The sequence below is a fragment of the Citrobacter sp. HN-141 genome (assembly GCF_033341895.1).
GTDB lineage: Bacteria > Pseudomonadota > Gammaproteobacteria > Enterobacterales > Enterobacteriaceae > Citrobacter.
Genome location: NZ_JAWPBF010000007.1, coordinates 57,461 through 172,803 on the forward strand (window position 1 = coordinate 57,461; position 115,343 = coordinate 172,803).

Annotated in this window: 100 protein-coding genes, 12 tRNA genes and 4 pseudogenes (2 of these 116 running past the window's edge); 60 read left to right on the forward strand and 56 right to left on the reverse strand. The window is 51.3% G+C overall.

The features are described from left to right. The 5 genes from lnt to miaB form a co-directional block, all read right to left on the reverse strand. Nucleotides 1-784 carry the 5' portion of an apolipoprotein N-acyltransferase gene (lnt, locus tag RYZ59_RS10360; protein ID WP_318047865.1) on the reverse strand. Its footprint begins 755 nt before the window's first position, so 784 of the gene's 1,539 nt are visible here — the first part of the coding sequence; it begins with the start codon at nucleotides 782-784; its stop codon lies off the left edge, out of view. Nucleotides 785-808: 24 nt separating this feature from the next. Further along, nucleotides 809-1,687, reverse strand: a complete 879-nt coding sequence (gene corC, locus RYZ59_RS10365) for a CNNM family magnesium/cobalt transport protein CorC (RefSeq protein WP_318047863.1) — start codon at nucleotides 1,685-1,687, stop codon at nucleotides 809-811. A gap of 97 nt (nucleotides 1,688-1,784) precedes the next feature. After that, on the reverse strand, nucleotides 1,785-2,252 hold the full coding sequence (gene ybeY / locus RYZ59_RS10370; RefSeq protein ID WP_318047862.1) for an rRNA maturation RNase YbeY: 468 nt from the start codon (nucleotides 2,250-2,252) through the stop codon (nucleotides 1,785-1,787). Beyond that, nucleotides 2,249-3,295 (reverse strand): PhoH family protein, encoded by a 1,047-nt coding sequence (locus tag RYZ59_RS10375; RefSeq protein ID WP_019076268.1) that lies wholly within the window; start codon nucleotides 3,293-3,295, stop codon nucleotides 2,249-2,251. The genes ybeY and RYZ59_RS10375 overlap by 4 nt, the downstream gene beginning before the upstream one ends. Nucleotides 3,296-3,501: 206 nt before the next feature. Then, nucleotides 3,502-4,932, reverse strand: a complete 1,431-nt coding sequence (gene miaB, locus RYZ59_RS10380; protein ID WP_318047860.1) for a tRNA (N6-isopentenyl adenosine(37)-C2)-methylthiotransferase MiaB — start codon at nucleotides 4,930-4,932, stop codon at nucleotides 3,502-3,504. Nucleotides 4,933-5,077: 145 nt separating this feature from the next. Between miaB and ubiF the strand changes: the two genes are divergently transcribed. Beyond that, nucleotides 5,078-6,253 (forward strand): 3-demethoxyubiquinol 3-hydroxylase, encoded by a 1,176-nt coding sequence (gene ubiF / locus RYZ59_RS10385; RefSeq protein ID WP_318047858.1) that lies wholly within the window; start codon nucleotides 5,078-5,080, stop codon nucleotides 6,251-6,253. A 120-nt stretch (nucleotides 6,254-6,373) separates the two neighbouring features. On the opposite strand, the gene RYZ59_RS10390 is transcribed toward ubiF, so the two are convergent. From RYZ59_RS10390 to nagB, 12 genes are all read right to left on the reverse strand, one after another. Then, nucleotides 6,374-6,448, reverse strand: a tRNA-Gln gene (locus RYZ59_RS10390). A 36-nt stretch (nucleotides 6,449-6,484) separates the two neighbouring features. Further along, nucleotides 6,485-6,559, reverse strand: a tRNA-Gln gene (locus tag RYZ59_RS10395). Between the two features lie 43 nt (nucleotides 6,560-6,602). Continuing rightward, nucleotides 6,603-6,679 (reverse strand) — tRNA-Met (locus RYZ59_RS10400). Between the two features lie 21 nt (nucleotides 6,680-6,700). Further along, a tRNA-Gln gene (locus RYZ59_RS10405) sits at nucleotides 6,701-6,775 on the reverse strand. 37 nt (nucleotides 6,776-6,812) lie between these two features. After that, nucleotides 6,813-6,887: transfer RNA gene (locus RYZ59_RS10410), tRNA-Gln, on the reverse strand. Between the two features lie 23 nt (nucleotides 6,888-6,910). Beyond that, nucleotides 6,911-6,995: transfer RNA gene (locus tag RYZ59_RS10415), tRNA-Leu, on the reverse strand. Nucleotides 6,996-7,003: 8 nt separating this feature from the next. Then, nucleotides 7,004-7,080: transfer RNA gene (locus tag RYZ59_RS10420), tRNA-Met, on the reverse strand. A gap of 223 nt (nucleotides 7,081-7,303) precedes the next feature. Further along, nucleotides 7,304-8,968: an asparagine synthase B gene (gene asnB, locus RYZ59_RS10425; RefSeq protein WP_202039142.1), complete on the reverse strand. Its 1,665-nt coding sequence runs from the start codon at nucleotides 8,966-8,968 to the stop codon at nucleotides 7,304-7,306. A 300-nt stretch (nucleotides 8,969-9,268) separates the two neighbouring features. Next, on the reverse strand, nucleotides 9,269-10,021 hold the full coding sequence (nagD, locus tag RYZ59_RS10430; RefSeq protein ID WP_137345352.1) for a ribonucleotide monophosphatase NagD: 753 nt from the start codon (nucleotides 10,019-10,021) through the stop codon (nucleotides 9,269-9,271). A gap of 250 nt (nucleotides 10,022-10,271) precedes the next feature. Next, nucleotides 10,272-11,492 carry a DNA-binding transcriptional regulator NagC gene (nagC, locus tag RYZ59_RS10435; protein WP_137384495.1) on the reverse strand — a complete coding sequence of 407 codons (1,221 nt, stop codon included), beginning with the start codon at nucleotides 11,490-11,492 and terminating at the stop codon, nucleotides 10,272-10,274. 8 nt (nucleotides 11,493-11,500) lie between these two features. After that, nucleotides 11,501-12,649, reverse strand: coding sequence for an N-acetylglucosamine-6-phosphate deacetylase (gene nagA, locus RYZ59_RS10440; RefSeq protein WP_202039141.1), 1,149 nt, complete (start codon nucleotides 12,647-12,649; stop codon nucleotides 11,501-11,503). A 60-nt stretch (nucleotides 12,650-12,709) separates the two neighbouring features. Further along, nucleotides 12,710-13,510, reverse strand: a complete 801-nt coding sequence (gene nagB / locus RYZ59_RS10445; protein ID WP_003022803.1) for a glucosamine-6-phosphate deaminase — start codon at nucleotides 13,508-13,510, stop codon at nucleotides 12,710-12,712. A 350-nt stretch (nucleotides 13,511-13,860) separates the two neighbouring features. Between nagB and nagE the strand changes: the two genes are divergently transcribed. The 4 genes from nagE (at nucleotide 13,861) to chiQ (ending at nucleotide 20,041) form a co-directional block, all read left to right on the forward strand. Continuing rightward, nucleotides 13,861-15,810, forward strand: coding sequence for a PTS N-acetyl glucosamine transporter subunit IIABC (gene nagE, locus RYZ59_RS10450; protein ID WP_318047854.1), 1,950 nt, complete (start codon nucleotides 13,861-13,863; stop codon nucleotides 15,808-15,810). A gap of 213 nt (nucleotides 15,811-16,023) precedes the next feature. Beyond that, nucleotides 16,024-17,691: a glutamine--tRNA ligase gene (glnS, locus tag RYZ59_RS10455; RefSeq protein WP_137384492.1), complete on the forward strand. Its 1,668-nt coding sequence runs from the start codon at nucleotides 16,024-16,026 to the stop codon at nucleotides 17,689-17,691. Between the two features lie 561 nt (nucleotides 17,692-18,252). After that, nucleotides 18,253-19,659: a chitoporin ChiP gene (gene chiP / locus RYZ59_RS10460; RefSeq protein ID WP_318047851.1), complete on the forward strand. Its 1,407-nt coding sequence runs from the start codon at nucleotides 18,253-18,255 to the stop codon at nucleotides 19,657-19,659. Nucleotides 19,660-19,708: 49 nt separating this feature from the next. Then, a complete protein-coding gene (chiQ, locus tag RYZ59_RS10465; RefSeq protein ID WP_005121405.1) occupies nucleotides 19,709-20,041 on the forward strand; it encodes a ChiQ/YbfN family lipoprotein in 333 nt (110 codons plus the stop codon). A 51-nt stretch (nucleotides 20,042-20,092) separates the two neighbouring features. On the opposite strand, the gene tcuB is transcribed toward chiQ, so the two are convergent. From tcuB to ybfF, 8 genes are all read right to left on the reverse strand, one after another. Further along, complete coding sequence (gene tcuB / locus RYZ59_RS10470; protein ID WP_318047849.1) at nucleotides 20,093-21,205, reverse strand: tricarballylate utilization 4Fe-4S protein TcuB; 1,113 nt, start codon at nucleotides 21,203-21,205, stop codon at nucleotides 20,093-20,095. Further along, nucleotides 21,192-22,595, reverse strand: coding sequence for an FAD-dependent tricarballylate dehydrogenase TcuA (tcuA, locus tag RYZ59_RS10475; protein ID WP_318047847.1), 1,404 nt, complete (start codon nucleotides 22,593-22,595; stop codon nucleotides 21,192-21,194). The genes tcuB and tcuA overlap by 14 nt, the downstream gene beginning before the upstream one ends. Before the next feature lie 97 nt (nucleotides 22,596-22,692). Continuing rightward, the gene (gene tcuR, locus RYZ59_RS10480; protein WP_318047845.1) at nucleotides 22,693-23,619 is read right to left on the reverse strand and encodes a tricarballylate utilization LysR family transcriptional regulator TcuR; all 927 of its coding nucleotides are present in this window, start codon (nucleotides 23,617-23,619) and stop codon (nucleotides 22,693-22,695) included. A gap of 128 nt (nucleotides 23,620-23,747) precedes the next feature. Further along, on the reverse strand, nucleotides 23,748-24,194 hold the full coding sequence (fur, locus tag RYZ59_RS10485; RefSeq protein ID WP_003022836.1) for a ferric iron uptake transcriptional regulator: 447 nt from the start codon (nucleotides 24,192-24,194) through the stop codon (nucleotides 23,748-23,750). After that, nucleotides 24,187-24,273: a ryhB-regulated fur leader peptide gene (locus RYZ59_RS10490; protein WP_100247215.1), complete on the reverse strand. Its 87-nt coding sequence runs from the start codon at nucleotides 24,271-24,273 to the stop codon at nucleotides 24,187-24,189. The genes fur and RYZ59_RS10490 overlap by 8 nt, the downstream gene beginning before the upstream one ends. Before the next feature lie 210 nt (nucleotides 24,274-24,483). Beyond that, nucleotides 24,484-25,014 (reverse strand): flavodoxin FldA, encoded by a 531-nt coding sequence (gene fldA / locus RYZ59_RS10495; RefSeq protein ID WP_003022839.1) that lies wholly within the window; start codon nucleotides 25,012-25,014, stop codon nucleotides 24,484-24,486. A gap of 155 nt (nucleotides 25,015-25,169) precedes the next feature. Beyond that, entirely contained in the window at nucleotides 25,170-25,457 is a 288-nt protein-coding gene (gene ybfE / locus RYZ59_RS10500) for a LexA regulated protein (RefSeq protein ID WP_005121400.1), read from the reverse strand. Between the two features lie 128 nt (nucleotides 25,458-25,585). Further along, entirely contained in the window at nucleotides 25,586-26,359 is a 774-nt protein-coding gene (gene ybfF / locus RYZ59_RS10505; RefSeq protein ID WP_202039135.1) for an esterase, read from the reverse strand. 196 nt (nucleotides 26,360-26,555) lie between these two features. Between ybfF and seqA the strand changes: the two genes are divergently transcribed. Beyond that, nucleotides 26,556-27,098: a replication initiation negative regulator SeqA gene (gene seqA / locus RYZ59_RS10510; RefSeq protein WP_137384485.1), complete on the forward strand. Its 543-nt coding sequence runs from the start codon at nucleotides 26,556-26,558 to the stop codon at nucleotides 27,096-27,098. A gap of 24 nt (nucleotides 27,099-27,122) precedes the next feature. Further along, complete coding sequence (pgm, locus tag RYZ59_RS10515; protein WP_101742411.1) at nucleotides 27,123-28,763, forward strand: phosphoglucomutase (alpha-D-glucose-1,6-bisphosphate-dependent); 1,641 nt, start codon at nucleotides 27,123-27,125, stop codon at nucleotides 28,761-28,763. Between the two features lie 99 nt (nucleotides 28,764-28,862). Here the strand turns inward: pgm and kdpE are convergent, their stop codons facing one another. The 6 genes and pseudogenes from kdpE to kdpF form a co-directional block, all read right to left on the reverse strand. Beyond that, nucleotides 28,863-29,540 (reverse strand): two-component system response regulator KdpE, encoded by a 678-nt coding sequence (kdpE, locus tag RYZ59_RS10520; RefSeq protein WP_271442195.1) that lies wholly within the window; start codon nucleotides 29,538-29,540, stop codon nucleotides 28,863-28,865. After that, nucleotides 29,537-32,221 carry a two-component system sensor histidine kinase KdpD gene (kdpD, locus tag RYZ59_RS10525; protein ID WP_318047839.1) on the reverse strand — a complete coding sequence of 895 codons (2,685 nt, stop codon included), beginning with the start codon at nucleotides 32,219-32,221 and terminating at the stop codon, nucleotides 29,537-29,539. Before kdpD ends, kdpE begins: the two co-directional genes overlap by 4 nt. A gap of 10 nt (nucleotides 32,222-32,231) precedes the next feature. Then, the gene (gene kdpC, locus RYZ59_RS10530; RefSeq protein WP_318047838.1) at nucleotides 32,232-32,798 is read right to left on the reverse strand and encodes a potassium-transporting ATPase subunit KdpC; all 567 of its coding nucleotides are present in this window, start codon (nucleotides 32,796-32,798) and stop codon (nucleotides 32,232-32,234) included. Nucleotides 32,799-32,806: 8 nt separating this feature from the next. Next, nucleotides 32,807-34,855 carry a potassium-transporting ATPase subunit KdpB gene (kdpB, locus tag RYZ59_RS10535; protein ID WP_318047836.1) on the reverse strand — a complete coding sequence of 683 codons (2,049 nt, stop codon included), beginning with the start codon at nucleotides 34,853-34,855 and terminating at the stop codon, nucleotides 32,807-32,809. A gap of 20 nt (nucleotides 34,856-34,875) precedes the next feature. Next, on the reverse strand, nucleotides 34,876-36,555 hold the full coding sequence (gene kdpA / locus RYZ59_RS10540; RefSeq protein WP_318047833.1) for a potassium-transporting ATPase subunit KdpA: 1,680 nt from the start codon (nucleotides 36,553-36,555) through the stop codon (nucleotides 34,876-34,878). Next, nucleotides 36,555-36,643, reverse strand: a pseudogene (gene kdpF / locus RYZ59_RS10545) (K(+)-transporting ATPase subunit F). The gene kdpA and the pseudogene kdpF overlap by 1 nt, the downstream one beginning before the upstream one ends. 308 nt (nucleotides 36,644-36,951) lie before the next feature. Here kdpF and RYZ59_RS10550 point away from each other — a divergent pair. The 4 genes from RYZ59_RS10550 to RYZ59_RS10565 all read left to right on the forward strand — a co-directional run bounded on the left by RYZ59_RS10550 (nucleotide 36,952) and on the right by RYZ59_RS10565 (nucleotide 40,762). After that, the gene (locus RYZ59_RS10550; RefSeq protein ID WP_003022870.1) at nucleotides 36,952-37,158 is read left to right on the forward strand and encodes a YbfA family protein; all 207 of its coding nucleotides are present in this window, start codon (nucleotides 36,952-36,954) and stop codon (nucleotides 37,156-37,158) included. Nucleotides 37,159-37,994: 836 nt separating this feature from the next. Beyond that, nucleotides 37,995-38,549, forward strand: a complete 555-nt coding sequence (locus tag RYZ59_RS10555) for a DUF1722 domain-containing protein (protein ID WP_202039129.1) — start codon at nucleotides 37,995-37,997, stop codon at nucleotides 38,547-38,549. Between the two features lie 18 nt (nucleotides 38,550-38,567). Then, nucleotides 38,568-39,986: a deoxyribodipyrimidine photo-lyase gene (gene phrB, locus RYZ59_RS10560; RefSeq protein ID WP_318047830.1), complete on the forward strand. Its 1,419-nt coding sequence runs from the start codon at nucleotides 38,568-38,570 to the stop codon at nucleotides 39,984-39,986. Nucleotides 39,987-40,147: 161 nt separating this feature from the next. Then, entirely contained in the window at nucleotides 40,148-40,762 is a 615-nt protein-coding gene (locus tag RYZ59_RS10565; protein ID WP_318047828.1) for an Rpn family recombination-promoting nuclease/putative transposase, read from the forward strand. 52 nt (nucleotides 40,763-40,814) lie between these two features. Here the strand turns inward: RYZ59_RS10565 and dtpD are convergent, their stop codons facing one another. Further along, complete coding sequence (gene dtpD, locus RYZ59_RS10570; RefSeq protein WP_137384476.1) at nucleotides 40,815-42,296, reverse strand: dipeptide permease DtpD; 1,482 nt, start codon at nucleotides 42,294-42,296, stop codon at nucleotides 40,815-40,817. A gap of 289 nt (nucleotides 42,297-42,585) precedes the next feature. Here dtpD and ybgI point away from each other — a divergent pair, with 289 nt between their 5' ends. The 8 genes from ybgI to nei are packed head-to-tail and all read left to right on the forward strand — an operon-like array spanning nucleotide 42,586 to nucleotide 48,879. Next, complete coding sequence (gene ybgI / locus RYZ59_RS10575) at nucleotides 42,586-43,329, forward strand: radiation resistance protein YbgI (protein ID WP_318047937.1); 744 nt, start codon at nucleotides 42,586-42,588, stop codon at nucleotides 43,327-43,329. Between the two features lie 15 nt (nucleotides 43,330-43,344). Beyond that, nucleotides 43,345-44,001: a 5-oxoprolinase subunit PxpB gene (pxpB, locus tag RYZ59_RS10580; protein WP_318047826.1), complete on the forward strand. Its 657-nt coding sequence runs from the start codon at nucleotides 43,345-43,347 to the stop codon at nucleotides 43,999-44,001. Beyond that, nucleotides 43,995-44,927: a 5-oxoprolinase subunit PxpC gene (gene pxpC / locus RYZ59_RS10585; protein ID WP_318047824.1), complete on the forward strand. Its 933-nt coding sequence runs from the start codon at nucleotides 43,995-43,997 to the stop codon at nucleotides 44,925-44,927. The genes pxpB and pxpC overlap by 7 nt, the downstream gene beginning before the upstream one ends. Beyond that, nucleotides 44,917-45,651: a 5-oxoprolinase subunit PxpA gene (gene pxpA, locus RYZ59_RS10590; RefSeq protein WP_318047822.1), complete on the forward strand. Its 735-nt coding sequence runs from the start codon at nucleotides 44,917-44,919 to the stop codon at nucleotides 45,649-45,651. The genes pxpC and pxpA overlap by 11 nt, the downstream gene beginning before the upstream one ends. 53 nt (nucleotides 45,652-45,704) lie before the next feature. After that, on the forward strand, nucleotides 45,705-46,427 hold the full coding sequence (locus RYZ59_RS10595) for a DUF969 domain-containing protein (protein ID WP_005122560.1): 723 nt from the start codon (nucleotides 45,705-45,707) through the stop codon (nucleotides 46,425-46,427). Continuing rightward, complete coding sequence (locus tag RYZ59_RS10600; RefSeq protein ID WP_318047821.1) at nucleotides 46,424-47,419, forward strand: DUF979 domain-containing protein; 996 nt, start codon at nucleotides 46,424-46,426, stop codon at nucleotides 47,417-47,419. The genes RYZ59_RS10595 and RYZ59_RS10600 overlap by 4 nt, the downstream gene beginning before the upstream one ends. Nucleotides 47,420-47,428: 9 nt before the next feature. Continuing rightward, entirely contained in the window at nucleotides 47,429-48,073 is a 645-nt protein-coding gene (gene pcp, locus RYZ59_RS10605) for a pyroglutamyl-peptidase I (RefSeq protein WP_202039122.1), read from the forward strand. A 14-nt stretch (nucleotides 48,074-48,087) separates the two neighbouring features. After that, entirely contained in the window at nucleotides 48,088-48,879 is a 792-nt protein-coding gene (gene nei, locus RYZ59_RS10610; protein WP_137384470.1) for an endonuclease VIII, read from the forward strand. Here nei and RYZ59_RS10615 read toward each other — a convergent pair. Further along, nucleotides 48,876-49,922, reverse strand: coding sequence for an AbrB family transcriptional regulator (locus tag RYZ59_RS10615; protein ID WP_318047818.1), 1,047 nt, complete (start codon nucleotides 49,920-49,922; stop codon nucleotides 48,876-48,878). The genes nei and RYZ59_RS10615 overlap by 4 nt on opposite strands. Before the next feature lie 940 nt (nucleotides 49,923-50,862). Here RYZ59_RS10615 and RYZ59_RS24745 point away from each other — a divergent pair. The 3 genes and pseudogenes from RYZ59_RS24745 to RYZ59_RS24755 all read left to right on the forward strand — a co-directional run. Next, nucleotides 50,863-51,120, forward strand: a pseudogene (locus RYZ59_RS24745) (pentapeptide repeat-containing protein); the annotation flags it as partial. Beyond that, nucleotides 51,099-51,188: pseudogene (locus RYZ59_RS24750) on the forward strand (hypothetical protein); the annotation flags it as partial. The pseudogenes RYZ59_RS24745 and RYZ59_RS24750, both read left to right, overlap by 22 nt. Then, nucleotides 51,169-51,738 carry a pentapeptide repeat-containing protein gene (locus tag RYZ59_RS24755; protein ID WP_411961671.1) on the forward strand — a complete coding sequence of 190 codons (570 nt, stop codon included), beginning with the start codon at nucleotides 51,169-51,171 and terminating at the stop codon, nucleotides 51,736-51,738. The pseudogene RYZ59_RS24750 and the gene RYZ59_RS24755, both read left to right, overlap by 20 nt. Before the next feature lie 33 nt (nucleotides 51,739-51,771). Here RYZ59_RS24755 and RYZ59_RS10625 read toward each other — a convergent pair. Then, a pseudogene (locus RYZ59_RS10625) lies at nucleotides 51,772-51,936 on the reverse strand (transposase domain-containing protein); the annotation flags it as partial. Between the two features lie 189 nt (nucleotides 51,937-52,125). On the opposite strand from RYZ59_RS10625, the gene RYZ59_RS24760 reads away from it, so the two are divergent. Then, entirely contained in the window at nucleotides 52,126-52,233 is a 108-nt protein-coding gene (locus RYZ59_RS24760; protein ID WP_411961656.1) for a hypothetical protein, read from the forward strand. A gap of 482 nt (nucleotides 52,234-52,715) precedes the next feature. After that, nucleotides 52,716-54,161 (forward strand): pentapeptide repeat-containing protein, encoded by a 1,446-nt coding sequence (locus tag RYZ59_RS10630; protein WP_318047814.1) that lies wholly within the window; start codon nucleotides 52,716-52,718, stop codon nucleotides 54,159-54,161. Between the two features lie 105 nt (nucleotides 54,162-54,266). Here RYZ59_RS10630 and RYZ59_RS10635 read toward each other — a convergent pair whose 3' ends face one another. Beyond that, complete coding sequence (locus RYZ59_RS10635; protein WP_087053009.1) at nucleotides 54,267-55,550, reverse strand: citrate synthase; 1,284 nt, start codon at nucleotides 55,548-55,550, stop codon at nucleotides 54,267-54,269. Between the two features lie 694 nt (nucleotides 55,551-56,244). On the opposite strand from RYZ59_RS10635, the gene sdhC reads away from it, so the two are divergent. The 9 genes from sdhC (at nucleotide 56,245) to RYZ59_RS10680 (ending at nucleotide 67,071) form a co-directional block, all read left to right on the forward strand. Continuing rightward, nucleotides 56,245-56,649, forward strand: a complete 405-nt coding sequence (sdhC, locus tag RYZ59_RS10640) for a succinate dehydrogenase cytochrome b556 subunit (RefSeq protein WP_016152282.1) — start codon at nucleotides 56,245-56,247, stop codon at nucleotides 56,647-56,649. Further along, complete coding sequence (gene sdhD / locus RYZ59_RS10645) at nucleotides 56,643-56,990, forward strand: succinate dehydrogenase membrane anchor subunit (protein WP_005122550.1); 348 nt, start codon at nucleotides 56,643-56,645, stop codon at nucleotides 56,988-56,990. Before sdhC ends, sdhD begins: the two co-directional genes overlap by 7 nt. Next, a complete protein-coding gene (gene sdhA, locus RYZ59_RS10650) occupies nucleotides 56,990-58,756 on the forward strand; it encodes a succinate dehydrogenase flavoprotein subunit (RefSeq protein WP_318047811.1) in 1,767 nt (588 codons plus the stop codon). The genes sdhD and sdhA overlap by 1 nt, the downstream gene beginning before the upstream one ends. Before the next feature lie 15 nt (nucleotides 58,757-58,771). Continuing rightward, nucleotides 58,772-59,488: a succinate dehydrogenase iron-sulfur subunit SdhB gene (gene sdhB, locus RYZ59_RS10655; protein WP_202039119.1), complete on the forward strand. Its 717-nt coding sequence runs from the start codon at nucleotides 58,772-58,774 to the stop codon at nucleotides 59,486-59,488. Nucleotides 59,489-59,754: 266 nt separating this feature from the next. Continuing rightward, nucleotides 59,755-62,556 carry a 2-oxoglutarate dehydrogenase E1 component gene (sucA, locus tag RYZ59_RS10660; RefSeq protein WP_271442215.1) on the forward strand — a complete coding sequence of 934 codons (2,802 nt, stop codon included), beginning with the start codon at nucleotides 59,755-59,757 and terminating at the stop codon, nucleotides 62,554-62,556. Between the two features lie 14 nt (nucleotides 62,557-62,570). Then, nucleotides 62,571-63,794 carry a 2-oxoglutarate dehydrogenase complex dihydrolipoyllysine-residue succinyltransferase gene (gene odhB, locus RYZ59_RS10665; protein ID WP_003022925.1) on the forward strand — a complete coding sequence of 408 codons (1,224 nt, stop codon included), beginning with the start codon at nucleotides 62,571-62,573 and terminating at the stop codon, nucleotides 63,792-63,794. 90 nt (nucleotides 63,795-63,884) lie between these two features. Continuing rightward, nucleotides 63,885-65,051, forward strand: coding sequence for an ADP-forming succinate--CoA ligase subunit beta (sucC, locus tag RYZ59_RS10670; protein ID WP_003022927.1), 1,167 nt, complete (start codon nucleotides 63,885-63,887; stop codon nucleotides 65,049-65,051). After that, nucleotides 65,051-65,920: a succinate--CoA ligase subunit alpha gene (sucD, locus tag RYZ59_RS10675; RefSeq protein WP_005122544.1), complete on the forward strand. Its 870-nt coding sequence runs from the start codon at nucleotides 65,051-65,053 to the stop codon at nucleotides 65,918-65,920. Before sucC ends, sucD begins: the two co-directional genes overlap by 1 nt. Before the next feature lie 257 nt (nucleotides 65,921-66,177). After that, nucleotides 66,178-67,071 (forward strand): PocR ligand-binding domain-containing protein, encoded by an 894-nt coding sequence (locus tag RYZ59_RS10680; RefSeq protein ID WP_318047808.1) that lies wholly within the window; start codon nucleotides 66,178-66,180, stop codon nucleotides 67,069-67,071. On the opposite strand, the gene cobA is transcribed toward RYZ59_RS10680, so the two are convergent. Then, nucleotides 67,050-67,838 (reverse strand): uroporphyrinogen-III C-methyltransferase, encoded by a 789-nt coding sequence (cobA, locus tag RYZ59_RS10685; protein ID WP_318047806.1) that lies wholly within the window; start codon nucleotides 67,836-67,838, stop codon nucleotides 67,050-67,052. The genes RYZ59_RS10680 and cobA overlap by 22 nt on opposite strands. 404 nt (nucleotides 67,839-68,242) lie before the next feature. Here cobA and RYZ59_RS10690 point away from each other — a divergent pair, with 404 nt between their 5' ends. Next, nucleotides 68,243-69,145, forward strand: a complete 903-nt coding sequence (locus RYZ59_RS10690) for a LysR family transcriptional regulator (protein WP_137381339.1) — start codon at nucleotides 68,243-68,245, stop codon at nucleotides 69,143-69,145. Nucleotides 69,146-69,250: 105 nt separating this feature from the next. Here the strand turns inward: RYZ59_RS10690 and cobO are convergent, their stop codons facing one another. The 10 genes from cobO to glmS all read right to left on the reverse strand — a co-directional run bounded on the left by cobO (nucleotide 69,251) and on the right by glmS (nucleotide 80,403). After that, nucleotides 69,251-69,853, reverse strand: a complete 603-nt coding sequence (gene cobO, locus RYZ59_RS10695; RefSeq protein WP_318047803.1) for a cob(I)yrinic acid a,c-diamide adenosyltransferase — start codon at nucleotides 69,851-69,853, stop codon at nucleotides 69,251-69,253. Nucleotides 69,854-69,862: 9 nt separating this feature from the next. After that, entirely contained in the window at nucleotides 69,863-71,515 is a 1,653-nt protein-coding gene (locus RYZ59_RS10700; RefSeq protein WP_137381337.1) for a class I fumarate hydratase, read from the reverse strand. 57 nt (nucleotides 71,516-71,572) lie between these two features. After that, nucleotides 71,573-72,574: a glutaminase A gene (gene glsA / locus RYZ59_RS10705; protein ID WP_137381336.1), complete on the reverse strand. Its 1,002-nt coding sequence runs from the start codon at nucleotides 72,572-72,574 to the stop codon at nucleotides 71,573-71,575. Nucleotides 72,575-72,699: 125 nt separating this feature from the next. Further along, nucleotides 72,700-74,004: a dicarboxylate/amino acid:cation symporter gene (locus RYZ59_RS10710; RefSeq protein ID WP_137381335.1), complete on the reverse strand. Its 1,305-nt coding sequence runs from the start codon at nucleotides 74,002-74,004 to the stop codon at nucleotides 72,700-72,702. A 168-nt stretch (nucleotides 74,005-74,172) separates the two neighbouring features. Further along, a complete protein-coding gene (locus tag RYZ59_RS10715; protein WP_005122536.1) occupies nucleotides 74,173-74,490 on the reverse strand; it encodes a DUF4387 domain-containing protein in 318 nt (105 codons plus the stop codon). Next, nucleotides 74,487-75,857, reverse strand: a complete 1,371-nt coding sequence (locus tag RYZ59_RS10720; protein ID WP_137381334.1) for an acyclic terpene utilization AtuA family protein — start codon at nucleotides 75,855-75,857, stop codon at nucleotides 74,487-74,489. The genes RYZ59_RS10715 and RYZ59_RS10720 overlap by 4 nt, the downstream gene beginning before the upstream one ends. A gap of 3 nt (nucleotides 75,858-75,860) precedes the next feature. Beyond that, complete coding sequence (locus tag RYZ59_RS10725) at nucleotides 75,861-77,102, reverse strand: methylaspartate ammonia-lyase (protein ID WP_137381333.1); 1,242 nt, start codon at nucleotides 77,100-77,102, stop codon at nucleotides 75,861-75,863. Beyond that, entirely contained in the window at nucleotides 77,102-78,547 is a 1,446-nt protein-coding gene (locus RYZ59_RS10730; protein WP_137381332.1) for a methylaspartate mutase subunit E, read from the reverse strand. Before RYZ59_RS10730 ends, RYZ59_RS10725 begins: the two co-directional genes overlap by 1 nt. Before the next feature lie 12 nt (nucleotides 78,548-78,559). Next, nucleotides 78,560-79,954 (reverse strand): methylaspartate mutase accessory protein GlmL, encoded by a 1,395-nt coding sequence (gene glmL, locus RYZ59_RS10735; RefSeq protein ID WP_137381331.1) that lies wholly within the window; start codon nucleotides 79,952-79,954, stop codon nucleotides 78,560-78,562. Further along, nucleotides 79,954-80,403, reverse strand: coding sequence for a methylaspartate mutase subunit S (glmS, locus tag RYZ59_RS10740; RefSeq protein WP_137381330.1), 450 nt, complete (start codon nucleotides 80,401-80,403; stop codon nucleotides 79,954-79,956). Before glmS ends, glmL begins: the two co-directional genes overlap by 1 nt. Nucleotides 80,404-81,620: 1,217 nt before the next feature. On the opposite strand from glmS, the gene cydA reads away from it, so the two are divergent. The 18 genes from cydA (at nucleotide 81,621) to pnuC (ending at nucleotide 93,374) form a co-directional block, all read left to right on the forward strand. Then, a complete protein-coding gene (cydA, locus tag RYZ59_RS10745) occupies nucleotides 81,621-83,189 on the forward strand; it encodes a cytochrome ubiquinol oxidase subunit I (RefSeq protein WP_137381347.1) in 1,569 nt (522 codons plus the stop codon). A gap of 15 nt (nucleotides 83,190-83,204) precedes the next feature. Then, entirely contained in the window at nucleotides 83,205-84,344 is a 1,140-nt protein-coding gene (cydB, locus tag RYZ59_RS10750; RefSeq protein WP_318047797.1) for a cytochrome d ubiquinol oxidase subunit II, read from the forward strand. Nucleotides 84,345-84,358: 14 nt separating this feature from the next. Then, nucleotides 84,359-84,472, forward strand: coding sequence for a cytochrome bd-I oxidase subunit CydX (cydX, locus tag RYZ59_RS10755; protein WP_061381940.1), 114 nt, complete (start codon nucleotides 84,359-84,361; stop codon nucleotides 84,470-84,472). Beyond that, nucleotides 84,472-84,765, forward strand: coding sequence for a cyd operon protein YbgE (ybgE, locus tag RYZ59_RS10760; protein ID WP_271454195.1), 294 nt, complete (start codon nucleotides 84,472-84,474; stop codon nucleotides 84,763-84,765). The genes cydX and ybgE overlap by 1 nt, the downstream gene beginning before the upstream one ends. Nucleotides 84,766-85,030: 265 nt before the next feature. Next, a complete protein-coding gene (gene ybgC, locus RYZ59_RS10765) occupies nucleotides 85,031-85,435 on the forward strand; it encodes a tol-pal system-associated acyl-CoA thioesterase (RefSeq protein WP_005125439.1) in 405 nt (134 codons plus the stop codon). Continuing rightward, complete coding sequence (gene tolQ, locus RYZ59_RS10770) at nucleotides 85,432-86,124, forward strand: Tol-Pal system protein TolQ (RefSeq protein WP_166514889.1); 693 nt, start codon at nucleotides 85,432-85,434, stop codon at nucleotides 86,122-86,124. The genes ybgC and tolQ overlap by 4 nt, the downstream gene beginning before the upstream one ends. A gap of 3 nt (nucleotides 86,125-86,127) precedes the next feature. Then, on the forward strand, nucleotides 86,128-86,556 hold the full coding sequence (gene tolR / locus RYZ59_RS10775; RefSeq protein WP_137381327.1) for a colicin uptake protein TolR: 429 nt from the start codon (nucleotides 86,128-86,130) through the stop codon (nucleotides 86,554-86,556). Nucleotides 86,557-86,620: 64 nt separating this feature from the next. Then, nucleotides 86,621-87,877, forward strand: coding sequence for a cell envelope integrity protein TolA (gene tolA / locus RYZ59_RS10780; protein ID WP_318047789.1), 1,257 nt, complete (start codon nucleotides 86,621-86,623; stop codon nucleotides 87,875-87,877). A gap of 128 nt (nucleotides 87,878-88,005) precedes the next feature. Beyond that, entirely contained in the window at nucleotides 88,006-89,298 is a 1,293-nt protein-coding gene (gene tolB / locus RYZ59_RS10785; protein ID WP_003022981.1) for a Tol-Pal system beta propeller repeat protein TolB, read from the forward strand. Nucleotides 89,299-89,332: 34 nt separating this feature from the next. Further along, entirely contained in the window at nucleotides 89,333-89,851 is a 519-nt protein-coding gene (pal, locus tag RYZ59_RS10790) for a peptidoglycan-associated lipoprotein Pal (protein WP_003022983.1), read from the forward strand. A 9-nt stretch (nucleotides 89,852-89,860) separates the two neighbouring features. Further along, nucleotides 89,861-90,649 (forward strand): cell division protein CpoB, encoded by a 789-nt coding sequence (gene cpoB, locus RYZ59_RS10795; protein WP_318047787.1) that lies wholly within the window; start codon nucleotides 89,861-89,863, stop codon nucleotides 90,647-90,649. Between the two features lie 164 nt (nucleotides 90,650-90,813). Beyond that, nucleotides 90,814-90,889, forward strand: a tRNA-Lys gene (locus tag RYZ59_RS10800). A 26-nt stretch (nucleotides 90,890-90,915) separates the two neighbouring features. Next, nucleotides 90,916-90,991 (forward strand) — tRNA-Val (locus tag RYZ59_RS10805). Nucleotides 90,992-90,994: 3 nt separating this feature from the next. Continuing rightward, a tRNA-Lys gene (locus RYZ59_RS10810) sits at nucleotides 90,995-91,070 on the forward strand. Between the two features lie 48 nt (nucleotides 91,071-91,118). Next, nucleotides 91,119-91,194: transfer RNA gene (locus tag RYZ59_RS10815), tRNA-Lys, on the forward strand. A 32-nt stretch (nucleotides 91,195-91,226) separates the two neighbouring features. Continuing rightward, nucleotides 91,227-91,302: transfer RNA gene (locus tag RYZ59_RS10820), tRNA-Lys, on the forward strand. 281 nt (nucleotides 91,303-91,583) lie between these two features. After that, nucleotides 91,584-92,627, forward strand: a complete 1,044-nt coding sequence (gene nadA / locus RYZ59_RS10825; protein WP_318047786.1) for a quinolinate synthase NadA — start codon at nucleotides 91,584-91,586, stop codon at nucleotides 92,625-92,627. A gap of 27 nt (nucleotides 92,628-92,654) precedes the next feature. After that, nucleotides 92,655-93,374: a nicotinamide riboside transporter PnuC gene (gene pnuC / locus RYZ59_RS10830; protein WP_137383136.1), complete on the forward strand. Its 720-nt coding sequence runs from the start codon at nucleotides 92,655-92,657 to the stop codon at nucleotides 93,372-93,374. On the opposite strand, the gene zitB is transcribed toward pnuC, so the two are convergent. Next, nucleotides 93,371-94,312: a CDF family zinc transporter ZitB gene (gene zitB / locus RYZ59_RS10835; protein WP_202039105.1), complete on the reverse strand. Its 942-nt coding sequence runs from the start codon at nucleotides 94,310-94,312 to the stop codon at nucleotides 93,371-93,373. The genes pnuC and zitB overlap by 4 nt on opposite strands. Before the next feature lie 375 nt (nucleotides 94,313-94,687). Between zitB and aroG the strand changes: the two genes are divergently transcribed. Continuing rightward, on the forward strand, nucleotides 94,688-95,740 hold the full coding sequence (aroG, locus tag RYZ59_RS10840) for a 3-deoxy-7-phosphoheptulonate synthase AroG (protein ID WP_318047784.1): 1,053 nt from the start codon (nucleotides 94,688-94,690) through the stop codon (nucleotides 95,738-95,740). A gap of 112 nt (nucleotides 95,741-95,852) precedes the next feature. Here aroG and gpmA read toward each other — a convergent pair whose 3' ends face one another. From gpmA to modE, 7 genes are all read right to left on the reverse strand, one after another. Then, a complete protein-coding gene (gene gpmA, locus RYZ59_RS10845) occupies nucleotides 95,853-96,605 on the reverse strand; it encodes a 2,3-diphosphoglycerate-dependent phosphoglycerate mutase (RefSeq protein ID WP_003022999.1) in 753 nt (250 codons plus the stop codon). A 220-nt stretch (nucleotides 96,606-96,825) separates the two neighbouring features. After that, complete coding sequence (gene galM / locus RYZ59_RS10850) at nucleotides 96,826-97,866, reverse strand: galactose-1-epimerase (protein ID WP_318047781.1); 1,041 nt, start codon at nucleotides 97,864-97,866, stop codon at nucleotides 96,826-96,828. Then, nucleotides 97,860-99,008, reverse strand: coding sequence for a galactokinase (gene galK / locus RYZ59_RS10855; RefSeq protein ID WP_318047779.1), 1,149 nt, complete (start codon nucleotides 99,006-99,008; stop codon nucleotides 97,860-97,862). Before galK ends, galM begins: the two co-directional genes overlap by 7 nt. Before the next feature lie 3 nt (nucleotides 99,009-99,011). Beyond that, on the reverse strand, nucleotides 99,012-100,058 hold the full coding sequence (gene galT / locus RYZ59_RS10860; protein ID WP_137384366.1) for a galactose-1-phosphate uridylyltransferase: 1,047 nt from the start codon (nucleotides 100,056-100,058) through the stop codon (nucleotides 99,012-99,014). 9 nt (nucleotides 100,059-100,067) lie between these two features. Continuing rightward, nucleotides 100,068-101,084 (reverse strand): UDP-glucose 4-epimerase GalE, encoded by a 1,017-nt coding sequence (gene galE / locus RYZ59_RS10865; protein WP_040232497.1) that lies wholly within the window; start codon nucleotides 101,082-101,084, stop codon nucleotides 100,068-100,070. A gap of 219 nt (nucleotides 101,085-101,303) precedes the next feature. Continuing rightward, complete coding sequence (gene modF / locus RYZ59_RS10870) at nucleotides 101,304-102,776, reverse strand: molybdate ABC transporter ATP-binding protein ModF (RefSeq protein WP_318047776.1); 1,473 nt, start codon at nucleotides 102,774-102,776, stop codon at nucleotides 101,304-101,306. Between the two features lie 157 nt (nucleotides 102,777-102,933). After that, nucleotides 102,934-103,722 (reverse strand): molybdenum-dependent transcriptional regulator, encoded by a 789-nt coding sequence (gene modE / locus RYZ59_RS10875; protein WP_137384363.1) that lies wholly within the window; start codon nucleotides 103,720-103,722, stop codon nucleotides 102,934-102,936. 130 nt (nucleotides 103,723-103,852) lie between these two features. Here modE and RYZ59_RS10880 point away from each other — a divergent pair, with 130 nt between their 5' ends. The 4 genes from RYZ59_RS10880 (at nucleotide 103,853) to modC (ending at nucleotide 106,715) form a co-directional block, all read left to right on the forward strand. Continuing rightward, nucleotides 103,853-104,002 (forward strand): AcrZ family multidrug efflux pump-associated protein, encoded by a 150-nt coding sequence (locus tag RYZ59_RS10880; protein WP_003023026.1) that lies wholly within the window; start codon nucleotides 103,853-103,855, stop codon nucleotides 104,000-104,002. 189 nt (nucleotides 104,003-104,191) lie between these two features. After that, nucleotides 104,192-104,965: a molybdate ABC transporter substrate-binding protein gene (modA, locus tag RYZ59_RS10885; protein ID WP_137384362.1), complete on the forward strand. Its 774-nt coding sequence runs from the start codon at nucleotides 104,192-104,194 to the stop codon at nucleotides 104,963-104,965. After that, a complete protein-coding gene (modB, locus tag RYZ59_RS10890; RefSeq protein ID WP_003831472.1) occupies nucleotides 104,965-105,654 on the forward strand; it encodes a molybdate ABC transporter permease subunit in 690 nt (229 codons plus the stop codon). The genes modA and modB overlap by 1 nt, the downstream gene beginning before the upstream one ends. A 2-nt stretch (nucleotides 105,655-105,656) precedes the next feature. Continuing rightward, the gene (gene modC, locus RYZ59_RS10895; protein ID WP_137384361.1) at nucleotides 105,657-106,715 is read left to right on the forward strand and encodes a molybdenum ABC transporter ATP-binding protein ModC; all 1,059 of its coding nucleotides are present in this window, start codon (nucleotides 105,657-105,659) and stop codon (nucleotides 106,713-106,715) included. On the opposite strand, the gene RYZ59_RS10900 is transcribed toward modC, so the two are convergent. Further along, nucleotides 106,716-107,534, reverse strand: a complete 819-nt coding sequence (locus tag RYZ59_RS10900) for a pyridoxal phosphatase (RefSeq protein WP_137384360.1) — start codon at nucleotides 107,532-107,534, stop codon at nucleotides 106,716-106,718. 165 nt (nucleotides 107,535-107,699) lie between these two features. Here RYZ59_RS10900 and pgl point away from each other — a divergent pair, with 165 nt between their 5' ends. From pgl to RYZ59_RS10915, 3 genes are all read left to right on the forward strand, one after another. Beyond that, nucleotides 107,700-108,695 (forward strand): 6-phosphogluconolactonase, encoded by a 996-nt coding sequence (gene pgl / locus RYZ59_RS10905; RefSeq protein ID WP_318047771.1) that lies wholly within the window; start codon nucleotides 107,700-107,702, stop codon nucleotides 108,693-108,695. A 401-nt stretch (nucleotides 108,696-109,096) separates the two neighbouring features. Then, nucleotides 109,097-111,031, forward strand: a complete 1,935-nt coding sequence (locus RYZ59_RS10910) for a hypothetical protein (RefSeq protein ID WP_318047770.1) — start codon at nucleotides 109,097-109,099, stop codon at nucleotides 111,029-111,031. 221 nt (nucleotides 111,032-111,252) lie between these two features. After that, nucleotides 111,253-114,966: a hypothetical protein gene (locus RYZ59_RS10915; RefSeq protein ID WP_318047767.1), complete on the forward strand. Its 3,714-nt coding sequence runs from the start codon at nucleotides 111,253-111,255 to the stop codon at nucleotides 114,964-114,966. Between the two features lie 47 nt (nucleotides 114,967-115,013). Here the strand turns inward: RYZ59_RS10915 and RYZ59_RS10920 are convergent, their stop codons facing one another. Continuing rightward, nucleotides 115,014-115,343 carry the 3' portion of a putative acyl-CoA thioester hydrolase gene (locus tag RYZ59_RS10920; protein ID WP_318047765.1) on the reverse strand. Its footprint extends 954 nt past the window's final position, so the window shows 330 of its 1,284 coding nt (coding positions 955-1,284); the start codon falls outside the window, past its right edge — the gene reads right to left on this strand; the stop codon is at nucleotides 115,014-115,016.

Sequence of the window (115,343 nt, forward strand, 5' to 3'; positions counted from 1 at the left end):
GCTGCGATTTACCCATCTCTTGCTCTGTAGCATCAAGGTAAATCTTCAGCGTGTTAAGCAGCTGGCCCTCATCCCACTTCAGCGACTGTGGAATGTCACCTTGCACCATCGATACCTGCGTGGTTTTTTCAGGTTCCAGCGTATACCACTGGATATAACGTAGCGGGAAGGGCAGTGCGAAAAGTATCACGGCCACGACCAGCGGACGCCAGTTACGGCTGGCTAACGCCAGTACCAGCAGGCCGCTGACTATCATCAACAGGAAGTTGATTGCTTCTACGCCCATTACCGGTGCAAGCCCTTTCAGCGGGCCATCAATTTGGCTGTAGCCAAACTGCAACCATGGGAAGCCGGTCAGGACCCAGCCGCGCAGGAATTCAGTTATCTGCCAGATAACCGGCGCGGCGATCGCTACCCGAATCCAGCTGGTTTTCGGCCACAGACGCGACAGAATGCCAGCAAACAGACCGGTATAGAGCGACAGGTAGGCGGCAAGCAGAACCACGAGAAAAACGTTTACCGGCCCCGGCATGCCGCCAAATTGCGCGATGCTGACGTAGACCCAGTTGATGCCTGAACCAAACAGCCCCATTCCCCAGAAGTAGCCAATGACAGCAGACTGGAGTGGACGGCGGTTGAGGGTGAGGGCCTGCAGACCCATCAGCGAAATAATCGCGGCGGGCCAGATGTCATACGGAGAGAACGCCAGCGTCCCGCAGGCACCGAATAATAACGCCAGCAGCAGGCGCATGCGCTGGCGTTCAATTAATGGGGCAAATGCCATGTAGTCTATGATCCAGTTTCGGGTTTATTCGTCCAGTTTGGGCTGGGGTGAGTCGTCCGGAATTCTGACATGAACCTGAATAATACGACGGCTGTCAGCCATCGCCACTTTGAACTGGTAACCATCAATGTCGATGATCTCACCGCGAGCGGGTAAATGACCAAAGGCCTGCATAACCAGCCCGCCAATGGTATCAACTTCTTCGTCGCTAAAGTGGGTACCGAAGGCGTCGTTGAAGTCTTCAATCGGCGCCAGCGCGCGAATGGTCCAGGTGTGACGGCTGAGCTGGCGGAAATCGATATCGTCTTCTTCGTCGTACTCATCTTCAATTTCACCAACGATCAGCTCAAGAATGTCTTCGATGGTCACCAGACCAGACACGCCGCCGAACTCGTCGATAACGATAGCCATATGGTACCGCTGAGAGCGGAACTCTTTCAGCATGCGATCAACACGCTTGCTCTCAGGGACAACAACCGCCTGGCGTAACACTTTCTCCATGCTGAACGCTTCGGCATCGCTGCGCATAAAGGGCAGCAGATCCTTGGCCATCAGAATCCCTTCAATGTGATCTTTGTCTTCGCTGATCACCGGAAAACGCGAGTGGGCAGACTCGATAATGACATCAAGGCATTCGTCCAGAGTCTGGTTGCGTTTCAGGGTAATCATCTGAGAGCGGGGGATCATGATGTCGCGAACGCGCTGGTCCGCAATGTCCATCACCCCTTCGAGCATATCGCGCGTATCTTCATCGATAAGGTCGTTCTGCCCGGAATCACGGATCAGCTCCAACAGTTCGTCACGGTTTTTCGGTTCACCGTGGAAAAGTTGGCTCAGTAACAGGGAAAAAAATCCCTTTTTGCTGGTTAACGTGTCACTACTGTGTGAATTGTCGTCGCTCATGGCGTCGTATGGGTTCTCATGTTAGTTAATCGATAGCGCAAGGCACGTAAACTCAGTGCCTGACGTCGTGGCCTGTCACCGACTTTACCGGTACAGGTTATTCTTTCTCGGCAATGTACGGATCCTCATAGCCCAGAGCAAGCATAATCTCTGTTTCGAGGGATTCCATCTCTTCTGCTTCTTCATCTTCAATATGGTCGTAGCCCAATAAATGCAGGCTACCGTGTACCACCATATGCGCCCAGTGGGCTTCAAGCGGTTTGCCTTGTTCTTGAGCTTCTTGCTCAACCACCTGACGGCAGATGACCAGATCGCCCAGCAGCGGCATTTCAATGCCCGGAGGCGCTTCAAACGGGAAAGAGAGCACGTTGGTTGATTTATCTTTCCCGCGATAGGTCAGGTTCAGCTCGTGGCTTTCAGCGTCATCGACCAAACGAATCGTGACCTCTGACTCTTCCTGAAACTGCGGGATCACGGCATCCAGCCATGTCTGAAACTGACTTTCTGGTGGCAAACCGGATTCGTTTTCGCATGCCAGCTGTAAATCGAGAATAACTTGACTCATTTTTGTTCTTGCTCCTGAGCTTCGCGCTTGCGTTCTGCCGCCAGCTCGGCTTTGCGTTTCTGTTCTGCTTCTTCCCAGGCTTCATATGCCGTCACGATACGGGCAACAACCGGGTGGCGTACCACGTCTTCGCTATGGAAGAAATTAAAGCTAATCTCATCGACTTCGGCCAGCACTTCAATGGCATGACGCAGGCCAGATTTGGTGCTACGCGGCAGGTCAATCTGCGTGATGTCCCCGGTAATGACGGCTTTGGAATTAAAGCCGATACGGGTCAGAAACATTTTCATCTGTTCGATGGTGGTGTTCTGGCTCTCATCAAGAATGATGAACGCATCGTTTAACGTACGCCCGCGCATATAGGCCAACGGTGCGACCTCAATGACGTTACGCTCAATCAGCTTCTCGACCTTTTCAAAACCCAGCATTTCGAACAGCGCGTCATACAGTGGACGCAAATACGGATCGACTTTCTGGCTCAGATCGCCTGGCAGGAAACCCAGTTTTTCACCGGCTTCAACCGCCGGACGGGTTAGCAGAATACGGCGGATCTCCTGACGCTCTAGCGCATCGACGGCAGCAGCAACCGCAAGGTACGTTTTACCGGTACCTGCCGGGCCAACGCCGAAGGTAATGTCGTGGTCAAGAATATTGGCGATGTACTGGGCCTGGTTCGGCGTACGCGGTTTAATGACGCCGCGCTTGGTTTTGATATTCACCGCTTTGCCAAACTCCGGCACGCTGTCTGCGCTCTGTTCAAGCACACGCGCTTCTTTAATCGCCAGATGAATTTGTTCTGGCTCGATGTCCTGTGTCTGGCCGCGCATTGGGGCCGTATCGACATACAGGCTGCGTAAAATATCTGCCGCAGCGGTGACACAAATTGGACGACCGGTCAGTTTGAAGTGGTTATCGCGGCGGTTAATTTCGATGCCGAGACGACGCTCCAGTTGTTTGATGTTGTCATCAAATGGACCGCAAAGGCTCAACAGGCGGGCATTGTCTGCGGGTTCAAGGGTGATTTCGCGAGTGTCTATGTTCAAACTGTTCCTCTTATGCATGTCTCGCCGGACGTTGAACATTTACCGGCATCTAAGGAAATTATTCACGCCATGGGGGAAAGGCGCAAGCATTGCGATAAATATGGGGATGACAGGGCAGATTACAAGGCCCGCCGGAGCAGCGAGCCTGGAAGTGTAGGCCCGATAAGCGCAGCGCCATCGGGCATTATTTGCGTATTTCAGCAGGATTACGGCTGATAAATACCGACACCCAGATCGTTTTCTTTACGGGTACGTGCGATCACTGACTCCGGGGTTTCTGCGATGCGCAGGCCCATTTTGTCTTCAGTACGCACGACTTTGCCACGCAGGGAGTTCGTCCAGACATCGGTAATTTCAACATCCACAAACTTACCGATCATTTCCGGGGTGCCTTCGAAGTTCACCACGCGGTTATTTTCGGTACGACCTGACAGCTCCATGATGCTCTTACGCGATGTACCTTCTACCAGAATACGCTGAGTCGTGCCAAGCATACGACGGCTCCAGGCCATGGCTTGCTGGTTAATACGCTCCTGCAGGATGTACAGACGCTGTTTTTTCTCTTCTTCCGGCACATCGTCGACCATATCGGCTGCCGGAGTGCCTGGGCGCGCAGAGAAGATAAAGCTGTAACTCATGTCGAAATTGACATCAGCGATCAGCTTCATGGTCTGCTCGAAATCTTGGGTGGTTTCACCCGGGAAGCCGACGATGAAGTCGGAGCTAATCTGGATATCCGGACGTGCTGCGCGCAGTTTACGGATGATCGCTTTGTATTCCAGCGCGGTATGGGTACGGCCCATCAGGTTCAGCACGCGATCCGAACCGCTCTGTACCGGCAGGTGCAGGAAGCTTACCAGCTCTGGCGTATCACGGTAGACCTCAACGATGTCATCGGTGAACTCGATCGGATGGCTGGTGGTAAAGCGGATACGGTCAATGCCGTCGATTGCCGCGACCAGACGGAGTAAATCCGCGAACGAACCGATGGTGCCGTCGTAGTTTTCACCGCGCCAGGCGTTGACGTTTTGCCCCAGCAGGTTAACTTCACGTACGCCTTGCGCCGCAAGCTGGGCGATTTCAAACAGGATATCATCCGCCGGGCGGCTGACTTCTTCACCACGGGTGTAGGGCACCACGCAGTAAGTACAATATTTATTGCAGCCTTCCATGATGGACACAAACGCGCTTGGTCCTTCGGCACGCGGTTCCGGCAGACGATCGAACTTTTCGATCTCCGGGAAGCTGATATCTACCACCGGGCTACGGGTATTGCTACCGCGCACTTTGTTGATCATTTCCGGCAGACGATGCAGAGTTTGCGGCCCGAAAATAATATCGACGTAGTGTGCGCGTTGGCGAATATGGTCGCCTTCCTGAGATGCCACGCAGCCACCAACACCAATGATGAGATCGGGATTTTTCTCTTTTAAGAGCTTCCAGCGACCTAATTGATGGAAGACTTTTTCCTGAGCCTTCTCGCGGATTGAGCAGGTATTCAGCAGCAGCACATCCGCTTCTTCCGCCACGTCGGTCAGTTGATACCCGTGAGTGGCATCCAGCAGATCGGCCATCTTCGATGAATCGTATTCGTTCATCTGACAGCCCCAGGTTTTAATATGGAGTTTTTTGGTCATCGACTTGCTCTTGCGAAATTGTGGCTGAAATGCAGGGCGCATAGTGTACTGCTTTGGCGCGGTTGTGACCAGTATGACGGATGTCAGCCTCAAGGGGTAAAAAATCCTGTAAACTTACACAATACAGGTAACAGGATGATTGACCATGACAAATCAACCAACGGAAATTGCCATTGTCGGCGGGGGGATGGTCGGCGGCGCGCTGGCGCTGGGGCTGGCGCAGCACGGATTTACGGTAACGGTTATCGAGCATGCCGTGCCCGCGCCGTTTGTGGCTGACGGACAGCCGGATGTGCGAATTTCGGCCATCAGTTCCGCCTCGGTATCGCTGCTTAAAGGGCTGGGCGTCTGGGATACGGTGCAGGGGATGCGCAGCCATCCTTATCGTCGGCTGGAGACGTGGGAATGGGAAAATGCCCATGTGGTGTTTGATGCTGCGGAGCTTAAGCTGCCGTTGTTGGGTTACATGGTGGAGAATACCGTCCTGCAACAAGCGCTCTGGCAGGCGCTGGAGGCTCATCCTAAAGTGACGTTGCGCGTGCCCACATCGCTGGTTTCTTTACATCGACATAATGACCGGCATGAACTTGAGCTGGCAGATGGTGAAAAAATCACTGCGAAGCTGGTGATCGGTGCTGATGGTGCCAACTCTCAGGTACGCAAAATGGCCGGGATTGGCATCCATGCCTGGCAATACGCGCAATCTTGTATGCTGATAACTGTCCAGTGTGAAAACGCACCCGGAGACAGCACCTGGCAGCAGTTTACCCCTGACGGTCCGCGTGCCTTTTTACCGTTGTTCGACGACTGGGCTTCGCTGGTGTGGTACGACACCCCGGCGCGTATCCGTCAGTTACAAAGCTTAAGCATGGCGCAACTCCAGACAGAGATAGGCAAACATTTCCCATCGCGACTGGGTAACGTGTTGCCTGTGGCTGCAGGCGCATTTCCGCTGACACGTCGTCATGCGTTGCAGTATGTCCAGCCGGGACTGGCGTTGGTCGGTGATGCAGCGCATACCATTCATCCCTTGGCGGGGCAGGGCGTAAATCTGGGATTTCGCGATGTCGATGCACTGATTGACGTGCTGGTGAATGCCCGCAGCTACGGTGAGTCCTGGGCCAGCCAGCCGGTACTGAAACGCTATCAGAATCGCCGCATGACCGATAATTTCATCATGCAGAGCGGCATGGATTTGTTCTACGCCGGGTTCAGTAATAACCTGCAACCGCTGCGCATCATGCGTAATCTTGGACTCATGGCTGCAGAGCGCGCAGGCGTGCTGAAACGCCAGGCGCTGAAGTATGCGCTAGGGTTGTAGCTCGGGTGGTGCCTGATGGCGCTACGCTTATCAGGCCTACAGTTCATGTAGGCCGGGTAAGGCTTGCCGTCACCCGACGTTAGAAAAGCAAAAAGCTCGCCGAAGCGAGCTTTTTTAATATGGCTGGGGTACGAGGATTCGAACCTCGGAATGCTGGTATCAGAAACCAGAGCCTTACCGCTTGGCGATACCCCAACGGGTGCACCCACAGAGTGGACGACTTTTTGAAATTGGCTGGGGTACGAGGATTCGAACCTCGGAATGCTGGTATCAGAAACCAGAGCCTTACCGCTTGGCGATACCCCAACAATTTTTTGGATTTACCGAACGAGTCGATACGTCCTTAATATGGTGGCTACGACGGGATTCGAACCTGTGACCCCATCATTATGAGTGATGTGCTCTAACCAGCTGAGCTACGTAGCCTGATACTATCATATTCTTCGATGGCTGGGGTACCTGGATTCGAACCAGGGAATGCCGGTATCAAAAACCGGTGCCTTACCGCTTGGCGATACCCCAATGACCGTCGCGGTGAACCGCTATATCGAAGAAAAAATGGCTGGGGTACCTGGATTCGAACCAGGGAATGCCGGTATCAAAAACCGGTGCCTTACCGCTTGGCGATACCCCATCCGTGCAACGCTTACGGGTGAATGGTGCGGGAGGCGAGACTTGAACTCGCACACCTTGCGGCGCCAGAACCTAAATCTGGTGCGTCTACCAATTTCGCCACTCCCGCAAAAAAGATGGTGGCTACGACGGGATTCGAACCTGTGACCCCATCATTATGAGTGATGTGCTCTAACCAGCTGAGCTACGTAGCCATCTTTTTTTCGCGTAACCTTATCGGCGTTGCGGGGCGCATTATGCGTATTGAGCCTTGAAGCGTCAACCCCTTTTTCATTGAAAATAGCTGGAATGTGACTGTTTGGTTAGGTTGCGAACAGCATGACGCAATATTCGGCAATTATTAGTTATTAATTGTTTTTTCACGCGCTAAATCGACATAAAAAAAGAGCCCTGCAGGGCTCTTTTCTAAGGATTGACTTATTTATACGCGGACTGATGCACGCCAACCGCACGGCCAGACGGATCGTTCATGGTTTTAAACGCTTCATCCCATTCAATGGCTTTTGCTGAAGAACAGGCAACCGACGGCCCGCCAGGCACGCATTCAGCCGCGCTGGCAACCGGGAACAGTTCCTCAAAAATCTCACGATACAAATACGCTTCTTTAGATGATGGCGTGTTATACGGGAAGCGGAAGCTGGCGGTTTCCAGTTGTTGGTCGGAAACTTGCTCTGCAGCGACTTCTTTCAGCGTGTCAATCCAGCTGTAACCGACGCCGTCAGAGAACTGCTCTTTCTGACGCCACGCTACGCTTGCCGGCAGATACGATTCAAAACACTCGCGCAGGACATGTTTTTCCATTTTTCCGTTGCCGCACATTTTGTCCTGTGGGTTGATGCGCATTGCCACATCAAGGAATTTTTTGTCCAGGAAAGGCACACGGGCTTCGACACCCCAGGCAGACATTGCTTTGTTGGCACGGGCGCAGTCGAACATGTGCAGCGCCTGCAGTTTACGCACGGTTTCTTCATGCAACTCTTTCGCGTCTGGCGCTTTGTGGAAGTAGAGATAGCCGCCAAACACTTCGTCTGACCCTTCGCCCGATAACACCATTTTAATGCCCATCGCTTTAATTTTACGCGACATTAAGTACATCGGCGTGGAGGCGCGGATGGTGGTGACATCATAAGTTTCAATGTGATAAATCACGTCGCGAATAGCATCCAGACCTTCCTGCACGGTGAAATGGATCTCATGGTGGACAGTACCAAGGTGGTTTGCCACTTCCTGCGCGGCTTTCAGGTCCGGTGCGCCTTCGAGGCCAACCGCGAAAGAGTGCAGTTGCGGCCACCACGCTTCACTGCGCTCCTGATCTTCTACACGACGCGCCGCATACTTTTTCGTGATGGCGGAAATCACGGAGGAGTCCAGACCGCCGGATAACAGCACGCCGTAAGGAACATCGGACATCAGGTGACTTTTCACGGCATCTTCCAGCGCCTGACGCAGCTCGTTTTTATCCGTAACGTTGTCTTTTACTGCATCGTAATCAAACCAGTCACGCTGGTAATACTGACGAATTTCGCCGTCTTTACTCCACAAATAGCTACCGGCCGGGAATTCTTTGATCGTGCGGCATACAGGAACCAGCGCTTTCATTTCAGACGCAACATAGAAGTTACCGTGCTCGTCGTAACCCATATACAGCGGGATGATGCCGATGTGATCGCGGCCAATCAGGTAAGCGTCCTGCTCGCTGTCGTACAGTGCGAAGGCAAACATGCCTTGCAGGTCATCCAGAAACTCTGGACCTTTTTCCTGATACAGCGCAAGGATCACTTCGCAGTCAGAACCAGTCTGGAACTGATAGCGATCGCCGTATTCGGCACGCAGCGCCTGATGGTTATAAATCTCACCGTTAACGGCCAGGATATGTGTTTTCTTCACGTTATACAGCGGCTGAGCGCCGGCGTTGACGTCGACAATAGACAGACGTTCGTGCGCCAGAATGGCGTTATCGCTGGCGTAAATGCCAGACCAGTCCGGGCCGCGATGGCGCATCAGACGGGACAATTCCAGAGCCTTTTTACGCAGTTCAACTGCGTCAGTTTTAATATCGAATACGCCAAAAATAGAACACATAACCTTCTCCGTTAACCTGTTGCGTGATGCTTTTTATGTTTGCTTGATAAAGAAAATGCCGCAAAGCCGCTGGGGGCGCAAGGAGTTTGGTGGGCTGAAAATAAAAAACTCAATGATGATTGTTGAATGGTGAAAAAAGATTACGTAATGAGCGCATTTATTGATGAATCATCAATAAAATGGCAATTTTATTAGATGGGGGTATTTCTGTGGGCCGAATAAGGCGCTTACACCATCATCCGGTATTCGCGCCGCAACATTGCCGGATGATGACGCGCGTGCGTCTTATCCGGCCTGGGATCAAATCACATCAATCTCTGCAACGGAGGGATAGATCCAGCTTGGTCTGAATGGCATGTTGTCAATATCGTCAAGCTTGGATACGCCAGACAGAACCAGGATAGTTTCCAGACCCGCCTGGAAACCTGCCAGAATATCGGTGCGCAGGTTGTCGCCAACAATGACCGTTTCTTCTGAGTGCGCCTGCATTTTGTTGAGTGCCGCGCGAATAATCCACGGGCTGGGTTTGCCGACATAAAACGGCTTACGGCCGGAGATCTTCTCAATACCGGCGCAGAGCGCACCACAGGCAGGGTAAAAGCCGCGACCGTGGGTATCCGGGTTAGTGGCGATAAAACGTGCGCCGTTAGCCACAAAGTAAGCCGCTTTATGCATCATGTCCCAGTTGTACGAACGGGTCTCTCCGACAATGACAAAATCAGGGTTAACGTCGGTAATAGTAAAGCCAGCTTTATACAGCTCATGGATTAACGCGCCTTCACCCACCACGTAGGCTTTTTTCCCTTCCTGGCGACGGAGAAAATCAGCAGTAGCCATGGCGGAAGTATAAAAGACGCTATCGGGGACATTCACACCCGCGGTGGCGAAGCGGTTTGCCAGATCTTGCCCGGTCTGCGAAGGGTAGTTCGTCAGCAGGACTAACGGTAAACCTTTCTCCAGAATGCCGGTCAGAAATTCTGCTGCACCGGGTACGGCAACATTATCGTGCATCAGCACGCCGTCGATATCACAAATTACATTCTTAATAGTCATGAACTACCCAGGGAATTCGTTATGAGTCTTATATACCCGTCATACTTCAAGTTGCATGTGCGTCGGCTTTCCTCGCTCACCCCAGTCACGTACTGGTGTACGCTCCAGGGGATTCGCTGCGTCGCCGCGTTATTCGGCCAAGCGGCCTCACCCCTACGGGGCCAGCACAAGCGCTGTTCAAAACGCTAATGCGTTTTGTCCTGTAACTCGAATTATTTAGGGTATAGTAATCCACTACTATATGAGAGCATTAGCTTTCCAGCAAACGTTGCAGCAATGAACCATTGAGCATGGCACGCTTCACCAGCGCAAATGCACCAATCGCTGAACGGTGATCCAGCGTGGAACGAACCACCGGTAAATTGTGGCGAAACGCCTTCAGTGCCTGATTATTAATGCAGCTTTCTATTGCCGGAAGCAGGACTTTATCTGCTTCGGTAATCTCACCGGCAATGACGACTTTTTGCGGATTAAACAGGTTAATCGCAATCGCGATGGTTTTACCCAGGTGGCGACCCACATGCTCGATAACTTCTGCTGCCAGATTGTCACCTTTGTTGGCTGCCTTACAGATAGCTTTGATGCTGCAATCGTCCAGCGTGAGGCGACTCGGATAGCCTTGCTTCAGTAAATTTTGTACGCGATGTTCAATGGACGCATTGGCAGCGATCGTTTCCAGGCAACCAAAGTTACCGCAATGGCAGCGTTCGCCCAGCGGTTCAACCTGGATATGGCCAATTTCACCCACGTTGCCGTTGCGTCCGATGAAAATACGCCCATTGGAGATTATCCCTGCGCCGGTTCCGCGATGGACACGCACCAGAATGGAGTCTTCGCAGTCCTGACTTGCCCCAAAATAGTGCTCGGCAAGCGCAAGGCTGCGGATATCATGGCCGACAAAACAGGTGACCTGAAAACGTTTTTCCAGCGCGTCGACCAGTCCCCAGTTTTCAACCTGAATATGGGGCATATAGCGAATGACGCCACTTTCGGGGTCAACGAGGCCTGGCAGGATAACGGAGATTGCAATCAGCTCACGGATTTTCCGCTGGCAGCTGTCAATAAAGGTGGCAATCGTATTGAGCAGCGCGTGTTCCAGGGTTTCCTGGGTGCGCTCGGGTAGCGGATAATGCTCTTCGGCAACCACTTTGCTGCTCATATCATAGAGCGTCAGCGTGGTGTCGTGGCGGCCAAGGCGAACGCCAATGGCGTGGAAATTACGGGTTTCGGTGACGATAGAGATGGCGCGGCGGCCCCCGGTGGAGGCCTGCTGATCGACTTCTTTGATCAGCCCGCGTTCAATCAGTTGACGCGTAATTTTGGTTACGCTGGCGGGAGCAAGCTGGCTTTGCTCGGCAATCTGAATTCGCGAGATTGGCCCATGCTGGTCAATCAGGCGATAAACTGCCGCGCTGTTAAGCTGTTTTACGAGATCAACATTACCTATTTGAGCTTGTCCGCCTGGTGTCATTCTTTTTCTTACTCAGTAACGACCTCGTTGCCATTAACGATGGTCTTGATAATTTTAAAGTCGTGCGTGAACGCGGTCAGGTTGGCTACTTTGCCTGGCGCGATACTGCCGAGTTGTTTGTCGACGCCAATGGCGCGAGCAGGGTAGAGCGTTGCCATACGCAGGACTTCGTCCAGTGCGATACCGCAATGTTCAACCAGATTGCGTACACCTTCGATCATGGTTAATGATGAACCGCTCAGCGTGCCGTTCTCATCAACACACAGTCCATTGCGGTAGTATATTGTTTTACCAGCGAAAATGAACTGCTCAATGTTTGCACCCGCCGGCGCAGTTGCGTCGGTTACCAGGCACAGTTTGTCACCTTTCAGGCGTTTGGCATTGCGAATGTTGGCATAGTCAACATGCATGCCATCGGCGATGATACCGCAATAAATATCGGCCTCATCCAGAATCGCGCCTGCCAGACCTGGTTCGCGACCGGTAATATAAGGCATCGCATTGAACAGATGTGTTGCAAAGGAAATGCCTGCACGGAAACCGATTTTTGCTTCCTTCAGCGTCGCGTTAGAGTGGCCCGCAGACACCACGATACCTGCATTCACCAGTTGGGTGATCACGTCGACAGGAACCATTTCAGGCGCCAGCGTCACTTTGGTGATGACATCCGCATTATCGCACAGGAAATCGACCAGCGCAGCGTCTGGCTGGCGGACAAAGCTCGGATTATGCGTACCTTTTTTCACCAGATTCAGCCACGGACCTTCAAGGTGTAGCCCTAATGCCTGATTTGGATGCTTAGCGAGGTATTCACGCATAACGCGAACGCCCTGCTTCATCAGGTCATCGCTGGTGGTGATTAGCGTTGGCAGATAGTTGGTGCAGCCCGATTTTTCATTGGCTTTCTGCATGATTTCCAGCGTTTCAACGGTAACGGCCTCTGCCGTATCGTTAAACTGTACACCGCCGCAGCCGTTTAACTGCACATCAATAAAACCGGGGGAGACAATGGCCCCATTCAGCGAGCGCTGTTCAATCCCTGACGGCAATTCAGACAGTGGGCAAACGCTATCGATCAGGCCATTGGCGACAACAATCGCATGGTCATCAAGAATTTCGTGACCGGTAAAAATCCGGCCCTGGGTTAAAGCATACATTCCGACCCCCGATTTCAAAAAAATGCCGCCCTGCACGTTTTCGACAGGGCGGGGACATCATTACAGACCTTTAATATTTTCCGCTTCTAACTCGTTAAAGTATTTCAGCGTCTTCACTTTCAGTTCCATAGTGGAAGGCTCATCGCAGACCACAACCGCTTTCGGATGCAGTTGCAGACAGCTGATAGTCCACATGTGGTTAACGTTACCTTCAACAGCCGCCTGCAGCGCCTGGGCTTTCTGGTGACCCAGCACCAGGATCATTACTTCTTCAGCATCCAACAGGGTGCCCACGCCTACGGTCAGTGCATATTTAGGCACCTGGCTTACGTCGCCGTCAAAGAAGCGTGAGTTTGCTACACGGGTGTCGTGGGTCAGCGTTTTGATACGAGTACGGGAAGCTAAAGAAGAAGCGGGTTCGTTGAACGCAATGTGCCCATCGTTACCTACGCCGCCCATAAACAGATGGATTTTACCGTAAGAACGGATTTTCTCTTCATACTGACGGCATTCTGCATCAATATCCGGCGCGTTACCATTGAGGAGGTTGATGTTTTCTGCTGGAATATCAACATGATCAAAGAAGTTACGGTGCATAAAGCTGTGATAGCTTTCCGGATGCTCTTTCGGCAGGCCAACATATTCGTCCATGTTGAAAGTGACAACATGTTTGAAGCTCACCTGGCCCGCTTTGTGCATTTCGACTAATGCTTTATAGGCAGTCAGCGGAGTGCCGCCAGTCGGCAGGCCCAGAACGAACGGACGATCTGCCGTTGGTTTGAACGCGTTAATACGGTTAACGATATGGCGAGCAGCCCATTTGCCGACTTGTTCAGCGGTATTCAGGGGGATCAGTCTCATTCTTCACCTCAAAAGTAAATGTAAGCAGTTGGCGGATTGAGTCTCTGTGCAGTATTAAGCGTAACCTGGTTTTGCATCGGTAAGGATCAATCCGTTTCGATTTTTTTAATGATAAAATAAGTTTTCGTAGTTAGCCAGTGTAAGGGAGGGTTAATAACGATATTTGGTGATTGGAATCACAAAAAACACGCTTTTAATTTGCGATACGAATTAATTTTTCACACACTCTGAATGTAGATGAATGGTTAATGTTGTTGTTCCAAAATCTCTTGCTGTTGCAGTTAGGAATGGTCGCACAATAAAAATATGGCTTCAAAGGAGCCTAATCGGGGTCTCGTAGGGGGAATAAAATGAATATTTTAGGTTTTTTCCAGCGGCTGGGTAGGGCGTTACAGCTCCCCATCGCGGTGCTGCCAGTCGCGGCACTGTTGCTGCGATTCGGCCAACCAGATTTACTGAACGTACCCTTCATCGCGCAAGCGGGTGGGGCTATCTTTGATAACCTCGCGTTAATTTTTGCTATCGGTGTGGCTTCCAGCTGGTCTAAAGACAGCGCGGGTGCGGCAGCGCTGGCAGGTGCGGTTGGTTATTTCATATTGACCAAAGCAATGGTTACCATTAACCCGGCGATCAACATGGGCGTCCTGGCGGGTATCATCACCGGTCTGGTCGGCGGTGCCGTGTATAACCGTTGGTCTGGCATCAAACTGCCTGATTTCCTGAGCTTCTTCGGCGGCAAACGTTTTGTACCCATCGCCACTGGCTTCTTCTGTTTAATACTGGCTGCTATCTTCGGCTACGTGTGGCCGCCGGTGCAGAACGCCATCCATGCGGGTGGTGAGTGGATCGTGGGCGCTGGCGCGCTGGGCTCTGGTATTTTTGGTTTCATCAACCGTCTGCTGATCCCAACCGGTCTGCATCAGGTGCTGAACACCATCGCCTGGTTCCAGATTGGCGAATTCACTAACGCTGCAGGTACCGTATTCCACGGTGATATCAACCGCTTCTACGCGGGTGACGGCACTGCGGGTATGTTCATGTCTGGCTTCTTCCCGATCATGATGTTTGGTCTGCCGGGTGCGGCACTGGCGATGTACTTCGCTGCGCCGAAAGCGCGTCGTCCGATGGTCGGCGGTATGCTGCTGTCCGTTGCTATCACCGCATTCCTGACCGGTGTTACCGAGCCGCTGGAATTCCTGTTTATGTTCCTGGCGCCGTTGCTGTACCTCCTGCACGCCGTTCTGACAGGTATCAGCCTGTTCGTTGCGACGCTGTTGGGGATCCACGCGGGCTTCTCCTTCTCCGCAGGTGCTATCGACTACGTGTTGATGTACAACCTGCCGGCTGCAAGTAAGAACGTCTGGATGCTGGTCGTCATGGGTCTGGTGTTCTTCGTTATCTACTTCGTCCTGTTCAGCGCGGTTATTCGTATGTTTAACCTGAAAACGCCGGGCCGCGAAGATAAAGAAGACGAGATTGTTACTGACGAAGCGAACAGCAATACCGAAGAAGGTTTAGCTCAACTGGCTACCAGCTACATTGCAGCGGTTGGCGGTACCGATAACCTGAAAGCGATTGATGCCTGTATCACCCGTCTGCGTCTGACCGTTGGCGATTCTGCCCGCGTAAATGATGCGATGTGCAAACGCTTAGGCGCATCAGGTGTGGTGAAACTGAACAAACAAACTATTCAGGTCATCGTGGGTGCGAAAGCTGAATCTATCGGCGACGAAATGAAGAAAGTTGTGGCTCGTGGTCCGGTTGCGGCAGCGTCTACTGACAAAGCCCCGGCAGCGGCTGCCCCGGTTGCAAAACCGCAGGCAGTAGTGAATGCAGCCACCATTGAAGCGCTGGTTTCCCCGATTACCGGTGATGTGGTTGCACTGGAGCAGGTGCCTGATGAAGCCTTCGCCAGCAAAGCAGTGGGTGACGGCGTGGCGGTAAAACCAACGGATAAAATCGTGGTTTCTCCGGCAACGGGTACTATTGTGAAAATCTTCAACACCAACCATGCGTTCTGTCTGGAAACGGAAAAAGGCGCGGAAATCGTGGTCCATATGGGTATCGATACCGTGGCACTGGAAGGTAAAGGCTTTAAACGTCTGGTTGAAGAAGGTGCGGTTGTTGCAGCAGGTCAACCGATTCTGGAAATGGATCTGGAATACCTGAACGCGAACGCACGTTCCATGATTAGCCCGGTTGTTTGCAGCAATAGCGATGATTTCGGTGGTCTGGTTATTAAAGCCGAAGGTCATGTCGTTGCCGGTCAAACACCACTGTATGAGATTAAAGGTAAGTAATTGCTCATAGGCTGGATAAGGCGTAAGCGCCGCCATCCGGCACGATGAGATGAATTAAACGCGGCGGGGGATATTCCTCCGCCGCTTTTTTTTGCAGCAAATGTCCTTATTATTTTCATCTGGTACGTATTTTCCGTAACTAAGGGTTGTCACTACGTCCGGCTTATAAGATCATATGCCGTTATACGTTGTTTACGCTTTGAGGAATCCACGATGAGTGAGGCTGAAGCCCGCCCGAGTAACTTTATTCGTCAGATCATCGATGAAGATCTGGCCAGTGGTAAGCACACCACTATCCATACCCGTTTTCCGCCGGAGCCAAATGGCTATCTGCACATTGGCCACGCGAAATCCATTTGTCTGAACTTTGGTATTGCGCAAGATTACCAGGGCCAGTGCAACCTGCGTTTTGATGATACGAACCCGGTTAAAGAAGATATCGAGTACGTTGAATCAATTAAAAACGACGTTGAATGGTTAGGTTTCCACTGGACTGGCGACATTCGCTACTCTTCGGATTACTTCGATCAGCTACATGCTTACGCGGTAGAGCTTATTAACAAAGGCCTGGCGTATGTCGACGAACTGTCTGCTGACGAAATTCGCGAATACCGTGGCACGCTGACACAGCCGGGTAAAAACAGCCCGTTCCGCGATCGCAGCGTTGAAGAAAACCTCGCGCTGTTTGAAAAAATGCGTACCGGTGGTTTTGAAGAAGGTAAAGCCTGCCTGCGTGCGAAAATCGATATGGCTTCGCCGTTTATCGTGATGCGTGACCCGGTGCTGTACCGCATTAAGTTTGCTGAACACCATCAGACGGGCAACAAGTGGTGCATCTATCCGATGTACGACTTCACCCACTGCATCAGCGATGCGCTGGAAGGCATCACACATTCACTGTGTACGCTGGAATTCCAGGATAACCGTCGTCTGTACGACTGGGTGCTGGATAACATCACCATTCCGGTTCACCCGCGCCAGTACGAGTTCTCGCGCCTGAATCTGGAATACACTGTGATGTCCAAGCGTAAGCTGAACCTGCTGGTGACTGATAAGCACGTTGAAGGCTGGGACGATCCGCGCATGCCGACTATTTCGGGCCTGCGCCGTCGTGGTTACACCGCTGCTGCGATTCGTGAGTTCTGCAAACGCATCGGTGTGACCAAACAGGACAACACCATTGAGATTGCCTCTCTGGAATCCTGCATCCGTGAAGATCTGAACGAAAACGCACCGCGCGCAATGGCGGTTATCGATCCGGTGAAACTGGTTATCGAAAACTACCCGCAGGGCGAAAGCGAGCTGGTCACGATGCCTAACCACCCGAGCAAGCCGGAAATGGGCAGCCGTGAAGTGCCGTTCAGCGGTGAAATCTGGATCGACAGGGCCGATTTCCGCGAAGAAGCCAACAAACAGTACAAGCGTCTGGTGATGGGTAAAGAAGTCCGTCTGCGTAATGCTTATGTCATTAAAGCTGAGCGCGTAGAGAAAGATGCAGAAGGGAATATCACGACTATTTTCTGCACCTACGATGCTGACACGCTGAGTAAAGACCCGGCCGATGGGCGTAAAGTAAAAGGCGTTATTCATTGGGTAAGTGCCGCTCATGCGCTGCCGATCGAAATCCGTCTGTACGATCGTCTGTTCAGCGTACCTAACCCGGGGGCTGCGGAAGACTTCCTGTCCGTGATTAACCCAGAGTCGCTGGTGATTAAACAGGGCTATGGTGAGCCTTCGCTACAGGCCGCGGTTGCTGGTAAAGCGTTCCAGTTCGAGCGTGAAGGGTACTTCTGCCTCGACAGCCGCTATGCAACAGCTGACAAACTGGTGTTTAACCGCACCGTGGGTCTGCGCGATACATGGGCTAAAGTAGGCGAATAAACCGTCGTTACGCATCCTTTCAAACGCCGCACTCTGCGGCGTTTTTTTTCGCCTGAAAATGGTTAGCAGACTCTATTTGCGCAGCGAAATAATTGTTATTCAGGAATGATTTTTGTCGTTTATATTTTTCTAACAAAAACCTTGTGTTATCAGTCACTCTGGACTGAAACCGATTTCATCTTTATGGAAAACAAGCCTTTTTTCAATTATTCAACGCTTTTTTATCTTCCAATGAAAATGTAACAGAAAGCAATGAAATATGTGCGGTTGCTCATGTTCTTACATACTGGTTACAAAAAGAGATTGATAATTCGCGTCGCGAAAAATAGTCTATTCATTGTAGTCAATGAGGTTTTCTCAGCGCTACTTTTTAAATTTTTGCTTTTTCGCTGACCGCTTTTATCGGCAGCATTTTATACCCAATGAATTTCGAGTTGCATCAAGGCGGTGACGCCGCGAATTCCCTGGAACGTACATCAGTACGTGACGAGGATGAGCGAGGAAAGCCAACGCAGATGCGGCTTGAAAGACGAAGGGTTATACGTCAAAGAGGATTAACATATGCGTACGTTTAGTGGCAAACGTAGTACGCTGGCGCTGGCTATCGCCGGTATCACAGCAATGTCGGGTTTTGTTATCGCTCCCCAGGTTCACGCCGAAGGTTTTATTGATGACTCTACCTTAACGGGTGGCATTTATTACTGGCAGCGTGAGCGTGACCGTAAAGATGTGACCGATCATGACAAATACAAGACTAACCTTTCTCACTCCACCTGGAACGCAAACCTCGACTTCCAGTCCGGTTATGCGGCTGATATGTTTGGTATTGATGTCGCAGCATTTACCGCTATCGAAATGAACGAAAGTAGCGAAAGTGGCCATCCAAACGAAATCGCATTCTCTTCAAAAAATAAAGGCTATGACGAAGATTACTCCGGCGATAAGAGCGGGATTAGCCTGTATAAAGCGGCCGCCAAATTTAAATTTGGCCCAACCTGGGCGCGCGCGGGTTATATTCAGCCAACCGGACAAACTCTGCTGGCACCACACTGGAGCTTTATGCCAGGTACCTATCAGGGTGCTGAAGCCGGTGCCAACTTCGATTATGGCGATGCGGGTGCGCTGAGCTTCTCCTATATGTGGGCCAACGAATATAAAGCACCGTGGCACACTGAAGTCGATAAATTCTATCAGGCCGATAAAAAGACCAAAGTTGATTACCTCCATTCAATCGGCGCCAAGTATGACTTCAAAAATAACCTGCTGCTGGAAGCCGCATTCGGTCAGTCTGAAGGCTATGTCGATCAGTATTTCGCCAAAGCCAGCTACAAATTTGATTTAGGCGGTAACCCGTTTACCACCAGCTACCAGTTCTACGGTGCCCGCGATAAGGTTGATGACCGCACGGTTAACGACATTTATGATGGCACGGCCTGGCTGCAGGCACTGACCTTCGGCTACAAAGTGGCAGAAGTCGTTGATCTGCGACTGGAAGGGACCTGGGTTAAAGCTGACGGGCAGCAGGGCTACTTCCTGCAGCGTATGACCCCGACCTATGCGTCTTCAAACGGTCGTCTGGACGTTTGGTGGGATAACCGCTCTGACTTCAACGCCAACGGTGAAAAGGCCGTGTTCTTCGGCGCGATGTATGACCTGAAGAACTGGAACCTGCCTGGCTGGGCTGTGGGTGCATCATACGTTTACGCGTGGGATGCTAAACCGGCTACCTGGCAGCTCAACCCGGATGCATATTACGACAAAAATCGTACTATCGAAGAGTCGTCTTACAGCCTGGATGCGGTCTATACCCTGCAGGACGGCCGTGCGAAGGGCACTATGTTTAAACTGCACTTCACCCAGTACGACAACCATTCGGATATTCCGAGCTGGGGCGGTGGTTACGGTAACATCTTCCAGGATGAGCGTGACGTGAAATTCATCGTTATTGCTCCGTTCACCATCTTCTAATGCCGACAGCGGCAGGCCGCAAGCCTGCCGTTTTGTTGAGGAGTGTGTTATGAAAAAGCTGATACTCATCGCCGTCATGGCATCAGGGCTGGTTGCCTGCGCGCAATCACCCGCGCCGAAAGAAGATAGCCGTCTTAAGGAAGCTTACAGCGCGTGTATCAATACCGCGCAGGGCTCGCCGGAGAAAATCGAAGCCTGTCAAAGCGTGTTGAATGTGCTGAAGAAAGAAAAACAGCACCAGCAGTTTGCGAATGAAGAAAGCGTGCGCGTACTGGATTACCAGCAGTGTATCCAGGCAACGCGTACGGGTAACGATCAATCCGTTAAGGCCGATTGTGATAAGGTCTGGCAGGAAATTCGCAGTAATAATACGGCGAAATAAAACGTGGTATGCACAAGAACGGGCGGAGATATTTCTTCGCCCGTTTGCTTTTTAGCGTCGTTTCTCAATTGCCCACTTGAGTAATGCCGCGCAACGGTAAAATCCGTGGGCGAATTTTCCGTATGGGATGGTCAGAAATAGCGCCATCACGACACCAAGATGAATAGCAAGCAAAATAGCCATCCATGAGGTATCTCTGCCTGCCAGCAGCGCTAAGCCCGTCAGACTCGTCAGTAGCAGCAACAGGATAAAACCGCGGTCCATCGGCTTTTGCCGCGCGTCGCCCTGTAGCGGTGAGCGTTTAAAATTCAGCCATAGCAAGCCAGCCGGGCCGACAACCAGACCAATACCGCCCAACGTGCCCAGCATGACCGGAACGCTGAAGAACGGGTAGGGAGCTTCTATGCCGGCAAAGTAGTGATAGCCCGTTGCCACCACGGTGGCGGCAAAACAGAGCAGAAAACCGTAGAAAGTGGCGTGATGAAACCGGCGGCGCATCAGGGTGAAAGCATCATCCGCTTCGTTACACCCTTTACCGTGCCCACCATCGAGATATTTCAGCGTCAGCGCATTGTGTGAGGCTTCAGCAATGTCAGCAGAACGCGGCATCCCCGGAGAAATTTCCCGCCAGAAGCGGATAACGCCCGCCATCAGCAGACCCATCGCCAGAATAAAGACTGAACCAAACATCCATGCCAGCAGGTTATGCGGGAAAATTTGATAAAAATCTCCGGCCAGCGGAGGATGGAACAGGGAACCTTTTAACCCCATGGCAAGAAGTAAAAACAGGATCAGGCCGAAAACCAGCGACAGCGCTACGGTCATGCCTGCCCGGCGATAAAGCGCGCCAAAGGCGGCGGGTTGCGTATAGTGTTGATAGGTTTCCAGCCTTACTTCTGCCATTGCTTTCGGTACATTGATAGCAAATTCATGGGGCGGCGCGTATTGACACGCGTGCAGGCAGGCACCGCAGTTATGGCACAAGTTCGCCAGATAGTTGATATCCGCTTTAGCGAATTCCAGACGCTGAGTCATCGCCGGGAAAACGGCGCAAAAACCCTCACAATAGCGGCAGGCATTGCAGACTTGCATGACTCGTTCAACTTCTGCTTCTGGCCCGCTAAGCATTTTCGCTTCGATAATTAATTTCTCAAGCGGTTGCATGATGTGCCTCCTCACGTGCTGCCAGCGCGGCTTCTTTTCCGGCAATACGGCCAAAGGTGGTCCCTATCGACATGCCTACACCTGCGGTGTAGCCTTTTCCCAGCACGTTGCCCGCCATCATCTCTCCGGCGACGAACAGGTTACGGCTTGGCTGCCCGGCAAAATGCACCGCGGCGTGTTCATTCACCTTTAACCCCAGGTAGGTGAAGGTGATCCCCGGACGTAAGGCATAGCCGTAGTAAGGCGGCTGGTCCAGCGGTCGCGCCCAGTGTGTTTTCGCGGGGGTTAACGCTTTTGTCGTGCAGTTATCCAGAATGGTATGGTTGAACTGGCCGGGCTGACAGGCGTTGTTGTATTCCGTCACGGTGTGGGTAAAGTGTTCGCCATTCAGCCCCAACTGATGAGCCAGTTCCGCCAGTGTATTGGCCTGTGCGCCAGGAAAAACTGGAGGCATGAAGTGGCCGATGGCTTTACTGTCGATAATGGAGTAGCCAATCTGTCCTGGCTGCTGGGCGACCAGACGTCCCCAGATAGCGTAGCGTTTGGGCCAGAAATCTTCGCCTTCATCATAAAAACGATCAGCGTCACGGTTGACGACTATGCCGAGTGAAACGCAGTCCACGCGGGTACAAATCCCGCCGTCATATAATGGCGCTCTGGCGTCAATAGCTACGCAGTGTGACTGGGAGGGCTCGCCGATGATGTCCGCCCCGGCATCGATCATAAATTTGAGTAGTACGCCCTGATTAAAGCGCGTGCCGCGAATGAGGAAGTTATCCGCAGGCCATTCACCACGGGCGTTTTCCCCCCAGGCTTCTCGCAGCCATTCGCGGTTAGATTCAAACCCGCCAGCAGCAAGCACGCAGGTCTTTGCCGGAATGCGCTCTTTGCCTGCCAGCGCCGCCACGAACTCGCCATTATGCAGTTCAAGCGCCTGCACCGGTGTGTTATAGCGGATTTGCACGCCCAGCTTTTCCGCGCTGCGATAATAGGCATTGACGAGAGCTTTCCCGCCCCCCATAAAAAAGGCGTTGGTTCGCGCCACATGCAAAGCGCCAGAGAGTGGAGGTTGAAAATTCACGCCGTGCTGGCGCATCCAGTCGCGGCAATGTGATGAGGTTCGGATCACCAGGCGTGCCAGTGCTTCGTTGGTATTACCTTCCGTTACACGCCAGAGGTCCTGCCAGAATTCCTCTTCTGGATAGCTTTCCACCAGTACATCCTGTGGTGCATCATGCATACAGCGTAGATTACGCGTGTGTTGGGAATTTCCCCCACGCCATTCCCGGGGAGCCGCTTCGAGTAGTAAAACGGAAGCGCCTTGCTCCCGGGCGGTAAGGGCAGTGCATAAGGCAGCATTGCCACCGCCAATCACCAGAACATCAACCATCGCATACTCCATTACTACTTAACCAATTGTTAAGTTTGTAATTAAAATGTATACGAGTAAGTTGTGGGGACGCTATGACGTGATGCTAAACAGCCCTTTAATTATTGTAAAGGGTAGCGCCTGGCCAGTGTCCAGATTCCACCAGTTGATGCATCACTTTGGTGAGTACCACACGGGCAGCGAGACCTGCTGGGGTGAGTTCATCGTCAGAAAGGCTGACCAAAAAGTTGGGGCGGCTAAGTATGGGATTATGGATGCCGACCACTCTTAATGTCTCTTTATCGAGATGGGATATTGCCGCGCCGGGCTGAAGTGTTGCACCGATTCCGCTGCGAACGGCGTGCATCAGTAGCGCCAGGCCGTCAATTTCTGTGGCGATCTCAATGTTCAGCGCATGCTCCTGGCTGATAGCATCCAGTCTGCCGCGCAGACCATGACCTGGGCTTGGCATTATCAATGGAATATTAACCAGTTCGGCTGGCGCAATAGTGTCATCCGCAATACCTGCCAGCAAGGTATGAGTACCAATCAAAAATAACCGTTCCTCAAGAATCGCTCTGGCGCTCCAGCGCAGGATTTTTTCCTTCTGAAAGACCACGGCCAAATCAATTTGACGGGTATTAATCATTCGTTCCAGATTGCCAGAGAGACTTTCCACGACATGCAGGCGGACATCGGCATAGCTTTCCCGCATGGCGTTGATGAAAGGCATCCCGAGCACGGAAGCGGTGCTGGGTGCCATGCCGACGCTGACGTGCCCGGAAAGTCTGGCCTCCCGTGCGGCGAGGATCGCATCGTCTGCGTGACGGAGCGCCAGTTGCGCCTGAGAATAAAAAGCCAGTCCAGCGCTGGTGGGCGTCACGCCACGAGAGGTACGTTGCAGTAGACGTATGGCGAGTTCGTTTTCCAGGCGGGTCATCTGCTGGCTGAGCGCCGAAACACCGATATTGAGATCGAGCGCCGCGCTGCCCATACTGCCGGTTTCAACAATGCGCACAAAATAGCGTAACTGGCGAAGTTCCATTTCGACTCTCCGATGAAGGCAATTGATTTTTACATTAAAGCAACACAGGAGCGGTGGGAAGGGGAAAGGGGCAGGTAACGCCCATAAAAAAAGCCAACCGGAGGGTTGGCTTTTCAGAAAGCATTACATTATTTGCCGTCGTGGGCGTGCTCATCTTCGCGGCAATCGCCTTCAGCGCAGTGACCGTACAGATAGAGGCTATGGTTAGTTAAACGAATGCCATGTTTAGCCGCAATCTCACGTTGACGCGCTTCGATGGAGTCATCGCTGAACTCGACCACTTTGCCGCAGTCAAGGCAAATCAGGTGATCGTGGTGATGTTGCTGGGTCAGTTCGAAGACGGATTTTCCCCCTTCGAAATTGTGGCGGGTCACGATACCGGCATCATCAAATTGGTTCAGCACGCGATACACGGTCGCCAGACCAATTTCTTCACCCATGTCGATCAGGCGTTTGTATAAGTCTTCCGCACTGACGTGATGGTTATCCGGTTCCTGAAGAACTTCCAGAATCTTTAAACGAGGAAGCGTTACTTTCAGGCCAGCCTTCTTTAATGCGGTATTGTTGTCAGTCATGCGGAATCTGTCCTGTAGCTAAACGGTTCACTTCATTAACAGAAGTGACAGAAATTGCACTTGAGATAATGCGGATCATTATAGAACTGCCATGCCTAAATGAAAACTGCAAGTCTCTGGCAAATATTGTTAATCAAAACGTGGTATCACCGACAAACACACTGTGCAATACCCGATTGGCATCCAGCCATTGTACAGGGTCAGGCGAAAAAGTTACAAATTTGTAGCAATTATTTTGATTGGTTTTATCTATTGATGCGGCGCAGATGAATATCTACGCCGCACGAAATCAGGCATTGATGATTTCGTCGAGGTGCAGCTCTTCAGAGATCTGCTTAACCCATTTTTCTACGCGTTCTGCGGTCAGTTCCGGCTGGCGATCTTCATCGATAGCCAGACCGACAAAGTGGTCGTCATCTGCCAGACCTTTGGACGCTTCAAAATGGTAACCCGCCGTTGGCCAGTGGCCGACAATGGTGGCGCCGCGCGGCTCGATGATGTCGCGGATGGTACCTAACGCATCACAAAAATATTCTGCGTAATCTTCCTGGTCGCCACAGCCGAACAATGCCACCAGTTTACCGTTAAAATCAATGTCTTCGAGAGTAGGGAAGAAGTCGTCCCAGTCGCACTGCGCTTCACCGTAGTACCAGGTTGGGATGCCGAGCAGCAGAATGTCATACCCTTCCAGGTCTTCTTTGCTGCTTTTTGCAATGTCATGTACATCGGCAACGTCTTTACCAAGCTGTTTTTGAATCATTTTTGCGATATTTTCGGTATTACCGGTGTCGCTGCCGAAAAAGATGCCAGTGATTGCCATGAGTAAAATAACCTCTTGAAACTTATTGAAATGGTGGTGGCGCATTGCCCACGGATAAGGGCAATCATAGCAGAACAGTCCGGCATGCGGAAACAGCAAACACGCGGGACTGCACTCTGTGCTACACGATTTATGATTTAGAGCAGAAATTCAGACTATGCCTGACCGCGCAATGCGGTGAGTTGGTTCATCAGCATCTCTTCGATGAGTTCACTGCGACTCATGTTGCGCGCTTCCGCCAGCTCATTCAGAGCGTCAACGGCATCCGCGTTCAGTTTCAGTTCGACACGCTTAAGCCCGCGAACTTTATCGCGTTTCAGCTGATTACGTTTGTTAATACGTAACTGTTCATCACGCGAAAGCGGATTGGTTTTGGGTCGTCCCGGGCGACGCTCCTGCGCGAACAGATCTAATGTCGTACGGTCCGTTTGTTCTTTGGCCATGATCTTGGTGACTTCGGGGAAACAATCAGCCAGGCGTCTGCCCGGATGGATAGCGCGCCATAATACATCAGCAGGGGAGGCGCGCCAACGCCCACGCACGTAATCGCGCGCAGACGCTGAGTTTTTAATCAGTTAACCTTCTCACTCAGATAACGACGGATAGCGCGCAGCACCGCCTCCGGTTTTTCTGCATGTACCCAATGGCCTGCGCCGGCAATAACGTGGGCACGGGCCTGCGGGAATTGCGCCAGTAATTGCTCGCGATACGCTGCGGTCACATAAGGTGAATTACCGCCAGGGATAAACAACGCCGGATGTTCCCAGGCGGGAATAGTTTCCCATCCCACGATATGGGGATATTGATCCCACAACACAGGGACGTTAAAGCGCCACTCGCCGTCAACAAAGGATTTCAGCAGAAACTGGATCACGCCTTCTTCTTGCAAATGCTGGCGCATGACGCTCGCGGCCTGCTGGCGCGAGGACGCCTGTGCATCTGTTACCGCGTTAATGGCGGCAAAAATCTCATCGTGGCGGCGTACGTGATAGTCAACCGGTGCAATATCGATAGCGACCAGTTGATCGATGCGTTCCGGCGCCAGTGCGGTCAGTGCCATGACGGCTTTGCCCCCCATGGAGTGCCCAATAAAGGTCGCTTTTTCGATCTGTTGATCGTCCAGCGTATCCAACAGATCCTGCGCCATGGCCGGATAATTCATCTCAGGTGAGCGGGGCGAAAGGCCATGATTTCGCATATCGACCTGGATGATATCGTGATCGGCTACCAGGGAGCGCGCCAGTATGCCCAGATTATCCAGACTGCCAAACAGACCGTGAACCAGGACGATGGGAGAATTATTGTGCGGGTTTTGCGCAGATTGCGCTCGGATATTCAATTTCATGGCAAAGTTCTTTTTTTCACACTCACGGGTTAGGGTATCATGTTGACCATTCTGCCACATGGCTGCAACAACTACGGTTACTCTGAGTTTTGCTGGCCACCAGGCTTGACGCTATCCGCTGTTAGGATTTGCCTTTACACTACAGCGTGTAAAGTCCTGACAACTTGTATTCAGCCAAACATTGCACTGGATTAAGATGAAAACGATTGAAGTTGATGATGAACTCTATAGCTATATTGCCAGCCACACCAAGCATATTGGCGAGAGCGCATCCGACATTTTACGGCGTATGTTGAAGTTTTCCGCCGCATCACAGCCTGTCTCTCCGGTAGTCAAAGAAGTCCGCGCCGTGCAACCTGTCGTGGAAGCCAAGCCGGTTAACCCCGCGAAAGACAAAGTGCGCGCGATGCGTGAACTGCTGCTGTCCGACGAATACGCGGAACAGAAGAAAGCAGTAAATCGCTTTATGCTGGTGCTGTCTACACTCTATTCACTGGATCAACACGCGTTTGCACAAGCAACAGAATCGTTGCATGGCCGCACGCGCGTCTATTTCGCAGCGGATGAACAGACGTTGCTGAAAAATGGTAATCAAACCAAACCGAAACACGTGCCAGGCACGCCATATTGGGTGATCACCAATACCAATACCGGCCGTAAATGCAGCATGGTTGAACACATCATGCAGTCAATGCAATTCCCCGCGGAGTTGATTGAAAAGGTTTGCGGAACAATTTAATCCTTGCATTAGAAGGACCAGGCAATGGCAATCCACAACCGCGCAGGTCAACCTGCGCAACAGAGTGATTTGATTAACGTCGCCCAGTTAACGGCGCAATACTATGTACTAAAACCGACGGCAGGGAATGCGGAGCACGCGGTGAAGTTCGGTACATCCGGACATCGCGGTAGTGCGGGTCGTCATAGTTTTAATGAGCCGCATATTCTGGCTATCGCTCAGGCGATTGCCGAGGAACGTGCGAAAAACGGGATTACTGGCCCGTGCTATGTGGGCAAGGATACCCACGCGTTGTCTGAACCGGCATTTATCTCTGTACTGGAAGTGCTGGCGGCGAACGGTGTTGATGTCATCGTGCAGGAAAACAACGGCTTTACGCCAACACCTGCCGTGTCGAATGCTATCCTGGTCCACAATAAAAAAGGCGGTCCGCTGGCTGACGGTATTGTGATCACGCCGTCCCATAACCCACCAGAAGACGGCGGAATTAAATACAACCCGCCAAACGGTGGCCCGGCAGATACTAACGTCACCAAAGTCGTAGAAGACAGGGCAAATGCACTGTTGGCTGATGGTCTGAAAGGCGTGAAGCGTATCCCGCTGGATGCCGCACTGGCATCCGGTCATGTTAAAGAACAAGACCTGGTTCAACCCTTCGTGGAAGGGCTGGCAGATATCGTCGATATGGCGGCAATCCAGAAAGCGGGTCTGACGCTGGGCGTTGATCCACTGGGGGGGTCCGGTATCGAATACTGGAAACGTATCGCTCAACACTACAACTTGAATCTGACCCTCGTTAACGATCAGGTCGACCAGACTTTCCGCTTTATGCATCTTGATAAAGACGGCGCCATTCGTATGGACTGCTCCTCCGAGTGCGCGATGGCCGGTCTGCTGGCGCTGCGTGACAAGTTCGATTTGGCGTTTGCCAATGACCCGGACTATGACCGTCACGGTATCGTAACGCCGGCTGGACTGATGAATCCGAACCACTATCTGGCGGTCGCGATCAACTACCTGTTCCAGCATCGTCCACAGTGGGGCAAAGATGTCGCTGTGGGTAAAACACTGGTGTCCTCCGCGATGATCGATCGTGTGGTGAACGACCTGGGACGTAAATTAGTCGAAGTGCCGGTGGGTTTCAAATGGTTCGTTGACGGTCTGTTCGACGGTAGCTTTGGTTTCGGCGGCGAAGAAAGTGCGGGGGCATCTTTCCTGCGTTTCGACGGTACACCGTGGTCCACTGACAAAGATGGCATCATCATGTGCCTGCTGGCAGCGGAAATTACGGCAGTGACAGGCAAGAACCCGCAAGAGCATTACAACGAACTGGCGGCGCGCTTTGGTGCACCGAGCTATAACCGAATTCAGGCTGGAGCCACCTCCGCGCAGAAAGCGGCGTTGTCTAAGCTCTCTCCGGAAATGGTGAGCGCCAGCACGCTGGCGGGCGACCCGATCACTGCGCGTCTGACGGCAGCGCCAGGCAACGGCGCATCGATTGGCGGCCTGAAAGTGATGACTGACAACGGTTGGTTTGCCGCACGTCCGTCAGGCACTGAAGACGCTTACAAGATCTACTGCGAAAGCTTCCTCGGTGAAGAACATCGCAAGCAGATTGAGAAAGAAGCGGTTGAGATTGTCAGCGAAGTGCTGAAGAACGCGTAAATCCTCTGCCGGATAAGACGCTTGCGTCGCTATCCTGCATGAATAACAACAAAGCCGGATAGCCTGGGTGCTGATCCGGCTTTTTTATTCAGTGCATATTCACGGCATGAACCGGTAGCCAATCCCGGTTTCGGTCAAAAAATGGCGTGGACGAGCCGGGTCCAGCTCCAGTTTCTGGCGCAGATGGCCCATATAGATACGTAAGTAATGGCTGTGCTCAACGGCATTCGGTCCCCACACTTGATTCAATAACTGGCGTTGGGTCAGCACTTTTCCGGCATTATTGAGCAGTATGGCCAGCAGGCGAAACTCAATTGGCGTCAGATGAACCTCCTCATCCCCGCGATGAACCAGACGCGCGGCGATATCCACCTTTACATCAGAAAATTGCACCACGGGATCAGGGGAGGGGCCGGTAGCGTGGCGGCGCAGTGCAACGCGTAAACGAGCCTGCAGCTCGCCAATGCCGAATGGCTTGCTGAGATAGTCATCGGCACCGGCATCCAGCGCGGCGATTTTATCGCTCTCTTCGCTGCGGGCTGACAGCACGATCACCGGGATCGCGCTCCACTGCCGCAGGTCGCGGATAAAATCAATGCCGTCACCGTCCGGCAGACCGAGGTCGAGAATGATGAGATCGGGTTTTCGTGTGGCGGCTTCCAGCAGACCACGTTGCAACGTTTCTGCTTCATACACACGCAGGCCATCAGCTTCCAGCGCGGTGCGCAGAAAGCGACGAATGGCTTGTTCATCTTCAACAATCAGTACGTTTGTCACATATCCTCATGAAAATCTTCAAGTTCAGGGGGTGTTTCCTGCGGCAGTGTAACACGGAAACACGCCCCTCCCTGCGGACGATTATGCGCAGAAATCGTGCCACCGTGCACGTCGACAATCGCCTGACAAATTGCCAGCCCCAGCCCAACACCCGGTACCGATGATTCTTTGTTTCCACGGGAAAACTTGTCGAAAATACGCTGCTCCAGGCCGGCAGGAATACCGGGCCCATTGTCCCAAACATCCAGCAGCAGATGCTCACCGTCGACCTGGGCGTCGATACCGATTTGCGCCTGCGGACCGGCATATTTGACGGCATTTTCCAGTAGATTAATCAGCACCCGCTCAAAGAGTGGTCCATCAACGTGTATCAGCGTCAACGGCTCCGGAAGTGACAGGTTAATGGGTGTTGCCAGCCCAGGCTCCAACATTTGCAGGGCGCTGCCTACCACTTCTTCCAGCGTTAGCCACTCTTTCTTAAGATTAAAGCCGCCAGACTGGATTCGCGCCATATCCAGCAGATTATTGACCAGTCTGGTGGTATTAAGCACGTGCTGGCGGATCTCGTTGGCCTGGCGAGCGTGTGGCGAACCTTCACTGGCCAGATCCAACGTTAATATCTCCGCCTGACCGAACAGCACCGTCAGCGGCGTGCGTAAATCGTGGGACAGGGCGGCGAGCAGCGCATTGCGAATACTTTCTCGCTCGCTGGCAAAGCGCGCCTGCTCTTCACTGGCCGTCAGAGTCAGGCGCTCCAGCGCACTGGCTACCAGCAGGGTGAAGGTTTCCAGCAGACGTTGCTGTTCCGGGATCATCAGCTGACGCAGGTTTCCTGGCTCCACCACCAGTAGCCCATAGGTTTTATCGGCGCTTTTTAACGGCAAAATTTGATAGGGAACGCCGGGTAATGTGTCGGTGCCGGCACCGGCCATCTGCCCCTTGTCAAAACTCCACTGGGCAATGGCATCATCCCACGGCGTCATACCCTGCTGATGCGTCAGGGGAACCAACTTACCGTTTTCGTCTGGCAATAACACCCGGCTACGGGCCTGAAACGTTGAGGCAATAAACTGTTCGCTGGTAGCCGCGATATCCTGTTGGCTGCGCCCTACAGCCAGTGCTTTCGACATCTCATACAGGTGCCGCGTTCGTTGCTCACGATAGCGTGCAACCCTGGCCTGATAACGCCCCCCCGCGGTCAGATTACCGATAACCAACCCAACCGTCAGCATCACGGCAAAGGTCAGCAGGTACTGGACGTCAGACACGGCAAGCGTGCCGCGTGGAGCAATAAAGAAGAGATCAAAGCTGGCGACGTTGATAAACGTGGCCACCACCGACGGCCAGCGCCCGTAGAACAGGGCGATCACCACCACGCCCAGTAGATAGAGCATCACCAGGTTGGCTGCGTCAAATGCAACCAGCCACTGCATGGCAATCAATGTGGTAACAGCACACAATACAGCAGCGACCACGCAACCCTGGATTTGTACCCGCCATTTATCCTTAAAGGTGCGGTTATCCGTGGTTTGTAATGTCTGACGAGAAGGGGGATCGTCCAGTGCGACAATCATCAGGTCGAGATCCGGTGCGCGCTGAGCCAGCTTGTCTGCAAAGGAATCGCTGCGCCACCAGCGACGGGTTGTCGGACGTCCGAGCACAATTTTCCCCAGGTTGTGTTCCCGGGCATAACGGACAACGGCTTTGTCTTCGGCAGGGTCGGAGAGGGTGGCGGTTTCCGCCCCCAGTTCCTGCGCCAGTCGCAGCGCGCTTAAGATTGCCCGCCGCTGTTTTTCGGGTAGCCGGTGTAGCGCCGGTGTTTCAACATATACCGCATGCCAGACGCTGCCGAGACGCGCCGCCAGGCGCGCGGCGGCTCGCACCAGTTTCTCGCTGCCGGTGTTGTGTCCAATACACAGTAAAATGGCATCGCGGGTATGCCAGACTTTTTCTTCTCCTGGACGCCCCCGCCAGGCTCGCATCTGATCGTCTACCCGATCGGCGGTGCGTCGCAGAGCCAGTTCGCGCAGCGCTATCAAATTACCTTTGCGGAAGAAATGCTCAATAGCACGCTCTGCCTGACCGGCAATATAGACCTTGCCTTCGTTCAGGCGCTGACGTAAATCGTCAGGTGGGAGATCGACCAGGACCACATCGTCAGCGGCATCGAAAAACGGGTCAGGAACGGTTTCGCGCACCTGGATACCGGTAACGCCGCTGACCACATCATTCAGGCTTTCCAGATGCTGAACGTTAACGGTGGTAAAAACATCAATCCCGGCTTCCAGCAGCTCTTCAATATCCTGCCAGCGGCGGGGGTGGCGTGAGCCTGGCGCATTGCTGTGCGCCAGTTCGTCCATCAAAATCAGCGCCGGACGGCGGGCGAGGGCGGCATCAAGATCGAACTCGCTGATATGCCGCCCACGGTGTGCCTGACGTTTCAGCGGTAGCACGGTGAGACCGTCCAGCAGTGCGGCGGTCTCCTTGCGCCCGTGGGTTTCCACCACGCCAATCAGCACATCCAACCCCTGCGACCGTAGCCGTTGTGCCTCCGCCAGCATGGCCCAGGTTTTCCCTACGCCCGCACAGGCGCCAAAGAAAATTTTCAGTTTTCCCCGGTGCGGGGCGGTGGTCTGCTCCAGCAGGCGATCGGGGTTGGGACGTAGGGGTTCGCTATGCATGTCCTTTTTCTCAGTGCTTATCCAGCGCTAAATTAAGTTCCACCAGGTTCACTACCGGCTGACCGATGAAACTGACCAGCGGCTTTTGCGTGTATTGTGCAACCAGGCGCGTAACCTCTTCAACGCTGAGGTTGCGGGCTTGCGCTACGCGGGGAATTTGCCAGGCGACGGCCTCGGGGGTCAGGTTATTGTCCAGACCGCTGGCGGACGCTGTGACCAGTTCCACGGGCACAACAGGGTTAGCCTGTGGATTAGCAGCACGCAATGCGGCAATCCGGCTTTGTAGTTGCTTATCCAGCTCAGGGTTGCTTGCTGCCAGGTTGCTGCCACCCGAAGCCATTGGATTATAGGGTACTTCTGCCGTTGCCGACGGGCGTCCATGAAAATAACCCGCGGCGGTAAAATTTTGTCCGATCAGTTCAGAGCCGCGAATTATCTGGCCTTCACGCAGAAGCGAGCCGTTAGCCTGGTGGGGAAACCACCACTGCCCCAGCGCGGTGGTCAGCAGCGGATAAACACCGCCGGTGATAAGCATCAGGAAAAGCAATGTTGATAATGCAGGACGTAATCCACTCATCTGAAACCTCACACCAGACCCAGCAGGGTCAGCAGTAAATCAATCACTTTGATACCGATAAACGGCACAACCAGGCCGCCAAGACCGTAGATCCACAGATTGCGGCGCAGCATGGCGGAAGCGGATAACGGCTTATAGCTCACGCCCTTCAGCGCCAGTGGGATCAGGAAGACAATCACCAACGCATTGAAGATGACGGCGCTCAGGATTGCCGAATCCGGCGAATGCAGTCGCATGACGTTCAGTGCGTTAAGCTGCGGGTAAGTTGCGGCGAACGCAGCCGGGATGATGGCGAAATATTTCGCCACGTCGTTGGCGATACTAAAGGTGGTCAGCGACCCGCGCGTCATCAGCATCTGTTTACCAATGTGCACCACTTCAATCAGCTTGGTGGGGTTAGAGTCGAGATCCACCATGTTGCCCGCTTCCTTCGCGGCCTGGGTCCCGGAGTTCATGGCGACCGCGACATCGGCCTGCGCCAGTGCCGGGGCGTCGTTGGTTCCGTCGCCGGTCATCGCCACCAAACGACCTTCCGCCTGATACTGACGGATCAGTGCCAGCTTGGCTTCCGGTGTCGCTTCGGCTAAAAAGTCATCCACTCCCGCCTCTGCGGCGATTGCTGCAGCAGTCAGGCGGTTGTCGCCGGTGATCATCACCGTTTTGATGCCCATTTTGCGCAGCTGAGCAAAACGTTCTTTAATCCCACCTTTGACAATATCTTTCAGGGCTATCACGCCCAGCACCCGTGGACCTTCAGCAACGACCAGTGGCGTCGCGCCAAGGCGAGCAACGTTTTCGACTTTCTGCTCCACATCGGCAGGGAAGTGGCCGCCGTTAGCTTCGACGTGACGACGAATAGCATCTACGGAGCCTTTGCGGATCATTCGGTTGTCGATGTTGATACCGCTCATCCGACTCTGCGCGGTAAACGGCACAAAAGTGGCATGGAGCGACTGTACGTCACGAATGCGCAGGTTAAAACGCTGTTTAGCCAGGACAACGATGCTGCGGCCTTCCGGCGTTTCGTCGGCCAGTGATGAAAGCTGTGCTGCGTCGGCCAGTGTTTTTTCGTCCACGCCCTGGGCGGGCAGAAAATCAGAGGCCTGACGGTTACCCAGCGTGATGGTACCGGTTTTATCCAACAGCAGGACATCGACGTCGCCGGCCGCTTCTACCGCACGTCCGCTGGTGGCGATAACGTTCGCACCCAGCATGCGGCTCATCCCGGCGACGCCAATCGCGGAGAGCAGTCCACCGATCGTGGTGGGGATCAGACAGACCAGCAGGGCAACCAGTACCGTGATGCTGACCGCACTGCCGCCCCAGGCAGAGAACGGCCACAGCGTGGCGGTGGCCAGCAGAAAGACGATAGTCAGGGCAATCAGCAGGATCGTCAGCGCAATTTCATTTGGCGTTTTACGTCGCTGTGCGCCTTCGACCATGGCAATCATTCGATCGAGGAACGTTTCTCCGGGGTTGACGCTACACGCGATCACCAGCCAGTCGGAGAGGATGCGTGTCCCGCCGGTGACGGAGGCAAAATCACCACCGGATTCACGGATTACTGGCGCGGATTCACCGGTAATGGCGCTTTCATCCACCGAGGCGCCGCCTTCGATAACTTCGCCGTCACAAGGGATAATATCGCCAGCTTCCACCAGCACGATATCCCCTTTGCGTAACTCTTCGGCTGGCACGTGATCCATTGGCGCGCCATATTTTGGTTCACGAAGTTTGCGGGCAAAGGCGGTTTTTTTGACTCCTTTCAGGCTGTTGGCCTGCGCTTTACTACGCCCTTCAGCCAGCGCTTCCGCAAAGTTAGCGAACAGAACGGTCACCCACAGCCAGAGGCTTATCGCGCCGGTAAACAGTGGATTACCTGACATATGGCCTGTCGCCATCGCTACCGTTAACAGGGTGGTCAGCAGACTGCCCAGCCAGACGATAAACATCACCGGGTTACGCCACTGAGTATGTGGACTTAATTTTTTCACTGCGTCCATTAGCGCTTGTGCGACCAGAGAAGGTTCGAACAGCGCCAGTTGCTTGCGACTCATAGTCATGTGCTCCGCATCACTCAACGTAAAGAGAGGTATTCTGCTACCGGGCCAAGCGCCAGCGCAGGAACAAAGGTGAGGGCGCCAACCAGCAACACCGTACCGATCAACAATCCAACAAACAGCGCACCGTGGGTGGGTAGCGTGCCGGGACTTGCGGGTTGACTCTTTTTACCGACAAGTGAACCGGCAATCGCCATCACCGGGATAATGACGCCGAAGCGGCCGAAAAACATGCACGCGGCCAGCAGGCTGTTCCAGAATGGGCTGTTGGCACTTAATCCGGCAAAAGCGCTCCCGTTGTTATTGGCGGCAGACGAGACCGCGTACAGCACCTCGCTAAAACCATGCGGCCCAGGATTGAGCATGGCGCTACGCCCGGCATCGCTCATCATGGCTATCGCGGTCCCAAGCAGCACCAACGCAGGGGTAACCAGAATCGCCAGCGCAGTCATTTTCATTTCGCGGACATCGATTTTTTTACCCAGATATTCCGGAGTGCGGCCAATCATCAGTCCGGCAATAAAGACCGCCAGCAGTACGAACAGCAGCATGCCGTACAACCCTGCCCCCACACCGCCGAACACCACTTCGCCAATCTGCATCAACCACATCGGTACCATGCCGCCCAGCGCAGTGAAGGAGTCGTGCATAGCAATAACTGCGCCACAGGATGCGGCCGTCGTGACGACCGCAAACAGGCTACTGACCAGCACGCCAAAGCGGCTCTCTTTACCTTCCATATTAATATTGCTATCTGCGCCAAACGCCATCAGATGCGGGTTACCCTGCACTTCGGCCCACATCACAACCGCCACGCAAACGACAAAAATAAGCGACATAGCCCAGAGCAGAGTGCGTCCCTGTCGGCGATCGCCCACGACGTCGCCGAAGGCGAAGCACAGCGCCGTGGGAATTAAGAAGATTGCCAGCATCTGTACCATGTTGGTCAGCGCGGTTGGGTTTTCAAACGGATGTGAGGAGTTGGCATTAAAAAAGCCGCCGCCGTTGGTACCGAGCATCTTAATGGCCTCTTGTGAGGCGACAGGTCCCATCGGCAGCAGTTGTTTTGCCCCTTCAAGCGTGGTAATCGCCTGATAAGGCAGCAGGTTTTGCAGCGCACCTTGCTGGATGAAAAACAGCGCGATGAGCAGAGAAATCGGCAGTAATATCCACAGCGTAATGCGGATCAGGTCCACCCAGGCATTCCCCAGCGTGTTCATACTTTGTCGCGTAAAGGCGCGAGCCAGGGCAAAGATCACCGCAATACCTGTCGCCGCAGACAGGAGATTCTGCACGGTCAGGCCGGCCATCTGGCTGAAGTAGCTTAACGTGGTTTCACCCGCATAGGACTGCCAGTTGGTGTTGGTTACAAAACTAACAGCGGTATTGAGCGCGAGATCCCACGATAGCCCTGGCAACTGTTGCGGATTCAGCGGCAGCAGGTTTTGCGCCATCAACATCGCAAACAGTATCAGCAGACCGAGGATATTCAGTGCGAGGATCGCCAGCAAATAGTGCAGCCAGGTCATTTCCTGCTGCGAAATACCCAGCCCACGCCACAGCACACGCTCAACGCCTGCAAGGCCGGGTAAGGATGTGTTGTTGATAAGACGTGCCAGCCCAAAGCCCAGCGGCCTAGCGATAACAAACAGCACCAGCAGGAAACTGGCGATGAGTAAAAATCCTTGCGCTGCCATCAGAACGCCTCCGCATTAATCAAGGCATACACCAATAACCCAGTAACAAAAAGACCAGCACAATGCCGGTTATCACGCCTGCACTCACAGTGCACCTCCAGTGGCATAAATGTGATAACCAGAGCGTAGGTTTTTGGTTGCAAAGATTTCGCAAAAATCTGCAGGCGGGGTGTAAAAAAAGTATAAAAATGGCAAAGACCATTATTTAACTAATGGTTAGTATTAATTTAACTTTTATGTAACTTACTTACAGATTTAGGTTAAACGGAGCATCAATAGATAAAAATAAGTGGTCGGATGAGTAGTAAAATTACGCACAAGGCGGTATTATTTTCACCAGTTAACCAAGTTTATTTTTCCGGTGCGATTCACCGAACAGATATATGGGAGAGGATTATGGACTTTTATAAAGAATATCCAGCACACATTGTTTTCTTGCGCCGTACCTTTGCCGTAGTGGCTGGTGTTCTGGCGCTGCCGGTCATGCTGTTCTGGAAAGACCGTGCCCGTTTTTACAGCTACCTGCATCGCGTCTGGTCGAAAACCAGTGATAAGCCGGTGTGGATGGAGCAGGCTGAAAAAGCCACCTGCGATTTCTACTAAGTTACCGTTCAGGCTCAAAAAAACCGCCAACAGTAATGTGTAATGCTGTTCAGTTAACATTTCAGTTTCAGAAAGCATCAACATGTGTTGGCGGGGTAATGAACATGCTCTCTCAGAGAAAGGATTCCGTTCACCTCATGTTCATCGCTTCTCTGTACACTGAACGCCAGTGAACGTGTTAAGGGTGCTATCGCCGCACCCTTAACAATCCCGGCTCCCGGCAGGAAAATTGTTGCTGCGCAATCCCCTCCGCTTATTCCTCCAGGCTACCGGGCCGGGCGCGATGCAACATCCCTGTCACACGCACCCTGAACCCGCATCCCTGCGGGGTCTCCCGGCCTTACGGAAACACGTCGGCAATTTTCAGCCGGACCCGCCACGCCTGACCACCTGTATTTTTATTTGAACATGTTTGAACAGCAAAACAGACTTAACTGAAAATCAGAGAGTTGAAGCGATGTCTCCGGTCCGGCTGAAAATCGATGAGGTGTTGACGGCTGACCGGGGCTGCCCGCAGGGATGCGGGCAGAGGGGACGGCCTGCAGGGACGCAGGCTCGGCCCCGACCCGACAGGCAGACGGCATAAGACGAATGAATCGCGTAGCGACGATTTTCCTGCCGGGAGCCTGGGATGCAAGGGAGGCGGCGGTGAGCCTCCCTTGCACGTTCACGTGTATAGCGATATCAGAGAAGCGATGAACATAAGGTGAACGGAAACTTATTCAGAGTAAAACGTTCTCCAGACATGCTTAACTGACAGGCATTACAACAGTAATGTGGCGGTTTTTTTATACGTCGCAGTCTACACTTACCTGTGTAACGGATAAGGAGTGGCGATGAGCAAGAGAGTTCCTGTTGGTGTCCGCGCCTGTCTGACCACAGAAGCGAACGATAAATTTCTGTTTGATGAGAATACGCTGGTACGTATTTATGCCTTGCATGAATTGTACCGACTGCGCCAGAGCGGGTTATCACGTGGCGCATTGATTGATTTTCACACCCGTTACAAGCTGGTGTTACTGGCACACTCCCAACCGGAGTATCGTGAGCTCGGCCCTTTTGTTGCCGCAATCCACGAATGGGCAAGCCTCGATGCTTTTTATACGGAGTACCGTTTGCGGTTGATTCATCTGCTGTTTAATAACGCGACCCGACGCAACCATACTAATGTCCTGATGCATGTGCAGGGCTATTTCCGTAACCAGCTCAATCTTCGTCAACGTCAGGAACTGACCTCAATAATCGATAACTATCGACGTGAGATGCAGCCGCTGCTTGCGCCATTGATGCTCCTCCAACACTATATGACGGAACACCCGAACAGCTGGTTGTCCGGGCAACGTTACTTTGAACTCTGGCCTGCGATTCTGCGTTTACACGGCAAAGCTTAATTTTTATTCGGGAGTTTTATGACCACTCATCTGGTCTGGTTTCGGCGCGATTTACGTCTGCATGACAATCTTGCGCTGGCAGCGGCATGTCGGGATCGTTCGGCACGGATATTGGCGTTATATATTGCCACGCCGGCACAATGGAAAGCGCATGATATGTCACCGCGTCAGGCGGCGTTTGTCGGTAAGCAGTTGAATGCGCTGCAAACGGCGCTGGCAGAAAAAGGCATCCCGCTGCTGGTTTATGACGTCGGGGATTTCACCGCCAGCGTGGAGATAGTCAAAAATGTCTGCGCACAGCATGACGTTAGCCGACTGTTTTATAACTATCAGTACGAAATTAACGAACGCCAGCGCGATGCTCAGGTAGAAAAATCATTACCGCAGGTGCTGTGTGAGGGCTTTGACGATAGCGTAATCCTGGCGCCGGGCGCGGTAATGACCGGGAATCATGAGATGTATAAAGTCTTTACGCCGTTTAAAAATGCCTGGCTGAAGCGGTTAAAAGACAGTATCCCGGAGTGTGTTGCGGCACCAAAAGCCCGCGAAAGCGGCGCAATTCCCTCCCCATCAACGCCAGTTACGCTCAACTATCCGCAGCAGGATTTTGATGTGGCGCTTTTCCCGGTAGAAGAAAAATCGGTTATCGCGCAATTACGTCAGTTTTGCCAGCAGGGCGCGGCGGAATACGAGCAACAACGTGATTTTCCGGCAAACGAAGGTACCAGTCGGTTGTCGGCAAGCCTTGCCACCGGCGGGTTATCGCCGCGCCAGTGTCTGCACCGTTTGTTAGTCGAGCAGCCTCAGGCGCTAGAGGGAGGCGCCGGGAGCGTTTGGTTAAACGAGCTCATCTGGCGTGAATTTTACCGCCATCTACTGACGTACTATCCCGCACTGTGTCGGTATCAGCCCTTTATTCGCTGGACCGATCGTGTGCAATGGCAAAATAACGTGACGCATTTTCAGGCCTGGCAGACGGGGAATACCGGGTATCCAATCGTCGATGCGGCGATGCGTCAGCTCAACGGCACGGGGTGGATGCATAATCGATTACGCATGATTACGGCCAGTTTTTTGGTGAAAGACCTGCTGATCGACTGGCGAAAGGGTGAGCAGTATTTCATGTCACAACTGATCGACGGCGATCTGGCGGCGAATAATGGTGGCTGGCAGTGGGCTGCTTCTACCGGAACGGATGCTGCGCCGTATTTCCGTATTTTTAATCCCACCACTCAGGGGGAGAAATTCGACCGTGACGGTGATTTTATCCGCCAATGGGTACCGGAATTACGCGATGTGCCGGGAAACGCTATTCACGAACCGTGGAGGTGGGCGGAGAAAATGCAGGTGACACTCAATTATCCTCGTCCGATTGTCGATCATAAGCAGGCAAGGTTAGCCACGCTGGCTGCCTATGAGGCCGCGCGTAAGGCGTGAGGGTAGCAGATTTCTGTGTAATGCCTTCCAGCAGAATGAATGTGTTGCAGTCGTACACATTTAGCGCTGAAGGGGGCGCGCAAGTCTGCTAATGGCTGGATGTGCGGGGGGCTCCCCGGGCAGTAAAGTTCCGTTATCTTCTTTTCAGGTGACGGAACACGATGATAACGCCGACGACTTCCACACCGCATGATGCGGTATTTAAAACGTTTTTATACCATCCCGAAACTGCGCGGGATTTCCTCGACATACATCATTCACTATGCTGGTTGGATACGTTCGCCGATCCTGTGGCGGCCCGGCAACTTTATGCCAACACATTTCCGCTGGTGGATATCACGGTGGTGCCGGATGACGAAATCATGGCGCACAGGCGAATGGCGTTGTTGGAACTGATGCAAAAGCATATCCGCCAGCGGGATTTGATAGGGTTGGTAGAACAGCTGGCCTCACTGCTCCTTACTGGATGTGCTAATGACACGCAACTCCAGGCGATGTTTAATTACATTCTGCAATCCGGTGATGAATCTCGCTTCAATGAGTTTTTGCAAGAGATGGCGCAACGGATCCCCCAACACAAGGAGAGGCTGATGACTATTGCAGAACGGTTACGGTTAGATGGATTACAGGAAGGATTACAACAGGGGTTACAACAAGGTAAACACGAAGCCGCTTTGCGTATAGCGCAAACTATGCTGGCGCAGGGAATAGATCGCGAAATGGTGTTACTGGTTACAGGTCTGTCTGAAGAGGATTTAGCGGCAAATAATTCGTAACCTGCGGATAAATAACGGGCCCGAGTGATATTACATCGTCGGGCCCGTAAACTCAGGACTCTACCGCGAGAGGACGGTTTTTAAATTTGAGTGATTGATATAACCAAATCAACAGCACCAGCGCCACACAGGCCAGCGCGCCCCAGGTAATTTCGCTAAAGACATCAATATAGGCGTTGATGGAATAGTTGATGGCACCGGAAGCATCAAACGCGCCCTGTGATGTCTGGTCAGCAATCACGCCTGCCAGGTAGTTGGCAATGGCCCCGGAAAGCAGCATATAGATGCCGGTTAATACGCCGGTTACCCCTGGGATCTCTATGCGTGTAATTTGTGACATGGCGACAGGGTCGATAAACAGCTCGGCGAATCCCATAACGGCCAGCCCTAAAACCATCAGCGGCATGGAGGAGTGCCCATATGCCGCGGACCAGCGGGCGCTTAAGGTCAGAATACAGAAACCAGCACTCATTAACCCCAGACCGAGAGCAAACTTACCCCAGATACGAACGGTACGATTGCCACTCACGCTTTCTTTGACCACCCAGGCCAGCACGATGCCGCACAACATGACGGCGAAGGCGTTTACCGACTGGAACATAGCAGTAGGGACTGAATATCCCATCACGTCGCGATTAACAAAGCGGTCGATATACAAGCTGATGGAGCTACCACCCTGCTGTGCAAAGGCCCAGAACAACAAGCTGAAGAAGGTCAGCGTGACGATAAGCCCCAGCTCTTTACGCTGTTTCTGCGTTTGTGCCTGACGGTAGATTTTTGCCAGAACCGCCAAACCAATGACGGTGGCGACAATCAGCGCGTACACGGACCACTCTTTCCAGAACAGGACAGTAATTAAAAGTGGTGCGGCGACCAGCAGAACCAGCAGCCAGGCCCAGTTCGGCAGAATGAACGATTTGGCACACAGCACTGCTTTGTTGACGCCGGTGGTGTGAGCAAAATGACGATTCCCGCATAAGAAAATGACCAGCCCGGCCAGCATACCGATAGCGGCCAGCGCAAAGCCCATTGCCCAACTGTACTCTTCCTGCACGTAGCCGCAGGCGATAGGGGCAATAATTGAACCAATGTTACCGGCGGCATAGAGCAGAGAGAATCCGCCGTCACGGCGCGGATCTTCTGGTTTATACAATTCACCCAGCAGGCAACTGATGTTGGATTTAAACAAACCGTAGCCACAGACAATAATGGCCAGAGATAAGTAGAGAAACGCCGGAGCCATTTCACTGGCGCCCAGGACCAGATGTCCCACTGCCATCAGAAATGCGCCAATCATTACCGCCATACGGTTACCGAGCACTTTATCCGCCAGGTATCCTCCGAGAATCGGCGTGACATACACCAGCGAACAGTAAGCACTGAACAGTTCATACGCGTGATTATCGTTGTACTTAAGCTGGTTAGTGAGATACAGGATCAGCAGTGCACGCATGCCATAAAAACTGAAGTATTCCCAAATTTGCAGCGCGACGACGTAATAAATCGCGCGCGGCTGAGATGCTTGTTTATTCATTATTTTCTCGAAGTAAATGCCTCACGACGGAAGGAACGTGCCGTGTGAGTGTGTTTCCTTAAAGTTGTAACTTTGATACAGATCTGATTATTTTTGCAATATGCTGTCTGATTGCATAAATATACATGAATACGATCTCGTGGTGGTAAGCAATTTACGTTTACAGGCCGCGTGATTGTTTCTTGATGTGTCAGCGAAATGGCTATCGACGAACGGAGGTGAGGACGCTATTTTAACTGAAGCTGTGTTGCTGATTGAGCAGGCAGAATTTATGACAACGAGGACGATGATGAAAAACACCGAGCTGGAACAACTGATTAACGACAAGCTGAACAGCGCAGCCATAAGCGACTATGCACCGAATGGTTTGCAGGTTGAGGGCAAAGAAACGGTGCAAAAAATCGTGACCGGCGTAACCGCAAGCCAGGCATTACTGGATGAATCTGTTCGCCTTGGGGCCGATGCGGTCATCGTTCATCATGGTTATTTCTGGAAGGGCGAATCTCCGGTTATTCGCGGCATGAAGCGCCGGCGTCTGAAAACGCTGCTGGAAAATGACATCAACCTGTATGGCTGGCATCTGCCGTTGGATGCCCACCCAGAACTGGGGAATAACGCGCAGCTGGCCGCGCTGTTGGGCATCACGGTGATGGGGGAGATAGAGCCTCTGGTACCGTGGGGGGAACTCTCCATGCCGGTTCCTGGGCTGGAACTGGCATCCTGGATTGAAGCGCGTCTGGGACGTAAACCGTTATGGTGTGGCGATACCGGGCCTGAAAACGTTCAGCGTGTTGCCTGGTGTACGGGGGGCGGTCAAAGTTTCATTGATAGCGCGGCCCGCTTTGGTGTTGATGCCTTTATTACCGGGGAAGTTTCTGAACAAACCATTCACTCTGCCCGCGAGCAGGGACTGCATTTCTATGCTGCTGGTCACCATGCTACCGAACGCGGCGGTATTCGTGCCCTGAGCGAATGGCTGAATGAAAACACCGATCTGGATGTGACGTTCGTCGACATCCCTAACCCAGCCTGATAAAGAGGGACGAAAGTGCAGCGAGCGCGTTGTTATCTGTTAGGTGAAACCGCGGTGGTTCTGGAGCTGGAACCACCGATTACGCTGGCAACTCAGAAACGCATCTGGCGTCTGGCCCAGCGTCTGGCTGATGCTCCGAATGTACTTGAAGCCATTCCGGGAATGAACAATATCACGGTGATCCTGAATTCCCCGCAGACGCTGGCGCTGGATGCAATTGAACGCCTGCAACGTTGGTGGGAAGAGAGCGAGGCGATGGAGCCGGATTCGCGCTTTGTCGAAATCCCCGTTATCTATGGCGGCGAATATGGTCCCGATCTGGCCGATGTCGCCCGGCACAGTGGTTTGAGCGACAAGCAGGTCGTTGAATTGCATGCGTCAGTTGATTATGTCGTCTGGTTTTTAGGGTTTCAGCCAGGATTTCCCTATCTTGGGAGCTTGCCGGAACCATTGCATACGCCAAGACGAGCCGAACCGCGCTTACTTGTTCCGGCAGGGTCGGTGGGGATCGGCGGTTCACAAACCGGTATCTACCCGATTGCAACGCCCGGCGGGTGGCAACTGATAGGACGTACCGCCGTTAAGCTTTTTGTTCCGCAACGTGAGGAGCCGATCCTGTTACGGGCTGGAGATACTGTACGTTTTGTCCCGCAGAAGGAGGGCGTATGTTAAACATCATTCGTGCTGGCCTGTACACCTCCGTACAGGATGGGGGGCGTCATGGCTTTCGTCAGTCAGGGATAAGCCACTGCGGCGCGCTGGATAAACCGGCGCTGAACGTCGCCAACCTGCTGGTGGGTAATGATGCGAATGCCGCAGCGCTGGAAATCACGCTGGGGCAACTGGTGGTGGAGTTTGACGCGGATGGTTGGTTTGCCTTGACCGGCGCGGGATGCGAAGCGCATTTGGATCGTACTCCGGTATGGAGCGGTTGGCGGTTGCCAGTTAAAGCCGGACAACGCCTGTCATTAAAACACCCGCATCATGGTATGCGCAGTTACCTGGCGGTGGCGGGCGGTATTGATGTTCCCGACGTTATGGGATCGCGCAGTACCGATTTGAAAGTCGGTATTGGCGGGTTTGAAGGACGTTTGTTACGCGATGGCGATAAGTTGGCAATTGGCGTTTCAACACGACAATTTAATGGCCCACAAGGGGTAAAGCAGTTGATGTGGGGCAACCACATTCGTGCGTTACCTGGACCCGAATATCAGGAATTTGACGAGGCATCGCAGGCATCGTTCTGGCGCTCGCCGTGGCGACTGAGCCCACAGAGTAACCGTATGGGGTATCGCCTGCAGGGGCAGCCACTGACACGCACGACAGACCGCGAGATGTTGTCACACGGTTTGCTTCCCGGGGTGGTACAGGTCCCGCATAACGGGCAGCCAATTGTACTGATGAACGATGCCCAGACCACGGGCGGATATCCGCGTATCGCCTGTATCATCGAGGCGGATATGTATCACCTTGCGCAGATCCCCCTTGGGCAACCGATTCACTTTGTTCAGTGCTCGCTGGAAGAGGCGTTGAAGGCGCGTCACGATCAGCAGCGCTATCTGGAACAGCTAACATGGCGACTTAACGATGAAAATTGATTTGAATGCCGACCTCGGCGAAGGCTGTGCGAACGACGCGACACTGCTTCAGCTGGTGTCATCGGCCAATATCGCCTGTGGATTTCATGCCGGAGACGCACAAACCATGCTGGCAAGTGTGCGGGAAGCGCTGAAAAACGGCGTGGCCGTGGGGGCACACCCTGGCTTTCCGGACCGGGAAAATTTTGGTCGTAGTGCTATGAATCTGCCTGCCGAAACGGTTTATGCGCAAACGCTGTATCAAATTGGTGCACTGGCAGTCATTACCCGCGCAGAAGGGGGCGTGATGCGCCACGTGAAACCGCACGGCATGCTCTATAACCAGGCCGCAAAAGAGCCTGTGCTAGCCGATGCGATAGCCAGAGCGGTTTATGCCTGCGATCCGTCATTGATACTGGTAGGGCTGGCGGGGAGCGAATTGATCCGTGCCGGTGAACATTATGGCCTGGCGACGCGTCAGGAGGTTTTTGCCGATAGGGGGTATCAGGCTGATGGTAGTCTGGTTCCGCGTAGTCAGCCAGGTGCACTGATCGAAGACGAAGAGCAGGCGCTGGCGCAAACGTTAGAAATGGTGCAGTCCGGGAGAGTAAAAAGTCAGAGTGGAACATGGGCAAACGTAACCGCGCAGACGGTATGCATTCACGGGGATGGTGAGCACGCACTCGCTTTTGCCCGCCGTTTGCGCAGCGCGTTCGGTGCCTGCAATATTCAAATTAGCGCATAAGTTTTTTAATACAAAACAATAATATACAACACAACAACATAAGGGATTTAATTATGGGAGAGGCTATTTCTCTCTGGCCATTGACGGGGATCGCCGTCATTGTGGTTGGATTTCTTTTACGCTTTAACCCGGTATTGGTGGTTATCGTTGCCGGGATCGTCACCGGGCTGGCAGCGCATATGCCAATCGCCACTATTCTCGAAAAGCTGGGTGAAGGCTTTCTCAACACCCGCAACCTGCCGTTTATCCTGCTGATTCCGCTGGCAGTCATTGGTCTGCTGGAACGTCACGGACTGAAAGAGCGCGCCCAGGCGTGGATCGCGAAAATCCGCAGCGCCACCAGTGGTCGTCTGCTCATTGTCTATCTGTTTATTCGTGAAGCGACCGCCGCGCTGGGCTTGACCAGCCTGGGTGGGCATCCTCAGATGGTACGCCCGTTATTAGCCCCGATGGCTGAAGGGGCTGCGGAGAAAAACCACGGTGAATTGCCGGGGGCCGTACGTTATCGCCTGCGTGCAATGTCTGCGGCGACTGACAACGTTGGTCTATTTTTCGGCGAAGACATCTTCGTTGCCTTTGGGGCGATCATTTTCATGCACAACTTTATGCTGGAGTCCGGTGGGATCCAGACCGAACCGCTGCATATCGCTTTGTGGGGTATCCCAACGGCAATTTGCGCCTTCTTGATCCACGGTACGCGCTTGTGGCGTCTGGATAACTATCTGCAGCGTGAGGTGGCGAAAGCCAATGCGGCAGCGAAAGGAGCAGCGCAATGAATTTTCAGCAAAGCTATCTCTACTGGCTGGCGGGTGCGGTACTGTTGATTGTGGCGGTGATGTCCTGGCAGGACAAAGCGAACCCGCGTCGCTTAACCACAGGCTTGTTTTGGGGGCTGTATGGTGTGCTGTTCCTGCTGGGCGACTGGACGTACTCACTGTTTGGCGACAAACGTACGGTACATATCGCGGTCGGTATTGCGGTGGTCATACTGGCGCTGATTGCCGGGTTTGGTGGTGTGAAACTGGGAAGTTACCATCAACGCACCCAGCAGCAGCGTGAAGAAAGCGCCAGTCGACTGGGTAATCGCCTGTTTTTTCCGGCGCTGGCTATTCCGGTGGTGACCGTTATCGGTGTACTGATGTTTAACCATATTCCGGGTTTGCAGGATGCGCTGTTTGGGCCGGGGAATCACGCCACGCTGGTCACGCTCTTTTCTATGACGGCAGGCTCGCTGATTGGCCTGGCAATGGCGATAAAAATGACCCATGAGCGCGTCCACCAGCCCATTCAGGAAGCCCGTCGTCTGCTTGACTCCATCGGCTGGGCGTTCATCCTGCCGCAAATTCTGGCAACGCTCGGGTTGCTGTTTACGGCGGCAGGGGTGGGCAGTGGTATATCGTATCTGACCCAGGAATACCTCGCGGTAGATAGCCGCTTTATCGCCGTGGCGGTGTACACCATCGGTATGGCGCTGTTGACGATGGTCATGGGGAATGCATTTGCTGCTTTCCCGATTGTGACCGCCGGGATCGGTATTCCAATTCTTGTGTTGCAGCATGGTGGTAACCCCGCAGTGATGGCGGCCATTGGGATGTTCTCTGGTTATTGCGGAACCTTAATGACGCCGATGGCAGCGAACTTTAACATCGTGCCTGCAGCCCTGCTGGAGTTACCGGATAAAAACGCCGTGATTAAAGCGCAGGTGCCAACCGGCATACTGCTGTTGCTGGTTAACGTGTTCCTGATGTATTTCCTGATGTTCCTGTAAGGAGGAAGGATGAAAACGGTCTTAATCACCGGATTTGAACCCTTTGGCGGAGAGTCGGTTAACCCTTCCTGGGAAGTGGTCTCCGGGCTCGACAATGCTATCATCGCCGGATGCCGTGTCGTTGCGCGTCAGCTACCGTGTGTGTTTGGCGAGTCTCTAACCGTACTTAATGCCGCGATTGACGCGCTGTCACCGTCGTTGGTGCTGGCGGTGGGACAGGCAGGAGGTCGTACCGATATTACCGTTGAGCGAGTGGCGATCAACGTGGACGATGCGCGTATTGCGGATAACCACGGTCAGCAGCCCGTTGATGTGCCGATTGTCGCCGAGGGTCCGGCAGCATGGTTTAGCACGCTGCCAATCAAAGCGATGGTGATGGCCATGCGCAATGCGGGTATCCCAGCCTCCGTTTCCCAAACAGCAGGTACCTTTGTTTGTAATCATGTGATGTATGGCCTGCTGCATACGTTACGCGACACACCGGCAGTGAAGGGCGGTTTTATCCATATTCCTTATCTGCCACAACAGGCCGCCGCGCACCCCGGAGCGCCAAGTATGGCGAGCGAAACGGTGCGACGGGCGCTGGAAATTGCCATTGACACTGCATTGCAGGTGGACAGCGATATTGCCGTGACAGGCGGTGCAACACACTAACAAAGGACAGTATTATGCCTGAAGGCCCGGAGATCCGCCGCGCGGCGGATAACCTGGAGGCGGCAGTCAAAGGCAAACCCCTGACGGATGTCTGGTTTGCCTTTGAGCAGTTAAAACCGTATCAATCCCAACTCATCGGGCAGCGTGTTACCCAGCTTGAAACGCGGGGTAAAGCCTTGCTGACCCATTTTTCCAATGGCCTGACGCTATACAGCCACAATCAGCTTTACGGCGTGTGGCGAGTCGTCGATACCGGCAACATTCCGCAAACCACGCGGGTGCTGCGCGTCAGGCTGCAAACAGAGGATAAAACTATCCTGCTGTATAGCGCGTCTGATATCGAAATGCTGACGCCAGAGCAGCTCACCACCCATCCATTTCTGCAACGGGTTGGACCGGACGTCCTTGATTTGCGTTTAACCCCCGCAGAGGTAAAAACGCGTCTGCTGTCACCCCGTTTTCGCAATCGTCAGTTTTCCGGTCTGTTGCTGGATCAGGCGTTTCTGGCGGGGTTAGGTAACTATCTACGGGTAGAAATTCTCTGGCAGGTGGGGTTGACCGGGCAACATAAAGCGTCACAGCTTAGCGATGAACAGTTGGATACGCTGGCGCAAGCGCTGCTTGATATTCCTCGTCTGTCGTATAACACGCGTGGCCAGGTTGATGACAATAAGCACCACGGCGCGCTGTTTCGCTTTAAGGTTTTTCACCGGGACGGCGAAGCCTGTGAGCGCTGTGGTGGAATCATCGAGAAAACGACACTTTCCTCACGCCCCTTTTACTGGTGTCCGGGCTGCCAGCATTAGGTGGGCTGTCTTGGCGCATGCGCTGAAATAAAACGCGCCACCGCCGGGCCGGTCAATAAGATACTGAACAGCCGCAGGGTTTGCATCGCCATGATGAGCGCCATATCGGCGTGGCTGCCTGCGGCAATTACCGCGACGGAATCCACCCCGCCAGGGCTGGTCGCCAGATAGGCGGTGAGAAAGTCGATTTGCATGTAATGCGCCAGACCCCAGGCCATAGCGGCACAAATCGCCATCAGTGAAAAAATAGACAATAAAATTTGTGGCAACGGACGCAGTGCCATCAAAAATATCTGCTTGTCAAAGCCCAGGCCTATTTGCCAGCCAATAGCCATATACGCCATTGCCAACAGCCATTCCGGCAGTTCAATGACCATCACACCGCCTGCGTTCAGCAATGCGCCTGCCAGCATGGGCAGCAACATCACGCCAGAGGGGATGCGCAGTAAGCGCCCGGCTATACCGGCAACGGCGGCCAGCAGTACGGTACTCAACAGATTAATACTCAGCGGCGGAAACCAGACGAGTTGCTGACCGACCGTTTGCGCCTGTTCGCCCATGACTAATCGGGTTACCAGCGCGGCCGCCCCGACCACCAACAGTACCCGCAGATACTGCATAAAGGCTACCAGGCGGATGTCAGCGCCATAATCCTGCGCCATCGCAACCATTGCGGCTGCCCCGCCAGGTGATGAACCCCACGCGCCGGTGTTCCCTGGTAAATTGCTGTAGCGAACCAGCAGCCAGCCGATGACCGCGCTGCTAATAAGCGTCGCCAGCAGGATGACAATCACCATCGTCCAGTGTGCTGCAAGCGTGGTTAAAATGGAGCCTGTGAGATTTTGCGCAATCATGCAGCCGAGAATAGCCTGAGCGGCAAGAAATGTGCAGCGAGGAGGGTGCAGGGAGATCCCGCGCATACTGAAAATGATACCGACGATCATCGAACCGAGCAGCAATGCGCCAGGAAGATGTATCAACAGAAAGAACAGGGAAAGAAGAAGTGACAGTAAAAACAGTAAACCCCACCGCAACACATGCATCCCATGCTCCTGCCTGAATGAAATTAAGTAACGCTCGATAAATCATAGAGAAAGTGCGACAAGAATAAAACTATGAGGGGCAATAAAAACCATAAGTTTGACAAATAACAATGTCAATATGTCTTCCGGGTAAGCATGAGCGCCATCCTGTAAGATAAGCTAACGCTTAATATCAGACTAAAAATCACGTTTGCCGTCGCTGGTGTACATATGAATGATATTTATATTGATGAGTTTAATTTATATATTGAATGAGTTTTTCTCTGCTGTCGTTTTATTAAATGATTAAGGTGTGCTAACACCTATTTAATAATAAAACTGGAGCACTTTTTGATATCTTTTTTACAGGCAGCATTTATCTTACAACAGTCCATAACAAGGACAATGTTAAACAGGCCTGGCGTACCGGAGGACTTGACGATACCGAATGCGAAGCTAAATGCAGGTTAACAGTGAGTTCAGAAGTACAGTCTGGCGTTTTGAACAGGGTTGTGCAGGAAAAATGACAACCGATAAATAGAGTCATGGGGAAATTATGCCAAGGGTCGATAAGGCTGCTGTTGTAGTCAACGCGTCTCTGGACCTTAACAGGAACGGTGATGCTAATGTGGCAAGGCTTCATGGTGTCAAAGAGCATCTGATAAACTTTTTCACTTTTGGGAAAATTCATGCGGGGGAAAAACGCGCTGCAGGTCTGATGGCGGTGTCCACAGGACTTGCTGCTGCTATAGAGGAAGCGCACATAACGCCGTCTGACGCCAGAAGATTGCTTTATACACCTTCTGGTAGTGTGGGTATTGAGTTTGCTGTTGGAAAGGAAGGGGGAGAACTGGCTGGACGTTACGCTCTGAACCTGCGCAGGTATAACGGGAAAATTGAGTTTAGTCTGTCTGACGCAAGAGGTGGACACGTGGCTACATTCCGTTGTACTGAAGATGAGATGGAGAAGGGCCTTGGAACGCTGATTACAGTCAACCTGCTACAGCGGATCGATCAGCGTCCAGGTGGGGGGGATCACCTGACTCAATTCATAAATACAGGTGATATTTATTTGGAAAATATAGATTTGTCTGGTGAAATTTTGACTGAAGCAAATTTGTCACATGCGTATTTGTCAGGTGCAATTTTGACCGGTACAGATTTGTCAGGTGCAATTTTGACCGAAGCAAATTTGTCATATGCGTATTTGCCAGGTGCAATTTTGACCGGTACAGATTTGTCGGGTGCAATTTTGACCGAAGCAAATTTGGCAGGTGTAGATTTGTCAGATGCAGATTTATTCAGTGCAATTTTGACCGAAGCAACTTTGACCGATACACATTTTGAAGGTGCAACTTTGACCAATGCGCATTTTGAAGGTGCAACTTTGGCCAATGCTCATTTTGAAGGTGCAACTTTGACCAATGCGCATTTTGAAGGTGCAACTTTGGCCAATGCGCATTTTGAAGGTGCAACTTTGACCGATGCACATTTTGAAGATGCAACTTTGACCAATGCTCATTTTGAAGGTGCAACTTTGACCGATGCAAACTTTTACGGTGCAATTTTGACCGGTAAAGATCTTACAGGCCAAACTTTGGCAGAACGCTTTTTGACCAATGCAGATGTGGCTCGTGTAATTTTGACCAATCAACATGTGAACGATGGCACATTGCTATTTGCAATTTTGACCGATAAATATTTGGAAGGTCCCGTTTTGTTACATGAAATACTAGCATCAAAAAATTGGTTAGGAGCAAATTTATCAGATATAGATATTGTCAGAACCATATCGGCATGGAACACGACTGTAAGTTTACCTCGAAAATCGCATTGACGAAGAGGGTTATTCCGCAGGTAGTCTGATGCGTCACGGCAGCAGCCCGCTGATTCGGTTTATCGGCCAGTCAGCGATAACATCAAGAAAATGGTGAAGGTAGCGTTCAGGTTCAACACCGTTCAGTTTGCACGTCCCAATCAGGCTGTACAGTAACGCACCTCGCCCATCGCCGTGATCCGACCCGATGTACATATGGGCCAGCTCAAGCGGAGGCCTGTCTGATCGCGGTGTCCACTGGACTTGCTGCTGCCATGAGAGGAATGACTCTGACTTGGAACTCTGATTATTGTCAGACTGCTACAGCAGATCGATAAGCGCCCAGGAGAGGGGGATCGCCTGTCAGGATTCATCACTACGGATGTCATTAATCAGGCACATGCAGATTTGTCCAATGCAACTTTGAAAAAATCAAATTTTTCAGGTGCAGATATTTTATATACAAATTTTGCAGGTGTGGATGTTTTACCCTGGCTCCACCGGCAAGAAAAATAACGTCATTCCTCTGAACTAAAAAAAATTGTTTCGATTTCCGACAAAGTGGTTTGACATTTGCCTCTCATGTCGACAGGAAGGGAGGCTTATTTTTATTAACGCTCAATGCCAGGTTTAAAATTGAGTTCGTCGCTGCGGGTATGTAGTTGAAGCATGTTAGCGATATTTGTATTGATGAGTAAAATTTAATATATATATTGAATGATTTTTATTAGCTACCACACTATTAAATGATTCAGACGTTCAAATCCTCGTTTAATAATAAAGCCTGAGCGCTTTTTGATATTTTTTTGAAAGGCAGCATGTATCCTACAACAGTCCATAACAAGGACAATGTTAAACAGGCCCGGCATACCGGAGGACTTAGCGATGCTGAGTGTTAAGTTAAATGCAGTTAACGGTGAGTTCGGAATACGGTCTGATGTTTTGAGCAGGGTTGTTCAGGATATATGACAACCGGTAAACAGAGTAATGAGGAAATTATGAAAAGAGTCGAAAAGGCAGCGAATTATATAAATGCGTCTCTGCACCTGAATCGGAACGATGATGCTAATGTGGCTAAGCATCATGGTGTCAAAGATCATCTGAATAACTTTTTCACATTTGGGAAAAAACATGCGGAGGAAAAACGAGTTGCAGGTCTGATGGCGGTGTCCACAGGACTAGCTGCTGTTCTGGCGGGAATGCAGATGACGCCGGAAAAAATCAAAACTGAGCTTGATACTGGTAATCAAATTGTGACCATTGATTTTACTGTTGGAGAGAGCGGGAAGAAACTGGCAGGAAGTTACCGTCTGAATCTGACCAGGTATGACGGGGGTATTAGGTTTAGTCTGTCTGACACAGACGATGTAAATAAAAATGCGTCTGAATTCAATTGTTCTGAAGAACAGTTGAATAAAGGCCTTGGAACTCTGATTACAGTCAACCTGTTACAGTATGTCGATCAGCATTTAGGATTTGTGGATCGGGATCGCCTGACTCAATTCCTAAATACGGGTCGCATTAATCTGGTAAATGTAAATTTTACCTATGTAATTTTGGCCGATGTATTTTTTGCCGGTGCTGATTTGTCAGGTGCAAATCTGAAAGATGCAGGATTGCACTGTGCTGATTTATCAGGTGCTGATTTGTCAGATGCTGATTTGTCAGATGCAGATCTGAAATGTGCAAATCTGGAATGTGCTGGTTTGTCAGGTGCTGATTTGTCAGATGCTCGTTTATCAGGTGCAAAGTTGTTCGGTGCTGGTTTATCCGGTGCTAATTTGTCACGTGTAATTTTGCACGGTGAAAATTTGGTAGGTGCAAAGTTGTTCGGTGCAAATTTGGGCGGTGCTGATTTATCAGGTACAAAGTTGTCCGGTGCTGATTTGTCTGGTGCTAATTTGTTCGGTGCTGATTTGTCAGGTGCTGATTTATCAGGTGCAAATTTTCACCGTGCTAATTTACGAGCTGCAAATCTGAAAGGTAATAATTTGTCAGGTGCTGATTTATCAGATGCTGATTTATCACATGCAAATCTGGAAGGTGTTGATTTATCAATTACAAATTTGATAGGTGCAAATCTGAGAGTTGCCAATTTGAAATATGCAGTGTTGGCAGGTGCAAATTTGTTCGATGCAATTTTGTTAAATGCAAATCTGGAAGGTGCAGATTTGACATATGCAGCGTTGGAAGGTGCAGATTTGACATATGCAGCGTTGGAAGGTGCAGATTTGACATATGCAACGTTGGAAGGCGCAACGTTGTCCCGTGCAACATTGGCAAAAGTAACTTTGTACGGAACAAATTTTCAGCGTGCAGATTTTTCAGGTGGTGTATTTTTGACAGATCAAGGTTGGAACGCCGCAGATTTGAGAGATGCAATTTTGCCAAAACCAGGTTTGCCAGGTGCAGATGAGTTACGTACAGCTAAATTTTCCAGCTAAAAAATGACGCCAGTCCCTTGGACTGAAAACGTTTTTGCCTGAGTTTCGACAATGCGGTTTGAACATTTGCCTCCCTTGCCGACAGGAAGGGAGGCTTGTTCTCAATTAACGCTTAATAGCAGACTTAAAATCGCGCTTGTCGTAGCCGGTATACAGCTGACGCGGACGGGCGATTTTCATGCCGTCAGTGTGCATTTCGTTCCAGTGTGCAATCCAGCCAACGGTACGCGCCATCGCGAAGATAACGGTGAACATGGAGGACGGGATGCCCATCGCTTTCAGGATGATGCCGGAGTAGAAGTCTACGTTCGGGTAGAGTTTCTTCTCGATGAAGTACGGGTCGTTGAGCGCAATGTGCTCAAGCTCCATTGCCACTTCCAGCAGGTCATCTTTGGTGCCGAGTTCTTTCAGCACTTCATGGCAGGTTTCACGCATCACGGTGGCGCGTGGGTCATAGTTTTTGTAAACACGGTGACCAAAGCCCATCAGGCGGAAAGAATCATTCTTGTCTTTCGCGCGGCGAACAAATTCCGGAATGTGTTTAACCGAGCTGATTTCTTCCAGCATTTTCAGCGCAGCTTCGTTGGCGCCGCCGTGTGCCGGTCCCCACAGGGAAGCAATACCGGCCGCGATGCAGGCAAACGGGTTCGCACCAGAAGAGCCTGCGGTACGTACGGTTGACGTTGAAGCGTTTTGTTCGTGGTCAGCATGCAGGATCAGAATACGATCCATGGCGCGTTCCAGAATGGGGTTTACTTCGTATTTTTCGCACGGCGTGGAGAACATCATGTTCAGGAAGTTACCGGCGTAAGACAAGTCATTGCGCGGGTAAACAAACGGCTGGCCGATGGAGTATTTGTAGCACATCGCGGCCATGGTCGGCATTTTGGACAGCAGACGGAAGGCGGCGATTTCACGATGGCGCGGATTATTGACATCCAGCGAATCGTGGTAGAACGCAGCCAGCGCCCCGGTAACACCGCACATGACGGCCATCGGGTGAGAGTCGCGGCGGAAACCGTGGAACAGACGGGTGATCTGCTCGTGGATCATGGTATGGCGAGTGACCGTGGTTTTGAACTCGTCGTACTCTTCCTGCGTCGGTTTTTCACCGTACAGCAGGATATAACACACTTCCAGATAGTTGGACTCGGTCGCCAACTGGTCAATCGGGAAGCCGCGATGCAGCAAAATACCTTCGTCACCGTCGATGAACGTAATTTTGGATTCGCAGGATGCGGTAGAGGTGAAACCTGGGTCAAAAGTAAACATGCCTTTTGAGCCAAGGCTACGAATATCAATAACGTCCTGACCGAGCGTGCCCTTCAGCACATCCAGTTCGATAGCAGCATCACCGTTTAGAGTGAGTTTTGCTTTAGTATCAGCCATTTACGGTCTCCTTAGCGCCTTATTGCTTAAGACTACTCAGGTGAGATCTGTTTCAACTCATCAATTAACCGTTACCACTTTGTTATTCGGCTCGCCGCTCTGCGAAGAGGAGAAAACCAGGGTACAGAGCAATGGGCGCTTGCAGGTAAATCAGTTAACTCATGGTGAATTAGCAACAAATCAACAACTTAGCAATCCGAATTATTAAACCTGTCTACACTAATAACTGTCCTGAAGGTATTGGTCAATACTTCCACACTGTTACATAACTAAATCTCCGGTGAAAGAGTGACCCCATAACTTTTACGCATTATATGCTTTTTCTGGTGTTGTTTGTAACAAGTTTGTTTAATGATTGTCAAATCAGATGATTAAAAATTAAAATAATGTTGTTATCGTGACCTATGTCACTGTTCGGGATAAAACCCGACAAACTATATGTAGGTTAATTGTAATGATTTTGTGAACGTCCTATACTGCCGCCAGGTCTCCGGAATACCCTGCAATCCCGAGCCAACCAGCGTTGTAACGTGTCGTTTTAGCAACTGGAAGCAGTGTTTTATATGACGCGTAGTTATAGTAAGGACGCTGTCTGACCCGCAAGCAGACCGGAGGAAGGAAATCCCGGCGTCTTTCAGACTACAGAAGTCTTTATCTTCTGTGCCCGAAGTCCAAAGGGAATAATAAGAACAGCATGTGGGCGTTATTCATGATAAGAAATGTGAAAAAACAAAGACCTGTCAATCTGGATCTGCAAACGATCCGATTCCCAATCACGGCGATAGCGTCCATTCTCCATCGCGTATCTGGAGTGATCACCTTCGTAGCGGTCGGGATCCTGTTGTGGTTATTGGGTACCAGCTTGTCCTCCCCTGAAGGTTTCCTCGCCGCGTCATCCATTATGAATAACTTCTTCGTGGAGTTAATTCTGTGGGGGATCCTGATTGCGCTGGCCTATCACGCCGTCATGGGCATTCGCCATCTGTTGATGGATTTTGGCTATATCGAAGAAACCCTCGAAGCAGGGACACGCTCCGCCAAAATTTGTTTCGTTATCATTGTCGTGCTTTCACTTCTTGCAGGAGTCCTCGTATGGTAAGCAACGCCTCCGCATTAGGACGCAACGGCGTACATGACTTCATTCTGGTCCGTGCTACCGCTATCGTTCTGACGTTATACATCATCTATATGGTCGGCTTCTTCGCCACCAGCGGCGAGCTGACGTTTGAAGTCTGGACCGGTTTCTTCTCATCGGCATTCACCAAAGTCTTCACCCTGCTGGCACTTTTCTCCATCTTGATTCATGCCTGGATTGGCATGTGGCAGGTGTTGACCGACTACGTTAAACCGCTGGCTGTACGCCTGATTCTGCAACTGGCCATTGTCGTTGCGCTGGTGGTTTACGTCATTTATGGATTTGTTGTGGTGTGGGGTGTGTAATGAAACTGCCAGTCAGAGAATTTGATGCTGTTGTGATTGGTGCCGGTGGCGCAGGTATGCGCGCGGCGCTGCAAATTTCCCAGAGCGGCCAGACCTGTGCGCTGCTCTCCAAAGTCTTCCCGACCCGTTCCCATACCGTATCCGCGCAGGGTGGCATCACCGTGGCGCTTGGTAATACCCATGAAGATAACTGGGAATGGCACATGTACGACACCGTTAAAGGGTCGGACTACATTGGTGACCAGGACGCGATTGAATATATGTGTAAAACCGGTCCGGAAGCGATTCTGGAGCTGGACCACATGGGGCTGCCGTTCTCGCGTCTCGACGATGGCACCATTTATCAACGTCCGTTTGGCGGCCAGTCGAAGAACTTCGGCGGTGAACAGGCGGCACGTACCGCCGCGGCGGCTGACCGTACCGGTCACGCGCTGTTGCACACGCTGTATCAGCAAAACCTGAAAAACCACACCACGATTTTCTCCGAGTGGTATGCGTTAGATCTGGTGAAAAATGCTGATGGCGCAGTTGTCGGTTGTACCGCACTGTGTATCGAAACCGGTGAAGTGGTTTACTTCAAAGCCCGCGCCACCGTGCTGGCGACCGGCGGTGCTGGCCGTATTTACCAGTCAACAACTAACGCCCACATCAACACCGGTGATGGCGTAGGTATGGCAATCCGTGCCGGTGTTCCGGTGCAGGATATGGAAATGTGGCAGTTCCACCCAACCGGTATCGCCGGCGCGGGCGTGTTGGTCACAGAAGGCTGCCGTGGTGAAGGCGGTTACCTGCTGAATAAACACGGCGAGCGCTTCATGGAGCGTTATGCCCCGAATGCGAAAGACCTGGCGGGTCGTGACGTGGTAGCGCGCTCCATTATGATCGAAATCCGTGAAGGTCGCGGCTGTGACGGCCCATGGGGTCCGCACGCTAAACTGAAACTCGACCACCTCGGTAAAGAAGTACTGGAATCCCGTCTGCCGGGCATTCTCGAACTGTCCCGTACCTTTGCTCACGTTGACCCGGTCAAAGAGCCAATCCCGGTTATCCCAACCTGCCACTATATGATGGGCGGTATTCCGACCAAAGTTACTGGCCAGGCGCTGACCGTGAACGAGCAGGGCGAAGATGTGGTGATTCCTGGGCTGTTTGCCGTCGGCGAAATCGCCTGCGTATCGGTTCACGGCGCCAACCGTCTGGGCGGCAACTCGCTGCTGGACCTGGTCGTATTTGGTCGTGCGGTTGGTCTGCACCTGCAGGAATCTATCGCTGAGCAGGGTGACCTGCTGGATGCGACCGAAGATGAAATCGACGCTTCTCTGGCGCGTCTGAACCGCTGGAACGGTAACCGTAACGGTGAAGACCCGGTGGCGATTCGCAAAGCGCTGCAGGAATGTATGCAGCATAACTTCTCGGTATTCCGCGAAGGTGACGCGATGGCGAAAGGTCTTGAAGAGCTGAAAGCGATTCGCGAACGCCTGAAAAATGCCCGTCTGGACGATACCTCCAGCGAGTTCAACACCCAGCGCGTTGAGTGCCTGGAGTTGGATAACCTGATGGAGACCGCCTACGCCACTGCAGTATCTGCAAACTTCCGTACCGAAAGCCGTGGCGCGCATAGCCGCTTCGACTTCCCGGAACGTGATGATGAAAACTGGCTGTGCCATTCCCTGTATCTGCCAGAGTCGGAATCCATGACCCGACGTCAAGTCAACATGGAACCGAAACTGCGCCCGGCATTCCCGCCGAAGATTCGTACTTACTAATGCGGAGACAGGAAAATGAGACTCGAGTTTTCAATTTATCGCTATAACCCGGATGTTGATGATGCTCCGCACATGCAGGATTACACCCTGGAAGCGGAAGAAGGGCGCGACATGATGCTGCTGGATGCACTGATGCAGCTGAAAGAAAAAGATCCGTCGCTATCGTTCCGCCGTTCCTGCCGTGAAGGGGTCTGTGGCTCCGACGGCCTGAACATGAACGGTAAAAATGGTCTGGCCTGTATCACACCTATTTCTGCGCTGAATCAGCCGGGCAAGAAGATTGTCATTCGCCCGCTGCCGGGTTTACCGGTGGTGCGCGATTTGGTGGTAGACATGGGGCAATTCTACGCACAGTATGAGAAGATTAAACCTTACTTGTTGAATAATGGGAAAAATCCACCGGCTCGTGAGCATTTACAAATGCCAGAGCAGCGTGAGAAGCTCGATGGGCTGTATGAATGTATTTTGTGTGCATGCTGCTCAACATCTTGCCCATCATTCTGGTGGAACCCGGACAAGTTTATTGGTCCGGCAGGCCTGCTGGCAGCGTATCGCTTCTTAATTGATAGCCGCGATACCGAGACCGACAGCCGCCTGGACGGTTTGAGTGACGCTTTCAGCGTATTCCGCTGCCATAGCATCATGAACTGCGTCAGTGTTTGTCCTAAGGGACTGAACCCGACGCGCGCCATCGGCCATATTAAGTCGATGCTGCTCAAACGTAGTGCGTAAGTTGTTGTAGTGGTTGCCGGATGGCGACGTAAACGTCTTATCCGGCCTACGGGTTACGTACCTTGTAGGCCTGATAAGTGAAGCGCCATCAGGCAATATAAGTGCAGGAAACCTCTAAAAACTGCCACATTATTAGACAGTTTTTAAAGGTTCCTTAGCGGACGCAGAAAACACGACAGTCCGCAACAAGTGAACCCCGGCACGCACATCGGTGTGCGTGGTAGTATCCACGGCGAAGTAAGCATACAAATGCTTAAGGGATCACGATGCAGAACAGCGCTTTGAAAGCCTGGTTGGACTCTTCTTACCTCTCTGGTTCTAACCAGAGCTGGATAGAACAGCTCTATGAAGACTTCTTAACCGACCCTGACTCGGTAGATGCTAACTGGCGTTCGACGTTCCAGCAGTTACCTGGTACCGGAGTCAAACCGGATCAACTCCACTCAAAAACACGTGATTATTTCCGTCGACAGGCGTTGATTACCCCACGTTACTCTTCTTCTATTTCCGACCCTGATGCCAATGTGAAGCAGGTTAAAGTCCTGCAGCTCATTAACGCCTATCGTTTCCGCGGTCACCAGCATGCGAACCTCGATCCGCTGGGGCTGTGGCAACAAGAAAATGTGGCCGATCTGGACCCGTCTTTCCACGATCTGACCGACGCTGATTTTCAGGAAAGCTTTAACGTAGGTTCTTTTGCCGGCGGCAAAGACACCATGAAGCTGAGCGACCTGGTTGTTGCGCTGAAACAAACCTACTGCGGCCCAATTGGCGCCGAGTATATGCACATCACCAGCACCGAAGAAAAACGCTGGCTTCAACAGCGTATCGAGTCTGGACGTGCCGCGTTCAGTAGCGAAGAGAAGAAACGCTTCCTCAGTGAACTGACTGCAGCTGAAGGCCTGGAACGCTACCTGGGCGCGAAGTTCCCGGGCGCAAAACGCTTCTCGCTGGAAGGCGGTGATGCGTTAATCCCAATGCTTAAAGAGATGATCCGCCACGCCGGTAACAGCGGTACCCGTGAAGTGGTGCTGGGCATGGCGCACCGTGGTCGTCTGAACGTTCTGGTTAACGTACTGGGCAAACGCCCGCAGGAACTGTTCGACGAATTTGCGGGCAAACATAAAGAACACCTCGGCACCGGTGACGTGAAGTACCACATGGGCTTCTCGTCTGATATCGAAACCGAAGGCGGCCTGGTACACCTGGCGCTGGCGTTTAACCCGTCGCACCTGGAAATCGTTAGCCCGGTGGTTATCGGGTCGGTACGTGCGCGTCTGGACAGGCTGGATGAGCCGAGCAGCAATAAAGTATTGCCGATTACAATTCACGGTGATGCGGCAGTGACCGGACAGGGCGTGGTTCAGGAAACCCTGAACATGTCCAAAGCGCGTGGTTACGAAGTGGGCGGTACCGTTCGCATCGTTATCAACAACCAGGTAGGCTTCACCACCTCTAACCCGCTGGATGCGCGTTCTACACCGTACTGCACCGACATCGGTAAGATGGTTCAGGCGCCGATTTTCCACGTGAACGCGGATGATCCGGAAGCGGTTGCTTTCGTTACCCGTCTGGCGCTGGATTTCCGTAATACCTTTAAACGTGATGTCTTCATTGATCTGGTGTGCTACCGCCGTCACGGCCATAACGAAGCCGATGAGCCGAGCGCAACCCAGCCGTTGATGTATCAGAAAATCAAAAAGCATCCGACCCCGCGCAAAATCTACGCTGACAAGCTGGAAGCGGATAAAGTTGCCACGCTGGAAGATGCGACCGAAATGGTCAACCTCTATCGTGATGCGCTGGATGCGGGCGAATGCGTGGTGAAAGAGTGGCGCCCAATGAACATGCACTCCTTCACCTGGTCACCGTACCTCAACCACGAGTGGGATGAAAACTACCCTAGCAAGGTTGAAATGAAGCGTTTGCAGGAACTGGCCAAACGCATCAGCACCGTACCTGAAGCGGTTGAAATGCAGTCGCGTGTTGCCAAGATTTATGGCGATCGTCAGGCGATGGCCGCAGGCGAGAAGCTGTTTGACTGGGGTGGCGCAGAGAATCTGGCTTACGCCACGCTGGTTGACGAAGGCATTCCGGTACGTCTGTCGGGTGAAGACTCCGGCCGCGGTACTTTCTTCCACCGTCACGCGGTGATTCATAACCAGGCGAACGGTTCAACCTACACCCCGCTGCAGCATGTGCATAACGGACAGGGGACGTTCCGCGTATGGGACTCCGTACTGTCTGAAGAAGCGGTGCTGGCATTTGAATACGGTTATGCCACGGCTGAACCGCGTACGCTAACCATCTGGGAAGCGCAGTTCGGTGACTTCGCCAACGGCGCTCAGGTCGTTATCGACCAGTTCATCTCGTCCGGTGAGCAGAAATGGGGCCGCATGTGCGGTCTGGTGATGCTGCTGCCGCACGGCTACGAAGGCCAGGGGCCGGAGCACTCCTCTGCGCGTCTGGAACGTTATCTGCAACTTTGTGCTGAGCAAAACATGCAGGTTTGCGTTCCGTCTACGCCGGCACAGGTTTACCACATGCTGCGTCGTCAGGCGCTGCGCGGTATGCGTCGTCCGCTGGTGGTGATGTCACCGAAGTCATTGCTGCGTCATCCGCTGGCGGTGTCTACGCTCGACGAACTGGCGAACGGCACATTCCTGCCAGCCATTGGTGAGATTGATGAACTTGATCCACAAGCCGTGAAGCGGGTCGTAATGTGTTCTGGTAAGGTTTATTACGACCTGCTGGAACAACGCCGTAAGAATGGCCAAAAAGATGTTGCCATTGTGCGCATCGAACAGCTCTATCCGTTCCCGCATAAAGCGGTGCAGGAAGCGCTGAAACCGTTTGCTCATGTACATGATTTTGTCTGGTGCCAGGAAGAGCCGCTCAACCAGGGCGCATGGTACTGCAGCCAGCATCATTTCCGTGAAGTAATTCCATTTGGGTCAGCTCTGCGTTATGCAGGTCGCCCGGCCTCTGCCTCTCCGGCAGTAGGGTATATGTCCGTTCACCAGAAGCAGCAACAAGATCTGGTCAATGACGCGCTGAACGTCGATTAAATAAAGGATAAATAATGAGTAGCGTAGATATTCTTGTTCCCGACCTGCCTGAATCCGTAGCGGATGCAACGGTTGCAACCTGGCACAAAAAACCGGGCGATGCAGTACGTCGTGATGAAGTACTGGTAGAAATCGAAACTGACAAAGTGGTACTGGAAGTACCGGCATCAGCGGACGGTATTCTTGATGCGGTCCTGGAAGATGAAGGGACAACCGTCACTTCTCGCCAGATCCTCGGTCGCCTGCGTGAAGGCAACAGCACCGGTAAAGAAACCAGTGCTAAGTCTGAAGAGAAAGATTCTACTCCGGCACAGCGCCAGCAGGCGTCTCTTGCTGAGCAGAACAACGATGCCCTGAGCCCGGCGATCCGTCGCCTGCTGGGTGAGCATAACCTCGAAGCCAGCGCTATCAACGGCACCGGTGTCGGCGGTCGTATCACCCGTGAAGATGTTGAAAAACATCTGGCGAAAGCTCCGGCTGCGAAAGCCGAAGCAAAAGCGCCGGCAGCAGCACCTGCACCACAGGCTCAACTGGGCGCGCGTGGCGAAAAACGTGTTCCGATGACCCGTCTGCGCAAACGCGTAGCCGAGCGTCTGCTGGAAGCGAAAAATTCCACCGCCATGCTGACCACGTTCAACGAAGTCAACATGAAGCCAATCATGGACCTGCGTAAGCAATACGGTGATGCGTTCGAGAAACGCCACGGTATCCGTCTGGGCTTTATGTCTTTCTACGTTAAAGCCGTTGTTGAAGCGCTGAAACGCTATCCGGAAGTGAACGCGTCTATCGATGGTGATGACGTGGTTTATCACAACTACTTTGATGTCAGCATGGCGGTCTCCACGCCGCGTGGTCTGGTTACCCCGGTACTGCGTGATGTTGATCTGCTGGGTATGGCCGACATCGAGAAGAATATTAAAGAACTGGCGGTAAAAGGTCGCGACGGCAAGTTGACGGTCGAAGATCTGACGGGCGGTAACTTCACCATCACTAACGGTGGTGTGTTCGGTTCCCTGATGTCCACGCCTATCATCAACCCGCCGCAGAGCGCCATCCTGGGTATGCATGCCATCAAAGATCGGCCGATGGCAGTAGACGGCAAGGTTGAAATCCTGCCGATGATGTATCTGGCGCTGTCTTATGACCACCGTCTGATCGATGGTCGTGAGTCAGTGGGCTTCCTGGTAACCATTAAAGAGTTGCTGGAAGATCCAACACGTCTGCTGCTGGACGTGTAGTTAATAAGAGTATCACCTGCCCCGTAGGTCTGGACGCTTATCAGGCCTACGGGTAAAAGATAACGATTACCTGAAGGATGGACAGAACACATGAACTTACATGAATATCAGGCAAAACAACTTTTTGCCCGCTATGGCTTACCGGCACCGGTGGGTTATGCCTGTACTACTCCGCGCGAAGCCGAAGAAGCCGCATCTAAAATCGGCGCTGGCCCGTGGGTAGTGAAATGTCAGGTTCACGCTGGTGGCCGTGGTAAAGCGGGCGGTGTGAAGGTGGTAAACAGCAAAGAAGACATTCGCGCTTTTGCTGAACACTGGCTGGGTAAACGTCTGGTTACTTACCAGACAGACGCCCATGGCCAACCGGTAAATCAGATTCTGGTTGAAGCCGCGACCGACATTGGTAAAGAACTTTACCTCGGCGCAGTAGTTGATCGTAGCTCCCGTCGCGTGGTCTTCATGGCCTCTACCGAAGGCGGCGTGGAAATTGAAAAAGTAGCGGAAGAAACCCCGCACCTGATCCACAAAGTGGCGCTCGATCCGCTGGCAGGCCCAATGCCTTACCAGGGTCGTGAGCTGGCGTTCAAACTGGGTCTGGAAGGTAAACAGGTTCAGCAGTTCACCAAGATCTTCATGGGTCTGGCGACTATCTTCCTGGAGCGCGATCTGGCGCTGATCGAAATCAACCCGCTGGTGGTGACCAAGCAGGGTGACCTGATCTGCCTCGACGGCAAACTGGGGGCTGACGGCAACGCGCTGTTCCGCCAGGCTGACCTGCGCGAAATGCGCGACCAGTCTCAGGAAGATCCGCGTGAAGCGCAGGCTGCACAGTGGGAACTGAACTACGTCGCACTGGACGGTAACATCGGTTGTATGGTTAACGGTGCGGGCCTGGCAATGGGCACCATGGACATCGTTAAGCTGCACGGCGGCGAACCGGCTAACTTCCTCGACGTTGGAGGCGGTGCGACCAAAGAGCGTGTAACCGAAGCGTTCAAAATTATCCTCTCTGATGACAATGTTAAAGCCGTACTGGTTAACATCTTCGGCGGTATCGTACGTTGCGACCTGATCGCTGACGGTATCATCGGCGCGGTAGCAGAAGTAGGTGTAAACGTTCCGGTCGTGGTACGTCTGGAAGGTAACAACGCTGAACTCGGCGCGAAAAAACTGGCTGATAGCGGCCTGAATATTATTGCAGCGAAAAGTCTGACGGATGCAGCTCAGCAGGTTGTTGCCGCAGTGGAGGGGAAATAATGTCAGTTTTAATTAATAAAGATACCAAGGTTATCTGCCAGGGCTTCACCGGTAGCCAGGGGACATTCCACTCTGAACAAGCGATCGCTTACGGTACGCAAATGGTCGGTGGCGTTACGCCGGGTAAAGGCGGCACCACGCATCTGGGTCTGCCAGTGTTCAACACCGTACGTGAAGCGGTAGAAGCGACCGGCGCAACCGCCACCGTTATCTACGTTCCGGCGCCGTTCTGCAAAGACTCCATTCTGGAAGCGATTGATGCAGGCATCAAGCTTATCATCACTATCACCGAAGGTATCCCAACGCTGGATATGCTGACCGTGAAAGTGAAACTGGATGAAGCTGGCGTACGTATGATCGGCCCGAACTGCCCAGGCGTTATCACTCCGGGTGAATGTAAAATCGGTATCATGCCGGGCCACATTCACAAGCCGGGTAAAGTGGGTATCGTTTCCCGTTCTGGCACCCTGACCTATGAAGCAGTTAAGCAGACCACCGACTACGGTTTCGGCCAGTCTACCTGTGTGGGCATCGGCGGCGACCCGATCCCTGGCTCTAACTTCATCGACATCCTGAAGCTGTTCCAGGAAGATCCGCAGACTGAAGCGATCGTCATGATCGGTGAGATCGGCGGTAGCGCGGAAGAAGAAGCGGCTGCTTACATCAAAGATCATGTGACCAAGCCTGTTGTGGGTTACATCGCAGGCGTGACCGCGCCGAAAGGCAAGCGTATGGGTCACGCGGGTGCGATCATCGCGGGTGGTAAAGGTACAGCGGATGAGAAATTCGCTGCGCTGGAAGCCGCAGGCGTGAAAACAGTTCGTAGTCTGGCCGATATCGGCGAAGCGCTGAAAGCGGTAATTAAGTAATTCTCAAAAAGCAGTATAAGGTCTGACTCTTTCGCGTAGCAGAAAACAGCGGTTACGCGAAGGAAGCAAGACTGATTCGTTTTCGACATGGTTGGCCATCTATTGATGGCCTTTTTTATTTTCTGTCATCCCGCATCATGCAATTTGATCACAACCATCTTCACAAATGAGATTATTTTTTGCGGCGAACATCATTCTTTCTTGTGCCTGGATTTTGCATATTACCGCCTTTAGTCATATTAAGGTTGGAGGATGGCGTGTCGCTGAAAATTCAGGATGATTACTTACCATGTTTTTTCTCTATAGCAGAAGTCTTCTCCAATGCGACGGGGTTAGCAACGGTAGTCGTTGATGTTACAGGCAGAGCACTCTCTGATTGCCATAATTTTAATTCATTCTGTAAGCTGATGAGAGCGAATAAACGCTACAGTGTTGGTTGCCAGGCGTGCGATAAACAGTGTGCTTTTGAGGCACTGAAACAGTGTAAACCCAGAATATTCAGCTGCCATGCAGGGCTAAGTTTATTCTCCATGCCATTAATTTATGAGGGGAATCTGCATGGTTTTATTATCTGTGGTCAGGTTCGGGCTAAGTACCAGGAATATAAAACCATCATCGTTGAAGATGAGTTACGGTGGATGGGCGATCCTCAAATAAAAGCCGAGTGGGAACAGCTCGTTGCGGTTGATAATAATACATTGGTGGCATCGGCTAATTTATTACATTTTATTGTCAACAATTTTGAGAGACAAGAAAAGCAATCTGAAGTGGTATTCGATAAACCGGTAAGTAGCGTTCGGCACTATTTAACGGAGCTTTCTCGTCATGAGAAAAAACTACTGGCGGCACTGCGTTATATTGATGATAACTTGTATAGTGACTTATCCCTGGAGTCTGTGGCAGCACATGTCTGTTTAAGTGCAAATTATTTCAGTCGATTTTTTAAGAAACGCCAGGGCGTTAATTTTAAAACCTGGGTAAATCAGAAAAAAATGCAAAAGGCGGGGGAGCTATTACATGATCCTGTTCATTCAATAGACAGTATTGCCCGGAAACTTCAGTACGCACAAACCAGCTATTTTTGTCGCGTTTTCCGGGCGGCGCATCAAACATCACCCCAGTCTTTTCGTCACGCCAGACTCTCGCAGTAAAGGTTGTCTGGCAGCGTGATGGCTTCAGGTATAAAAGAGAGCCGATCGCTCAGGGTCACCACATCACCAATAACAATCAGCGCGGGTGGAACGATGTTCGCTTCCTGCGCTTTGCCCAGTAATGAACCGAGCGTACAGGTCAGGCGGCGTTGATTTTCTCGCGTCGCGGACATGATAATGGCCGCGGGGGTCTCCGCCGGTTTTCCGCCCATCAGTAGCTCTTCACAGATGAATGCCAGATTCGCAATACCCATGACGATAACCAATGTACCGTTCAGTTTGGCCAGTTGACGCCAGTCCTGCTGCTGGTTGCCTTCCCGCGTATGGCCAGTCACCACGTGAAAACCAGAGGCGTAATCGCGATGTGTTACCGGGATCCCGGCACAGGTTAATCCCCCAATGGTTGAACTGATACCGGGGACGACTTCAAAAGGTATCCCCGGCTCGATAAGCCCTTGAGCTTCTTCGGCCCCACGACCAAATACGTAGGGATCGCCACCTTTTAAGCGCACGATATTGTGATGCGTCTGGGCATACTGAACGAGAAGCGCGTTGATTTCATCCTGTGGCACGCAATGAAATCCTGGATTCTTACCGACATTGATAAGCTCACAGTCAGCGGATGCCCATTCCAGAATCTTAGGATTGACCAACCTGTCGTAAATAATGACATCTGCTTGTTTAATGCACATCACTGCTTTGAGGGTGAGTAATGAAATATCACCGGGACCTGCGCCAACGAGCCAGACCTTTCCGAAAGTTTTCACATTGTGTCCTTTATCACGTCTAACAAAAAAAGGCAGAACCACCCCGGAGAATGATTAAAAGCAGTCGTTTGCCTGTAAGTTATAACGCTAAATTTTCCTAAATTATCACAAGGATAATATTGATTAATCTCGCAAAGTTTTTTCCACAATAAACAAGATGACTTGAAAAATTATTAAGAACTTATTGGCGCTATGTGTCTGAATTTAACCTTAATTAAATTGTGTTTATTGTTGTGCTTGAGTATTATTGGTTAATATTTATCCGCCATCAGTATGAACAAATCATGGATTGGATCAATGACATCAATGCCTGAAATAAAATATAACACTCGATGTTTACTCGGGTGACATGAATTATTTTTTATAAATTAAACTATTTTTGTACGCTGCATATGGAAGAGGTTATGAGAGGAAAAATACCCAAAACGGAGTTGCTGGTAACTTTTGAAGTGGTTGCGCGTCACGAAAGTTATACCCGGGCAGCTGAAGAGCTGGCTTTAACACAAAGTGCCGTTTTCCGCCAGGTGAATGCGCTAGAGGATTTTCTTAATACAGCGCTATTTAATCATGCCAAAAAGCGCATTTTTTTAAATGCGGCAGGCAAACACTATTTAACTATCGTTAAAGAAACGCTGAACAAGCTTGAACGAGATACGACGACGATCATGACATGGCAGCCGACCGTACAAGTGATCGAACTGGCGGTTAACCCGACGTTCAGTACGCACTGGCTGATCCCAAACCTGCGTGAGTTCAATAAACTCAATCCGGATATTATCGTTAACATTCATTCTCTGGCGAATATTGGCGATTTTCTTAACCGGGAATATGACGCAGCGATCATGCGGGAAGATTTTTACTCTCCGTGGTCGGGGGTCGAGTACCTGTTCGAAGAGGAAATTCTGCCCGTGTGCAGCCGTTGCCTGCTTGCCGAACCGGACCGGAAGCTGTCTGTCGATGAACTGCTGAACGAATACCCGCTTTTGCATCAAAGCACCCGCATCAAAGGCTGGCAGGAATGGTTTGCGCTGTCCGATGTCAGCAGCCCGCTGGTGAATAAAGGTCCGCGATTTGATCTCTTGTCGATGCTGATTGCGGCGGTACGTTCCAACCTTGGCGTCGCATTGCTACCCCGTTTTGCCATTCAGCACGATCTGGATAGCGGGGATATGGTGATTCCTTGCGATGTTCCAATGCGTACTGGGAATCGATTTATCATGACGTGGCGGGAGGAGAAATCAGAGTCCCTGCATTTGGAAATCTTCCGCAACTGGTTGCTAAATAAGTCCGTGGTGTCAGCTGCCTGATGGCGGCTGCGCTTTATCAGGCCTACTGGTATAGGCCCGATAAGCGTATCGGTATCGGGTAAATCGCCGGATGTGGCGTAAACGCCTTATCCGGCAAAAGAGCGATTACCAGTCGATCCCTGGCTGTGCCTGAATGCCGCTATCAAAAGCATGTTTAACCGGGCGAAGCTCGCTGACCGTATCGGCAAGTTCAAGTAACAGCGCATGGCAACCGCGCCCGGTGACAATGACGCTCTGGTCGGCAGGGCGATTTTCGATGGCGTTGATAACTTCCTGCGTATCCAGATAGTGATATGCCAACATATAGGTGAGTTCGTCCAGTACGACCAGATCGTAATGCGCATCGGCTAGCATGCGCTTACTTTCCTGCCACACTGCCGTGGCCGCCTCGATATCGGCTTCGCGGTTCTGGGTTTCCCAGGTAAAACCGGTACCCATAATATGAAACTCCACGCCGAGAGGGTGCAGTGTGTTGTACTCGCCATTATCCCACTGGCCTTTGATAAACTGCGCGACGCCAACGGTTTTTCCGTGACCAACCGCGCGCGTCGCCGTGCCGAAGGCTGCGGTGGATTTCCCTTTGCCATTGCCGGTGAAGACAATCAGAATCCCTTTTTTCTCCGTTGCTGCCGCCACGCGGGTATCGACCTGCGCTTTCAGCTTTTGCTGACGCTGGCGATGTCGGTCATTGTTGGCTCGCGCTTCCATGGTCGCTCCTTAATGTCCTGCCGGGCAGGTTGCGCAGCGATGCTGCTGTTCAAACTGACTGAAGAAGTTATTGCCTTTGTCATCCACTAAGACGAAGGCTGGCATATTTTTAACTTCCATCATCCAGACCGCTTCCATGCCCAATTCGGGATACTCAAGGCAGTGCAGGCTCTTCACATATTGCTGTGCCAGCAGGGCCGCTGCGCCGCCGATGCTGCCGAGGCTAAATCCACCGTGTTTGTGGCAGGCATCAGTGACCTGCTGGCTGCGGTTACCCTTGGTGAGCATAATGAGGCTGCCGCCTTGTGCCTGGAAGGCATCAACATACCCATCCATACGCCCGCCGGTGGTCGGACCCATTGAGCCACAGGCCTGATTTTCTGGGGTTTTGGCGGGACCTGCGTAATAAACGATATGCTTTTTCATGTATTCCGGCATCGGTTCGCCGTTATCCAGGCGCGCTTTGATATTTGCGTGGGCGATATCGCGAGCGACAACAATCGGGCCGCTGAGCGACAGGCGGGTACCAATAGGCAGAGCCGACAAATCATTAAGAATCTCACGCAACGGGCGATCGAGGTTGAGCTGTACAGTCTGGGCGGTGTTTTCAACGCGGTGAGAGTCGGGAATAAACTTACCTGGGTTATGTTCGAGTTTCTCCAGCCAGATCCCGTGTTTATTAATTTTGGCCTTAATGTTGCGGTCGGCAGAGCAGGAGAGGGCCATGGCGATCGGGCAGGAGCCACCGTGGCGCGGCAAACGAATAACGCGAATGTCGTGGGCAAAGTATTTGCCACCAAACTGCGCGCCGATGCCAAATTCGCGGCTGGCATTGAGCAGTTCGGCTTCCAGTGCTGTATCGCGGAACGCCTGGCCCAGTTCATTCCCGCTGGTGGGCAGGTTATCGTAATATTTGGTCGATGCCAGCTTCGCAACTTTCAGCGCCTGGTCGGCAGATAATCCACCAACCACAAAGGCGATGTGGTACGGCGGACAAGCGGCAGTGCCCAGCGATTTCATTTTTTCGATCAGGAAAGCCGTCAATTTCTCCGGCTGCAGAATAGATTTGGTTTCCTGGAACAGCGCGGCTTTGTTCGCTGAGCCACCGCCTTTGTTGACGAACAGGAAACGGTATTCGCTACCCGGCGTCGCGCTGATGTCGATTTGTGCAGGCAGGTTGGTCTGGGTATTGACCTCGTTATACATGTCCAGCGGGGCATTTTGTGAATAACGCAGGTTACTTTCCGTAAAGGTGGTATATACACCCTTGCTTAATGCTTCGGCATCATCGCCACCGGTCCAGACCTGCTGGCCTTTGCTGGCGACAATGGTGGCGGTACCGGTGTCCTGGCAGTTGGGGAGTACGCCTTTTGCTGAGACTTCGGCATTGCGCAGCAGCTGTAACGCAACGTACTTGTCATTACTGCTGGCCTGTGGATCGTGCAAAATGCTGGCAATCTGTTTCAAATGTCCGGCGCGCAGGAAAAATGAAGCCTCATAAAATGCCTGCTGTGCTAACAAGGTTAACGCTTCCGGCGCAACCTTAATAACTTCCTCTCCGTCTAACTCTGTCACCGTAATGTGTTGATTACTGAGCAATTCATATTCGGTATTATCTTTACTCTGAACAAAGAGTTCCTGCCAGACAAATGGTTTAGACATGTTTACTTCTCACCTCTTCATTTTTGCCGGATGAGCGAAGCGCCATCCGGCATCAAGTTATTTTGCTAAAAAGACATTGGCCTGCGTCGCGTCAGCGACATATTCGATAGTTCTCTGAGCACGAACGCTGTTACCGGCTTCGTCCAACGGCGGAGAATAGACGGCAATCGCATATTTACCGGGCACTACCGCAACCATTCCGCCGCCAACGCCGCTTTTCGCCGGAATACCGACGCTGTACAGCCATTTGCCGCTGCCGTCGTACAGTCCGGCAATTGCCATTTCAGCCAGCACCTGCGGCACATAGCGTTCATTCAGCAACTGCTTACCGTTGAAGGGCGATTTGCCTTTGTTCGCGAGTACGGCACCCATTTTGGCCAGTTGCTCAACGGTGATATCCACTGAGCACTGGCGGGTATATATTTCGACCGCTTCCTCTGTGTTGCCGTAGAAACTGTTATAGGACTCCATCAGCTTCGCCAGTGCCTGGTTGTGCTGATTGGTTTCCATCTCGGATTTGAATACCGGTTCGTTGACCGTGAGTTTGGCATCCGCCCAGACATTCAGGTTGTCGAGGATTTTGTTCCAGCGATCGGTTTTGTCTTTGGCCTCAATCAGGCTGACGGTGCTCATTGCACCTGCATTCACCAGTGGGTTTTCCGGCGCGCCTTTCGTGAGTTCAACGGCTAAACCTGAATTGAATGGCATGCCGGTGGCATTGGCCCCGAGTTTATCCAGAACCACCTGAGGGCCATGCTGTTCCATGGCGAGCGCCATGGTGAAGACTTTACTCAGGGATTCCATCGGGAAGGGCTTGTTAACATCACCTACCTGGTAGATTTTTCCGTCTACAGTGGCAACGGTGATGGCAAAATTATTGGGACTGTAGCTCGCCAGGGCAGGGATATAGTCGGCGACTTTGCCATCATGGTTACTTTTGTATTTCTGATGTGCCTGCTCTATTAACTTTGCGTAGTCCGGCGTGGTTTGCGCGAATGAGGCAGAGCTAAACAAGACGCTGAAAGCAAAGAGACTCACGCCGAGAAGAGTTTTAGTCATGGTGCTTTCCTGTTGGGGTACTCATCATGGTGCCGGATGGCGGCGTACCGCCTTATCCGGCCTACGGATAGTTAAACGTTATGTAGGCCGGATAAGCGCAAGCGCCATCCGGCAATAACGAGGTATCAGGACAACGCAACCTCTGTTTCGGTAACCGGGCGGTCTTGCTCCGGTGTTTTGACTGGCGCGGTTCCGCGGCAGCCTGAACCAAAGTGTTCACCTTCCCAGCGACCTACAATGGCAGCACCCATGGCATTACTCATGACGTTAGTGGCGGAACGACCCATATCGAGGAACGGATCGACGCCCATCAGCAGGATCAGACCGGCTTCCGGAATGTTGAACTGGTTCAGCGTAGCGGCAATAACCACCATGGATGCACGTGGCACACCTGCCATCCCTTTTGAGGTCAGCATCAGGATTAGCAGCATGGTGATTTGCTCGCCCATGCTCAGCTCAATGTTGCACGCCTGGGCAATAAAGACGGTGGCAAAGGAGCAATAGGCCATGGAACCGACGAGGTTAAAGGAGTAACCGATCGGCAGAACGAAGCTGGCAATTTTTGACGAGACGCCGAATTTTTCCAGCTTATCCAGCGTGCCAGGGAAGGCCGCTTCAGAACTGGACGTGGTAAAGGCCAGCAGCGCCGGTTCGAAGATTGATTTGGTGAGACGGCTGATGCAAGGACCAACAATGAGTGTCGACAGGCCAATTAGAATTGCCCACAGCATGCCCAGTGTCAGGTAGAACTCGCCCATAAAGATACCGGCGCTAACCATTACACCCAGACCACGCTCGGCAATCAGGCCGGAAATAGCCGCGAAAACGGTCAGCGGGGCAAACAGCATGACGTAGCCTGTCAGCTTCAGCATGACGTGTACCAGCGAATCCAGAACCTTAACGATAGGCTCGGCTTTTTCACCGATGGCGGCCAGGCTGCAGCCGAGGAAAATGGAGAACACCACGATCTGCAGGATTTCGTTACGCGCCATCGCGTCAACGATACTGGTTGGTACGGCATGTGAGATAAAGACTTTCAGCGTGAACGGCTCTGACTTAACAGCGGCAACAGCGCCTGCGTCATGCGCAACAAAGTTGATGCCCGCGCCCGGCTGGAAGATATTAACGATAACCAGACCCAATGCGATCGACAGCAGTGAGGCACAAATAAACAGGAAAAAGGTTTTAGAAAATATACGACCCAGCGTTTTGGCATCGCCCATCTTGGCAATACCGACAACCAGAGTTGAAATAACCAATGGCGCAATAATCATCTTCACCATACGTAAGAATATAGTGGTGAAAATGGAAATATCCTGTGCATATGATTTTGCTGTTTCAGCCGCGGCCATATTATTAATGGCCACCCCGGCAATCATGCCGAGTATCAGGCCTAATATGATCATCTTCGTTAAACTAATTTTCTTCATGTGTACTCCATCGGATAAAGGCTGGTAATTGGAATAATGTAGGGTGGCGTGTGCCTGAACCCGGACAGCAGCTCAGACGCACGCCTGTTGTGACCAACCGCATGAATATTCGAAGCACTGTGATACAGCTGAACTCTGTGCTCCAATGGCTGTTATTGTGTTTTTTTGTTACAGATCGAATTCAATACTTAATAATGGTGCGTGTTGCTGCGCACCATAAACATCATTGTCACCGACATTGCCGGAAATAATATCGCGCGGCATGACAATTTTTACTGCGTTAGCGGGATCAAACCAGACAATATTGTGAATAAAGTCAGGTTCGACATTATATAACCCAGCAATAAGTTGCGGAGTTAATTGCTCCGAACGTTTTACTCGCTGATAGTCTTCCCGGGTTTTAAACAAAATATCTAAAACCAGTTCGTACGGTCCGGCATTTTTGGAGCGAATGACCTGCGCCAGTGAACAAATTGACTGTTTCATGCCTGAACTCCTTCTGGCGTCACCTGCTCAATGTGGAAATCAAACCGCAGTGCATCGCTGGCTTCAATCAGGTGATAGATCGAGAACTCATACACCGGCCCACTCTGAATATCAGATGGCGAGAATGGGAAAGCGAGGTTGCCCGCGGTCGCAATACGATTTTCATAGCCGTAGTGCAGTAGGGTAGAGCGCACCAGCGAGCAAACGCTGTTGGCGATATCCTGCGTTGGCGCGACGACGTCCAGTAGAATGCCCAGTTCATGACCGGCGGTTTTCATCGGTTCATGATTGCCCATCACGCCATTCTTACCGTAAAGGTGGAACGTCATGCGGATACTGTCATCATTCAGTGAGAGGTTACGTGCCACGCTGGCTTGTACTTCTTCGAGAATGGTGTCGATACCGGCAATCATTATCGGGTCGCGCGTCCCGGCGATAGTCAGACAGCGGAAGCCAACCTGACGTGCGCCTTCCAGTTTCAGTGCATACGGCGTTTCTTCATGACGCGAACCGCTGACATACACTTCACCTTCGTTAACCGCGGTGAAAGTACAGGCCTTCAGGTTCAGTACGCCGCCCGGTCCCGGCAGGAAGTACGGGTCGGACTTCTCGTACAAGGTATGCGCCGCAGCGGAGGTTTCAGTGAACTTACGCTTTGGATTGAACGCTTTCAGCGTAAAGCCGTTGTCGTCGATGATCCCCATTGCGCAATCCGAGCCGGAGCCAGGGGTTGCTGCAATGGCAGCACACTCAAGGATCTTACCGCAGTGCAGCGCCAGACCTTCATCAAAGCCTTGCATAATCGGCAGCGCCGCGAAGCAGGCTGGATCGTAAGCGCGTCCGCCCAGAACAACCTGTGCCCCCGCTTTCAGCGCACGCTGGAAAGGTTCGACACCCATCTGCGCGACGATGTAGGTGCTGTCTTCGATGGCTTCGTGCGTTAACTCAGGCACGAAATCCAGCGCGGTGATTTTGCCGTTATCCAGTGCCTGGTGAACCACGTCTTTATCAACATCAGACGGGATCAGCGCCATTGAGAAAGACAGTTTTTCTTCCTGGGCAATCTCATGGATTATCTGGCGACACCACTCCAGATGCGGAGCAGCACCGGAACCACCGGCGGTGCCGATGACCACTGGGATGTTGTTCTTAACGCCCGCCACGATCATATAGCGCAGATCGCGTTTTACCCCAGCCCGGTCAGTGAAGGGTTTACCTGCCCCCAGGTAGTGGGGGCCCGGATCGGAGGACCCTGCGTCAACAGCAATAAGATCCGGTGACTCTTCCATGGCTTTACGAAAACTCTCTTCCGGGAAGCCATAACCCAGGATAGCCGTAGGCGATAAGATCTTAAATGTGCGTGCCATCTCTTAATCCTTAGTTTGCAACAGCGCGATGGTGCGGTTCATTTCGTTAAACACGATGTTGAGACCTTCATCGAATCCCATACCCGGTTTTACCAGCATGCGCATTGGACGTGCGGCCAGTGCGACGTGGACACAGGTGCGAGCACTGATCTCGGTTTCGTTACAGGTACCGCCCTGATAGGCTTCCATGGCGTGTTTGTTGCAATACAGCACCGCATCAACGATATTGTGAATACCGCCCAGGTCCGGGGTTTTGATCTGCACCATGTGGCAGCTGCCCGCGTCGGTGAAGTCCACGATGTCCTGATAGGTGTTACACCATTCATCAGCCACGATTTTCACGCCGGAGCCCAGACGGGTCAGCTCTTTGGTGATGGCGGTCAACATGCGGATCTGATCCGGTTTGTTGCCGGCATCAACCGGACCTTCAATGTACAGCGGCAGGCCCTGCGCTTCGGCTTCCAGGCTGGCGATGTACTCGGCGCAGCGCACCGGGTCCATATCAAAAATCAGGCCGATCGTGCCGTACACATCGATATGCAGCGTCGGGTGATAACGCTCGCTGGTGCGCAGGCTTAAGATACGGTCGGACAACCAACGCACATACTCACGCAGTTTTTCGCCTTTAAAGCCCAGCTTCTCTTCCACGTTGTTGATCAGCGCATGCGGCAGGACATCCACACCTTTGAGGATCATTTTGTCGACGGCGATATAGCGGTCGTCACCACTCTGACCAAATAACGGAATGGCTTCCGGTACGCACGGCAGCTGCCACTCGTCGCATACCACTTCAGTTTTCAGACGACCGGTAGCCAGCGCCGCCGCGTCAAGCAGTGCCTGAGACAGACCGTAACGAACGGCGGTATGCAGCAGATGGCCGTCAATACGCAGTTGGTCAAAGAAACGGGCATTTGGCAGGAATGCATCAACGTCACGGCCTTCCAGCAGCGGTTTGATGTGATCGTTGAGGAACGGAATGAAGTTCTCAGCCAGGAACAGCGGATCACGGCCGCCGGCACCTGAATATTGCACTGCAGCGCAATCACCCACTGCGACCGCGCCGTTTTCCAGAACCAGCTGGACCGATACGCATTCACCTGCCTGGCGCACGGAGGTAAAGCCAGGCGTTACCGGATCGCCGGTATAGATAAAACCGTCATGACCTGCGCCGTTTTTGATGGCCTGCTGATCGTCAAAATAAAATGAGGAGTAGCCAGCGGTGAAAAGGGCCTGTTTAATTTTCATTATGGTCTTCCTATTAATTTACTGTGGGATACGGCGTTGATGTCATCAATGACCATCTGGAAAGAAGGTTTGCGACCTTCAAAATGTGCGCGCTCTGCAACGTAGTCGTGGTGCAGCGCGAGAATGTCTTTTGGCAGTGGAACCGCACCGGCTTCGAGAATACGGATAGCGCCTGTGTTATCGCGCACCGGCAGAATTTTGCCTGCGTTGCAGGCGGCTGGGGCGAAGGGGACATCCAGAACACCGGCTTCAAAAGCCAGTACCGTACCGCGTGCAATGTCGCCATTACCCATCTCGAAGACTTTTTTCAGTACTGCGCGGACTTCACTCTTAATCAGTTCGACTTCCTGTTCCACGGCAGCGCACTGCGGGAACTTCTGGTCGCTAACCATGTTAAGCATTTGGCGTGACGCTTTAAGGCCCTGAGCGTTCGCCGCGGCAGTTGGGATGCCGAAGGCTTCATGCGGGCTCTTGGTAATGACTTTTGTGGCACCGGACATGCCAGCAACCGCAGCACCCCAGGCGATAACGGAGAAGGCTTTTGCTTCATCTTCCGGGAATCCGCCCATCCACTGGTGGAATACGGTACTCAGCTCATAATCATCGAAGCCGTGGTTATGGAAGTATTCGTGGGACAGTTCACGCAGCGCCTGAATGGCGGCGATATCCTGCGTCAAACTACCGACCTGACCGTAACCGACGGTAATGGACTTCACGCCTTGTTCCAGTGCCAGCAGACCTTCGATAATCGCCACCGAGTGGGACATAAACGGCGGGATCAGGGTGCCAGTCAACGGACCAAACGGTTCACGGTTGATGCGAATACCATTTTCTTCATACAGTCCCATCAGGCGATCGCAGTACTGCCAGTCACGAATGGATTTTTCCAGGGTGACGCGTTTGGCGTAAGGGATGTTGTAGGAGATCCCGCCCCCTTCGTAGCTGGTAAAGCCACTGGCCATGGCGATTTCTGCCAGCAGACGTGCATCTGGCGTACCGTGGCGGACCTGGATTGGTTTTTCCAGCGACTCAGTCATACGGCGGCAGGCAGCAACCCCATGATTGACGACGGGTAAACCATTCAGTTTGGAGGTGCCCGCCTCGATAGATTTTTGGATCCCGACAGCCGCTTCTTCATAGCGGTTCAGACGGGTATAGGCATCGATTGTACTTGGCAGGAGGTCACATTCTTCCTGCAATGTTTTAAGCAGCTCAATGTGTTCATCCATGAGTGCGACGCCTGCACGCGGCTGGCTCAGCGTTTTACCTTCTTGATCGGCCTTCAACAGCGCGAGGGAGAAGCGTTTTGAATCTGGAATTGATTGCTGGTACTTCACGCCATCTTCGAAGTTCTCAACGTCTTTGCCGGTTTCCCAGGTTTGCAGCACCTGGTGCCTTTCGGTCATGAATTCGTCGTGGGTCAATTTTTTATTTCGAAGTTCCATTCGTAGCTGCCTTTAGTTTTGTAGGGTTAAACACTGAATGCTGGTGCGTGCAGCGGCTTGCGGGTACAGCCTGGCGACGTTTGCCAGTAGCGGGAGCAGGCCATATGAATCGCGGTAATACTCAAACTGATTCGGTAACAGAATTCTTTTACCCTGGTCGTCCAGCTCCCGGTATTTGAGCCAGTTATGGATATCGAACTGGCTGGCGCGAGAGAGCCATCCACCTGAACCGACAACTTTTCGTACGGTGGTGAGATCGCGACCCATCTGTAAATCCACGTTACCGACGCAGGTGCAAACCTGCTTCTTAGTGCCCGCGTGGCGCTCAGTGGCATAGCCCACGCACAAACCGGCTAACAGAGTGTCGAAATATTTCTCTTCCTCGTTGACCGGCAGGTAGTCCGGCTGCCCAACCAGATGGCGCAGGTAGCGATAAAACGCCTCCTCACGTTGTGGCTGTTGGGCAAAAACAACTTTCACCATATCCTGCGTGCTTTCTCCCACCACGACGGCGGAAACGCGCATGCCCAAATCACCTTCAACGGTACGTTTGACGAAAGGTTCAGGGACACCATGCAGGACAGTATCGGGGGAGAGGGTATTCGCGCTGGCTGAATAGACATCCGTGGTGGCGCCACCCATATCGATCAGCATGAATTCCTTCCATGCGCTGTCGTAATCGCTAATCGCTTTTACCAGTTCATACACCGTCCACGGCGTCGGCATGGGGTCTTCGCCAGTTTCCCCCACGATGACGTCAAGACCTTTACCTTTTACGATGCGTGACAAGAACACATCGCAAATGGCCTGGCGAGCGGCAAACGGATTCGGGTGATCGAGATCCGGCAGGATGTTGTCTACCGTGGTCAGATCTTTGTGGCCCAGAATCGTTTGTATTTCGTCCTGAATATCACGGTTTCCGGCATAGATGATGGCGCAATCAAGCTTCGAATCCGCCAGTGCACGCGCATTGGCCAGGCCATAGCTTTCTTCACCGCCATCTGTACCGCCTGTAAACAACAGGATATCTGGCGGGACGGATTCCAGCTCCTGGATGTCATGGCGGTTCAGCTTGTACGAATAATATTGCGCGATTTTCGCTCCTGCCGAGTGAGCGGTAACTTTCGCCGATTCCAGCGTAATGGAAGGCACCAGCCCCATAGCTGCAACGGCGAGTCCACCTTTGGCAGAGGAGGAGTACTTCAACTGCACTTCACCACTTTTCAGTAACGGGCGAGCATCGGCAACATTCAGCACCTGATTCAGGCTGGCAAAAAAACCGTCTGCCAGATGATGTGTGGTGGTTGGGGTCAGGACATGATTGACCAGCGTTAACTCCTCTCCTTCCTGTGCGAAGAGGGCTGCCTTGGTCCATGTCGAGCCGATATCGACAGAAACTGTTTGCATCAGATGGCCTCTTCCAGGCAACGCTGTTCGAGGCCATTGTGTTGGTGAATATCGTTAGTGATAAGCGAGCAGACATCTTCCAGGTCGTGGCTGGGGGCGAAAACGCGGTTGAAGCCCATTTCTTTAAACTTCACTTCGACATCGGCAAAATCGTGTTTGCCCACAACAAGGTTACCGCCGACATACAGCAGAATGTCGCCGAGGCCGCGTTCAATGCAGCGCTCACGCAAGCCGAGGCAGTCAATGTCGCCGTGGCCGTAGATGGAGGACACCACGATGGCATCGGCGCCTGTTTCAATTGCGGCATCAATATATTCATCCTGGCTCACCATCACCCCGAGGTTGATTACGTGAAAATCATGAGCAGTAAAAACGCGATCCAGAACTTTATTGCCTACTGCATGGCAGTCAGCACCGATGACGCCAATAACAAGTGTAGATTTCTTCATGGGTAATCCTCTGTAGGGCTGATGGTCAATAAGTAAAAAATATTTCTAATATTTAGAACATGGATTGTGACAACCTCTTAATAGGGTTGGAGTTTCTGTGGAAGCGAAAAAGGAAGCAATTGATCTATTTTCAAAATATCCTGCACAAAATGATTGTTATATTTCAGCATCATAAAAATCGATTAAAATCAGTTGGTTATAAATTGATTTCTATTGGTTATTTTATTTATTAGCAAATTTCGCAATAAACAACTTGCCATGTTTGTGATCGAAATCTTATTTTGTATTGCAGGCTTTGTTCGGGGCGTTTTTAATAATTTATAAAATGATATTCGCTAAATAACTTGTGAACGACATAACGGTTTTTTATTTATTAATCTTATATGTCGTAAATATTTTTTGTTAAATTTAAGATAAAAATGATAATGAATTGTTTGGAATATATTTATTCTTTGGCGCAGAAGCGATGTGTGGTGGGAGTGATAACTTACAGTGATGATTTAAGCGAAACGGCAGGCCTCTGCAGGGCGATCGCCAAACCTGAGGGCGTCGGTCAATGTTAGCCGCTTCGCTTCGAGTTGAGATAGTTACATTGTGGTGTTAATTATAAGTAAAATTAAAATGAATAATTTGTATTAAATAACGATTGCAGGACTTGCTAAACAAAAAACTGTGAGCTACCCAGCAATAGTGACTCTTTATCTGTCCATAATTTTGTCCCGCCGACTGGTTAAAAGATCGTGTAGATTTAAATAAATATCCTATCATTTGTAGTAACGGCAATTACTCATTGAAAAACATATCGTTAACATGGTGTTTACTAGTCGTGCTAGCGATAAACACTATTAACATTAAAATTGAAAATTGATTTAAATCAATGTTTAAAACTTGGTAAACATCACCAAATGAGGTTAAATTGCTGCAGATCAAATTGGTCTGAAAGTGATAAATTAGCTATAAATTGATCACTATCGAAAAATGCAAATTTACCTCGATAAAAACCTGTTTATTGTAAGGATTTTACGGCGTAATATAATTGCGGGATCAATTTGAGTGTTTTATTAACATGTTTGTAACTTTTCATCCTTGTCCTTTCTTCAAATGAGAAGAAAGAGCAGCGGGGGAAGGAAGCAAATAAATTTGTATTGGGGCATGCGTGTGACCCTTTCTAACGGGGTTCACTCTCGGAGTCTTCATGCGATGAGCAAGGAGTCATGATGTTAGATATAGTCGAACTGTCGCGCTTACAGTTTGCCTTGACCGCGATGTACCACTTCCTGTTTGTGCCACTGACGCTCGGTATGGCGTTCTTGTTGGCCATCATGGAAACGGTCTACGTCCTTTCCGGCAAACAGATTTATAAAGATATGACCAAGTTCTGGGGCAAGTTGTTTGGTATCAACTTCGCTCTGGGTGTGGCAACCGGTCTGACCATGGAGTTCCAGTTCGGGACTAACTGGTCTTACTATTCCCACTATGTAGGGGATATTTTCGGTGCGCCGCTGGCGATTGAAGGTTTGATGGCCTTCTTCCTCGAATCCACCTTTGTAGGTCTGTTCTTCTTCGGCTGGGACCGTTTGGGTAAAGTCCAGCATATGTGTGTCACCTGGCTGGTGGCGCTGGGTTCTAACCTGTCCGCACTGTGGATTCTGGTTGCGAACGGCTGGATGCAAAACCCAATCGCTGCGGATTTCAACTTTGAAACCATGCGTATGGAGATGCTGAGCTTCTCTGAACTGGTGCTCAACCCGGTTGCTCAGGTGAAATTTGTTCACACTGTGGCTTCTGGTTATGTTTGTGGCGCGATGTTCGTTCTGGGTATCAGCTCCTACTATATGCTGCGCGGCCGTGACTTCGCGTTTGCTAAGCGTTCTTTTGCTATCGCTGCCAGCTTTGGTATGGCTGCCATTCTGTCTGTTATCGTTCTGGGTGATGAATCTGGTTACGAAATGGGCGACGTGCAGAAAACCAAACTTGCTGCTATTGAAGCCGAGTGGGAAACCCAACCTGCACCGGCATCCTTTACGCTGTTCGGTATTCCGGACCAGGATGCGCAGGAAAACCATTTTGCGATTCAAATTCCTTATGCCCTGGGCATCATTGCTACCCGCTCCGTTGATACACCGGTCATTGGTCTGAAAGATCTGATGGTGCAGCACGAAGAGCGTATCCGTAACGGGATGAAAGCGTATCAGCTGCTGGAAGAACTGCGTGCAGGCTCTACCGATCAGGCTGTTCGCGACCAGTTCAACAGCATGAAGAAAGATCTGGGATATGGTCTGCTGCTGAAACGTTATACAGATAAAGTGACCGATGCGACTGAAGCGCAAATCCAGCAAGCCACGAAAGACTCTATCCCTCGTGTTGCACCGCTGTACTTCGCATTCCGTATTATGGTGGCGTGCGGCATCCTGATGCTGGCTATCATTGCTGTGTCCTTCTGGACCGTGATTCGTAATCGTATCGGCGAGAAAAAATGGCTGCTGCGCACTGCGCTGTATGCGATTCCGCTGCCGTGGATTGCCATTGAATCTGGCTGGTTTGTCGCAGAATATGGCCGTCAACCGTGGGCGATAGGTGAAGTGTTACCGACAGCCGTGGCGAACTCTTCGCTTACTGCGGGTGATCTCATCTTCTCGATGCTGTTGATTTGCGGCCTGTATACCCTGTTCCTGGTGGCTGAACTGTACCTGATGTTCAAGTTCGCACGCCTTGGGCCGAGTAGCCTGAAAACCGGTCGTTATCACTACGAGCAGTCTACTGTGACTACTCAGCCGGCACGCTAAGACAGGAGTCGTCAAATGATCGATTATGAAGTATTGCGTTTTATCTGGTGGCTGCTGGTTGGCATTCTGCTGATTGGTTTTGCGGTCACTGATGGCTTCGACATGGGGGTGGGCATGCTCACCCGTTTCCTCGGTCGTAATGATACCGAGCGTCGAATTATGATTAACTCCATCGCCCCGCACTGGGACGGTAATCAGGTATGGCTTATCACCGCGGGTGGCGCTCTGTTTGCCGCATGGCCGATGGTGTACGCTGCTGCGTTCTCCGGTTTCTACGTGGCGATGATCCTGGTGCTGGCGTCATTGTTCTTCCGTCCGGTCGGTTTCGATTACCGCTCGAAGATTGAAGACATGCGCTGGCGCAACATGTGGGACTGGGGCATCTTCATTGGTAGCTTCGTGCCGCCGCTGGTTATCGGCGTTGCGTTTGGCAACCTGCTGCAAGGTGTTCCGTTCCACATGGATGAGTACATGCGCCTGTACTACACCGGTAACTTCTTCCAGTTGCTGAATCCGTTTGGTCTGCTGGCAGGGATTGTGAGCGTAGGGATGATCATCACTCAGGGCGCAACCTATCTGCAGATGCGTACCGTAGGCGAACTACACCTGCGTGCACGTACCACCTCACAGGTTGCGGCGCTGGTGACTCTGGTTTGCTTCGCACTGGCCGGTGTTTGGGTTATTTACGGTATTGATGGTTATGTGGTGACTTCTGCACTGGATCACCACGCGGCCTCTAACCCGATGACCAAAGAAGTGGCACGTGAAGCGGGCGCATGGATGGTGAACTTTAACAATGCACCTGTCCTGTGGCTGGTTCCGGCACTGGGCGTGGTTCTGCCGCTGCTGACCATTCTGACTTCTCGTATGGAGAAAGGGGCCTGGGCGTTCATCTTCTCCTCACTGACGTTAGCCTGCATCATCCTGACTGCTGGTATCGCAATGTTCCCGTTTGTGATGCCGTCCAGCACGATGATGAACGCAAGTCTGACTATGTGGGATGCCACCTCCAGCCAGAGAACATTGAACCTGATGACCTGGGTTGCGGCGGTGTTTGTACCGATTATCCTGCTCTACACCAGCTGGTGTTACTGGAAAATGTTCGGTCGCATCACTAAAGAAGATATTGAAAGCAACACCCACTCTCTGTACTAAGTAAGGAGCTAAGAATGTGGTATTTCGCATGGATTTTGGGAACGCTTCTTGCCTGTGCATTTGGGATAATCACAGCACTGGCGCTTGAGCACGTTGAATCAGGCAAAGCCGGACAAGAAGAAAGTTGATGACCAACATTATCGCGATGGTATACAACGCGATGGATAAGCGCCCCTTGCGGGCGCTTTCCTTTGTGCTGGCAATCGTGTTGGCTGGCTGCATATTCTGGGACCCGTCACGTTTCGCGGCCAAAACCAGCGAGCTTGAGATCTGGCATGGCTTCCTGCTGATGTGGGCGGTCTGCACTGGCGTCATTCATGGCGTTGGATTCCGTCCTCGCGCGGTGCACTGGCAGGGCATCTTCTGCCCGCTGATCGCAGATATCGTCCTCGTCGTTGGTCTGATTTTCTTCTTCTTTTGAATAAGAAACATCCTTAAATATTTATGGGCTTGCATAAGCCCATAATTTTTTACTCTCCGTTTACTTTCCCCCATTCCAAAGCACCATTCCCGCGAGTATAGTAGCGAAGTTTGAAAGCACTACCGGGATGTACAGTGAAGACAGCGCGATATACAACGACATTCTTGATGCATCGCGGCGGCAAGAACGCAAGTCACCAGGCGTTTACAAAGATAAGCGTAAGCGACCGGTGTGAGTGGACGAAGCCAACAAAGAGGCAGTAAGAATGAATAAGTATATATTTCGATGGCCGGTTCGTGTCTATTATGAAGACACCGATGCCGGTGGGGTGGTTTACCACGCCAGCTATGTCGCTTTTTATGAGCGAGCACGCACAGAGATGCTGCGTCATCATCATTTCAGCCAGCAGGTGCTGTTGGCAGAACGTGTAGCCTTTGTGGTGCGCAAGATGACCCTGGAATATTTTGCGCCAGCCCGGCTCGACGATATGCTCGAAGTCCAAACCGAAATTACGTCAATGCGTGGCACCTCATTGGTTTTCACGCAACGCATTGTCAACGCAGAGAACGTTGTGCTGAATGAAGCCGAAGTTCTGATTGTTTGCGTTGATCCACTCAAAATGAAGCCTCGTGCGCTTCCCAAGTCTATTGTCGCGGAGTTTAAGCAGTGACTGACATGAATATCCTTGATTTGTTCCTGAAGGCAAGCCTTCTGGTTAAACTTATCATGTTGATTTTGATTGGTTTCTCAATCGCATCCTGGGCCATTATTATCCAGCGGACCCGTATTTTAAATGCTGCCACACGTGAAGCAGAAGCGTTTGAAGACAAGTTTTGGTCCGGCATCGAATTATCGCGCCTGTATCAGGAAAGTCAGGGGCGTCGTGATAACCTGGCGGGTTCTGAACAAATTTTCTACAGCGGATTCAAAGAATTTGCGCGACTGCATCGGGCCAATAGCCATGCGCCGGAAGCGGTGGTTGAGGGGGCATCCCGTGCGATGCGTATCTCCATGAACCGTGAGCTGGAAACGCTGGAAACACATATTCCGTTCCTCGGCACCGTCGGTTCCATCAGCCCGTATATCGGCCTGTTCGGTACCGTTTGGGGGATCATGCACGCGTTTATCGCGCTGGGTGCGGTAAAACAGGCAACCCTGCAAATGGTTGCACCGGGTATCGCGGAAGCGTTGATTGCAACGGCCATCGGCCTGTTTGCGGCAATCCCGGCGGTTATGGCTTATAACCGACTGAATCAGCGCGTGAACAAGCTGGAACTGAATTACGACAACTTTATGGAAGAGTTCACCGCGATTCTGCACCGCCAGGCGTTTACCGTTAGCGAGAGCAACAAGGGGTAAACCATGGCCAGAACGCGTGGACGAGGTCGTCGCGAACTTAAGTCCGAAATCAATATTGTACCGTTGCTCGACGTATTGCTGGTGCTGCTGCTGATCTTTATGGCAACCGCGCCAATCATTACACAGAGTGTGGAAGTCGACTTGCCGGATGCGACTGAGTCGCAAGCCGTCAGTAGCAACGACGAACCACCGGTCATTATTGAAGTTTCCGGTGTTGGGCAATACAGCGTGGTGGTTGAAAAAGACAGGATGGATCAGCTACCGCCAGAGCAGGTTATCGCGGAAGCGAAGAGTCGCCTGCAGGCCAACCCGAAAACGGTCTTTTTAATCGGTGGTGCGAAAGACGTGCCTTATGATGAAATAATTAAAGCGCTGAACTTGTTACACAGTGCAGGCGTGAAATCGGTTGGCTTAATGACGCAGCCAATCTGATGTCTGCGTATTGCTGGCTTGAAAGATAGCGCGTAACAGGCGAACAGTTTTTTGGGAACCGAGAGTGTCAAAGGCAACCGAACAAAACGACAAGCTCAAAAGGGCGATAATTATTTCAGCGGTGCTGCATGTCATTTTATTTGCGGCACTGATCTGGAGTTCGTTCGATGAGCACATTGATGCTTCAGCCGGCGGTGGTGGTGGCTCGTCCATCGACGCCGTTATGGTCGATCCTGGTGCTGTTGTTCAACAGTACGACAGGCAGCAGCAACAGCAGGCAAGTGCGAAACGTGCAGAAGAACAGCGTGAGAAACAGGCGCAGCAGCAGGCCGAGGAGCTTCGTGAGAAGCAGGCGGCAGAGCAAGAGCGTCTGAAACAGCTGGAGAAAGAACGTTTAGCAGCGCAGGAAAAAGTGCGCGAGCAGGCGGAACAGCAGAAACAGGCTGAAGCCGCTGCGGCGAAAGCACAGGAGCAACAAAAGCAGGCTGAAGAAGCGGCGGCGAAGGCTGCTGCAGACGCGAAAGCCAAAGCAGATGCTCAGGCGAAACAAGCGGCAGATGCCGCGAAGAAAGCCGCTGCTGATGCCCAGAAGAAAGCTGAGGCTGAAGCTGCAAAAGCGGCTGCCGATGCTAAGAAGGTTGCTGAGGCACAGGCTGCCAAGGCCGCCGCAGACGCCGCGAAGAAAGCACAGGCTGAGGCCGCTAAGCAAGCTGCAGCCGAGAAAGCTGCTGCTGAGAAAGCAGAAAAAGCCGCTGCCGCGAAAGCTGCCGCTGCTGAAAAAGCGGCGGCTGATAAGAAAGCCGCTGCAGAAAAAGCAGCAGCAGACAAAAAAGCTGCCGCCGAGAAAGCCGCTGCCGATAAGAAAGCTGCGGCAGATAAAGCAGCAGCAGCTAAAAAGGCTGCGGCCGAAAAAACCGCTGCAGCCTCTGGCGTTGACGACTTGTTGGGTGACCTGAGCTCCGGTAAGAATGCACCGAAATCGGGCGGTGGAGCGAAAGGAAACGGCCAACCGGCGAAAGATAGTGGTACAAGTGGTGCCAATAGTGGTGCTTCTGGCGCGGATATCAGTGCTTACGCATCTCAAATTCGTAATGCGATCCAGAGCCGTCTGTATGGTGCAGATTTGTATGCAGGTAAATCTTGCGTATTACATATCAAGTTAGCACCCGATGGTCTGTTACTGGATGTGACCGAAGAGGGCGGGGATCCGGCATTGTGTCAGGCTGCGCTGACGGCTGCGAAAACCGCCAGAATTCCTAAACCGCCTAGCCAGGCAGTTTATGAAAAAGTAAAAGATGCCAAACTGGACTTCAAACTGTAATAACGACCCCTGAGAAATCAGGGGAAACGGTCTAAGGTTGAGACAGAGTTCTGGTAGTTTTGTGTATTTGAGTTTGTTAACATTCTGCTAAATTATCGTGGGCTTTCCGTCCAGATAAGGGAGATATGATGAAGCAGGCATTACGAGTAGCATTTGGTTTTTTGATGCTGTGGGCAGCGGTGCTGCACGCAGAAGTACGTATCGAGATCACCCAGGGGGTGGACTCGGCGCGCCCGATTGGTGTTGTCCCCTTCCAGTGGGCAGGACCGGGTGCTGCACCTGAAGATATCGGTGGTATCGTAGGTGCTGACCTGCGTAACAGCGGTAAATTTAACCCGTTAGACCGTTCTCGTCTGCCTCAGCAGCCCGGTACCGCGCAGGAAGTTCAACCTGCCGCTTGGTCTGCGCTGGGCATTGATGCCGTAGTCGTCGGCCAGGTTACGCCGAACCCGGATGGTTCTTACAGCGTTGCTTATCAGCTGGTTGACACCGGTGGCGCACCGGGTACCGTACTGGCACAGAACACTTATAAAGTGAACAAGCAGTGGCTGCGTTACGCGGGCCATACTGCAAGTGACGAAGTGTTTGAAAAACTGACCGGCATTAAAGGTGCATTCCGTACCCGTATCGCTTATGTTGTTCAGACCAACGGTGGTCAGTTCCCGTACGAATTACGTGTGTCCGACTACGATGGTTACAACCAGTTCGTGGTACACCGTTCTCCGCAGCCGCTGATGTCTCCGGCGTGGTCTCCGGACGGTTCAAAACTGGCCTACGTTACCTTCGAAAGCGGTCGTTCAGCGCTGGTTATTCAGACGTTGTCCAACGGCGCAGTGCGTCAGGTTGCTTCGTTCCCGCGTCACAACGGTGCACCTGCCTTTTCACCGGATGGCAGCAAACTGGCATTTGCCCTGTCTAAAACCGGTAGCCTGAACCTGTACGTTATGGACATCGGTTCCGGTCAGATCCGTCAGGTCACTGATGGTCGTAGCAACAACACGGAACCTACCTGGTTCCCGGACAGCCAAAATCTGGCCTTTACGTCTGACCAGGCCGGTCGTCCGCAGGTGTATAAAGTTAACGTCAACGGCGGTGCTCCGCAGCGTATTACCTGGGAAGGTTCGCAAAACCAGGATGCTGATGTCAGCAGCGACGGTAAGTTTATGGTAATGGTAAGCTCGGCTAATGGTCAGCAGCACATTGCCAAACAAGATCTGGTAGCGGGTGGCGTACAAGTTCTGTCGTCAACGTTCCTGGACGAAACGCCAAGTCTGGCACCTAACGGCACTATGGTAATCTACAGCTCTTCTCAGGGGATGGGATCCGTGCTGAATTTGGTTTCTACAGATGGGCGTTTCAAAGCGCGTCTTCCGGCAACTGATGGACAGGTTAAATTCCCTGCCTGGTCGCCGTATCTGTGATAATAAATAATTGATTAATAAAGGAATCATTGAAATGCAACTGAACAAAGTGCTGAAAGGGCTGATGATTGCTCTGCCTGTTATGGCTATTGCGGCATGTTCTTCTAACAAGAACGCCAGCAATGACGGCAGCGAAGGCATGCTGGGTGCCGGCACTGGTATGGATGCAAACGGTAGCGGCAACATGTCCTCCGAAGAGCAAGCGCGCCTGCAGATGCAACAGCTGCAGCAGAACAATATCGTTTACTTCGATCTGGATAAGTATGATATCCGTTCTGACTTCGCTGCAATGCTGGATGCGCACGCTAACTTCCTGCGTAGCAACCCGTCTTACAAAGTCACCGTAGAAGGTCATGCGGACGAACGTGGTACTCCTGAGTACAACATCTCCCTGGGTGAACGTCGTGCTAACGCCGTTAAGATGTACCTGCAGGGTAAAGGCGTTTCTGCGGACCAGATCTCCATCGTTTCTTACGGTAAAGAAAAACCTGCAGTACTGGGTCATGACGAAGCGGCTTACGCCAAAAACCGTCGCGCCGTACTGGTTTACTAAGAGAATTGCATGAGCAGTAACTTCAGACATCACCTGTTGAGTCTGTCGTTACTGGTTGGCATAGCGGCCCCCTGGGCCGCTTTTGCTCAGGCGCCAATCAGTAGTGTCGGCTCTGGCTCGGTCGAAGACCGCGTCACTCAACTCGAGCGTATTTCTAACGCTCACAGTCAGCTTTTAACCCAACTCCAGCAACAACTCTCCGATAATCAGTCCGATATCGATGCCCTGCGCGGTCAAATTCAGGAAAATCAGTATCAGCTGAATCAGGTTGTTGAACGCCAAAAACAGATATTGCTGCAGATGAATAATCTTGGCAGCGGTAGCGCGCCTGCGGCGCAATCTGCGGCTGGCGATCAGAGTGGGGCGGCAACCCCGGCACCCGATGCGGGTGCTGCCGCTTCGTCAGGCGCTCCGGCGCAAACTGGCGATGCGAATACTGATTACAATGCGGCAATCGCTCTGGTGCAGGATAAATCCCGCCAGGATGATGCGATCGTTGCATTTCAGAACTTCATCAAAAAGTACCCGGATTCTACTTACCTGCCAAATGCGAATTACTGGCTCGGTCAGTTGAATTACAACAAGGGTAAAAAAGATGATGCAGCGTTCTATTTTGCATCCGTAGTTAAAAATTTCCCAAAATCACCAAAGGCTGCAGACGCGATGTATAAAGTCGGCGTCATCATGCAGGACAAAGGTGACACAGCAAAAGCGAAAGCCGTTTATCAGCAGGTTATCACTAAATACCCTGGTACTGATGGCGCGAAACAAGCGCAAAAACGTCTTGGCGCGATGTAATGCACACCATGCGACCAGAAATCGTGTTATTTCTGGTCGCGTCGTGTGATTCCTAAGCAGTTGAGTCATTTACATCGAAATTTTTGTTGCGCTAAAATCTGAAATCAGTAATATATGCCGCCGTTGCCAAGGGATATCAAACAAACCAAAAGCAGCGCAAAAGTGGGTCGTTAGCTCAGTTGGTAGAGCAGTTGACTTTTAATCAATTGGTCGCAGGTTCGAATCCTGCACGACCCACCACTTAATGCAGTATCCAGCGCAGTAACGGGTGATTAGCTCAGCTGGGAGAGCACCTCCCTTACAAGGAGGGGGTCGGCGGTTCGATCCCGTCATCACCCACCACTCGGGGCGTTAGCTCAGTTGGTAGAGCAGTTGACTTTTAATCAATTGGTCGCAGGTTCGAATCCTGCACGCCCCACCAATTCTTATATTGGTGTCGAGTAAAAAATTTTTCAGGTGACATCCGAGCGGGTCGTTAGCTCAGTTGGTAGAGCAGTTGACTTTTAATCAATTGGTCGCAGGTTCGAATCCTGCACGACCCACCATCCTGAATAATTGAAGCAGTAAACCCCATATGGGGGCGTTAGCTCAGTTGGTAGAGCAGTTGACTTTTAATCAATTGGTCGCAGGTTCGAATCCTGCACGCCCCACCAGTGTAAAAAGGCGCCCTAAAGGCGCCTTTTTGCTATCTGCGATTTATAAGATTCGAACCTGCCTGCCTGATGCGCTTCGCTTATCAGGCCTACTGACGACACGACTTATGTTGGCCGGATAAGACGCCAGTCGCCATCCGGCATTCATCACTCGCAATTCTTGTGACTTTTCGACACCAATCCGCTATCTTGTTTAGCATACAAAACAATTCTAACCGAATATGGCGTACGTCACGCTTTTAATCGGTTATTTCGTTAAGCCAGTAAAACGAGAAAGCAAGATGAGCGTGATGTTTGATCCAGAAGCAGCAATTTATCCGTTTCCGCCGAAGCCAGCGCCGCTGAGTGCGGATGAAAAGCAATTTTATCGCGAGAAAATCAAGCGCCTGCTGAAAGAACGTGATGCCGTCATGGTCGCGCACTATTACACCGATCCTGAAATTCAGCAGTTGGCTGAAGAAACCGGCGGCTGTATCTCTGATTCGCTGGAGATGGCGCGGTTCGGATCAAAACATCCGGCCTCTACGTTGCTGGTTGCAGGCGTGAGGTTTATGGGCGAAACCGCCAAAATTCTCAGCCCGGAAAAGACTATACTGATGCCAACCTTGCAGGCGGAATGTTCATTAGATCTGGGCTGTCCGATTGACGCGTTCAGCGCATTTTGCGACGCGCATCCGGACCGTACCGTGGTGGTTTACGCCAATACTTCAGCCGCCGTTAAAGCACGCGCGGACTGGGTCGTCACCTCCAGTATCGCGGTAGAACTTATTGAGCATCTTGATAGTTTAGGTGAAAAAATCATCTGGGCCCCGGACAAGCACCTGGGCAACTACGTGCAAAAACAGACCGGTGCAGACGTTCTTTGTTGGCAGGGGGCTTGTATCGTTCACGATGAGTTTAAAACCCAGGCATTAACCCGCATGAAAGGACTGTATCCTGACGCTGCCGTACTTGTACACCCTGAATCTCCTCAGTCTATCGTTGATATGGCCGATGCGGTGGGCTCAACCAGCCAGTTAATCAGCGCCGCTAAATCGTTACCGCACAAGCAACTGATTGTGGCGACCGATCGGGGTATTTTTTACAAAATGCAGCAGGCTGTTCCGGATAAAGAGCTGCTTGAAGCCCCGACGGCGGGTGAAGGTGCAACGTGTCGTAGCTGTGCGCACTGTCCGTGGATGGCAATGAACGGCCTTAAAGCGATTGCTGAGGGACTTGATCAAGGGGGTGTGGCTCATGAGATACATGTTGATGCCGCGCTGCGAGAAGGCGCATTGCTGCCGTTAAACCGCATGCTGGAATTTGCGGCTACACTACGAGCTTAATTACGGCGTTTCACTCTGGGGGAAACGATGGATTTTTTTAGCACGCAGAACATTCTGGTACATATTCCAATCGGTGCGGGCGGGTACGATCTGTCGTGGATTGAAGCGGTGGGGACTATCGCCGGGTTACTGTGTATTGGCCTCGCCAGTATGGAGAAAATCAGTAATTACTTCTTTGGTCTGATAAACGTCACGCTGTTTGCGATTATCTTCTTTCAGATCCAACTCTACGCCAGCCTGTTGCTGCAGGTGTTCTTTTTTGCCGCCAATATCTATGGCTGGTACGCCTGGTCGCGGCAAACCAGCCAGCATGAGGCTGAACTTAAAATTCGCTGGCTGCCGTTACCGAAAGCGTTGGGCTGGCTGGCGGCTTGTGTGGTGGCAATTGGACTGATGACGGTATACATCGATCCGGTGTTTGCGTTCCTCACCCGCATTGCGGTGACTATCATGCAAGGACTGGGATTACAGGTTGCATTACCTGAATTGCAACCGGATGCGTTCCCGTTTTGGGATTCCTGCATGATGGTGCTATCGATTGTGGCGATGATCCTGATGACGCGCAAATACGTCGAGAACTGGCTATTGTGGGTGATCATTAACATCATCAGCGTCGTGATCTTTGCCCTGCAAGGGGTGTATGCCATGTCGCTGGAATACATGATTCTGACGGTTATCGCTCTGAATGGCAGCAGGATGTGGATTAACAGCGCGCGCGAACGGGGTTCACGCGCGTTTTCCCATTAGTGATGGTGATGTGAATGGCCGGACAGTCCCTCATACAGGTGACAGTCCGGCCCATTGCACGGCTGATATTCCATCTGAATCGTCGCGTGTTCAATCTGATAGTGATGAATAAGAAAGTGCTGAATGCGTTCCAGCAACGCATCGTGATCGTGCGGCGGGACGACCTGAACATGCAGCGTCATAACCGGTTTTTCACCCACCATCCAGACGTGAACATGGTGTACATTGCGAACTTCGGGGATATCCCGGCTGAGATGTCGCTGTAGAGCGGCGATATCCAGCGCATGGGGCGCGCCCTCGAGTAATTCATTCACACTGTCTTTCAGTAAGCGCCAGGCGCTACGCAACACCAGAACAGAAACCAGAATAGAGAGAATAGGGTCCGCAGGGGTCCAGCCCGTCCAGATAATGATCAGTGCCGCAATGATCGCGCCGACCGAACCCAGTAAATCGCCCATCACGTGCAGCGCAGCGGCACGAACGTTGAGGTTTTTCTCTTCGCTGCCGCGATGTAAAACCCAGAAGGCGAGGACGTTAGCCAGTAAACCCGCCACGGCGATGACCATCATCATCCCGCCGGCGACTGGACGGGGCGTATGGAAGCGCTCAATCGCTTCCCAGACGATTAAAATCGTGATCACCACCAACGCAATAGCGTTAACAAATGCGGCCAGCGTCGTGAGCCTCAGCCAACCGAAAGTGTGTCGGATGGTTGGCGGTCGACGGGAAAATTGTACGGCCAGCAGAGCAAAAAGCAGCGCTGCGGCGTCAGTGAGCATATGTCCGGCATCCGCCAGCAGCGCCAGCGAGCCTGAAAGTATCCCTCCCACCACTTCAACCAGCATGAACCCCGCTGTAATGCAGAAGGCGAACAGCAGTCGACGGGCGTTATTATCCTTTGGCTGGTCAGGGGAAGTATGAGTATGTGAGTGCGCCATTGTGCCATCCCTTTGTTATTCTCACCTTTACTGTATGACATCATACCGTTTTTGGGGGGATAAAATTAAAAAGGAGAGCGTCAATTCTCCCGTTATCAGCCACGTAAATAGTGGCCGTTGCCTTACAGTACAGAGGGTAGAGATCCACGAGGTGTCTCGATAGTCAGCACAGAATTTTGAAAATAATAATAAAATCTGCAATTACAGCCTGGATTTGCGGTTTAGATCTCATTATTCGCTACATTCTTGCGTTTTTTTGCTTAATCCCGGGATAACACGGTTCGTACTGTAAAACCCCGTTTACACTTTATGACTGAAGATATAGATTGGGGGTATTGCATTCATTTATATAAGTATGGCTACGCTGGAATAATCATGAATTATCAGAACGACGATTTACGCATTAAAGAGATCAACGAGTTATTACCCCCGGTTGCACTGCTGGAAAAATTCCCCGCTACTGAAAATGCCGCAAATACGGTTGCGCATGCCCGTAAGGCGATTCATAAAATCCTGAAAGGGAGTGACGATCGCCTGTTGGTCGTTATTGGACCGTGCTCAATTCATGATCCGGCTGCCGCCAAAGAGTATGCCGCTCGCCTGCTGGCGCTACGCGAAGAGTTGAAAGGCGAGCTTGAAATCGTCATGCGCGTTTACTTTGAAAAACCGCGTACCACGGTTGGCTGGAAAGGGCTTATCAACGATCCGCATATGGACAACAGTTTCCAGATCAACGACGGCCTGCGCATTGCACGTAAACTGCTGCTGGATATTAATGACAGCGGATTGCCGGCAGCGGGTGAATTCCTCGATATGATCACCCCGCAATATCTTGCGGATCTGATGAGCTGGGGGGCGATTGGCGCGCGTACCACTGAGTCTCAGGTGCACCGTGAGCTGGCGTCTGGTCTTTCCTGTCCGGTTGGCTTTAAAAACGGTACCGATGGCACCATCAAAGTTGCCATTGATGCCATTAACGCCGCAGGCGCGCCGCACTGTTTCCTGTCGGTGACGAAATGGGGTCACTCCGCCATTGTGAATACCAGCGGTAATGGCGATTGCCATATCATTCTGCGTGGCGGCAAAGAGCCGAACTACAGCGCCCAGCACGTCGCAGACGTAAAAGAAGGTCTGGTCAAAGCGGGTCTGTCTCCACAGGTGATGATCGACTTTAGCCATGCAAACTCCAGCAAGCAGTTTAAAAAGCAGATGGATGTGGCTACAGACGTTTGCGGGCAGGTAGCCGGTGGTGAGAAAGCGATTATTGGCGTGATGATCGAAAGTCATCTGGTGGAAGGTAATCAGAATCCGGATAGCGGTGAACCGCTGACCTACGGCAAGAGCATCACTGATGCCTGCATTGGTTGGGAAGATACCGATGCGGTACTGCGCCAGCTAGCGAATGCGGTTAAAGCGCGTCGCGGGTAAAAAACTTATCCGGGCTACGCTCGGTAGGCCGCCGGATAAGGCAACGCAGCCATCCGGCAATAAAAAAAGCGTGGAGCATTCCACGCTTTTTTCGTTTGAACCGGGATGAAAATTACTTCGCTTTACCCTGGTTGGCTACCGCTGCAGCTTTTGCGGCGATCTCGTCAGCGTTACCCAGATAGTAATGTTTGATCGGCTTGAAGTTTTCGTCGAACTCATACACCAGCGGGACACCGGTCGGGATGTTCAGTTCAAGAATTTCATCTTCGCCCATGTTATCCAGGTATTTCACCAGCGCACGCAGGGAGTTACCGTGAGCGGCGATAATCACACGCTCACCGCTTTTCATGCGCGGCAGAATGGTTTCATTCCAGTAAGGGATAACGCGATCGATAGTCAGCGCCAGGCTTTCGGTAACCGGCAGTTCTTTGTCTGTCAGTTTGGCATAACGTGGATCGTGACCCGGATAACGCTCGTCATCTTTAGTCAGTTCCGGCGGGGTGACCGCAAAGCCGCGACGCCATTGCTTAACCTGCTCGTCACCGTATTTCTCAGCCGTTTCGGCTTTGTTCAGCCCCTGCAGCGCGCCGTAATGACGTTCGTTCAGTTTCCAGGATTTCTCAACCGGCAGCCAGGCCTGATCCAGTTCGTCCAGGACATTCCACAGGGTGTGGATGGCACGTTTCAGCACAGAGGTATAAGCAAAATCGAAGCTGTAGCCTTCCTCTTTCAGCAGTTTACCTGCCGCTTTTGCTTCGCCCACGCCTTTTTCAGACAGGTCAACATCATACCAACCGGTAAAACGGTTTTCGTTGTTCCACTGACTTTCACCGTGACGTACCAGAACCAGCTTAGTTACAGCCATACACTCACTCCTATAAATCATATTGAATGATAATAATTATCATTATATTGCCGTAATGCGCCAGCGGCAATGCTTACGCATAACCATAGCGAAAATAGCGGCGCAGTGTAAGGTTCTTGTGAACTCAAGGTTGCGATTTTGTCTTTGAGTGGTGTGGTTTTGAGCGGATTCCGCATGGGAATAAATGACGAGCCGGGTATTGGCTCGTCACGGTTAACTGTCAGGCAGGAATAAACCGGTATTCGGTCAGGCTGGAATACTCTTCACCCGGTCGCAGGAAGCAGTCTGGCTGCGGCCACTCCGGATGATTTGGGCTGTCAGGCAGAAATTCACTTTCCAGCGCCAGTCCTTGCCAGTCGGCATAGACTTCAGGCCCACGGGATGGCGTACCGTCGAGGAAGTTACCGGAATAGAACTGCAATGCCGGGGCAGAGGTGTATACCTCCATCTGCAGTTTTTCATCCTGGGACCACAGTCGAGCGACCGGCGTATGCGCATCGCCTTGCGCCTGCAACAAGAAAGCGTGATCGTAACCTTTCACCATGCGCTGATCGTCATCGGCCAGAAATTCGCTGGCGATGATTTTCGGGGAACGGAAATCAAAAGTGCTTCCGGCGACGGATTTCAGCCCGTCATGCGGGATGCCCATTTCGTCTACGGGTAAATACTCGTCCGCCAGAATTTGCAGCTTGTGCTGGCGCACATCCGTTTTATCGCCGTCGAGATTAAAGTAGACGTGATTTGTCAAATTTACCGGGCAGGGCTTATCCACCGTCGCACGGTAGGTAATCGAAATACGGTTATCATCGGTCAGGCGATATTGCGCGGTGGCGCAGAGGTGACCCGGAAAACCCTGGTCGCCATCGTCAGAGGTTAAGGCAAACAGCACCTGACGGTCATTCTGATTGACTATTTGCCAGCGGCGTTTGTCGAAGCCGTCCGGCCCACCGTGCAGTTGGTTGTCACCCTGACTGGGTATTAATTCGACGGTCTCACCGGCAAAGGTATAACGGCTGTCGGCGATACGGTTAGCGTAGCGGCCGATGGATGCGCCTAAAAATGCGGCCTGGTGCGGGTACTGCTCCGGGCTGGCGCAGCCGAGTAATGCTTCGCGCACGCTACCATCGCTAAGCGGGATACGGGCAGACAGCAGCGTCGCGCCCCAGTCCATCAGCGTGACGACCATCCCCGCGTCATTACGCAGGGTGAGCAGGCGAAACGGCTGGCCGTCGGGCGCCATTACGGGAATTTCGTTTAGCACTGTCCGGCTCCTTGTGACGGTTTGCAGACGTAAAAGGTTTCCTTGATACCGGTTTTCGCTTCGTACTGTTCAGCGACAGCCTGCTGTACGGCAGGAACCAAATCTTGTGGGATCAGCGCCACGATGCAGCCGCCGAAGCCGCCGCCGGTCATACGTACACCGCCTTTATCGCCAATGGTCGCTTTGACAATCTCGACCAGCGTATCAATTTGCGGCACGGTGATTTCGAAGTCATCGCGCATTGAAACGTGAGATTCCGCCATCAGTTGGCCCATGCGCAGCAGATCGCCTTTTTCCAGCGCCTGCGCGGCTTCAACGGTACGCGCATTTTCCGTGATCACGTGACGAACGCGTTTGGCGACAATCGGATCCAGCTCGTGGGCGACGGCGTTAAACGCTTCAAGGCTGACATCACGCAGCGCGGGTTGTTGGAAGAAACGCGCGCCGGTTTCACACTGTTCGCGACGGGTGTTGTACTCACTGCCAACCAGCGTACGTTTAAAGTTGCTGTTGATGATCACCACCGCCACACCTTCCGGCATGGAAACCGCTTTGGTGCCCAGCGTACGGCAGTCGATCAGTAGCGCATGATCTTTCTTGCCCAGCGCCGAGATGAGCTGGTCCATAATGCCGCAGTTGCAGCCGACAAACTGGTTTTCCGCTTCCTGGCCGTTCAGGGCAATCTGCGCGCCGTCGAGCGGCAGATGATAGAGTTGCTGGAACACGGTACCAACGGCGACTTCCAGCGAGGCGGAAGAGCTTAATCCCGCACCCTGTGGGACGTTACCGCTAATCACCAGATCCGCGCCGCCAAAGGCGTTATTGCGCTTTTGCAGATGCTTCACGACGCCGCGCACGTAGTTTGACCACTGTTGGGTTTCGTGGGCGATAATCGGCGCATCAAGAGAGAACTCATCTATCTGATTGTCGTAATCCGCCGCAATCACACGAACGGTGCGATCATCGCGGGCCGCGCAGCTGATAACCGTTTGATAGTCGATGGCGCACGGCAGGACGAAGCCGTCATTATAATCAGTGTGTTCGCCGATCAGGTTTACACGGCCGGGTGCCTGAATGGTATGGGTGGCAGGGTAGCCAAACGTTTCAGCAAACAGAGATTGTGTTTTTTCTTTCAGACTCATTATTTAAACTCCGGATTCGCGAAAATGGGTGTCGCTGACCGCACGCAGACGGTCTGCCGCTTGTTCTGCTGTCAGATCGCGTTGGGTCTCCGCCAGCATTTCGTAACCAACCATAAACTTACGTACGGTCGCGGAACGTAGCAGCGGTGGATAAAAGTGTGCGTGCAACTGCCAGTGGTCATTCTCTTCGCCGTTAAACGGTGCGCCGTGCCAGCCCATAGAGTAGGGGAAAGAGCACTGGAACAGGTTGTCATAACGACTGGTCAGTTTTTTCAACGCCAGCGCCAGGTCAGTTCGCTGTTCGTCGGTCAAATCGGTAATTCGCAGGACATGCGCTTTTGGCAGCAGCAGCGTTTCGAATGGCCATGCCGCCCAATAGGGCACGACTGCCAGCCAGTGTTCGGTTTCTACTACCGTCCGGCTGCCGTCTACCTGTTCACGCTGGACATAATCCAGCAGCATTGGCGTGCCCTGCTCGGCAAAGTATGCTTTTTGCAGACGGTCTTCACGTTCGGCTTCGTTGGGCAGGAAACTGTTGGCCCAAATCTGTCCGTGCGGGTGCGGGTTTGAACATCCCATCGCCGCACCTTTATTCTCAAATACCTGCACCCAGGGATAGGTTTTCCCTAAATCTGCGGTTTGTTCCTGCCACGTTTTCACGATTTCGGTCAGCGCGGGTACGCTGAGTTCCGGTAGCGTTTTGCTGTGATCGGGTGAGAAGCAAATCACGCGGCTGGTACCGCGTGCGCTCTGGCAACGCATTAATGGGTCGTGGCTGTCGGGAGCATCCGGGGTATCAGACATCAGCGCGGCAAAATCGTTGGTAAAAACGTAGGTCCCGGTGTAATCGGGGTTTTTATCACCGGTAACGCGTGTATTGCCTGCACACAGGAAGCAGTCCGGATCATGCGCGGGCAGTACCTGTTTAGATGGCGTTTCCTGCGCCCCCTGCCAGGGGCGTTTTGCACGATGAGGCGAAACGAGGATCCACTGTCCGGTGAGCGGGTTAAAGCGGCGGTGTGGATGATCGACAGGGTTGAATTGCGTCATAACGTGTCCTTAATCCGAATATCCCTGTGGATGGCGTGATTGCCAGTGCCAGGTATCTTGTGCCATTTCATCCAGTGTACGCGTCACGCGCCAGTTAAGTTCGCGGTCTGCTTTGCTGGCATCGGCCCAGTAGGCAGGCAGATCGCCGTCGCGGCGCGGAGCAAAATGGTAGTTCACTGGCTTACCACAGGCTTTGCTGAAGGCATTGACCACATCGAGTACGCTGCTACCAACGCCAGCGCCAAGGTTGTAAATATGTACCCCTTGCTTGCCTGCCAGTTTTTCCATGGCGACAACGTGGCCGTCGGCAAGATCCATCACGTGGATGTAATCGCGAACGCCGGTACCGTCTTCGGTCGGGTAGTCATTACCAAATATGGCCAGAGACTCACGGCGGCCCACGGCAACCTGCGCGATGTAAGGCATCAGATTGTTAGGGATGCCTTGCGGGTCTTCGCCCATGTCTCCTGACGGATGTGCGCCAACCGGATTGAAATAGCGCAGCAACGCGATGCTCCACTCAGGTTGTGCTTTTTGCAGATCGGTCAGGATCTGCTCGACCATCAGCTTACTTTTGCCGTACGGGCTTTGTGGTGTGCCGGTGGGGAAGCTTTCAACGTAAGGAATTTGCGGCTGATCGCCGTAGACTGTGGCGGAGGAGCTGAATATGAAGTTTTTCACGTTGGCGGCGCGCATCGCATTGACCAGACGCAGAGTGCCGTTGACGTTGTTGTCATAGTACTCCAGCGGCTTAGCAACGGATTCGCCGACGGCCTTCAGACCGGCAAAGTGGATGACCGTATCGATGGCATGATCGTGCAGGATTTCGGTGATCAGCGCTTCGTTACGGATATCACCTTCGACGAAGGTCGGATGTTTTCCACCTAAACGCTCAATAACGGGCAGTACGCTGCGCTTACTGTTGCAGAGGTTATCAAGGATCACGACGTCGTGGCCATTCTTAAGCAACTGCACACAAGTGTGGCTTCCAATGTAACCGCTACCACCTGTAACCAATACTCTCATAATTCGCTCCGTTATGCCTATATCATGTAATGAAGATAGCATAACAAAGTTGTGAAAAGTGTGACATGGGATAAATTAGTGGAATCGTTTACACATGCTGACTTTCAACGCCTGAATTTTATTTTTTTATTTTAAATCATTATGTTATTTAATGATTGCAGCTTTTATCTGAAAAATCAGGCCTAAAAAAAGGCGCATTAACGCGCCCCGGTATGAAAACTAACGCAGGGATGATTGCCGATAGGTGTAGATATCGTTTTCTGGTACGAACTCCAGTCGGTGGGTAATGCAGGAGGGTGCATCTTCAGCATGGTGAGAAACAAACAGTAATTGGGTTTCACCTTCACCGATCAGAACATCAACGAAGCGGCGGATCAACTGGCGGTTTAGCGGGTCCAGGCCTTGCAAGGGTTCATCAAGGATCAATAGCGTAGGGTGTTTCACTAACGCGCGGACGATCAGCGCCAGGCGCTGCTGCCCCCAGGAAAGGCTGTGGAAAGGGGCGTCTACAGTGCGTTTATCCATTCCCAGAATATCCAGCCACTGTTGCACCAGCTTGTATTGTCTGTCTGATACCGCCTGATAAATACCGATTGAATCGAAGTAGCCGGAAAGAATAACGTTACGCACCGTGGTGCTTACCCGGTAATCGAGATGCAGGCTGCTGCTGACGTAGCCAATGTGCTTTTTAATATCCCAGATAGTTTCGCCACTACCCCGACGACGGCCAAACAGCGTCAAATCGTTGCTATAGCCTTGCGGATGATCGCCGGTGATTAAACTGAGTAGCGTTGATTTTCCCGCCCCGTTGGGGCCGACAATCTGCCAGTGTTCCCCTGGGTTTACCTGCCAGCTCAGATGATGAAGAATTGGCCGATCGTTATAGGAAACGACCCCGTCGTTGAGCATAATCCGCGGTTCGTTCTCAGCCAATATGCGGCGCACGGAAGGTTCATCCGGTTCGGGGAGGGTAATACCATCAAGCCGTTCACTATGGGCAAGTTGGGCGATTAACGCTTGTTGCAGAAGAGCCGTTTTTTCACCGGTTTCTGTCAATGTGCAATCGGCGAGTACGCCAGCAAATTGCACAAAATCGGGGATCTCATCAAAGCGGTTTAGCACCAGCACTAACGTAAAACCGGCCTGATGTAACGCCGCGAGCAGTTCTGCCAACTGGCGACGTGAAGCCACATCCAGCCCGTCAAACGGTTCATCAAGGATCAGCAAATCGGGTTCAGACATCAGCGCCTGACAGAGCAGCGTTTTCCGCGTTTCGCCAGTGGAAAGGTATTTGAAACGTCTGCTGAGCAGTGAGGTAATACCAAACTGCTGCGCCAGGGCGGCACAGCGAGCAGGGTCGCTGACCTCATCCTGAATAATTTCCGCGGTGGTGCGCCCGGTATCGTCTTCGCCTGGGCTCAGAAGATCGGTGTTGTTACGCTGCCATTCGTCGCTGACCAGCTTTTGTAGCTGCTCAAAGGAGAGACGGGTGATACGCATGAACTGGCTGTGGCGTTCGCCGTTGAGTAACGGCAATTCTCCGGCCAGCGCACGCGCCAGTGCGGATTTTCCGCTGCCGTTAGACCCCACAAACGCCCAGCTATCACCCGCGTTTAACGTCAACGAATTCAACTGAAGCGTTTTGGTATCACTCAGACGAAACGTGCCTTGCGAAATTTGCAACGATGACATTTTGCATCCCATTTTTTGCAGCGATGAATGACAGGGATACGTTGTCCGGGCGGGAATGTCAATGCAGTTTGTTGCCGGATGGCGGCGCGGGTACCTTATCCGGCCTGAACGTAGGCCTGATAAGCGCAGCGCCATCAGGCGAAGCGGGCTTAAAGATTTAGCACAACGTGGCGATAATCACTCTGTCCGCGTTGAAATAGGCAGTGACATTCGCGCCTTCTTGCAGTGATAGCGCATCGTCAGTCGGAACGGTGGCGCACAGCGTTTGTCCATCCGGCAAGGTCATTAACACTTCACACTGCTCGCTTCCGCGTTCAATATGGCTGATGGTGCCTTGCAATTGGTTATCGGCGGCCTGAGCGATAGCATCATCCTGGGTGATCCCCACCCACGGCGCTTTCAACAGGATCAAGACTTCTTTGCCTTCATCAAGCCCCAGACGTTCACCGCTCTGCGCGGTAATCGCCACTTTCAACCGTGTTTCGCCATCGGCCAGCAGGACGTCAACATGCTGTTGAACCTGGTCGTGGTCGCGTGCGGTGATGGTGCCAAACCATTGGTTACGCGCACTGGTTTGTAGTGAGAAGCGGGAGATGGCCGCCAGCAGGCTATTAAGTGGAACCGCATCGTCATCGCTGAGGACATCGAAGGCTTTTTGCTGAATTTGCGCCAGCAGATCGTATAACTGAATCAGGCGCTGGCCGTAGCGGGTTAACACTGCACCGCCGCCGCCTTTGCCACCGGTGGCGCGCTCTACCAGCGTCTGCTCACTCAGCTGGTTCATTTCGTTAATCGCGTCCCAGGCGCTTTTATAACTGATACCTGCATCCTTCGCGCCCTGACTGATGGAGCCGGAAAGCGCAATGTGCTTAAGCAGAGAAATGCGGCGGGGATCGGCAAACAGTTTTTGCTGAAGTTTCAGTGTAAGAAGGATTTCGGCCTGCATAACAAGCTCCTGGCAAAAAAGGGTATTGTGACGGAAAACAGTGCCTGAGCAAAGCCGACCGCACAAAAGGGGAGTGCTTTTCTGTGTTATGTGGTTAGAATACAACTAAGGACTATATCTGGAGTTGACCATGTTAGAGTTATTGAAAAGTCTGGTATTCGCCGTAATCATGGTACCTGTGGTAATGGCCATCATTCTGGGACTGATTTACGGACTGGGTGAAGTGTTCAACATTTTTTCCGGTATCGGTCAGAAAGACCAGTCCAGACAGAATCATTGATTCCCCGAACGCCCGCTTAGCCGGGCGTTTTTTATTGCTCATTATCCAACTGCGTTAGTTCCTCAAGATCCTGCTTTCCCTGCCGATATTTTCTTTGTGTAACCTCTAATTGGTAGTAATAACCACTGGGAAAATCCTGATTTAATCGTTATATTTGCGCCTACATAACGAAACTCAAAGGAGTTACAGATGGCACGTACATGGTTACGCTTGTTTGCAGGGGCAACACTTTCTCTTTCTGTTGCCGGACATGCACTGGCGGATGAAGGTAAAATCACAGTGTTTGCAGCGGCGTCGTTAACGAACGCGATGCAGGACATTGCCGCAGAATATAAAAAAGAGAAGAATGTTGATGTTGTCTCCTCTTTTGCCTCTTCTTCTACGCTGGCACGCCAGATTGAAGCCGGTGCACCGGCCGATCTGTTTATTTCTGCCGATCAGAAATGGATGGATTACGCGGTAGACAAAAAGTCTATCGATACCGCAACGCGCAAAACGCTGCTCGGTAACAGTCTGGTCGTTGTCGCGCCGAAAGCCAGCGCACAGAAAGACTTCACCATCGACAGCAAAACCAACTGGACCAGCCTGTTGAACGGTGGTCGTCTGGCGGTCGGCGATCCGGAACATGTTCCGGCGGGTATTTACGCGAAAGAAGCGCTGCAAAAACTGGGAGCATGGGATACCCTGGCGCCGAAACTGGCTCCGGCTGAAGATGTTCGTGGCGCATTGGCGCTGGTTGAACGTAACGAAGCCCCACTGGGCATTGTCTATGGTTCTGATGCCGTCGCCAGCAAAGGCGTAAAAGTTGTGGCGACCTTCCCGGAAGACTCACATAAAAAAGTGGAATACCCCATTGCGGTTGTTGATGGGCACGCCAACGCAACGGTCAGCGCGTTCTATGATTACCTGAAAGGACCGCAGGCTTCTGAAATCTTCAAACGTTATGGATTTACGACCAAGTAATGATACTGACCGATCCTGAATGGCAGGCCGTCATACTGAGCCTGAAAGTTTCTTCCCTGGCCGTCTTGTTTAGCCTGCCGTTTGGGATCTTCTTTGCCTGGCTACTGGTACGCTGTAAGTTCCCAGGCAAAGCGCTGCTCGACAGCGTACTGCACTTGCCGCTGGTACTGCCTCCGGTCGTGGTGGGGTACCTGCTGCTGGTGGCTATGGGGCGGCGCGGATTAATTGGCGAGTGGCTATATGACTGGTTCGGTATCACGTTTGCGTTTAGCTGGCGTGGTGCGGTGCTGGCCGCGGCGGTGATGTCTTTCCCTCTGATGGTGCGGGCAATACGTCTGGCGCTGGAAGGTGTTGATGTCAAGCTGGAGCAAGCGGCCCGCACGCTGGGGGCCGGGCGCTGGCGCGTATTTATGACCATTACCTTACCGTTGATGCTGCCTGGCATTATCGTCGGCACGGTGCTGGCGTTCGCGCGTTCCCTCGGTGAATTCGGCGCAACCATTACTTTTGTCTCCAATATTCCGGGTGAAACCCGCACCATTCCTTCGGCAATGTACACCCTCATCCAGACCCCCGGCGGCGAAAGCGCGGCGGCAAGGTTATGTATCATCTCTATTGTGTTAGCGCTGATTTCGCTACTGATTTCTGAATGGCTGGCACGTATTAGCCGTGAACGGACGGGGCGATAATCATGCTGGAACTTAATTTCTCCCAGACGCTGGGAACCCACTGTCTGACGCTCAACGAAACGCTGCCAGCCAGCGGTATTACCGCTATTTTTGGTGTCTCTGGCGCGGGCAAAACGTCGCTGATTAATGCTATCAGTGGTCTGACCCAACCCCAGTCCGGGCGCATTGTGCTCAACGGTCGGGTATTGAATGACGTTGAAAACGGTATCTGCTTGACGCCTGAAAAACGCCGGGTGGGCTATGTTTTTCAGGATGCGCGTCTGTTCCCGCATTACAAAGTGCGCGGTAATCTGCGCTATGGTATGGCAAAAAGCATGGCCGGGCAGTTTGATAAGCTGGTGGCATTGCTGGGCATTGAGCCTTTGCTTGACCGTCTACCCGGCGGCCTTTCCGGTGGTGAAAAGCAGCGTGTTGCTATTGGTCGGGCGCTACTTACCGCACCAGAGTTATTGCTGCTTGATGAACCGTTAGCCTCACTGGATATTCCGCGCAAACGCGAACTGCTGCCTTATCTGCAACGCCTGGCGCGTGAAATTAATATTCCCATGTTGTATGTCAGCCATTCGCTTGATGAGATTTTGCATCTGGCCGATAAAGTGATGGTGTTGGAAAACGGGCAGGTCAAAGCGTTTGGCTCACTGGAGGATGTCTGGGGGAGCAGTGTGATGCATCCCTGGCTACCGAAAGAGCAGCAGAGCAGCATACTGAAAGTTAACGTACTGGAGCATCACCCGCATTATGCGATGACCGCGCTGGCGCTGGGCGATCAGCATCTGTGGGTCAATAAGCTGGATCAACCGCTGCAAACTGCGCTGCGCATTCGTATTCAGGCGTCGGATGTTTCACTGGTATTACAACCGCCGCAGCAGACCAGTATTCGTAACGTGTTGCGCGCCAAGGTTGCGCAGAGCTATGACGACAACGGGCAGGTGGAAGTGCAGCTTGAGGTCGGCGGGAAAACGCTGTGGGCGAGGATCAGCCCGTGGGCCAGGGATGAGCTGGGCATCAAACCTGGCCTGTGGCTGTACGCACAAATTAAGAGCGTGTCGATTACTGCCTGATTACAGCAACTGAGAATAGATAAATTTGGCGATGCTGTCGGTGGTGTTGTCACCTATCACGATGTTGGCGCGGGCTTTGACTGCATCATCGGCATTGCCCATCGCCACGCCGGTACCCGCGGCTTCCAGCATACTGATATCATTGAAGTTGTCGCCAAAAGCGATCACGTTTTCCATTGATCCACCTTGCGCTTCAATCCACTGGGCAAGGCGTCTTCCTTTGCTATTGCCTTTACGGGCCACGTCAACCTGATCGTGCCAGGACCACTCACACTCCAGCCCTAGCTGCTGTTCAACATGTTTACCAAACTGCTGCAGCTTTGGAATATCTTCGTCAGTCAGGGCAAATTTCCACACGGCATTAACGTCATGCGCGGCCTGTGCCAGCGAAGGAACCTGAGTGAAGGTCGGGCGCTGTTCCGGCGGCAGCGTTTGTGCCCAGTTAGCGGTACGCACGACATGCCCGGTCGGGCGTTCATACAGCATGGCCTCGTCAACATACATCAGCCCGTGGATCTGATGTTCATTCAGCATATCAATCAACTGCAACGCCTGGTTAACCGGAAGGGGATCGGATTCCAGTACCTTTTTTGCCTGATAATCATACAAGTAGGTACCGTTACAGCAAATTGCAGGTGTATCCAGCGCCAGTGCCTGATAAAAAGGATGAATAGCAACGTGATGGCGACCTGTGACAATGATAAGTTGGTAGCCTGCTTCTCTGGCGCGAGAGAGCGCCTCGAGAGAGGATGGCAGCAAGGTTTTTTTCGGGGTCAGCAACGTACCGTCTAAATCCAGGGCAATCACGCGTGCGGTCATAGGTTTTTCCAGATGAAGGTTGAGAATTTTGTCTGTCAGAATGGTACACCGAGTCGGGGGCCGGACAAAATTCTGAGCCTTAATTAAGCATTCACCGATAAAAGCGTCTACCTTAGGCGTGTGTCAGGCCATTGCAGCCACCTGCCAAAAAGCAAAGGAGTATTCATGAAGCAAACCGTTTATACCGCCAGCCCTGAGAGTCAGCAAATTCACGTCTGGGGCCTGAATCACGATGGTTCACTGACGCTGACGCAGGTGGTTGATGTACCGGGTCAGGTACAGCCGATGGTCGTCAGCCCGGATAAGCGTTATCTCTATGTTGGCGTGCGCCCGGAGTTTCGGGTGCTGGCATACCGTATTGCGCCTGATGACGGTGCACTGACATTCGCTGCGGAATCTGCCCTGCCGGGGAGCCCGACGCATATTTCGACCGATCATCAAGGGCGTTTCGTATTCGTCGGCTCTTATAACGCGGGTAGTGTGAGCGTCACGCGTCTGGAAGATGGCCTGCCGGTGGAACTGGTTGACGTGGTTGACGGTCTGGATGGCTGCCACTCGGCCAATATCTCACCAGATAACCGTACGTTGTGGGTTCCTGCGTTGAAACAGGATCGTATCTGCCTGTTCACCGTCAGTGATGATGGCCATTTGGTTGCACAGGAACCCGCGGAAGTGACTACCGTTGAAGGTGCGGGTCCGCGTCATATGGTGTTCCATCCGAATCAGCAATATACCTACTGCGTGAATGAGTTGAACAGTTCAGTCGATGTTTGGGAACTGAAAGATCCGTACGGCAAAATTGAGTGTGTACAGACGCTGGATATGATGCCTGCTGATTTCTCTGATACACGCTGGGCGGCAGATATCCATATTACGCCAGATGGTCGTCATCTGTATGCCTGTGACCGTACCGCCAGCCTGATTACGGTATTCAGCGTATCAGAAGACGGAAGTGTGCTGACGAAAGAAGGCTTCCAGCCTACTGAAACACAGCCGCGCGGTTTTAATATCGACCACAGCGGGAAATACCTGATTGCCGCAGGGCAGAAGTCCCACCATATTGCGGTGTATGAAATTGCGGGTGAACAGGGATTGCTGGCAGAGAAAGGACGCTATGCGGTAGGCCAGGGCCCAATGTGGGTGGTGGTTAACGCGTACTAATCACTGCGACGCCCGCTTGCGGGCGTCATTATCTGAACGTGATTCCTGTTTTTGCTGTACCTGCCTATTTCATTTTCGTTTGTGATAACTCAGACTACCCATATTGACTGAGGGCTGAGGTCGTTTCTTCATTTCATCTCTCACCCGCACTAAATATTTTCCTAAAAGTCTATTTTTTTAAACGTGGGATATCGTGTATTAAATTTCAATGAGATAATTGAAATGAAAATATATAAATAATTGTGATGCAATTTAAAATTAAATTTTCATTATATATATATTATCTGAATAATTGACGTAATTTTAAGATTACGGAAATATGTCCTCTGAATTAATAAGGCGTGTAAGCGTAATTAGAATATCTACTAATTTATAGTGGTAGGCATATTGGGAGTGAAAAAATGAGTAAAATGAACATATCTGGTTCATCGGGTTCTACCGCTGGGGTACAGAACCATTCTTCGGAGACTCAACGCAGCCGCAGTACCGGAGATCTTAGTAAAAATCTTCAATCAGTTAAAAATAAAACAGAGCAAAAATCAGAAGCACTTTCCCGAATTTCTTCTATTAGTCGTTTGCCTAAAGGTCAACCCAACATTGAGCCTTCTAAGAGCATCAGGGTACCTCAGGGGCCGGGTGGCATACCGCAGATCACTCAAATGGGGGTCTATACCCTTGATTCAGGTAACGGTGGGACGTCAACGAGCCTTAAAATAAACGTGCCAGCGAGGCATGTGGGTGATCCATTGGTTAAGTATTCACTGGCCAAAATGGAAAATGATGAGACATTTGTCAGAACCCTTGACATAAAAGAAAGAATGGCTCTCATCGCTGATAGCAAAAATAATTCTGCAGGAAATAAACTAATCAGCACTGAAGGTATTCAATGCGGTGATAAGATTATTCCATGGGATAATTTCATTGCCTGGCAGAAGCCTGAAACAAGTACTTTTGATAAGCCGAATAATGCCGCTAAGTTAATACTATTTTTCCGCAAAGGTGAGGGCGTTGCTGTTCTTAATGAAGCAAACCGACTGAATTTGAATCATTTATGCAAAACAACCGAAACGTTAGACTGTTTTTATCCTGCACGTCTGTGTAATAAGTCACCGGACTTGCACGAAATTAAAGTGAGTGAATATGTTGATTCACTGATTCATGAGTTTGGGACTGCGGTTCCTGAGCGTGTTGCTTTAACAAAGCGCTATGCTGAGGCCATGGATTCCTATGGTAAAGATAAGCTTTATCATCTGCGTAAAAACATTGACGCAATGTGTACTGATTCAAATGGAAAGAGCAGGGAAGCACTGGGACTAAGCCATCGTTACAGACATGAGCAGGCTAAGGGGGTATCTGAAGCTAAGAAAACCTACGCGCAAGGAATTAAGGCACTGTCCGCGGACTGGGACCGGCCAACCAGTGCGAAAAACTGGAGCGATAACGATACGCTACGCTGCGCGGTGATTGAAAACGTTATTAAATCAGGGCATGCAAACAGAATATCGGATGCTGATGCGAAGAAATATTTTCCGACGATTTATACCAGTAAGAGATTCAATCAGTACATTAATACTGTTTACGCTAACTCTGGCTATCAAATAGCTTTGCGTTCCATGGTGAATAGTAATGATTTTAGCGGAATACAAGGTATTAATGAGGTCTCACCGAGAGCGAGAGCGGAAAATATCAAGAGTGCTATTTCCAATCTGGAGGAGTTGGCATTACTAAACCCCAAAAAAATCAGGCGTGAACTGAAAAGGAATGAAAAGGAACTACTTAATCATCTTGAGCAGAATAGTACCCTGGATAAAGATGTCAAAACTTTAGCGTACGGAAAAGAGATTGATAAGCTTTCTAATCAGTTGAATCTCTTGAAAAATAAAGCTTATCGTAAAGAAATTGCCTCGCTTAAAATGGAGCTGAAAAAAATCACCGAACCTGAACCGGGTAGCATGGAGCATATGGTTGCGACAAGCCTATCCCGTAACAATGTTCAGAGTAAATATTCAGAAAAGAGTATAGATACTCTCAGAGCATTGAGAGATGAAAAGGTTCTTGGACTGCGTGGGAACGAAAACAAGCATGAGCGGGAATGCCTCAGACAGCAAATTGCCTGGTTGGACAATCATATTGAGTCTGTTGTTGAAACATATTATGGATTCTTATCACTTAAAGATAAAGTAGATTTCTTGCTACAGGAATCTGACATTGCATGGGGAAAGTATGCTGACTATTTAAGCGAGCCTGTCGACAAGGAACTGGTGAGGAAATATCACCATATGGCCATCACCAGAAATAGCCAGTTAAAGTATTTAATTTCTGCAATAAAAAAATAAGTAATGAAAATTATATTTTCTCGCCTGGGGATATTGAACATATTTCAAACCAAATTTCAAACCCAAACTGCTTATGCATACCCGATATACCTGATGGCATAAAATTCGATAAGAAAGTATTTCGTTCACTGGAAAAAACGCGTGACAGTTTCTCAGAGTTTAGTACATGGGCATGGTGCCAAAAATATAACGCCACCCATGATCCTGTATCTAGAAATACTTTGCGAAATAAAAAATTATCTGATGTAAGTATCAATAAAAATGAACCTTTGGCAGATTCAGATAATGTAGAAAAATCTCTACAGGTTAAAGACAATGTAAATCCTAAAAATAAAGATACCCTGAGAAAGGAAATTATCAACGAGATTGATTTTAAAAAATACAATTCTCAAATTGATGGTGAAATAGCTGTCTTGGCACTTTATTCTTATTTAGCAGAGCGTAATGTTCAGCTCAATATTTTGGAGGCTGATAAAGAATCACGTGTACCTATCGAACTCATAGCAGCGGGTAGAGGGTTGAATATAAAAAAACTGCCTAAAACTGATAACTCCGTTTCCATTATTCTTGATAGTAGTCATTATTCTGGCTTTGATCCAAAAAAAGCAAAAACATATTCATCTACAGGAGATGGCAACTGTCTTTTTCATTCCGTTGCTAATATGTTAAAAATTAATAATATTGAAATGGAAGGTATTAATGATATCGTGGATGTGGATGGTGTTTATCTTAATCAACTGACAAAAGAACATTTTAATAATAATTTTGATAAGTTTATTGCCGCATTTTTTAACTCTGATGACGAAAGTGACACTACAAATGGAAAGCGTACGAAAGCTCTTTTCCATCTTGTGAAAGAATATAAAAATTTGCCATTGGAAACTGTCGAATCTGGCGCAACGGCTTCCGGGGATGATAATTCCCTTGAATTTAAGATTACTTTTAATGATAAAGTATACACATTAAAAAATGTAAAAGCTCTTGAGGAAATGGCGAAGAAAACCTCTGATAGGGCAGAGAAAAAACAATTACATGAAGAGGTTAAAGAGCAAAAGTCAATTTATAAAAAATTGAATATCCCATTTGAAAGTGTCGAGCTTACTAAAAACAGCATGACTGTCACGGTATTGGAGAAGCAGAAGGACTTGCTTGTACAGGTTAAATATTTTTACGATTCAGAATTTAAGCGTAATGAAGATGCGACAGAATATAAACCAATATCAGGGTCGGGGGATCTTAAAATACCTGGAGTGAATGGTAAAATTTATACTATTCCAGGTTGTACTTATAAAAGATATGAAAGAAAGTTGGGCGCTTCTACAAATTATGATTATTTTAAACAAGTAGAAAATGCAAAAGAAACACATTTTACACATGCTGGTTTTACCAACTATATTGATAATATAATAGCTGAAAATAGATTTGATTATTTCAGAACCATGACACCATCTGAACTTCATGATCTTCGAAAACAAGTTGAACTATTATCACAACAAGAGATGATCGATCGATCCAGTATAAAAATTGAGGGCTACTTTCAGCCACAAATGACAGAAAATAATAAAGTTCCTGGTGCTCATGAGAATATTATCAGTTCTGGTAATCGGATTCCTATTGTCAATAGTGAGATAAAGGGGCTAGATCCAAGATTAGCTATAATTATAAGTAGATTTCCTGATATATTTGAAAAATATAAAAAATTAATATACTCAAAGCTTTCTTTAGATATATCTAAATTGTGTGAATTGCATGAAAGAGAAATTAGAGACATTCTTGCGGAAAATTATATTGAATTGAAGAGTGGAACGGACGCTTTCCTTGGTTTTATGGAGGAGTTTTTATACGTTGCGAAAAAAATTGACCAAGGAGTACAGTATCTATTGAAGGATGAATCAACCTTAAAAATAAGAACGCTACTATCTTCTAGTTCTGATGGTATAGATTCAAAAGGAATAACGGCTATAAAATTTAAAAATGGATTTGATGTGCCGCTAAATGAATTGTTTGTAAGGATTCATTATGGATTCTCCGCAGATAATAATAAGAGGGAAAATAAATTTGATTATCCTGCTCATGTTGATAAATCAAACAAATTTATGTGGGAGGATAAAATGGAAGCATCAATTGATGAATCAAGAATGTTACTCGAAGTTGATGTCCCTTCAAATTGTATTGCTCAGCGAGTTATTAGTGATAATGATATTGATGAGGTGAGTTTTGGATTGGAAAATATAACGTATAATGCCACAATGCTTAAAAAAAAAGGGCTGGATAAAGAACAGTTTCTTAAATTAATGAGTGAAAAATTTAAATTCAAGAATCGCGGTCCTATAATGGTTTTCCAGGATGAAAAATATAGTCCTGATAAGCTTAGTGATAACAGTTTTTGTGACTTTAAAATGTCAACAGATAATCATGATTTCAAGAAGAGATTTGATCAATATTTTGGTGAAAAATATAATAAAGCTAAAGAATTAGCTGAATCCAAAGCAGATAAAAAAGCAGAACACAAAGGCGCTAAAGGTGCAGGTAAAATCGCTAAAGATGTATCTACTGTGAAATCAACATCGTCATCAGTAAACGAAAAAGTGGCGCAGGAGGCGTTACCACAACCCCCCCAGGCACCCTCTCAACCATTGCAAGAAAATGCTGTAAGTAAGGCAATAATAAGCAGCCAGGAAACCATCCGGAAATATTCATCTACTCATTCGCTTACCAGCAACAACAATGAAGCTACGATTCAAGACAATGAAGATGCAGTAGCGGATGATCAGAATACCGAAAGTAGTAAATATTATGATGAACCCGTGACATCAACGGATAGTGTGCGCCAGTCTCAAAAAATCAAAGAGACAGTAAATGTTCCAGGTTTCGATTTGACGTCTGAAAAATCGCTATCGATTGGTACAAACCTAAAATTATCAATTGATAAAAATGGTAAATATTCATTTTCACCAGATATTCCAAAGGGATCTGTTCAGTCAAAAGATGATCTTCAGTCTTGGCGAGTGTCTCAAAACAAGGACGATAGCCTTGCTTTTATGAAGCTTGTTCATAAACAATTTGTTGATAAAATGCTCATTTCAGATTTAAAAGATGAAATATTTACTCAAGCTCTTATTCACTTTACGAAAGTAAATATGGGTAGAGAAAATGTAAGTGAATATATAAATAAACATAAAAATAAAACTGATATTTTTAAAGTTGCTATCTATGAATTGACATCAAGCAAGTCCATTAAGACTGTGAAGAAACTTGTCCCCAATTTTAATGAGGAAGAAGAAATTGATGCTAAAGCTAATATTCTGAAATCAAAGGTTGAGACTTTTTTGTACAATGATGGGCTTAATGTTGTGATTTCTGAAATGAAAGTGCCGAGTGATAAAGAAAATAGTCTGGTGATAATTAAGGAGAGGTATAAAGATTTTTTGTCTATGTATCGTCGTATGCTAGTAGGGCCGGGGGGACTAATACCTGATGAGGGGCTTGCATATCGTATATATAATGGATGTCTTCAGGTAGCAAGAATAAAAGACAATGCTATTATGTCAACCAGTTACAGTCTTACTGAAGGGATAAAGCCCAAGGAACTGTTTATCCCAAATCTAGTGACTACTAATATGCCCATTGAAACCAACGATGCTACTGTTTTAAATACATTCTTAGATAAAAAAGTTAAACCTGAGACGGACCCTGACTTTGTAAAGGAGTATTCATTAGATAAATTGATGTCAGATATGTTCGAGCTGGCAAAGAAGCAAGGGCGTTATCAGGATAATGCTCCATATGTTTTGGAGCCATCATTGAGTAATGGAAATGAAACTGTCGCGGCACAGCCTTCAAATGAGATACCCGCAGGCAAGGCTCCAAAAGAGTTTTTCAGCAAAAGAGAACTCAATCGTATTCTCAGCCGCCAGAGTGTACTGGTACAATAAAAAGAGTGACTTATTCAGGGATGGCGGTAAGCCATCCCTTTGCGCAATTACTGCTTCGGCGCTGCAACCACTTTGCTACCAATACCGCGGTTGTTGTATTCCCACATGCGGTTGAAGTTGGTGTCGTTCAGGTTGCGCTGAATTTCACCTTTGTCATCTTCCGCACCGGTGTTCCCGGCAAACGGGCGTTTTGAGATAACGCTGTCAGCCCAGGGTTTTGCCATGTTAAAGCCTTCGTTGATCACGCTGTCGCGAATAACCACCTGACCATTGGTGTTGGAATCGACATCCAGCGAGCGGCCCAACTGCGCGACGCCATCGCCTGCTGCGGTAAAGCGGCTATTGGTGGCGAGGAAACCGTAGTAAATGTTCGACAG

Coding starts and splice junctions, on each gene's coding strand:
- cpoB (WP_318047787.1), top strand. CDS start 89,861: ATGAGCAGTAACTTCAGACATCACCTGTTGAGTCTGTCGTTACTGGTT.
- RYZ59_RS10880 (WP_003023026.1), top strand. CDS start 103,853: ATGTTAGAGTTATTGAAAAGTCTGGTATTCGCCGTAATCATGGTACCT.
- RYZ59_RS10635 (WP_087053009.1), bottom strand. CDS start 55,550: ATGGCTGATACTAAAGCAAAACTCACTCTAAACGGTGATGCTGCTATC.
- seqA (WP_137384485.1), top strand. CDS start 26,556: ATGAAAACGATTGAAGTTGATGATGAACTCTATAGCTATATTGCCAGC.
- nagA (WP_202039141.1), bottom strand. CDS start 12,649: ATGTATGCTTTAACCCAGGGCCGGATTTTTACCGGTCACGAAATTCTT.
- sucA (WP_271442215.1), top strand. CDS start 59,755: ATGCAGAACAGCGCTTTGAAAGCCTGGTTGGACTCTTCTTACCTCTCT.
- pgl (WP_318047771.1), top strand. CDS start 107,700: ATGAAGCAAACCGTTTATACCGCCAGCCCTGAGAGTCAGCAAATTCAC.
- sdhA (WP_318047811.1), top strand. CDS start 56,990: ATGAAACTGCCAGTCAGAGAATTTGATGCTGTTGTGATTGGTGCCGGT.
- tolB (WP_003022981.1), top strand. CDS start 88,006: ATGAAGCAGGCATTACGAGTAGCATTTGGTTTTTTGATGCTGTGGGCA.
- cydA (WP_137381347.1), top strand. CDS start 81,621: ATGTTAGATATAGTCGAACTGTCGCGCTTACAGTTTGCCTTGACCGCG.
- pnuC (WP_137383136.1), top strand. CDS start 92,655: ATGGATTTTTTTAGCACGCAGAACATTCTGGTACATATTCCAATCGGT.
- RYZ59_RS10550 (WP_003022870.1), top strand. CDS start 36,952: ATGGACTTTTATAAAGAATATCCAGCACACATTGTTTTCTTGCGCCGT.
- nagC (WP_137384495.1), bottom strand. CDS start 11,492: ATGACACCAGGCGGACAAGCTCAAATAGGTAATGTTGATCTCGTAAAA.
- cydB (WP_318047797.1), top strand. CDS start 83,205: ATGATCGATTATGAAGTATTGCGTTTTATCTGGTGGCTGCTGGTTGGC.
- RYZ59_RS10715 (WP_005122536.1), bottom strand. CDS start 74,490: ATGAAACAGTCAATTTGTTCACTGGCGCAGGTCATTCGCTCCAAAAAT.
- pal (WP_003022983.1), top strand. CDS start 89,333: ATGCAACTGAACAAAGTGCTGAAAGGGCTGATGATTGCTCTGCCTGTT.
- ybgI (WP_318047937.1), top strand. CDS start 42,586: ATGAAAAACACCGAGCTGGAACAACTGATTAACGACAAGCTGAACAGC.
- chiQ (WP_005121405.1), top strand. CDS start 19,709: ATGAAAAAGCTGATACTCATCGCCGTCATGGCATCAGGGCTGGTTGCC.
- modB (WP_003831472.1), top strand. CDS start 104,965: ATGATACTGACCGATCCTGAATGGCAGGCCGTCATACTGAGCCTGAAA.
- RYZ59_RS10730 (WP_137381332.1), bottom strand. CDS start 78,547: ATGGAACTTCGAAATAAAAAATTGACCCACGACGAATTCATGACCGAA.
- RYZ59_RS10910 (WP_318047770.1), top strand. CDS start 109,097: ATGAGTAAAATGAACATATCTGGTTCATCGGGTTCTACCGCTGGGGTA.
- RYZ59_RS10565 (WP_318047828.1), top strand. CDS start 40,148: ATGATAACGCCGACGACTTCCACACCGCATGATGCGGTATTTAAAACG.
- zitB (WP_202039105.1), bottom strand. CDS start 94,312: ATGGCGCACTCACATACTCATACTTCCCCTGACCAGCCAAAGGATAAT.
- ybgE (WP_271454195.1), top strand. CDS start 84,472: ATGACCAACATTATCGCGATGGTATACAACGCGATGGATAAGCGCCCC.
- aroG (WP_318047784.1), top strand. CDS start 94,688: ATGAATTATCAGAACGACGATTTACGCATTAAAGAGATCAACGAGTTA.
- glnS (WP_137384492.1), top strand. CDS start 16,024: ATGAGTGAGGCTGAAGCCCGCCCGAGTAACTTTATTCGTCAGATCATC.
- modC (WP_137384361.1), top strand. CDS start 105,657: ATGCTGGAACTTAATTTCTCCCAGACGCTGGGAACCCACTGTCTGACG.
- galK (WP_318047779.1), bottom strand. CDS start 99,008: ATGAGTCTGAAAGAAAAAACACAATCTCTGTTTGCTGAAACGTTTGGC.
- RYZ59_RS10600 (WP_318047821.1), top strand. CDS start 46,424: ATGAATTTTCAGCAAAGCTATCTCTACTGGCTGGCGGGTGCGGTACTG.
- nagD (WP_137345352.1), bottom strand. CDS start 10,021: ATGACTATTAAGAATGTAATTTGTGATATCGACGGCGTGCTGATGCAC.
- RYZ59_RS10725 (WP_137381333.1), bottom strand. CDS start 77,102: ATGAAAATTAAACAGGCCCTTTTCACCGCTGGCTACTCCTCATTTTAT.
- RYZ59_RS10615 (WP_318047818.1), bottom strand. CDS start 49,922: ATGCATGTGTTGCGGTGGGGTTTACTGTTTTTACTGTCACTTCTTCTT.
- ybfF (WP_202039135.1), bottom strand. CDS start 26,359: ATGAAATTGAATATCCGAGCGCAATCTGCGCAAAACCCGCACAATAAT.
- nei (WP_137384470.1), top strand. CDS start 48,088: ATGCCTGAAGGCCCGGAGATCCGCCGCGCGGCGGATAACCTGGAGGCG.
- galE (WP_040232497.1), bottom strand. CDS start 101,084: ATGAGAGTATTGGTTACAGGTGGTAGCGGTTACATTGGAAGCCACACT.
- kdpD (WP_318047839.1), bottom strand. CDS start 32,221: ATGCATAGCGAACCCCTACGTCCCAACCCCGATCGCCTGCTGGAGCAG.
- miaB (WP_318047860.1), bottom strand. CDS start 4,932: ATGACCAAAAAACTCCATATTAAAACCTGGGGCTGTCAGATGAACGAA.
- tcuB (WP_318047849.1), bottom strand. CDS start 21,205: ATGCAACCGCTTGAGAAATTAATTATCGAAGCGAAAATGCTTAGCGGG.
- phrB (WP_318047830.1), top strand. CDS start 38,568: ATGACCACTCATCTGGTCTGGTTTCGGCGCGATTTACGTCTGCATGAC.
- kdpB (WP_318047836.1), bottom strand. CDS start 34,855: ATGAGTCGCAAGCAACTGGCGCTGTTCGAACCTTCTCTGGTCGCACAA.
- nagE (WP_318047854.1), top strand. CDS start 13,861: ATGAATATTTTAGGTTTTTTCCAGCGGCTGGGTAGGGCGTTACAGCTC.
- ybgC (WP_005125439.1), top strand. CDS start 85,031: ATGAATAAGTATATATTTCGATGGCCGGTTCGTGTCTATTATGAAGAC.
- fur (WP_003022836.1), bottom strand. CDS start 24,194: ATGACTGACAACAATACCGCATTAAAGAAGGCTGGCCTGAAAGTAACG.
- RYZ59_RS10720 (WP_137381334.1), bottom strand. CDS start 75,857: ATGGCACGCACATTTAAGATCTTATCGCCTACGGCTATCCTGGGTTAT.
- nagB (WP_003022803.1), bottom strand. CDS start 13,510: ATGAGACTGATCCCCCTGAATACCGCTGAACAAGTCGGCAAATGGGCT.
- tolR (WP_137381327.1), top strand. CDS start 86,128: ATGGCCAGAACGCGTGGACGAGGTCGTCGCGAACTTAAGTCCGAAATC.
- cydX (WP_061381940.1), top strand. CDS start 84,359: ATGTGGTATTTCGCATGGATTTTGGGAACGCTTCTTGCCTGTGCATTT.
- RYZ59_RS10595 (WP_005122560.1), top strand. CDS start 45,705: ATGGGAGAGGCTATTTCTCTCTGGCCATTGACGGGGATCGCCGTCATT.
- RYZ59_RS10555 (WP_202039129.1), top strand. CDS start 37,995: ATGAGCAAGAGAGTTCCTGTTGGTGTCCGCGCCTGTCTGACCACAGAA.
- chiP (WP_318047851.1), top strand. CDS start 18,253: ATGCGTACGTTTAGTGGCAAACGTAGTACGCTGGCGCTGGCTATCGCC.
- kdpA (WP_318047833.1), bottom strand. CDS start 36,555: ATGGCAGCGCAAGGATTTTTACTCATCGCCAGTTTCCTGCTGGTGCTG.
- modF (WP_318047776.1), bottom strand. CDS start 102,776: ATGTCATCGTTGCAAATTTCGCAAGGCACGTTTCGTCTGAGTGATACC.
- ybeY (WP_318047862.1), bottom strand. CDS start 2,252: ATGAGTCAAGTTATTCTCGATTTACAGCTGGCATGCGAAAACGAATCC.
- cobO (WP_318047803.1), bottom strand. CDS start 69,853: ATGGAAGCGCGAGCCAACAATGACCGACATCGCCAGCGTCAGCAAAAG.
- modE (WP_137384363.1), bottom strand. CDS start 103,722: ATGCAGGCCGAAATCCTTCTTACACTGAAACTTCAGCAAAAACTGTTT.
- dtpD (WP_137384476.1), bottom strand. CDS start 42,296: ATGAATAAACAAGCATCTCAGCCGCGCGCGATTTATTACGTCGTCGCG.
- pcp (WP_202039122.1), top strand. CDS start 47,429: ATGAAAACGGTCTTAATCACCGGATTTGAACCCTTTGGCGGAGAGTCG.
- ybfE (WP_005121400.1), bottom strand. CDS start 25,457: ATGGCCAAAGAACAAACGGACCGTACGACATTAGATCTGTTCGCGCAG.
- glsA (WP_137381336.1), bottom strand. CDS start 72,574: ATGACTAAAACTCTTCTCGGCGTGAGTCTCTTTGCTTTCAGCGTCTTG.
- sucD (WP_005122544.1), top strand. CDS start 65,051: ATGTCAGTTTTAATTAATAAAGATACCAAGGTTATCTGCCAGGGCTTC.
- RYZ59_RS10710 (WP_137381335.1), bottom strand. CDS start 74,004: ATGAAGAAAATTAGTTTAACGAAGATGATCATATTAGGCCTGATACTC.
- glmS (WP_137381330.1), bottom strand. CDS start 80,403: ATGAAGAAATCTACACTTGTTATTGGCGTCATCGGTGCTGACTGCCAT.
- RYZ59_RS10490 (WP_100247215.1), bottom strand. CDS start 24,273: ATGATCCGCATTATCTCAAGTGCAATTTCTGTCACTTCTGTTAATGAA.
- glmL (WP_137381331.1), bottom strand. CDS start 79,954: ATGCAAACAGTTTCTGTCGATATCGGCTCGACATGGACCAAGGCAGCC.
- RYZ59_RS10630 (WP_318047814.1), top strand. CDS start 52,716: ATGAAAAGAGTCGAAAAGGCAGCGAATTATATAAATGCGTCTCTGCAC.
- tcuA (WP_318047847.1), bottom strand. CDS start 22,595: ATGGTTGATGTTCTGGTGATTGGCGGTGGCAATGCTGCCTTATGCACT.
- nadA (WP_318047786.1), top strand. CDS start 91,584: ATGAGCGTGATGTTTGATCCAGAAGCAGCAATTTATCCGTTTCCGCCG.
- sdhC (WP_016152282.1), top strand. CDS start 56,245: ATGTGGGCGTTATTCATGATAAGAAATGTGAAAAAACAAAGACCTGTC.
- RYZ59_RS10700 (WP_137381337.1), bottom strand. CDS start 71,515: ATGTCTAAACCATTTGTCTGGCAGGAACTCTTTGTTCAGAGTAAAGAT.
- sdhB (WP_202039119.1), top strand. CDS start 58,772: ATGAGACTCGAGTTTTCAATTTATCGCTATAACCCGGATGTTGATGAT.
- tcuR (WP_318047845.1), bottom strand. CDS start 23,619: ATGGAACTTCGCCAGTTACGCTATTTTGTGCGCATTGTTGAAACCGGC.
- pxpC (WP_318047824.1), top strand. CDS start 43,995: ATGTTAAACATCATTCGTGCTGGCCTGTACACCTCCGTACAGGATGGG.
- ubiF (WP_318047858.1), top strand. CDS start 5,078: ATGACAAATCAACCAACGGAAATTGCCATTGTCGGCGGGGGGATGGTC.
- modA (WP_137384362.1), top strand. CDS start 104,192: ATGGCACGTACATGGTTACGCTTGTTTGCAGGGGCAACACTTTCTCTT.
- galT (WP_137384366.1), bottom strand. CDS start 100,058: ATGACGCAATTCAACCCTGTCGATCATCCACACCGCCGCTTTAACCCG.
- pxpA (WP_318047822.1), top strand. CDS start 44,917: ATGAAAATTGATTTGAATGCCGACCTCGGCGAAGGCTGTGCGAACGAC.
- fldA (WP_003022839.1), bottom strand. CDS start 25,014: ATGGCAATCACTGGCATCTTTTTCGGCAGCGACACCGGTAATACCGAA.
- RYZ59_RS10900 (WP_137384360.1), bottom strand. CDS start 107,534: ATGACCGCACGCGTGATTGCCCTGGATTTAGACGGTACGTTGCTGACC.
- RYZ59_RS10690 (WP_137381339.1), top strand. CDS start 68,243: ATGAGAGGAAAAATACCCAAAACGGAGTTGCTGGTAACTTTTGAAGTG.
- asnB (WP_202039142.1), bottom strand. CDS start 8,968: ATGTGTTCTATTTTTGGCGTATTCGATATTAAAACTGACGCAGTTGAA.
- odhB (WP_003022925.1), top strand. CDS start 62,571: ATGAGTAGCGTAGATATTCTTGTTCCCGACCTGCCTGAATCCGTAGCG.
- gpmA (WP_003022999.1), bottom strand. CDS start 96,605: ATGGCTGTAACTAAGCTGGTTCTGGTACGTCACGGTGAAAGTCAGTGG.
- kdpC (WP_318047838.1), bottom strand. CDS start 32,798: ATGAGTGGATTACGTCCTGCATTATCAACATTGCTTTTCCTGATGCTT.
- sdhD (WP_005122550.1), top strand. CDS start 56,643: ATGGTAAGCAACGCCTCCGCATTAGGACGCAACGGCGTACATGACTTC.
- corC (WP_318047863.1), bottom strand. CDS start 1,687: ATGAGCGACGACAATTCACACAGTAGTGACACGTTAACCAGCAAAAAG.
- sucC (WP_003022927.1), top strand. CDS start 63,885: ATGAACTTACATGAATATCAGGCAAAACAACTTTTTGCCCGCTATGGC.
- pgm (WP_101742411.1), top strand. CDS start 27,123: ATGGCAATCCACAACCGCGCAGGTCAACCTGCGCAACAGAGTGATTTG.